Annotated in this window: 127 protein-coding genes, 1 tRNA gene and 9 pseudogenes (2 of these 137 cut by a window edge); 75 read left to right on the top strand and 62 right to left on the bottom strand. The window is 39.0% G+C overall.

Features of this window, described 5'->3' with window-relative positions; all coding sequences use genetic code 11:
- A protein-coding gene (locus tag MKP09_RS02590) for an NAD(P)-binding domain-containing protein (protein ID WP_240829127.1) crosses the window boundary here: on the bottom strand, positions 1–578 show its 5' portion. 229 nt of this gene lie to the left of the window's left edge; only the first 578 of its 807 coding nucleotides appear in the window; it begins with the start codon at positions 576–578; its stop codon lies beyond the left edge, outside the window.
- Between the two features lie 3 nt (positions 579–581).
- Positions 582–1,012 (bottom strand): annotated as a pseudogene (locus MKP09_RS02585) (glutamyl-tRNA reductase); the annotation flags it as partial.
- A gap of 416 nt (positions 1,013–1,428) precedes the next feature.
- Here MKP09_RS02585 and MKP09_RS25235 point away from each other — a divergent pair.
- From MKP09_RS25235 to MKP09_RS02540, 11 genes are read left to right on the top strand one after another with little or no spacing between them, the layout of a single operon-like run.
- Positions 1,429–1,878, top strand: coding sequence for a ferrochelatase (locus tag MKP09_RS25235; RefSeq protein WP_262915078.1), 450 nt, complete (start codon positions 1,429–1,431; stop codon positions 1,876–1,878).
- Positions 1,853–2,485 carry a ferrochelatase gene (locus MKP09_RS25230; RefSeq protein ID WP_262915077.1) on the top strand — a complete coding sequence of 211 codons (633 nt, stop codon included), beginning with the start codon at positions 1,853–1,855 and terminating at the stop codon, positions 2,483–2,485. The genes MKP09_RS25235 and MKP09_RS25230 overlap by 26 nt, the downstream gene beginning before the upstream one ends.
- A gap of 3 nt (positions 2,486–2,488) precedes the next feature.
- Positions 2,489–2,725 carry a DUF4160 domain-containing protein gene (locus tag MKP09_RS27815; RefSeq protein WP_394801000.1) on the top strand — a complete coding sequence of 79 codons (237 nt, stop codon included), beginning with the start codon at positions 2,489–2,491 and terminating at the stop codon, positions 2,723–2,725.
- The gene (locus MKP09_RS02575) at positions 2,703–2,939 is read left to right on the top strand and encodes a DUF2442 domain-containing protein (protein ID WP_240826298.1); all 237 of its coding nucleotides are present in this window, start codon (positions 2,703–2,705) and stop codon (positions 2,937–2,939) included. Before MKP09_RS27815 ends, MKP09_RS02575 begins: the two co-directional genes overlap by 23 nt.
- Positions 2,940–2,993: 54 nt before the next feature.
- Positions 2,994–3,185 carry a hypothetical protein gene (locus MKP09_RS02570; protein WP_240826297.1) on the top strand — a complete coding sequence of 64 codons (192 nt, stop codon included), beginning with the start codon at positions 2,994–2,996 and terminating at the stop codon, positions 3,183–3,185.
- Between the two features lie 11 nt (positions 3,186–3,196).
- Positions 3,197–3,460 carry an OsmC family protein gene (locus MKP09_RS02565; RefSeq protein WP_240826296.1) on the top strand — a complete coding sequence of 88 codons (264 nt, stop codon included), beginning with the start codon at positions 3,197–3,199 and terminating at the stop codon, positions 3,458–3,460.
- Between the two features lie 30 nt (positions 3,461–3,490).
- Positions 3,491–3,787 (top strand): nucleotidyltransferase family protein, encoded by a 297-nt coding sequence (locus tag MKP09_RS02560; RefSeq protein ID WP_240826295.1) that lies wholly within the window; start codon positions 3,491–3,493, stop codon positions 3,785–3,787.
- The gene (locus MKP09_RS02555) at positions 3,780–4,115 is read left to right on the top strand and encodes a HepT-like ribonuclease domain-containing protein (protein ID WP_240826294.1); all 336 of its coding nucleotides are present in this window, start codon (positions 3,780–3,782) and stop codon (positions 4,113–4,115) included. Before MKP09_RS02560 ends, MKP09_RS02555 begins: the two co-directional genes overlap by 8 nt.
- A 19-nt stretch (positions 4,116–4,134) precedes the next feature.
- Positions 4,135–4,686 (top strand): CopD family protein, encoded by a 552-nt coding sequence (locus tag MKP09_RS02550; protein WP_240826293.1) that lies wholly within the window; start codon positions 4,135–4,137, stop codon positions 4,684–4,686.
- A 9-nt stretch (positions 4,687–4,695) separates the two neighbouring features.
- Positions 4,696–4,875, top strand: coding sequence for a hypothetical protein (locus tag MKP09_RS02545; RefSeq protein WP_240826292.1), 180 nt, complete (start codon positions 4,696–4,698; stop codon positions 4,873–4,875).
- Entirely contained in the window at positions 4,872–5,915 is a 1,044-nt protein-coding gene (locus MKP09_RS02540) for a purple acid phosphatase family protein (RefSeq protein ID WP_240826291.1), read from the top strand. The genes MKP09_RS02545 and MKP09_RS02540 overlap by 4 nt, the downstream gene beginning before the upstream one ends.
- A gap of 160 nt (positions 5,916–6,075) precedes the next feature.
- Here the strand turns inward: MKP09_RS02540 and MKP09_RS02535 are convergent.
- The 13 genes and pseudogenes from MKP09_RS02535 to ruvC form a co-directional block, all read right to left on the bottom strand.
- Positions 6,076–7,604: pseudogene (locus MKP09_RS02535) on the bottom strand (RagB/SusD family nutrient uptake outer membrane protein).
- Between the two features lie 145 nt (positions 7,605–7,749).
- Complete coding sequence (locus MKP09_RS02530; RefSeq protein ID WP_240826290.1) at positions 7,750–9,969, bottom strand: SusC/RagA family TonB-linked outer membrane protein; 2,220 nt, start codon at positions 9,967–9,969, stop codon at positions 7,750–7,752.
- Complete coding sequence (locus MKP09_RS02525) at positions 9,954–10,685, bottom strand: TonB-dependent receptor plug domain-containing protein (protein ID WP_317235231.1); 732 nt, start codon at positions 10,683–10,685, stop codon at positions 9,954–9,956. The genes MKP09_RS02530 and MKP09_RS02525 overlap by 16 nt, the downstream gene beginning before the upstream one ends.
- On the bottom strand, positions 10,682–11,026 hold the full coding sequence (locus MKP09_RS02520) for an STN domain-containing protein (RefSeq protein WP_240826288.1): 345 nt from the start codon (positions 11,024–11,026) through the stop codon (positions 10,682–10,684). Before MKP09_RS02520 ends, MKP09_RS02525 begins: the two co-directional genes overlap by 4 nt.
- Before the next feature lie 134 nt (positions 11,027–11,160).
- Positions 11,161–12,036: a FecR family protein gene (locus MKP09_RS02515; protein WP_240826287.1), complete on the bottom strand. Its 876-nt coding sequence runs from the start codon at positions 12,034–12,036 to the stop codon at positions 11,161–11,163.
- 330 nt (positions 12,037–12,366) lie between these two features.
- A complete protein-coding gene (locus MKP09_RS02510) occupies positions 12,367–12,714 on the bottom strand; it encodes an RNA polymerase sigma factor (RefSeq protein ID WP_240829125.1) in 348 nt (115 codons plus the stop codon).
- Positions 12,715–12,740: 26 nt separating this feature from the next.
- Positions 12,741–12,899 (bottom strand): RNA polymerase sigma factor, encoded by a 159-nt coding sequence (locus MKP09_RS02505; protein ID WP_240826286.1) that lies wholly within the window; start codon positions 12,897–12,899, stop codon positions 12,741–12,743.
- A gap of 107 nt (positions 12,900–13,006) precedes the next feature.
- Entirely contained in the window at positions 13,007–13,570 is a 564-nt protein-coding gene (gene atpH, locus MKP09_RS02500) for an ATP synthase F1 subunit delta (RefSeq protein ID WP_240826285.1), read from the bottom strand.
- Positions 13,571–13,649: 79 nt separating this feature from the next.
- Positions 13,650–14,144, bottom strand: a complete 495-nt coding sequence (gene atpF, locus MKP09_RS02495; protein WP_240826284.1) for a F0F1 ATP synthase subunit B — start codon at positions 14,142–14,144, stop codon at positions 13,650–13,652.
- Between the two features lie 273 nt (positions 14,145–14,417).
- Complete coding sequence (gene atpE / locus MKP09_RS02490) at positions 14,418–14,669, bottom strand: ATP synthase F0 subunit C (RefSeq protein WP_114792401.1); 252 nt, start codon at positions 14,667–14,669, stop codon at positions 14,418–14,420.
- A gap of 36 nt (positions 14,670–14,705) precedes the next feature.
- Entirely contained in the window at positions 14,706–15,842 is a 1,137-nt protein-coding gene (gene atpB, locus MKP09_RS02485) for a F0F1 ATP synthase subunit A (protein ID WP_240826283.1), read from the bottom strand.
- A 70-nt stretch (positions 15,843–15,912) separates the two neighbouring features.
- Positions 15,913–16,425, bottom strand: coding sequence for a nucleotidyltransferase (locus MKP09_RS02480; protein WP_262915076.1), 513 nt, complete (start codon positions 16,423–16,425; stop codon positions 15,913–15,915).
- Positions 16,426–16,792: 367 nt separating this feature from the next.
- Entirely contained in the window at positions 16,793–17,176 is a 384-nt protein-coding gene (gene ruvC / locus MKP09_RS02475) for a crossover junction endodeoxyribonuclease RuvC (protein ID WP_240826281.1), read from the bottom strand.
- A gap of 157 nt (positions 17,177–17,333) precedes the next feature.
- Here ruvC and MKP09_RS02470 point away from each other — a divergent pair, with 157 nt between their 5' ends.
- Both MKP09_RS02470 and MKP09_RS02465 read left to right on the top strand, forming a co-directional pair.
- Positions 17,334–18,347 carry a lysylphosphatidylglycerol synthase transmembrane domain-containing protein gene (locus MKP09_RS02470; protein ID WP_240826280.1) on the top strand — a complete coding sequence of 338 codons (1,014 nt, stop codon included), beginning with the start codon at positions 17,334–17,336 and terminating at the stop codon, positions 18,345–18,347.
- Between the two features lie 106 nt (positions 18,348–18,453).
- On the top strand, positions 18,454–19,278 hold the full coding sequence (locus tag MKP09_RS02465) for a DUF3108 domain-containing protein (RefSeq protein ID WP_240826279.1): 825 nt from the start codon (positions 18,454–18,456) through the stop codon (positions 19,276–19,278).
- Positions 19,279–19,358: 80 nt separating this feature from the next.
- Here MKP09_RS02465 and MKP09_RS02460 read toward each other — a convergent pair whose 3' ends face one another.
- Positions 19,359–20,453 (bottom strand): His/Gly/Thr/Pro-type tRNA ligase C-terminal domain-containing protein, encoded by a 1,095-nt coding sequence (locus MKP09_RS02460; protein WP_240826278.1) that lies wholly within the window; start codon positions 20,451–20,453, stop codon positions 19,359–19,361.
- Positions 20,432–20,836, bottom strand: coding sequence for a class-II aminoacyl-tRNA synthetase family protein (locus MKP09_RS28550; RefSeq protein ID WP_240826277.1), 405 nt, complete (start codon positions 20,834–20,836; stop codon positions 20,432–20,434). Before MKP09_RS28550 ends, MKP09_RS02460 begins: the two co-directional genes overlap by 22 nt.
- Positions 20,837–21,104: 268 nt before the next feature.
- Here MKP09_RS28550 and MKP09_RS02450 point away from each other — a divergent pair, with 268 nt between their 5' ends.
- Positions 21,105–22,130 (top strand): hypothetical protein, encoded by a 1,026-nt coding sequence (locus MKP09_RS02450; RefSeq protein ID WP_240826276.1) that lies wholly within the window; start codon positions 21,105–21,107, stop codon positions 22,128–22,130.
- 199 nt (positions 22,131–22,329) lie between these two features.
- Positions 22,330–23,670, top strand: a complete 1,341-nt coding sequence (locus MKP09_RS02445) for an aromatic hydrocarbon degradation protein (RefSeq protein ID WP_240826275.1) — start codon at positions 22,330–22,332, stop codon at positions 23,668–23,670.
- Positions 23,671–23,744: 74 nt separating this feature from the next.
- Here the strand turns inward: MKP09_RS02445 and MKP09_RS02440 are convergent, their stop codons facing one another.
- From MKP09_RS02440 to MKP09_RS02410, 7 genes are all read right to left on the bottom strand, one after another.
- Positions 23,745–24,158, bottom strand: a complete 414-nt coding sequence (locus tag MKP09_RS02440; RefSeq protein WP_240826274.1) for an OsmC family protein — start codon at positions 24,156–24,158, stop codon at positions 23,745–23,747.
- 55 nt (positions 24,159–24,213) lie between these two features.
- Positions 24,214–25,008, bottom strand: a complete 795-nt coding sequence (locus MKP09_RS02435) for a segregation and condensation protein A (protein ID WP_240826273.1) — start codon at positions 25,006–25,008, stop codon at positions 24,214–24,216.
- Positions 25,009–25,101: 93 nt separating this feature from the next.
- Positions 25,102–25,482, bottom strand: coding sequence for a large conductance mechanosensitive channel protein MscL (gene mscL / locus MKP09_RS02430; RefSeq protein WP_240826272.1), 381 nt, complete (start codon positions 25,480–25,482; stop codon positions 25,102–25,104).
- A 73-nt stretch (positions 25,483–25,555) separates the two neighbouring features.
- Positions 25,556–26,299, bottom strand: coding sequence for a PPK2 family polyphosphate kinase (locus MKP09_RS02425; RefSeq protein ID WP_240826271.1), 744 nt, complete (start codon positions 26,297–26,299; stop codon positions 25,556–25,558).
- Between the two features lie 8 nt (positions 26,300–26,307).
- Positions 26,308–26,871, bottom strand: coding sequence for a ribosome recycling factor (gene frr / locus MKP09_RS02420; RefSeq protein ID WP_240826270.1), 564 nt, complete (start codon positions 26,869–26,871; stop codon positions 26,308–26,310).
- Between the two features lie 69 nt (positions 26,872–26,940).
- A complete protein-coding gene (locus MKP09_RS02415) occupies positions 26,941–27,216 on the bottom strand; it encodes a hypothetical protein (protein WP_240826269.1) in 276 nt (91 codons plus the stop codon).
- Positions 27,213–28,085 carry a glycosyltransferase family 4 protein gene (locus MKP09_RS02410; RefSeq protein ID WP_240826268.1) on the bottom strand — a complete coding sequence of 291 codons (873 nt, stop codon included), beginning with the start codon at positions 28,083–28,085 and terminating at the stop codon, positions 27,213–27,215. Before MKP09_RS02410 ends, MKP09_RS02415 begins: the two co-directional genes overlap by 4 nt.
- A 146-nt stretch (positions 28,086–28,231) precedes the next feature.
- On the opposite strand from MKP09_RS02410, the gene MKP09_RS28545 reads away from it, so the two are divergent.
- Positions 28,232–28,630 carry a thiamine pyrophosphate-binding protein gene (locus MKP09_RS28545; RefSeq protein WP_262915075.1) on the top strand — a complete coding sequence of 133 codons (399 nt, stop codon included), beginning with the start codon at positions 28,232–28,234 and terminating at the stop codon, positions 28,628–28,630.
- A complete protein-coding gene (locus MKP09_RS28540) occupies positions 28,627–29,064 on the top strand; it encodes a thiamine pyrophosphate-binding protein (protein ID WP_262915074.1) in 438 nt (145 codons plus the stop codon). The genes MKP09_RS28545 and MKP09_RS28540 overlap by 4 nt, the downstream gene beginning before the upstream one ends.
- Positions 29,065–29,147: 83 nt before the next feature.
- Here MKP09_RS28540 and MKP09_RS02400 read toward each other — a convergent pair whose 3' ends face one another.
- From MKP09_RS02400 to MKP09_RS02365, 8 genes are all read right to left on the bottom strand, one after another.
- On the bottom strand, positions 29,148–29,840 hold the full coding sequence (locus MKP09_RS02400) for a hypothetical protein (protein ID WP_240826267.1): 693 nt from the start codon (positions 29,838–29,840) through the stop codon (positions 29,148–29,150).
- Positions 29,825–30,196: a hypothetical protein gene (locus MKP09_RS02395; RefSeq protein ID WP_240826266.1), complete on the bottom strand. Its 372-nt coding sequence runs from the start codon at positions 30,194–30,196 to the stop codon at positions 29,825–29,827. The genes MKP09_RS02400 and MKP09_RS02395 overlap by 16 nt, the downstream gene beginning before the upstream one ends.
- Before the next feature lie 33 nt (positions 30,197–30,229).
- Positions 30,230–31,006 carry an EcsC family protein gene (locus tag MKP09_RS02390; RefSeq protein ID WP_240826265.1) on the bottom strand — a complete coding sequence of 259 codons (777 nt, stop codon included), beginning with the start codon at positions 31,004–31,006 and terminating at the stop codon, positions 30,230–30,232.
- A 51-nt stretch (positions 31,007–31,057) separates the two neighbouring features.
- Positions 31,058–32,617 carry a sodium:solute symporter family transporter gene (locus tag MKP09_RS02385; protein WP_317235230.1) on the bottom strand — a complete coding sequence of 520 codons (1,560 nt, stop codon included), beginning with the start codon at positions 32,615–32,617 and terminating at the stop codon, positions 31,058–31,060.
- Between the two features lie 247 nt (positions 32,618–32,864).
- Positions 32,865–34,367, bottom strand: a complete 1,503-nt coding sequence (gene araA, locus MKP09_RS02380) for an L-arabinose isomerase (RefSeq protein WP_240826264.1) — start codon at positions 34,365–34,367, stop codon at positions 32,865–32,867.
- Positions 34,368–34,628: 261 nt separating this feature from the next.
- Positions 34,629–35,327, bottom strand: a complete 699-nt coding sequence (locus MKP09_RS02375) for an L-ribulose-5-phosphate 4-epimerase (RefSeq protein ID WP_240826263.1) — start codon at positions 35,325–35,327, stop codon at positions 34,629–34,631.
- A gap of 135 nt (positions 35,328–35,462) precedes the next feature.
- Positions 35,463–37,106 (bottom strand): ribulokinase, encoded by a 1,644-nt coding sequence (locus MKP09_RS02370; RefSeq protein ID WP_240826262.1) that lies wholly within the window; start codon positions 37,104–37,106, stop codon positions 35,463–35,465.
- 50 nt (positions 37,107–37,156) lie between these two features.
- Positions 37,157–38,125: a glycoside hydrolase family 43 protein gene (locus tag MKP09_RS02365; protein WP_240826261.1), complete on the bottom strand. Its 969-nt coding sequence runs from the start codon at positions 38,123–38,125 to the stop codon at positions 37,157–37,159.
- Between the two features lie 145 nt (positions 38,126–38,270).
- Between MKP09_RS02365 and MKP09_RS02360 the strand changes: the two genes are divergently transcribed.
- The 10 genes from MKP09_RS02360 to MKP09_RS02320 all read left to right on the top strand — a co-directional run bounded on the left by MKP09_RS02360 (position 38,271) and on the right by MKP09_RS02320 (position 43,910).
- Positions 38,271–38,411, top strand: a complete 141-nt coding sequence (locus MKP09_RS02360) for a hypothetical protein (RefSeq protein ID WP_240826260.1) — start codon at positions 38,271–38,273, stop codon at positions 38,409–38,411.
- Positions 38,393–39,040, top strand: a complete 648-nt coding sequence (gene ku / locus MKP09_RS02355; protein WP_240829104.1) for a non-homologous end joining protein Ku — start codon at positions 38,393–38,395, stop codon at positions 39,038–39,040. The genes MKP09_RS02360 and ku overlap by 19 nt, the downstream gene beginning before the upstream one ends.
- Positions 39,041–39,050: 10 nt before the next feature.
- Positions 39,051–39,809: a DNA polymerase ligase N-terminal domain-containing protein gene (locus MKP09_RS02350; RefSeq protein ID WP_240826259.1), complete on the top strand. Its 759-nt coding sequence runs from the start codon at positions 39,051–39,053 to the stop codon at positions 39,807–39,809.
- Entirely contained in the window at positions 39,752–40,756 is a 1,005-nt protein-coding gene (gene ligD, locus MKP09_RS02345; RefSeq protein ID WP_240826258.1) for a non-homologous end-joining DNA ligase, read from the top strand. Before MKP09_RS02350 ends, ligD (MKP09_RS02345) begins: the two co-directional genes overlap by 58 nt.
- Positions 40,750–41,085 (top strand): non-homologous end-joining DNA ligase LigD, encoded by a 336-nt coding sequence (gene ligD, locus MKP09_RS02340; RefSeq protein WP_240826257.1) that lies wholly within the window; start codon positions 40,750–40,752, stop codon positions 41,083–41,085. Before ligD (MKP09_RS02345) ends, ligD (MKP09_RS02340) begins: the two co-directional genes overlap by 7 nt.
- Entirely contained in the window at positions 41,082–41,498 is a 417-nt protein-coding gene (ligD, locus tag MKP09_RS02335; RefSeq protein WP_240826256.1) for a non-homologous end-joining DNA ligase LigD, read from the top strand. The genes ligD (MKP09_RS02340) and ligD (MKP09_RS02335) overlap by 4 nt, the downstream gene beginning before the upstream one ends.
- The gene (gene ligD / locus MKP09_RS27805) at positions 41,401–41,646 is read left to right on the top strand and encodes a non-homologous end-joining DNA ligase LigD (protein ID WP_394801024.1); all 246 of its coding nucleotides are present in this window, start codon (positions 41,401–41,403) and stop codon (positions 41,644–41,646) included. Before ligD (MKP09_RS02335) ends, ligD (MKP09_RS27805) begins: the two co-directional genes overlap by 98 nt.
- Before the next feature lie 136 nt (positions 41,647–41,782).
- The gene (locus tag MKP09_RS02330) at positions 41,783–42,976 is read left to right on the top strand and encodes a peptide chain release factor 3 (protein ID WP_240826255.1); all 1,194 of its coding nucleotides are present in this window, start codon (positions 41,783–41,785) and stop codon (positions 42,974–42,976) included.
- Positions 42,976–43,368 (top strand): hypothetical protein, encoded by a 393-nt coding sequence (locus tag MKP09_RS02325; RefSeq protein WP_240826254.1) that lies wholly within the window; start codon positions 42,976–42,978, stop codon positions 43,366–43,368. The genes MKP09_RS02330 and MKP09_RS02325 overlap by 1 nt, the downstream gene beginning before the upstream one ends.
- Before the next feature lie 47 nt (positions 43,369–43,415).
- Complete coding sequence (locus MKP09_RS02320) at positions 43,416–43,910, top strand: hypothetical protein (protein ID WP_240826253.1); 495 nt, start codon at positions 43,416–43,418, stop codon at positions 43,908–43,910.
- Between the two features lie 34 nt (positions 43,911–43,944).
- On the opposite strand, the gene purB is transcribed toward MKP09_RS02320, so the two are convergent.
- A complete protein-coding gene (purB, locus tag MKP09_RS02315; protein WP_240826252.1) occupies positions 43,945–45,282 on the bottom strand; it encodes an adenylosuccinate lyase in 1,338 nt (445 codons plus the stop codon).
- 108 nt (positions 45,283–45,390) lie between these two features.
- On the opposite strand from purB, the gene MKP09_RS02310 reads away from it, so the two are divergent.
- Both MKP09_RS02310 and MKP09_RS02305 read left to right on the top strand, forming a co-directional pair.
- A complete protein-coding gene (locus tag MKP09_RS02310) occupies positions 45,391–46,104 on the top strand; it encodes a menaquinone biosynthetic enzyme MqnA/MqnD family protein (protein ID WP_240826251.1) in 714 nt (237 codons plus the stop codon).
- Between the two features lie 76 nt (positions 46,105–46,180).
- Positions 46,181–47,143: a class I SAM-dependent methyltransferase gene (locus MKP09_RS02305; protein ID WP_240826250.1), complete on the top strand. Its 963-nt coding sequence runs from the start codon at positions 46,181–46,183 to the stop codon at positions 47,141–47,143.
- Positions 47,144–47,452: 309 nt separating this feature from the next.
- Here the strand turns inward: MKP09_RS02305 and MKP09_RS02300 are convergent, their stop codons facing one another.
- Entirely contained in the window at positions 47,453–48,010 is a 558-nt protein-coding gene (locus MKP09_RS02300; protein ID WP_240826249.1) for a glycosyltransferase family protein, read from the bottom strand.
- Between the two features lie 198 nt (positions 48,011–48,208).
- Here MKP09_RS02300 and MKP09_RS02295 point away from each other — a divergent pair, with 198 nt between their 5' ends.
- The 4 genes from MKP09_RS02295 to MKP09_RS02285 are packed head-to-tail and all read left to right on the top strand — an operon-like array spanning position 48,209 to position 50,955.
- Complete coding sequence (locus tag MKP09_RS02295) at positions 48,209–48,430, top strand: hypothetical protein (RefSeq protein ID WP_240826248.1); 222 nt, start codon at positions 48,209–48,211, stop codon at positions 48,428–48,430.
- Entirely contained in the window at positions 48,382–48,963 is a 582-nt protein-coding gene (locus MKP09_RS27800) for a methyltransferase domain-containing protein (protein ID WP_394801023.1), read from the top strand. Before MKP09_RS02295 ends, MKP09_RS27800 begins: the two co-directional genes overlap by 49 nt.
- Before the next feature lie 4 nt (positions 48,964–48,967).
- Positions 48,968–49,903 carry a glycosyltransferase family 2 protein gene (locus MKP09_RS02290; RefSeq protein ID WP_240826247.1) on the top strand — a complete coding sequence of 312 codons (936 nt, stop codon included), beginning with the start codon at positions 48,968–48,970 and terminating at the stop codon, positions 49,901–49,903.
- Between the two features lie 5 nt (positions 49,904–49,908).
- Positions 49,909–50,955, top strand: coding sequence for a glycosyltransferase family 2 protein (locus MKP09_RS02285; RefSeq protein ID WP_240826246.1), 1,047 nt, complete (start codon positions 49,909–49,911; stop codon positions 50,953–50,955).
- A gap of 108 nt (positions 50,956–51,063) precedes the next feature.
- Here the strand turns inward: MKP09_RS02285 and MKP09_RS02280 are convergent, their stop codons facing one another.
- From MKP09_RS02280 to MKP09_RS02260, 6 genes and pseudogenes are all read right to left on the bottom strand, one after another.
- Entirely contained in the window at positions 51,064–51,612 is a 549-nt protein-coding gene (locus tag MKP09_RS02280) for a transposase (protein WP_240826245.1), read from the bottom strand.
- Between the two features lie 258 nt (positions 51,613–51,870).
- On the bottom strand, positions 51,871–52,941 hold the full coding sequence (locus MKP09_RS02275) for a glycosyltransferase family 4 protein (RefSeq protein ID WP_240826244.1): 1,071 nt from the start codon (positions 52,939–52,941) through the stop codon (positions 51,871–51,873).
- A gap of 5 nt (positions 52,942–52,946) precedes the next feature.
- A complete protein-coding gene (locus MKP09_RS25210; RefSeq protein WP_262915073.1) occupies positions 52,947–53,075 on the bottom strand; it encodes a hypothetical protein in 129 nt (42 codons plus the stop codon).
- Between the two features lie 10 nt (positions 53,076–53,085).
- Entirely contained in the window at positions 53,086–53,289 is a 204-nt protein-coding gene (locus MKP09_RS02270) for a hypothetical protein (protein WP_240829089.1), read from the bottom strand.
- A 20-nt stretch (positions 53,290–53,309) separates the two neighbouring features.
- Positions 53,310–55,586: a hypothetical protein gene (locus MKP09_RS02265; RefSeq protein WP_240826243.1), complete on the bottom strand. Its 2,277-nt coding sequence runs from the start codon at positions 55,584–55,586 to the stop codon at positions 53,310–53,312.
- Positions 55,587–55,727: 141 nt separating this feature from the next.
- Positions 55,728–56,114: pseudogene (locus tag MKP09_RS02260) on the bottom strand (GxxExxY protein).
- A 355-nt stretch (positions 56,115–56,469) separates the two neighbouring features.
- Here MKP09_RS02260 and MKP09_RS02255 point away from each other — a divergent pair.
- From MKP09_RS02255 to MKP09_RS02200, 13 genes are all read left to right on the top strand, one after another.
- Positions 56,470–57,270 (top strand): queuosine precursor transporter, encoded by an 801-nt coding sequence (locus MKP09_RS02255; protein ID WP_240826242.1) that lies wholly within the window; start codon positions 56,470–56,472, stop codon positions 57,268–57,270.
- A 395-nt stretch (positions 57,271–57,665) separates the two neighbouring features.
- Positions 57,666–58,607: a glutamine-hydrolyzing carbamoyl-phosphate synthase small subunit gene (carA, locus tag MKP09_RS02250; protein WP_262915072.1), complete on the top strand. Its 942-nt coding sequence runs from the start codon at positions 57,666–57,668 to the stop codon at positions 58,605–58,607.
- A gap of 11 nt (positions 58,608–58,618) precedes the next feature.
- Positions 58,619–58,771: a glutamine amidotransferase-related protein gene (locus MKP09_RS25205; RefSeq protein ID WP_317235168.1), complete on the top strand. Its 153-nt coding sequence runs from the start codon at positions 58,619–58,621 to the stop codon at positions 58,769–58,771.
- Between the two features lie 437 nt (positions 58,772–59,208).
- Positions 59,209–59,916 carry a carboxypeptidase-like regulatory domain-containing protein gene (locus tag MKP09_RS02245; RefSeq protein ID WP_240826241.1) on the top strand — a complete coding sequence of 236 codons (708 nt, stop codon included), beginning with the start codon at positions 59,209–59,211 and terminating at the stop codon, positions 59,914–59,916.
- Positions 59,917–59,960: 44 nt separating this feature from the next.
- Positions 59,961–61,373 (top strand): SusC/RagA family TonB-linked outer membrane protein, encoded by a 1,413-nt coding sequence (locus MKP09_RS02240; protein ID WP_240826240.1) that lies wholly within the window; start codon positions 59,961–59,963, stop codon positions 61,371–61,373.
- A 73-nt stretch (positions 61,374–61,446) separates the two neighbouring features.
- Entirely contained in the window at positions 61,447–62,553 is a 1,107-nt protein-coding gene (locus MKP09_RS02235) for a SusC/RagA family TonB-linked outer membrane protein (RefSeq protein ID WP_240826239.1), read from the top strand.
- A 117-nt stretch (positions 62,554–62,670) separates the two neighbouring features.
- Positions 62,671–64,368 carry a RagB/SusD family nutrient uptake outer membrane protein gene (locus tag MKP09_RS02230; RefSeq protein ID WP_240826238.1) on the top strand — a complete coding sequence of 566 codons (1,698 nt, stop codon included), beginning with the start codon at positions 62,671–62,673 and terminating at the stop codon, positions 64,366–64,368.
- A 142-nt stretch (positions 64,369–64,510) separates the two neighbouring features.
- Complete coding sequence (locus tag MKP09_RS02225) at positions 64,511–65,995, top strand: DUF4623 domain-containing protein (RefSeq protein ID WP_240826237.1); 1,485 nt, start codon at positions 64,511–64,513, stop codon at positions 65,993–65,995.
- On the top strand, positions 65,982–67,391 hold the full coding sequence (locus MKP09_RS02220) for a glycoside hydrolase family 10-like protein (protein WP_240826236.1): 1,410 nt from the start codon (positions 65,982–65,984) through the stop codon (positions 67,389–67,391). The genes MKP09_RS02225 and MKP09_RS02220 overlap by 14 nt, the downstream gene beginning before the upstream one ends.
- Positions 67,392–67,498: 107 nt before the next feature.
- Positions 67,499–68,248: a DeoR/GlpR family DNA-binding transcription regulator gene (locus MKP09_RS02215; RefSeq protein WP_240826235.1), complete on the top strand. Its 750-nt coding sequence runs from the start codon at positions 67,499–67,501 to the stop codon at positions 68,246–68,248.
- Between the two features lie 71 nt (positions 68,249–68,319).
- Entirely contained in the window at positions 68,320–71,442 is a 3,123-nt protein-coding gene (locus tag MKP09_RS02210) for a SusC/RagA family TonB-linked outer membrane protein (protein ID WP_240826234.1), read from the top strand.
- Positions 71,443–71,459: 17 nt separating this feature from the next.
- Positions 71,460–71,846 (top strand): hypothetical protein, encoded by a 387-nt coding sequence (locus MKP09_RS02205; RefSeq protein WP_240826233.1) that lies wholly within the window; start codon positions 71,460–71,462, stop codon positions 71,844–71,846.
- Positions 71,816–73,441 (top strand): SusD/RagB family nutrient-binding outer membrane lipoprotein, encoded by a 1,626-nt coding sequence (locus MKP09_RS02200; protein WP_240826232.1) that lies wholly within the window; start codon positions 71,816–71,818, stop codon positions 73,439–73,441. Before MKP09_RS02205 ends, MKP09_RS02200 begins: the two co-directional genes overlap by 31 nt.
- A 5-nt stretch (positions 73,442–73,446) precedes the next feature.
- Here the strand turns inward: MKP09_RS02200 and MKP09_RS02195 are convergent, their stop codons facing one another.
- From MKP09_RS02195 to MKP09_RS02185, 3 genes are read right to left on the bottom strand one after another with little or no spacing between them, the layout of a single operon-like run.
- The gene (locus MKP09_RS02195; RefSeq protein ID WP_240826231.1) at positions 73,447–73,665 is read right to left on the bottom strand and encodes a hypothetical protein; all 219 of its coding nucleotides are present in this window, start codon (positions 73,663–73,665) and stop codon (positions 73,447–73,449) included.
- On the bottom strand, positions 73,662–74,846 hold the full coding sequence (locus MKP09_RS02190) for a nucleoside recognition domain-containing protein (RefSeq protein ID WP_240826230.1): 1,185 nt from the start codon (positions 74,844–74,846) through the stop codon (positions 73,662–73,664). Before MKP09_RS02190 ends, MKP09_RS02195 begins: the two co-directional genes overlap by 4 nt.
- A 55-nt stretch (positions 74,847–74,901) precedes the next feature.
- Positions 74,902–75,996: a PDDEXK nuclease domain-containing protein gene (locus MKP09_RS02185; protein ID WP_240826229.1), complete on the bottom strand. Its 1,095-nt coding sequence runs from the start codon at positions 75,994–75,996 to the stop codon at positions 74,902–74,904.
- A 311-nt stretch (positions 75,997–76,307) separates the two neighbouring features.
- Between MKP09_RS02185 and MKP09_RS28535 the strand changes: the two genes are divergently transcribed.
- Positions 76,308–76,823 (top strand): GTPase, encoded by a 516-nt coding sequence (locus tag MKP09_RS28535; protein ID WP_317235167.1) that lies wholly within the window; start codon positions 76,308–76,310, stop codon positions 76,821–76,823.
- A complete protein-coding gene (locus MKP09_RS28530; protein WP_317235166.1) occupies positions 76,790–77,365 on the top strand; it encodes a DUF933 domain-containing protein in 576 nt (191 codons plus the stop codon). Before MKP09_RS28535 ends, MKP09_RS28530 begins: the two co-directional genes overlap by 34 nt.
- 74 nt (positions 77,366–77,439) lie before the next feature.
- Here the strand turns inward: MKP09_RS28530 and MKP09_RS02175 are convergent, their stop codons facing one another.
- Positions 77,440–78,438 (bottom strand): LuxE/PaaK family acyltransferase, encoded by a 999-nt coding sequence (locus tag MKP09_RS02175; RefSeq protein WP_240826228.1) that lies wholly within the window; start codon positions 78,436–78,438, stop codon positions 77,440–77,442.
- A gap of 39 nt (positions 78,439–78,477) precedes the next feature.
- Between MKP09_RS02175 and MKP09_RS02170 the strand changes: the two genes are divergently transcribed.
- The 7 genes and pseudogenes from MKP09_RS02170 to MKP09_RS02130 all read left to right on the top strand — a co-directional run bounded on the left by MKP09_RS02170 (position 78,478) and on the right by MKP09_RS02130 (position 84,473).
- Positions 78,478–79,356: a UbiA family prenyltransferase gene (locus tag MKP09_RS02170; RefSeq protein WP_240826227.1), complete on the top strand. Its 879-nt coding sequence runs from the start codon at positions 78,478–78,480 to the stop codon at positions 79,354–79,356.
- Positions 79,357–79,379: 23 nt separating this feature from the next.
- Entirely contained in the window at positions 79,380–79,652 is a 273-nt protein-coding gene (locus tag MKP09_RS02165; protein WP_240826226.1) for a hypothetical protein, read from the top strand.
- A gap of 237 nt (positions 79,653–79,889) precedes the next feature.
- On the top strand, positions 79,890–81,515 hold the full coding sequence (gene ade, locus MKP09_RS02160) for an adenine deaminase (RefSeq protein WP_240826225.1): 1,626 nt from the start codon (positions 79,890–79,892) through the stop codon (positions 81,513–81,515).
- A 228-nt stretch (positions 81,516–81,743) separates the two neighbouring features.
- A complete protein-coding gene (locus MKP09_RS02155; protein ID WP_240826224.1) occupies positions 81,744–82,529 on the top strand; it encodes a LiaF transmembrane domain-containing protein in 786 nt (261 codons plus the stop codon).
- 175 nt (positions 82,530–82,704) lie between these two features.
- A pseudogene (locus tag MKP09_RS27790) lies at positions 82,705–83,735 on the top strand (sensor histidine kinase).
- Between the two features lie 2 nt (positions 83,736–83,737).
- A pseudogene (locus tag MKP09_RS02135) lies at positions 83,738–84,345 on the top strand (LytR/AlgR family response regulator transcription factor).
- Positions 84,318–84,473, top strand: a complete 156-nt coding sequence (locus MKP09_RS02130; protein WP_240826219.1) for a LytTR family DNA-binding domain-containing protein — start codon at positions 84,318–84,320, stop codon at positions 84,471–84,473. The pseudogene MKP09_RS02135 and the gene MKP09_RS02130 overlap by 28 nt, the downstream one beginning before the upstream one ends.
- A 67-nt stretch (positions 84,474–84,540) precedes the next feature.
- On the opposite strand, the gene MKP09_RS02125 is transcribed toward MKP09_RS02130, so the two are convergent.
- The 3 genes and pseudogenes from MKP09_RS02125 to purD all read right to left on the bottom strand — a co-directional run bounded on the left by MKP09_RS02125 (position 84,541) and on the right by purD (position 87,204).
- Positions 84,541–85,788 (bottom strand): PQQ-dependent sugar dehydrogenase, encoded by a 1,248-nt coding sequence (locus MKP09_RS02125; protein WP_240826218.1) that lies wholly within the window; start codon positions 85,786–85,788, stop codon positions 84,541–84,543.
- Between the two features lie 132 nt (positions 85,789–85,920).
- Positions 85,921–86,040 (bottom strand): annotated as a pseudogene (locus tag MKP09_RS02120) (hypothetical protein); the annotation flags it as partial.
- Between the two features lie 30 nt (positions 86,041–86,070).
- Positions 86,071–87,204 carry a phosphoribosylamine--glycine ligase gene (gene purD / locus MKP09_RS02115; protein WP_240826217.1) on the bottom strand — a complete coding sequence of 378 codons (1,134 nt, stop codon included), beginning with the start codon at positions 87,202–87,204 and terminating at the stop codon, positions 86,071–86,073.
- A gap of 155 nt (positions 87,205–87,359) precedes the next feature.
- On the opposite strand from purD, the gene MKP09_RS02110 reads away from it, so the two are divergent.
- The 5 genes from MKP09_RS02110 (at position 87,360) to MKP09_RS02090 (ending at position 90,681) form a co-directional block, all read left to right on the top strand.
- A complete protein-coding gene (locus tag MKP09_RS02110; protein ID WP_240826216.1) occupies positions 87,360–88,028 on the top strand; it encodes a peptide MFS transporter in 669 nt (222 codons plus the stop codon).
- A 50-nt stretch (positions 88,029–88,078) separates the two neighbouring features.
- Complete coding sequence (locus MKP09_RS02105) at positions 88,079–89,155, top strand: POT-type proton-dependent oligopeptide transporter (protein ID WP_240826215.1); 1,077 nt, start codon at positions 88,079–88,081, stop codon at positions 89,153–89,155.
- Positions 89,156–89,237: 82 nt separating this feature from the next.
- The gene (locus MKP09_RS02100; protein ID WP_240826214.1) at positions 89,238–89,867 is read left to right on the top strand and encodes a peptide MFS transporter; all 630 of its coding nucleotides are present in this window, start codon (positions 89,238–89,240) and stop codon (positions 89,865–89,867) included.
- A gap of 23 nt (positions 89,868–89,890) precedes the next feature.
- A complete protein-coding gene (locus MKP09_RS02095) occupies positions 89,891–90,229 on the top strand; it encodes a POT-type proton-dependent oligopeptide transporter (RefSeq protein WP_240826213.1) in 339 nt (112 codons plus the stop codon).
- Complete coding sequence (locus MKP09_RS02090) at positions 90,181–90,681, top strand: POT-type proton-dependent oligopeptide transporter (RefSeq protein ID WP_240826212.1); 501 nt, start codon at positions 90,181–90,183, stop codon at positions 90,679–90,681. The genes MKP09_RS02095 and MKP09_RS02090 overlap by 49 nt, the downstream gene beginning before the upstream one ends.
- A gap of 81 nt (positions 90,682–90,762) precedes the next feature.
- Here the strand turns inward: MKP09_RS02090 and MKP09_RS02085 are convergent, their stop codons facing one another.
- Positions 90,763–91,671 carry a hydroxypyruvate isomerase family protein gene (locus MKP09_RS02085; RefSeq protein WP_240826211.1) on the bottom strand — a complete coding sequence of 303 codons (909 nt, stop codon included), beginning with the start codon at positions 91,669–91,671 and terminating at the stop codon, positions 90,763–90,765.
- Between the two features lie 156 nt (positions 91,672–91,827).
- Between MKP09_RS02085 and MKP09_RS02080 the strand changes: the two genes are divergently transcribed.
- The 3 genes from MKP09_RS02080 to MKP09_RS02070 all read left to right on the top strand — a co-directional run bounded on the left by MKP09_RS02080 (position 91,828) and on the right by MKP09_RS02070 (position 94,774).
- Complete coding sequence (locus tag MKP09_RS02080; protein ID WP_240826210.1) at positions 91,828–92,763, top strand: formylglycine-generating enzyme family protein; 936 nt, start codon at positions 91,828–91,830, stop codon at positions 92,761–92,763.
- 125 nt (positions 92,764–92,888) lie between these two features.
- Positions 92,889–94,205 (top strand): Gfo/Idh/MocA family protein, encoded by a 1,317-nt coding sequence (locus MKP09_RS02075; RefSeq protein ID WP_240826209.1) that lies wholly within the window; start codon positions 92,889–92,891, stop codon positions 94,203–94,205.
- 68 nt (positions 94,206–94,273) lie between these two features.
- On the top strand, positions 94,274–94,774 hold the full coding sequence (locus tag MKP09_RS02070) for a DUF1905 domain-containing protein (protein ID WP_240826208.1): 501 nt from the start codon (positions 94,274–94,276) through the stop codon (positions 94,772–94,774).
- A 31-nt stretch (positions 94,775–94,805) separates the two neighbouring features.
- Here the strand turns inward: MKP09_RS02070 and mfd are convergent.
- Positions 94,806–98,146, bottom strand: a pseudogene (gene mfd, locus MKP09_RS27785) (transcription-repair coupling factor).
- A 312-nt stretch (positions 98,147–98,458) separates the two neighbouring features.
- On the opposite strand from mfd, the gene MKP09_RS02055 reads away from it, so the two are divergent.
- From MKP09_RS02055 to MKP09_RS02035, 5 genes and pseudogenes are all read left to right on the top strand, one after another.
- Positions 98,459–99,808: an alpha-L-fucosidase gene (locus MKP09_RS02055; RefSeq protein ID WP_240826205.1), complete on the top strand. Its 1,350-nt coding sequence runs from the start codon at positions 98,459–98,461 to the stop codon at positions 99,806–99,808.
- A pseudogene (locus MKP09_RS02050) lies at positions 99,798–100,816 on the top strand (glycerate kinase family protein). The gene MKP09_RS02055 and the pseudogene MKP09_RS02050 overlap by 11 nt, the downstream one beginning before the upstream one ends.
- Positions 100,817–101,215: 399 nt before the next feature.
- The gene (locus tag MKP09_RS02045; RefSeq protein WP_240826204.1) at positions 101,216–101,389 is read left to right on the top strand and encodes a ribosome-binding factor A; all 174 of its coding nucleotides are present in this window, start codon (positions 101,216–101,218) and stop codon (positions 101,387–101,389) included.
- A gap of 17 nt (positions 101,390–101,406) precedes the next feature.
- Positions 101,407–101,583, top strand: a complete 177-nt coding sequence (locus MKP09_RS02040) for a ribosome-binding factor A (protein WP_240826203.1) — start codon at positions 101,407–101,409, stop codon at positions 101,581–101,583.
- A 100-nt stretch (positions 101,584–101,683) separates the two neighbouring features.
- Positions 101,684–102,907, top strand: coding sequence for an FtsX-like permease family protein (locus MKP09_RS02035; protein WP_240826202.1), 1,224 nt, complete (start codon positions 101,684–101,686; stop codon positions 102,905–102,907).
- A 22-nt stretch (positions 102,908–102,929) separates the two neighbouring features.
- Here the strand turns inward: MKP09_RS02035 and MKP09_RS02030 are convergent, their stop codons facing one another.
- Entirely contained in the window at positions 102,930–103,313 is a 384-nt protein-coding gene (locus MKP09_RS02030) for a DUF2200 domain-containing protein (RefSeq protein ID WP_240826201.1), read from the bottom strand.
- A 15-nt stretch (positions 103,314–103,328) separates the two neighbouring features.
- A complete protein-coding gene (locus MKP09_RS02025) occupies positions 103,329–104,615 on the bottom strand; it encodes a bifunctional folylpolyglutamate synthase/dihydrofolate synthase (RefSeq protein WP_240826200.1) in 1,287 nt (428 codons plus the stop codon).
- 140 nt (positions 104,616–104,755) lie between these two features.
- Between MKP09_RS02025 and MKP09_RS02020 the strand changes: the two genes are divergently transcribed.
- Positions 104,756–105,433 (top strand): 2-C-methyl-D-erythritol 4-phosphate cytidylyltransferase, encoded by a 678-nt coding sequence (locus MKP09_RS02020; RefSeq protein ID WP_240826199.1) that lies wholly within the window; start codon positions 104,756–104,758, stop codon positions 105,431–105,433.
- A gap of 159 nt (positions 105,434–105,592) precedes the next feature.
- Here MKP09_RS02020 and MKP09_RS02015 read toward each other — a convergent pair whose 3' ends face one another.
- From MKP09_RS02015 to MKP09_RS02000, 5 genes are all read right to left on the bottom strand, one after another.
- On the bottom strand, positions 105,593–106,282 hold the full coding sequence (locus MKP09_RS02015) for a hypothetical protein (RefSeq protein ID WP_240826198.1): 690 nt from the start codon (positions 106,280–106,282) through the stop codon (positions 105,593–105,595).
- 53 nt (positions 106,283–106,335) lie between these two features.
- Positions 106,336–106,542, bottom strand: a complete 207-nt coding sequence (locus MKP09_RS27780; protein ID WP_394800999.1) for a sugar transferase — start codon at positions 106,540–106,542, stop codon at positions 106,336–106,338.
- Between the two features lie 5 nt (positions 106,543–106,547).
- Positions 106,548–106,904 carry a sugar transferase gene (locus tag MKP09_RS25200; protein WP_317235229.1) on the bottom strand — a complete coding sequence of 119 codons (357 nt, stop codon included), beginning with the start codon at positions 106,902–106,904 and terminating at the stop codon, positions 106,548–106,550.
- 62 nt (positions 106,905–106,966) lie between these two features.
- Entirely contained in the window at positions 106,967–107,941 is a 975-nt protein-coding gene (locus MKP09_RS02005; protein ID WP_240826197.1) for a Gfo/Idh/MocA family protein, read from the bottom strand.
- 102 nt (positions 107,942–108,043) lie between these two features.
- Positions 108,044–108,114 (bottom strand) — tRNA-Gln (locus MKP09_RS02000).
- A gap of 186 nt (positions 108,115–108,300) precedes the next feature.
- Here MKP09_RS02000 and mdh point away from each other — a divergent pair.
- The 4 genes from mdh to MKP09_RS01980 all read left to right on the top strand — a co-directional run bounded on the left by mdh (position 108,301) and on the right by MKP09_RS01980 (position 110,571).
- Positions 108,301–109,230 carry a malate dehydrogenase gene (gene mdh, locus MKP09_RS01995; RefSeq protein ID WP_240826196.1) on the top strand — a complete coding sequence of 310 codons (930 nt, stop codon included), beginning with the start codon at positions 108,301–108,303 and terminating at the stop codon, positions 109,228–109,230.
- Positions 109,231–109,466: 236 nt separating this feature from the next.
- Positions 109,467–110,129, top strand: coding sequence for an alpha/beta hydrolase family protein (locus tag MKP09_RS01990; RefSeq protein ID WP_240826195.1), 663 nt, complete (start codon positions 109,467–109,469; stop codon positions 110,127–110,129).
- Positions 110,024–110,281 carry a hypothetical protein gene (locus MKP09_RS01985; protein WP_394800998.1) on the top strand — a complete coding sequence of 86 codons (258 nt, stop codon included), beginning with the start codon at positions 110,024–110,026 and terminating at the stop codon, positions 110,279–110,281. Before MKP09_RS01990 ends, MKP09_RS01985 begins: the two co-directional genes overlap by 106 nt.
- Complete coding sequence (locus MKP09_RS01980; protein ID WP_240826193.1) at positions 110,272–110,571, top strand: hypothetical protein; 300 nt, start codon at positions 110,272–110,274, stop codon at positions 110,569–110,571. The genes MKP09_RS01985 and MKP09_RS01980 overlap by 10 nt, the downstream gene beginning before the upstream one ends.
- 57 nt (positions 110,572–110,628) lie before the next feature.
- Here MKP09_RS01980 and MKP09_RS01975 read toward each other — a convergent pair whose 3' ends face one another.
- The 6 genes from MKP09_RS01975 to MKP09_RS01950 all read right to left on the bottom strand — a co-directional run bounded on the left by MKP09_RS01975 (position 110,629) and on the right by MKP09_RS01950 (position 114,086).
- On the bottom strand, positions 110,629–111,081 hold the full coding sequence (locus MKP09_RS01975; protein ID WP_240826192.1) for a GatB/YqeY domain-containing protein: 453 nt from the start codon (positions 111,079–111,081) through the stop codon (positions 110,629–110,631).
- 125 nt (positions 111,082–111,206) lie between these two features.
- On the bottom strand, positions 111,207–111,974 hold the full coding sequence (locus MKP09_RS01970) for a hypothetical protein (RefSeq protein WP_240826191.1): 768 nt from the start codon (positions 111,972–111,974) through the stop codon (positions 111,207–111,209).
- A gap of 17 nt (positions 111,975–111,991) precedes the next feature.
- Positions 111,992–112,783, bottom strand: coding sequence for a pseudouridine synthase (locus tag MKP09_RS01965; RefSeq protein WP_240826190.1), 792 nt, complete (start codon positions 112,781–112,783; stop codon positions 111,992–111,994).
- A gap of 112 nt (positions 112,784–112,895) precedes the next feature.
- Positions 112,896–113,273 carry a Spy/CpxP family protein refolding chaperone gene (locus MKP09_RS01960; RefSeq protein WP_240826189.1) on the bottom strand — a complete coding sequence of 126 codons (378 nt, stop codon included), beginning with the start codon at positions 113,271–113,273 and terminating at the stop codon, positions 112,896–112,898.
- A gap of 43 nt (positions 113,274–113,316) precedes the next feature.
- Positions 113,317–113,691 carry a hypothetical protein gene (locus tag MKP09_RS01955; protein ID WP_240826188.1) on the bottom strand — a complete coding sequence of 125 codons (375 nt, stop codon included), beginning with the start codon at positions 113,689–113,691 and terminating at the stop codon, positions 113,317–113,319.
- Positions 113,691–114,086 (bottom strand): hypothetical protein, encoded by a 396-nt coding sequence (locus tag MKP09_RS01950; RefSeq protein ID WP_240826187.1) that lies wholly within the window; start codon positions 114,084–114,086, stop codon positions 113,691–113,693. The genes MKP09_RS01955 and MKP09_RS01950 overlap by 1 nt, the downstream gene beginning before the upstream one ends.
- A 159-nt stretch (positions 114,087–114,245) precedes the next feature.
- Between MKP09_RS01950 and MKP09_RS01945 the strand changes: the two are divergent.
- Positions 114,246–115,138, top strand: a pseudogene (locus tag MKP09_RS01945) (ATP-dependent helicase); the annotation flags it as partial.
- Positions 115,130–115,343 carry the 5' portion of an ATP-dependent helicase gene (locus MKP09_RS01940; protein WP_240829084.1) on the top strand. Its footprint extends 1,037 nt past the window's final position, so only the first 214 of its 1,251 coding nucleotides appear in the window; the start codon lies at positions 115,130–115,132; its stop codon lies off the right edge, out of view. The pseudogene MKP09_RS01945 and the gene MKP09_RS01940, both read left to right, overlap by 9 nt.

Raw genomic sequence — 115,343 nt, 5'->3', positions numbered from 1 at the left:
CATTGCCAGAATTCCTGCGTATAATATTCAATAATGGCTTCTGCTTTGGGCACTTCCGCTCTGCGTCTTGCCAGCGTTTTATCTAAAATGGTAGTAGAAATTTCATCTACATCTATAACCAGTTTGCCATTCATTAATTTCACATCCGGATGTACATTAACCGGAACAGATAAATCCAAAATCAACTTATCATCTGTTTCATTAAAATGTGCTGGTAACACTGTCGGCTCATTGGCATTGGTACAAACTATCACCACATCAGATTCAGCAATTGCCTGAGCTTTATTTTTATATTCAGAAAAATGAATGCCATTTGAACGGGACAAAGCCAAAGCTGTGTCATCTGTACGGTTCATCACGGTAAGCGTAACACCAGGAAAATAGGTTACCAGATTTTTGCAAACATTGGCGCCAAACTTTCCTGCTCCAATTACCAGTATTTTTTTAGCTGCAAGATCAGGAATTGCCTGTAATAATTCAATCGCAGCAAAGGAAACAGAAACTGTTCCATTGCTCAATTCTGTTTCAGTTTTTACACGCTTGGATGCCTGGAAAACAAAATTCAGCGTGCGATCCATTACAGGCCCGATAACACCATTTGCATTGGCTAACTCAACTGCTTTTTTTATCTGACCTAAAATTTCATAGTCACCCAATATTTGCGAATCTAAACCAGACGCTACATTAAACAGATGTTGTAGTGCAGGATTTCCATTTTTAAATACGCATATTCAAAAAAGGTGCTTCTGTCGGCTCTGCATTGATCCAATAAAAGATTGACCAATTGCATTACTGATTCGGCAAATCCATAAATTTCTGTACGGTTACATGTAGAAACTACAAAAACACTTTTAAGATCGGCTGCTTTAGCAGCAAGGGCGAGTTTTGCAAACTGTTCGTTATTAATTGAAAACAAACCACGGGTTGCGGTATCAGCTTTATGGTAGTTGATTCCTGCAACGCAAAATCTATCGAGCACTTGCTTTGAAATATGAAAATCTTCTGCAGACATGTGAGTCGTGCAAATGTATAGAAGGTTCCGTTTCCTAACGTCATTTTTTTGTCATGTACTATAAAAAAACATCCGGATAAATGTTTTTTGTCATCGATCAATTTTATTATTCCAGAGTTTCCTTTTACTACCTTTGCAAAAATTTTTTAATGATTATTCGTAGTTTAGGAGCTTAGTAAATTATCACGCTAAGTTCGCAAAGAATACTTTCATGTTCTTCGCAAACAAAGAACGCAAAGTTTGCCTCTGGCAAAGGCTAAGCCCAATGCCTGTTCCCTAATACGGATCATTGAACTTTTAATCGGCTTGGAATAAACGCTGCGAATCTGATGAGTTATAATCGGAACGATAAACCGAGCGTGGCAAGGAAGATGATAGTAGCACAAAAGCTGGTAACATAATTATAACTATCGTTGATGAATAAAAAAGGAATTATACTGATGAATTTGGGATCGCCTGATTCGACCAGCCGATCGGATGTAAAAGAATATTTGGATGAATTTTTAATGGATGAAAGAGTGATTGACAAGCCTTATTGGCTACGTTTGTTATTAGTAAAAGGAATCATCACACCTTTCAGAGCTGCAAAATCTGCAGAAGCTTATAAAACTATTTGGTGGGAAGAAGGATCGCCGCTGGTGGTACTTACAGAAAGACTTCAAAAAGCGTTACAACAAAAAACAGATATACCGATAGAAGTTTCGATGCGCTATCGTAAACCGCGCCCCAAAACAGCTTTCGATAATTTGCTGGCAAAAATTCCGGATCTGGAAGAAGTGATTTTAGTGCCGCTTTATCCGCATTACGCTATGAGTAGTTGGGAAACTGCTAGTAGCACACATGAAAGAAATTCACAAACAACATAATTATAAATTTATATTAAAAACAGTTCCTCCTTTTTATAAACACCCTGCGTATATTAATGCATTGGCCGAAAGCATGAAGCCTTATTTACAAGACGAATTTGATCAGTTATTATTTAGTTATCATGGTATACCGGAAAGGCATGTACTAAAAACAGATCCTACCAAAAGCCATTGTATGCAAGTGGATAACTGTTGCTTTAAATCGAGTGCATCGCATCCTACCTGTTATCGACATCAGGTTACCATAACAAGTGAATTGGTTACAAAAAAATTAGGATTAAAAAAGAATCAATGGGCTCAGGCTTATCAAAGCCGTCTTGGGCGTGATCCCTGGTTATTACCGAGCACACAGGAACGTTTGCCTAATTTACCCAAGGAAGGCGTAAAAACAATTAAAGTAGTTTGTCCATCTTTTGTAAGTGATTGTCTCGAAACATTGGAAGAGATTGAAGAAAGAGGAAAGGAAGATTTTATGGCGAATGGTGGTATAAAATATGAATATATACCTTGTATGAATACACAGGAAGTTTGGGTGAACGCATTAATGCAATTGATTGGGGAAGCAGAGGAAGCTCCTTTTGAAAAAATTTCAATGCCCAAATTATGAGTCATGCCTACGATTTTACACAAAAACGGATATCGCTTTTTCTTTTATACAAATGACCATCCGCCACTGCATATTCACATAGAACGAGAGAATAAAACGGCTAAGTTTAATTTGGTGCCAATCGAACTAATTCTCTCAAAAAGATTCAATGCAAGAGAACTGTCGGAAATTCGTAAATTAGTAGCGCAGCATTCAGAACTTTTCAAACAAAAATGGAATGAATATTTTAACAATAACTAAATCGCACAACGCAACAAATGTTTTGTTCGATGCGGATAAAATGACTGTTTTATTGGAAGATGGGCGCGAATTATCTGTACCTCTTGAATGGTTTCCATCCTTAAGAAATGCGACTACCGAACAGTTAAATAATTGGCGATTCATAGGTAATGGGGAAGGAATTCACTGGCCCGATATTGATGAAGATATTTTGATTGAACATCTTTTAGATTAAAGACCTGACATCACTTGAAAGCCGCGACTGCGGCTTTTTTTAACTACTTTAATAATGTGCAAGGAACATCATTATCAACTTACGATTAACTGGCAAAGTGAATCTGGCACTCAAAGTTATAACTCATATACACGAGACCACACTATTGATATTGCAAGCAAGGCCACTATTGAAGCGAGTTCCGATAGCAATTTTAGAGGAAATGCAACCAAGCATAATCCTGAAGAACTTTTTTGGCATCGATAGCCAGTTGCCACATGCTTTGGTATTTACATTTTTGTGCTGTTAATGGTGTTGTAGTAACAAATTATAAAGATGAAGCTTCAGGCATAATGGAAGAAAGCAGCAATGGTAGCGGACGCTTTATTTCTGTTACATTAAAGCCTATTGTAACTATAACAGAAGAAGCAATGCTTCCTAAAGCAGAGGAGCTACATAAAGAAGCTAATAAATTTTGTTTTATCGCCAATTCCCTGAACTTTGTAGTGGAGCATCAGGCGGAAATTATAATTGGTGAATAATGTATTTTCTTTCGTCTTACAATTCTTAATATGACAAACAAAGAAAACATAATTGCTGCGTTACAATTGCATAAAGCAGAATTATTGAAATTTGGAGTGCAAAACATCGGACTGTTTGGGTCGTACCTGAGAAACGAGCAGTCTCAAGGCAGTGATATTGATTTGTTAATTGACTTTAAACCAGGTGAAGAGAATTTTGACAATTACATGGCAGCTTACGATTTATTTGAAAATATTTTCAAAAATGAAAAAGTTGAAATTGTAACCAAAAACGGATTGAGTAAACATATCGGACCTAAAATCTTAAATGAAGTCATGTATGTTTAAAGAGCCAGTTGAATATTTGAAACATATTTCTGACGAATGCGCTTATCTGTTATCTGTTCAGGAGGGTTTGTCTAAAGATGATTTTTTAAACGATGAAACATTAAAACGAGCTGTTGTAAGAAGTTTAGAAATTATCGGCGAAGCCACAAAGAAAATTCCTGCTGATTTTAAAGTTAAATGGAGTTCTATTCGGTGGAAAAATATGGCAGGAATGCGGGATCGGTTGATTCATGATTATATTGGGGTAAACTATACCATTGTGTGGGATGTTTTTAAAAATAAAATTCCTGAGCTATCTAATCAGATACAGGAAGTATTAGAAAATTAAATAACTGCCCATTCACCTCATGTCTTACTTATACTTTAAAGCCATTCATATCATCTTCGTCGTTACCTGGTTTGCGGGATTGTTTTATATGCCGCGCCTGCTGATTTACAATGTAGAAGCGAATGATAAAGAAGAAAGCGTAAAACATACACTACAAAGCCAGTTTAACATTATGATGAAAAGGCTTTGGTATGGTATTACCTGGCCATCGGCTATTCTTACTTTAATATTTGGTTTAACAGTTTTATTAAAAGGGAATTGGGTCACTATTCTTTTTGAAAAAGAAGGACTTTGGCTATTACTCAAATTAGTATTGGTGCTCTTTCTTTACGCTTATCATTTGTTCACACATCGTATTTTCAAACAACAGCTTAAGGGAAAGTTTACATTAAATTCACAGCAATTAAGAATGTGGAATGAAGTAGCTACTTTATTTTTGATCAGTATTGTGATGTTGGTAGTGGTAAAACAAGGGATTAGCTTGTTGTGGGGATTGGTGGGAACGGCTTTACTGGTTATTATATTGATGCTTGCAATCAAAATTTATAAAAGCCTTCGAAATAAAAACTAAACTTCTATTATGTCAATTAAACGTCGCGATTTTTTGGGCAATGTGTCCAAAGCTGGCCTGTTGGGTGCATTAGGGATTGGTAACGGTATTAAACTGATTGATAATGTAAACGATGTTGCTGCCCGCCCGGAAGAGGGACACATCTTTTTATCTCAACTTACTTGCAAGCCCCTTCAGCAAACAGCATGAATATTTTTTGGATCACTAATAAGCTTTGCTATAGTTGGGTTGAATATGGCGAAGGTGATAAGCTCGATCAAAAAGCGCATGAAGTTGCCGACGGTTTAGTTAATGCATATAATCGTGTAAACAATGTTCGTTTAGCCGATCTAAAGCCCGACACTAAATATAGTTATCGTGTTGTATCAAAAGAGATATTAGAATTTCTGCCTTATAAACTTACTTATGGACAGACGATCACCAGCGACGTGAAAACGTTTAAAACTTTAGATCCAAGCGCAAAGGAGGTTAGCTGGCTGGTGATGAATGATATTCACGATCGTCCGAATTCGTTTGCACAATTAATGAAACTAAACGGAACCGATCCTTATGATTATGTGTTTTTAAATGGTGATATGTTCGATTACCAAACGGATGAAAAGCAAATTATAGATCATTTGGTACAACCATGTACTGATGTTTTTGCCAGCAATACACCATTTCTTTTCGTTCGGGGCAATCATGAAACAAGAGGAAAGTATAGTCGTGACCTGGCCGACTATTTTACTTCGCCATCGGGGAAATATTTTTATACTTATCAATGGGGACCCGTCTATAACATTGTTTTAGATACCGGAGAAGACAAGCCGGATGACGCACCTGCCTATGCGGGTATTGTTGATTTTGACTCATACCGAAAAGAACAAGCTGCGTGGTTTGAAAAGGAAGCGCAAACAACGGCTTTCAAAAAAGCTCCTTTTCGCGTGGTGATGATGCATATTCCGCATTTCTACTCGGGTGACTGGCATGGAACGATGCACTGTCGTGAACTGTTTGCACCGTTATTTGATAAATACAAAGTTGATATTGTATTATGTGGCCACACACATAAATATGGTGTATTTGCCCCCGAAAAAGGGAAACACAACTATCCTATTATCATTGGCGGCGGGCCGCAGGAAGGCAGGAGAACCATCATGAAAGTGAAAGCCAATCAGCAAGAACTAAACCTGAAGATGATCAAAGATGACGGAACTGAAGTGGGAAGTTATTTAGTGAAGAGAAGATAAAAAGGATGACAGCATCATTGAACTTCTATACGATACTGATTTTTTTATTACAGATATCCATGGATATAATTCATTTTCGTATAATAAAGGCATTCGCTTTAATACAAAAAAACCTGTACTTATTTGTACAGGTTTTTAAAGTAAAATATATCAGGAGTTGCTAATTGTACCCATCGTTTTGTCCAAGCTCTGCCTCCACGTTTGCATCAATATCTCCTTGAGGAATTGGGAATAATTTATGAAAATCCATCATGGTTGGCCCCGAAATAGGATTATGCAGTTTGGTACGTTCTACCAACTTACCAGTTCTGGCCAAAGTTATTCTTCTCCAATCTTCCCCAATCAGCTCCCGAGCGCTTTCGTCTAATATATAATCTATTGTAACATCGGCGGCGGTTATTAATGATGATGCGCCCGCTCTCTTAATTTATTAATATCATCGGCAGCTAAGCCCGGCTGACCTTTGCCCAAATAAGCTTCGGCTCTTAATAGATAAACGCCTGCTACTCTAAACATATACCAGTCGTTGTAAATATTACCACCCGCATCATAGCCTTGTGGATGAGGCCCACCAGCGTGCGTAAATTTTTTAAAATAAGGAAAATGATTTCTGTCCAAATCAGATGATTTGGGTATAATTTTTTCACCAAAATTGGCTGATTCCGGATTGTTAATGTAAAAACTACGTTGAACGTTATATTCCGAGTTTCTCATATCATTATTAAAATCATCCCACATTTCCTGCTCCACCCAAGGTGTAATGCGAATGAAAGTAACCGGCCTCCCTAAATATTCATCTTTCAAAATAGCTGCTTTATTATCGGGTGTTTTTAACCTTTCCAAAAACGGCCCCCATGCACGCTCCACCATATTGGTAACAACATCACCTCCCGAAACGCCAAACTGAAACTGAAGTGCCCAGATATTTTCTTTGTTACCAGATTTTCTGTCCTGATTGCCCATTCTGAATAAATCCCAATACACATCGCCTCCTGTATCAGATGTTCTTGATCCAAACCGGGTGCGCATTAAGTCGTATTGAGGATCATTTAAAATACTGCTGGCTGCGGTAATGGCTTTATCCCACTGCTCGGTTGCAATATAGCTTTCTGCTAAAAGATAGTTGGCCGCTGCTTGAGAAAGGCGGGCACCCGTTTCATTTTCTTTTGGCAAATTGGCTGCAGCAAATTCTAAATCTTCAATTACAAACTGAAGCACTTCTGCCTTTGGCGATCTTACATAATCAAATTTAGGCTCTGTTATTTCTTCTTTCAAAAGCGGTACATCGCCCCAAAACCAAAGCAAGGCTCTGTAAGCAAAGGCTCTGAAAAACCGTGCCTCTGCCAAAATTCCGTTTTTCTCAGCATCAGATGCCCAAATGGCCTCGGGCTGTTCGGCTCTTGTAATAATTACATTGGCATCTTTAACTATGGAGTAAAACCTCGTCCAAAATCCAGCCACATTGTTGTCAGATGAATTGAGCGTGGAATAATCAGTAATATAACTTTTCTTATCTATATGATAACCTATATCAGCACCCTGACCGAAAAAAACTTCCCAGGATTTTTCATCAAGTGTACTTTGCGATGAGCGAATAGCATCGGGGTAAGAACTATTAGATTTAGCGATTAACGCCCTTACCTTAGCGTAAAGACCCGTTACGCCCGCATCAAAGCCAGCTTTATTCACATAAGTGTTTTCGGGTACTAGAAAAGATCTGGGGGTTTCCGTTAAGAGATTTTTTTACAGGCCCCTAATCCCATCAGCAGAAAGGCTAAAGGAGCTATTAATAATATATTTTTTAATACTTTCATTTCTATATTTTTTCAGGTATTTAGAATTTAAAATCAAGACCAACAGTGTAGGTTCTCAGCATCGGGAAATGACCAATGGTTGTTCCTTTATAGCCATCACCTTCGGGTTCGGGGTCGTAACCGCTCCATTTGGTCCAGGTATAAAGATTGGTACCGCTGGCAAAAATGCGTAAACCTTTTATTTTATACTTATCGAGCAATTGCTGGTTAAGACTGTAAGACAGCGTCACATCCTGCAATCTGATAAAGCTTCGGTCTTCCAAATAAGCATGTCCGCGGGGTGCGGTATAATTAATTCTGGCTGCGGTGTTGGATGGGTTGTCGGGTGTCCAATAATCCATTTGGGTAAAGCTGAACCGTTCCGTCCAAGAAGCGAAATTATTATTCGGGTTATGCATTGCAATATTATTTCCCAGATAATACCCGTTGCCACCTTGTATAGAATTAATTCTGGCAAAAAGCGCCCAATTTTTATAGCTGAAAGTATTGGTAATGCTAAAGCGATAATTAGGGGTGCTATAGCCCAAAATATGCCGGTCGTTAGCTGATAGCTCGCCGTCGCCATCATAATCCACAATCCGGAAATCGCCTGGAGCATAGCCCGCTGGTATATTTTCTTCGCCGGTTTGATGAATTCCGTTGATACCATAGCCGTATATCACTCCCAACGGTTCTCCAATAAACCAGCTGCTGGCAATATTATCATCTTCCTTTCCATCTCCATCGTTATCGGCACCCACTAATTTGGTAATCTTGTTTCTGTTTAATGCAAATGTTCCTGCCATATTCCAAACAATATTTCCGCTTCTTACAATGTCGCCATTAAGTGCAATTTCTATTCCTTTATTTGCAGTTTGTCCAATGTTGGTTAACACGTCTGCATAGCCGGTAAAGTTTTGTAAATCGCGTTTTAGCAAAAGGTCGGTTGTTTGAGAAGAATACAGGTCAATATTACCGCTTAATCTGTTTTTAAAAATGCTGAAATCTATCCCTAAGTTATAACTGCTGGTTTTTTCCCAACCCAAACTGTTATTAGCAATTCCGGTTACTTCAGCGCCCACTTGGGAAGTGCCGCCATCTCCAAAAATATATTGTTTGGCATTGGATATTTTTGCGAGTGTTGAATATCTGTCAATAGCCTGATTACCATTTTGTCCGTAAGAAAGCCTGATTTTTAAATTATCCATCCAGGTTATATCTTTCATAAAAGCTTCTTCCGAAACAGTCCAGGCTATACCTCCTGATAAAAACGTTGCGTATTTGTTACCTTCTGCAAAAGCCGAATAACCATCTCTTCTTACAGTACCGGTAATGCTATACCTGTTATCGTAGCCATAATTGATTCTTCCCATTACAGCCGTTTGGTTTTGATCTGCATAACCCGAAGAGTTTTTCTGAACCTCACCTAATTCTAACGCATAAAAACCGGTTGCCTGATTAAAAAAGTTGTTAGCAGTAGCTAGTGTATTTGAAGCTTTATAAAACTCGCGGCTTACCAAGCCTGTCAAGCTTAAGTCGTGAACACCATTAAAGGTTTTGTTATAACTTACTATATTATCAAATAACCAGCTCAAAAACTGCTCATTCTTTTTGGATGCAAAACCATTTTGAACGGGGTCTAAATAGCTGTTTTCAAAATTATTCTGATCGTTCTGGCGGTGATTAATAGAATAATTAGAAGTTAATTTTAACCCTTTTACAAACGGCACATCAATAATGGTAGAGACAGCGCCCCAAAGGCTGGTTCTGATATCCTCATCAATAATATCTTTTTGCAAATATGGATTTCTGAAATACGGATCCTCCATTGGGTAATACGCATACTTGCCACTACTTGCCCCATCTTCGTAAATATTACTATATGGGCTTAACCCATGTAGTTGATTTAACTTGCCATAAGGCTGACCCGAATAATCCATACTTGTAAAAGTAGATTTTACATTGATGGCTAACCAATTGGTAATTTTGTTAGATACATTTAACCTTACTGAAATCCGCTTAAAATCATCATAGTCCACAATGCCCTTTTGCGTTAAATATCCGCCCGATAAAAAGTAATTGGTTTTATTGGCTTGGCCCGAAATGCTTGCATTATAATCGGAAAACAACGCTGGTTTTATTAATTCTTTAAACCAATCAACCGTTTTGCCAGCTTTATAATTATTTGCTTCAATAAGGCTTAAATAATCTGTAATTTTTGCGGGATCTGCTTCGTCTCCCTGCGCTATTCTGTAATCCAATATTTTTTTATGTACTGATCGGGTGTTAAAGTAGGAATCAGCTTTACAGGGTTGGATGTACCATAATTGGCTGATACATTAAATACGGGTTTTCCTGAAGCTCCTTTTTTGGATGTTATGATGATTACCCCGTTTGCCGATCTGGAACCATAAACCGCAGCTGCACTTGCATCTTTTAATACATCAATTGTTTGAACATCGTTGGGATTAATTTCGTTCAAACTACCATTAAAAATAATACCATCTAATATAATTAGTGGCGAATTTCCGGCAGTAATCGAATTCTGTCCTCTAATACTCAATGAAGGGTTTTCTCCCGGCCTATCGGTGCTACCAATATTTAGCCCCGGCGCTGCGCCTCTTAAGGCTCCCAGCACATTGGTATTGGGTACATCCTGCGTAGCTGTCATGTCCACACTGGCAACAGCACCGGTTAAATCACGTTTCTTTTGCGTGCCATAACCCACTACCACTACTTCATCCAGCTTATTTTCTCCTGCCAATAAATTAACGTCAATATTTGTGCTGCCGTTTACCTTTACTGTTAGTGGAACATAACCAACAGCCGATATTTCCAGCTCGGCATTTTCGTCAACCGTTATTACAAAGCGTCCTTCATCATCGCTAATAACACCTTTGCTTTGTCCTTTTACGGTAACGCTTGCACCACGTATCGGATTGCCTTGGTCGTCTTTAACCGAGCCTGTAACTTTTATAGGGTCGGGCGGTTGTATTTTTTAAACCTGTCTTCTTTCACTACAACCGTTTTGTCTAAAATGCTATAAGCAAGTGGCTGATTGGAGAAAATCAAGTCAAGCATGTCTTTTAAAGGCATCCTTTTTGCCGAAACAGTTATTTTTTTGCTTTTGGCCAGCAAGGCATCATTGTACAAAAAGTTATAGCCAGTTTGTTTTCTGATTTCTACAAATACTTTTTCGAGGCTTACATTTTTCTTAGAAAATGTAACCGTTTGCCCGCTTGCTCCTGCAAAAGCAGGCAATGTGGCCGCAAGAAAAAGACAATAGATAATTTCATATACAGCAGTAATTTGGCGCATCCCGGCTTTGCCGGTAAGGCGCAGTTTTTCCTTCGTAAATTCATATTTTTGTGATGTGTTTGGTTAATAAAATTTTTACCTATTTTTATTTTACTGAACTTTTGGCGGGTCGTGCTCCAACACGCCCGCTTTTTTTATTTTTGATTTTTAACAATAATCGTTCTCCCTTCAATTTTAAAATCGAGACCGCTGCTCAATGCTAACATTTCCACAACACGCAAGGCATTTGTATTTCTGTCAATCGTTCCAGATAAAGTAATGTCAGAAACTTTTCCTTCATAGCGTATATTCACATCGTACCAGCGTGCCACTTCCTGCATAATATCTCTGATATCCGTTTGCCTGAAGTCAAATATTGCATTTTTCCAGGCCACAGCAGCGGCGGTATCTGATTTTGTAACGTCCAATCCGGCTTTTATAACGGCGGCTTGTCCGGGTTTTATCAATGCAGAATCATTACTAGACTTTACCGTAATCAGGCCTTCTAACAAAGTCACTTTTGTTTCTTTTCCAAATGAATTGATATTAAAACGCGTACCCAACACTTTAACTTCCGTTGATCCGCTATAAACAACAAAAGGGCTGTTGGCATCGTGCGTTACTTCCAAGTAGGCTTCTCCGTTTATCTGAATCCGTCGTTGCTTCTTGTCAAAAACAGCCGGATATGTAACCGAGCTTTCTGCACTTAGCCAAAGACGGCTTCCGTCTGGTAGTATAAACTCAATAGGTTGGCTGCCTCGTGGGTTGAAAATAGTATGTAGCGTGCCGCTCTTTTCTTTAACCAAAGCGTGGGGCAACGTCACCACATTTTTAGTTGTGTGCAATTCTTGTGTGTCGCCGTTTTCTAAAAACAGCACCGCTCTTGAAGATTGCGGCGGAGCAATATCGGTTAATATAGCTATATTTTTTGGCGAAACATCGTCACTATTAAACCGATATATGTAAAACAACATGCCTGTAGCCAGCACAAGAGAGGCTGCCACCAGCCAGCGCTTAATAGCAATGGGCAAACATGTTCTTTTGAAAGTTGGCTTCTGAATTGTTTTATGAATGGAATTGTACAGTATTTCGGACTGCTCTTTTGTAAGCAATATTTCAAAAGATTTTTTATCCCAATATTCCTCAATTAATTTTTTTATTGCCGCAGCATTTTCCTCTTTGCGGTAATAAGCAAACAGCTCTTCTTTGTCGGAAGTAGTTGCTTTTTTGCAGCAAACAATTGAAGCAGTTCTATAACTCGTTTTTTACTCATATTAGCAGTTACAGAAATCGTTTTAAATCGCCGTAGCAGATATAGGACAATTGAAAAGCAAAAAAGGGCTAGTCTGGAAAAAATTATTTTATAAAAATAAAATGAGCAGGAACAGCTCCATGTTTCTTTGGCAGTAAGAAAGCACAGAAGCACTTGCGGCTTTTAAATGGTTTTTTACCGTATGAATACTTAAGCCCATGGCTTCGGCAATTTCGGCCGGCCTAAAACCATCAAATTTGTTGAGCAGATACACTCTTTTTTGTTGTTCGGGTAGTTTATAAACGGCCCGAAAAATTAAAGCCGATTGCTCTTTTTGTTCCACATATTTACTTATAGAAGGCGACTCAACCGGATGGGTGTTTTGTTTTTGATAAGCAGTAGCTCTGGCCGCTTTTGCTATAATATTATAAGCATGATTGCGAATCAACACTTTTATCCAGGCTTCAAAGTTTTTAATTGTTTTTAATTGGTCTCTTTTTTCCCAAATTTTAAAAAAACATCCTGGGTAATGTCTTGAGCAATAGCATCAGATTGGGTGAAGTAATAACCGATAGAATATATTCTTTGATGATAGTGATCATATAACTGACGAAAAGCCCACTCATTTCCATCTGCTATCAACCGTAGTATTTCTATCGTATCTTTCATATCTCTTTCATCACGTTAGCAATAAAAAAGCCCGTAGTACTTTGACTCCGGGCTTTAAATGTTATATAAAGATATAAAAGCTATCTCACTTTATAAATAAAATCATTGTTTTTAAACTGCTTGGCTACTTCGCGCAAATCGTAAGCAATACTTGCATCGATCATTTTATCGCCCATTTCCAAAACAAAACCTCCAATAATATCAGGGTTTACTGTTTCCTCTAATTCTACATTTTCAATATCGGCAGCTTTTTTAACCTGTGCAATAATTCCATCTTTTACAGCATCGCTTACAGGCACCGCCGTGGTTAATTTAACAGTACTTATGTTTTTATGCTGCTTATAAAGCTTTACAAATTCATTCAGCATTTCTGGTAAATGAGATTCGCGCACTTTCGAAATCAGCAACCTGATAAAACCGTTTGTAATTTCGCTAATGCTATCTTTTGTAATGGCATCAACAATCTTTTGCTTTTTATCTGCTTTAATAATTGGGCTACGCAGCAAACTCACAAAATCGCTGCTTTGCTGGCACACTTCTTTTAACCACTGCACATCAGTAAACACACGGTCTAACTGCCCTTTTTCGATGGCAATGTCCAGTAAAGCTTTTGCGTATCTGTATGCTAAACGAGGATTAAGCATTTGAAATTTTGAATTTTGAATATAAAATTTTGAATTTTAAATGGCGTTGTCCTACTTGCCATTCACTATTCCCTACTTGCTAATTAAGCTTAATGCTATCAACTAAGCCGTTAATATGGGCTTCTTGTTTATTAGCGCTGCTCAACTCCTGTTTTAAAACTTTTTCACTTACTTCAATAACCAGCTTACCAACTTCGTTTTTAACTTCTGTTAAAGCAGCCATTTTTTGAGCGTTGATTGCCTGTTGTGCATCAGCAATAATTTTAGATGCTTCGGTTTTTGCCAGCTCTTTTGCCTCGTTGATCATTTTGTCTTTTGTTTCGCGTGCATCTTTTATCAGCGCAGCTCTTTCTTCACGGGCTTTAGCTAATAAAGCTTCGTTCTCGCTTTGCAAAGCTGCCATCTCTGCTTTTACCTTTTCAGCAGTAGCGATAGCACCAGCAATATTTTGTTCGCGCTCGTTCAAAGATTTCAAAATCGGCTTCCAGGCAAATTTTTTCAGTATTAAAAATACTACCACAAAGGCAACAAGCGCCCATACAAAGTAGCCAAGATCGGGAGTGAGTAATTGCATTGTTTTATGTTAAGTTGAAAAGTTGATAAGGATGAGAAGCTATATATCCTTGTTAACTAAAAGTTGATTTATATTCTACAGATCAAGTGTGCGATCCCTCGACAAGCTCAGGATAAACTGCCGCGATTCTGATGATTTTTAATCGGGACGATAAACCGAGCGTGGCAATACCGATGCCACATGTTCTTCAGCCGGGACAATAAAAATAAAAGAACTAAAAAAACTGCACCCGCCGCCCTTTGCTTAAGGTGCAATAATTTTTTGGTGAAGCTATTACTTCAATACTGCCAATAAACCTGCGATTACCGCAAACAGGGCAACACCCTCGATAAAGGCTGCAGTTAAGATCATAGCACCACGAATGTCGTTAGCTGCTTCTGGCTGGCGAGCGATACCTTCGGTAGCGCCTTTACCGATTTGGCCAATACCCAAACCAGCACCAATTGCTGCTAAACCAGCGCCAATAGCACCACCTACGTGAGACCAGCTACCAGTTACTTCCAACAAAGTGTTCAATAAATCCATGATTGTGATTTTATATAATTAAAAATAAAAAACTTATTAATGATGCGGATGCACATCTTCTTCATAATGATGATCGCCAATAGCCCCACCGATAAATACAGATGTAAGTACCGTAAATATGTATGCCTGAATGAAAGCAACCAAAATTTCAATAACATAAATAAACACCGCAAATGCTATTGATATAGGACTGAATGCCCAGCCAGCCGTTTTGCTCATTTCGCCAAATATAAAAATAAGGCTTACAAAACTAAGGATGATGATGTGGCCAGCCGTCATGTTGGCGAACAAACGCACGATCAACGCGAAAGGCTTTGTAAATACACCCAACAACTCCACCGGAATCATTAATATTTTTACCGGAAGCGGCACACCAGGAAACCAGAAAATATGTTCCCAATAATGCTTGTTAGTGCTGCACAGAATAACTACTAATGATATAATCCCCATTACTGCAGTGAAAGCAATATTACCGGTAACGTTGGCCGCGCCGGGCAACAAGCCGAAAATATTATTGATCAAAATGAAGAAAAATACGGTAAGCAGATAAGGTAAATATTTTTTGTATTTAGGTCCAAGATTAGGTTTTGCAATATCGTCGCGCACGAAAGTGATTACCGGTTCTACTGCATTTTGAAAACCTTTAGGAGCTGTGGTAACACCTTGCCCGGTTTTGTATTTTTTGGCAATAGATGTCAATATAAGTATCAACACGATCAGCGCCAGCAACATTTGCGCAACGTTTTTAGTAATTGAGAAATCGAACACTTTAACTGACTCGTCAATATTACCAGCCGCATCAACTGCTACGATCTTATCATGCTCTAACTTATAACCATTGTAGGCTTCATGTCCGTGATGAAAATTGGAAGACATGAATGCAGAAAAACCTCTTTGAGGTGAATACACCAAAACAGGTAAAGGCAAGGTTGCGTGAAACTCTGTTCCGTCGCTCTTTTTAAAGTTAAAGAAATGAAATTCATGTGCATCTGCAATGTGATGCAAGATAGCTTCACCCGGATTAAATGCTTCTTCCGCTTCAGCGCTGTGCGCTGCTGTAGCATGTTCTGCATCAGCAGTTTCATGTTGCGCAAGCGCAGATTGCCCAGCAAATACTAAAAAGAGGCTAAAAGCCGCTACAATAAAGGATTTGAAGCCGTTAGAACCCATCATTCAGTGAAATTTGGCGCAAAGATAAGGGGAGTTAGGGAAAGTTGTACCTGGATTTGTAGGATTTTTAAGATTAGCAGGAACCTTTCAACCTTGTCGTCTTTAAACTAATCTTCTTCCTGTATTTTTTTATTTTTTCTAAATAGATCACATCAATTTGGTCTTTCGGCCTGTTGACCGCTCTTTTATTGGCGAGTAAATGATTTATATGTAAAAAAGGTATCTCTACTCCATCAATATCAGCAACCCCAGCCAATTCCAGGCATTTCTCAAACGAAAAACCTTCCAGTCCTTTCATTTCTGTCAAAAGATCAAGCCGATAGCCATTGTTCAGATAAAAATAAGTCCAGCCCGGTACAATTTGCATGTTATTGATCATTGCATAGTTTTCACCGGTATAATCTTCAAACGCTTTGCGAAAATTTTCTCGATTTGCTTTTGTATCCTTTAGCCAGACATCGACATCTTCGGTTGAGCGTTGATAACCATTAAGGTTTGTAGCAACACCGCCAACCATAATGTACTTCACCTTTCTTTTGTTAAGGCAATTCCAAAACTCTAATAATTCAGTATCGAATATATCCATACATTAGGTTAGTTATTGCTTGTATGGCTTATAAGTAATTTTAGCATTTTTAAACATGATATTTCTTTTCATTAGGCATGTCATTACAAGAAAACGCTCTTTGTAACTGCGCTCCAAGGCTGCGCGCAACAAATCATCTTCGGCTTTTTCAAAGAAAACATCTTGCGGCTCATTTACTACAGAAAGCATATCGTCTTCATCAGAAATACTATATTTTTTTCTTCATCCATTTATACATGCAATTTACTGATTTTTGGGCTTGTCTGAACCTGAATTTATGAGATTTTAAGATTAACAGGAAATGTACGGTGTACAATGTTTGATGTACATCCAGAAACTTGTGAACCTGAAACCTGCTCCCCTCACTTCACCCGCTCCGGATTTTTTTAATGAAATCTGCCCATCCCTTCAGGCTGCCAGCTGAAGGAATGGGTGATTGTAACTGGTAATGATGACAGATGGCCACAGCCAAAGCATCGGTCGCATCAAAATATTGAGGTAACTCTGTAAGGTTCATTGTTTGTTGCAACATTTTCCAAACCTGCTCTTTATCGGCATTCCCATTTCCGGTTACGGCCAGCTTCACTTTTTTAGGAGAATATTCAGTGATTGGCAGATTATGGTGCATTGCAGCGGCAATGGCAACTCCCTGCGCTCTTCCCAGCTTAAGCATACTTTGCACATTTTTCCCAAAGAATGGAGCTTCGATAGCAAATTCTGTCGGTTTATACAAAGAAATCAGTTCCGTCACTTTTTGATGTATCAGGTTAAGCCTTTCGTAATTGCTTTTTTAGCAGGCAATTTTAGGCATGCATCTCAAGCAATTGCACTTTTTGCTGATTACACAAAATGATGCCGTAGCCCATAATGATGGTGCCGGGGTCGATGCCTAATATTATTTTGGAAGATTGTTGCAAACAGATACTATTTTTACGCTCAAGGTGAAGGTGAACAAAAATATTAAAATATTCATCAATTATTTTTTAGGACCGCTTTTGTTTATATGGCTGGCCTGGTCTATTTACAAGCAAATTAGCAGTCAGGCGGGGCTTGAAGAGTCGCTTTCCAGCATCAAATCATCGCTTGCCAGTTACAATATTTTTTATTTGATTGCTACGATATTTTTAATGCTTGTAAATTGGAGCCTGGAAGCTTACAAATGGATGCTGGCGGTAAAACGAATTCAGCAAATAAGCTTTGTAAGGGCTTTCAAGGCTATTTTTTCAGGCATTTCATTCTCAATCAGTACTCCAAATTCAATTGGCGAGTATGTAGGCCGGGTATTATACATGAGCGAAGGAAACAGGATAAAAGCGATCTCGCTCACTATCGTTGCCAACATGAGTCAGTTGATCGTAACTTTTTTGATGGGAGTTGTGGCTTTGTTTCTTTTAAAAAATGACCTGATCGCAGCAGGCATTGTAAGCTATGCTTTTGCCAATGCATTTCTTTGGGTCTCTGTCATTATAGTTATTATATTGTTGTTATTTTACTTCCGATTACCATGGTTGGTAAAAATTATTGATAAATTGCCGCAAATCAGTAAGTTCTCGTGGGCCATTGAGGCGGTAGAACATGTGAGTGCAACTTTATTGGTAAAGTTTTTGTCTTTGTCAGTAGTACGTTTTTTGGTTTTTAGCTTGCAGTATTTCCTGCTATTTGAGTTATTTGAGGTAAATGTCACGCCAGTGCAGAGCTGGATGGGAATAAGTGTAATGTTTTTAGTAATGGCTATCATACCAACAATCGCTCTTTTCACAGATTTAGGCTTGAAGAACGAGCTAAGCATTCAACTTATGGGACTGTTTACAGTTAACCACCTGGGTGTCAGCTTAACTTCATTAGCTATATGGTTAATAAACCTGGTATTTCCTGCTTTAATTGGTAGTTTGCTAATATTGGGAATAAAAAATATATTTTAAAAAACAAACATGAACCGGCGTATGAATGATCGTATCGCTGAAAAACCTTCCAAAGCGTTTCTTTTAACACACTAAAATTCGCTAAAGGAAAACTAAAAATGCAAGAATGAAAGCACTTAGATTATCAGTTTTAGCTATTTTTTCGATTGCCGCGATGGCCAATACAAAAATTCCTGTTACCACAGAAACTGACGATATAATACAAAAATGTGGGATCGATAATACTGCGTTCAAGGCAGGAGAAAAAGTGGGATTTGTTGTTTATTATACAGCAGCGAAACTCATCAATGTGACCGCAGGCGCGGGATCTTTTACAACTACGCTTGAAAAGCTGAACGGCAAATCTGTTTACCATGTAGTTGGCGAAGGGCATACACTTCCTTCCTATGAATGGGCTTATAAAGCCAAAGATGTTTATGAAACTTATATGGATGTTGAAACTTTGCTACCACTTAAGTTTGTACGCGATGTAAATGAAGGCGGTTATAAAAAATATCAGAATGTAGGCTTTAACAGAGCAGCGAATACAGCTATCAGCAATGGTGTTTATAAAATTCCAGCGTGTGCGCATGATGTGGTAAGTGCTGTTTTTTGGGCCAGAAACATTGATTACAATAAATTGAAAGTTGGAGATAGAATAGGTATAAAGATTTTTTTAGATAATGAAAATCATGATCTATACGTAAGATATTTAGGCAAAGAAACCATAAGCACCAAATATGGTAAATTCAAAGCCATTAAAATAAGACCTACAACAATAAAAGGAACCATTTTCTCTGGTGATGATCAAATGACAGTTTGGGTTACTGACGATGCAAATAGAGTACCTATACGTATTGAAAGCCCGATCATTGTAGGCAAGGTTCGTATCGACATGACAAGTTTCCAAAACCTCCGCAGTCCAATGACTTCACTTATTAAGAAGTACTAAAGAATACTAATATCTATCGCTAAAAAGTCCGAAAAGGTTTGAAATCTTTTCGGACTTTTTTTTAATCAATTCTCCAATCTTTAATATGCTCTTGCAAAAAGCACTCGTCGTTTAGAAGGCTTTCCTGTTAAAATACATACACCCTCTTCCAAGCCCATATCATCAATGGGTATACAACGTATTGTGGCTTTCGTTTTTTCTTTGATATCGTTTTCAGTTTCAGCAGTTCCGTCCCAATGTGCCAATATAAATCCACCTTTCTCATCTAAAAGTTGTACAAATTCGTCCCAACTATTGGCTTTAGTAATGTGCTCATCGCGGTAAGTTTTAGCCTTCTTAAACATATTATTCTGTATATCCAGCAACAACCCGTCTATATACTGAGAAATGCCGTCTGTGGATATTGTCTCTTTGGTTTTAGTATCTCTGCGCGCTACTTCAATTTGGTTATTGGCCAGATCTCGCGCACCCAAAGTAACTCTTACAGGAACGCCTTTTAGTTCATATTCAGCAAATTTCCACCCCGGGCGATTATTATCACTATCATCATATTTCGCCCTGATCCCCATATTTTTCAGGTTTGCCAGTATCTCATTAGCCTTCGCATCAATAAGTGCTTTTTGCTCTTCGCCTTTATAGATAGGTACAATTGCCACCTGTAAAGGAGCAATTTTGGGAGGAAGAATTAATCCTTCGTCGTCACTATGCGCCATAACCAAAGCACCAACTAATCTCGTACTTACACCCCAGCTCGTGGCCCATACATATTCCTGCTGATTTTCTTTAGTCAAGAATTTAACATCAAATGCTTTGGCAAAATTTTGTCCTAAAAAGTGAGATGTTCCTGCCTGCAACGCTTTCCCATCCTGCATCAACGCTTCAATACAATAAGTATCTACAGCACCTGCAAATCTTTCACTTTCTGATTTAACTCCTTTAATAACAGGGACCGCCATAAATTCTTCAACAAATTCCGCATACACATCCAACATTTTTTTCGCTTCTATTTCTGCTTCTTCCTGAGTTGCATGTGCCGTATGTCCTTCCTGCCATAAAAATTCTGCAGTGCGCAGAAATAACCGGGTACGCATTTCCCATCTTACAACATTTGCCCATTGATTTACCAGAAGCGGTAAGTCTCTGTAGGATTGAATCAATCCTTGTATGTATTCCAAATAATTGTCTCGCTAGTTGGGCGCACAATCAGTTCTTCTTCAAGTTTAGCTTCCGGATCAACGATTACCCCTTTTCCGTCAGGGTCATTTTTTAGGCGGTAATGCGTTACCACTGCACATTCTTTAGCAAAACCCTCTACGTGCGCTGCTTCTTTGCTTAGAAAGCTTTTTGGTATAAAAAGTGGGAAATAGGCATTTACATGCCCCGTGTCTTTAAACATCTTGTCCAGCGCATCTCTCATATTTTCCCAAAGGGCAAATCCGTAAGGCTTAATTACCATGCAGCCCCTAACAGCAGAATAATCTGCCAAACCACCTTTTAATACCAGATCATTATACCATTGTGCATAATCCTGTTGCCTCGATGTAATTTCTTTACTCATAAAATTTATTAGATTCGTTCGAAAGCTAATAAGCTATTTTTTACGTATTTCTAATGCACTTCATTGCTTCTACATATAAATAATACTTACCAACCTTTTTTAACAAAATATGTTGTGAATTAACAGCAATTTGTGCATCCTTTTATAACATTCTTACGTCACAAGTGATATAGGAATATGTATTATTTTTACAACTTGCTGACTAAAGGATCGCAAATGTAAATTTTAAGCCTAATTAAAACAATTATTAAATATATAAATGGCCAAAATGAAGATAAAATCCACAACCCTACTGTTCCTTTTAGGCGTTATGATCGCTTTTGCAAGCTGTTCTACCGCCTATAAAACGGGGCAGACACCGGATGACGTGTACAGTTCACCCGCGCCCACGCAGGAAGAATATGCCAAGATTCAAAAAACAGATGAAAAGCGCTATCGCAGTTACGATGACGATGATGAGGAATATGAAGACTATGACGATCGCTACCTGCGTATGAAAGTGCGTAACCGGGATCGCTGGAGCGAACTTGATAATTGGTATTACTATGGCGACAGGTACAACTTTAGCTATTATAACAACTGGTCTTATTGGAACGATCCGTGGTATTGGAATAACCCATGGAGCCCTGTTAGTTATTGGAATATGTGGTATAATCCATGGTACACGGGATGGTATGGTGGCTGGGGCGGCGGTTTAGGCTGGGGTTGGAATAGCCCCTGGTATGGTGGTGGCTGGTACGCCGGATGGGGCGGATGGTATGGTGGCGGTTTTGGTGGATGGGGTGGTTGGTACGACCCGTGGTATAACGGCTGGTATGGTGGCGGTTGGTACGGTGGAGGCTGGTACGGCGGTGGTGTTATTGGAAGAAATGTAGATTACGGACCCAGAAGAAGCAATCTCGGCAGCTATGGCAGAGGAAACGTAGGTACGGGTACGGCAGCTAGCAGAGGACGTGGCACCACTCCGGGTTATAGAAATAATTCAGGTGTAACTTACAGAAGTACTTATGGCGTTCGTAATAATGCAAGTGTAAATACCGACACCCGCAATTCTGGTTATAGCTCAAGAAGTTCCGGTCGTTATTCTAATAATGGAAGTTATAACCGTTCATATAGATCCAACGAGACGTATAGCAATAACAACAGAAGCGACAATTATTCTTCGCCAAGAACAGAAAGCAGGTCTTATTCCCCACCTGCATCATCTCCTTCCAGAAGTAGTGGTGGTTCTTATGGCGGCGGCGGTGGCGGCAGTCGTAGTGGCGGTGGCGGCAGCAGCGGCAGAAGGTTTTAACTAGTGAATGCTAAAAATGAAATAGAATTTAACCCTTAATCCATTTTATAAAATGAAAAAATTTTCCTGGCTGCAACGTTAATCGCTGCGTATAGTGTTGCTCAGGCTCAAACGCCTGAAGACGCCTTGAGATATTCCTGGCTACAGTCATCAGGTACTGCACGCTCGCAGGCTATTGGTAACGCCAACGGGGCCATCGGTGGAGAAATATCCACTATTTTCGAATCCTGCTAATATCGGCTTTTATAAGACAGGCGATTTTGTAATATCTGGCGGAGCCAATATGTTTAATAATAACCTTACTTATCTTGGTGTTACAGAAAAAGATAATAAAACGAATGGCTTTTTAGGTACAACTGGTTTCGTATTGGGCAAACCCAATTATGGCCAGGGCTCTCTTAAAAGTTCTGCCTTTGGTATCGCCATAAACAGAGTTGCAGATTTTAACAACCGCATGACCTTTACCAATAAAGGTGGACAATTAAGCCGCACATCAATGGCAGATTATTTCATTGAAGATGTTGTGGCAAATAATGGTTTTAATGATTATGGATCGGGATTAGCGTTAGACGCGGGATGGATTGAAGAGGATGGAGACGGCAATCTTTCATCTTCAGCTGTTGATCTTGCCATAGAAAGTGGACTTGAACAAAAACAGGTAATAACAACCAATGGCGGCATTACAGAATTTGCAATAGCAGGTGCCGCTAATCTTAACGAAAAAGTATTTTTAGGTGGTTCTATCGGTATGCCTATACTTAGGTACGGACAAAACAGACAGTACACAGAACAAGATCCGACCACAGATGACAATGGCTTTGATGCAGCTTGGTTTGACGATGATCTGGTAACAAAAGGAGTTGGTATTAATATTAAGGCTGGCGTAGTTTTTAAAGCTACTGAAAATTTAAGATTGGGTTTTGCAGCGCACTCACCTACTTTCTATTCTATGAGCGACAGCTACGTGGCAACTGCCGGTGCTAATCTAGATGATTTTGATGCAGAAGCTTCAAGTAACGAATTGGTTTATGACTACAACCTTAACACGCCTTACAAGTTAATGGGAAGTTTTTCCGTTTTATTTGGCAATGTTAATGATGTTAGCTCGCAAAAAGGGTTTGTTTCTGGCGATGTAGAATACGTGAACTATATGGCATCAAACTTCAGAACAACTTCTGATGATCAAGGGGCCAACAACGGATATTTCCGCGACTTAAACAATGTAATTGACGATGCCTATAAAGGTGCCATAAATGCCCGCTTAGGAACTGAATTAAAGTTTAATGTGCTCGCAGTACGCTTTGGTGGCGCTTATTATGGTAATCCGTATAAAAACTTAGCGGGTGAAAAAGGCGAGTTGGTTCAAGCTACCGGTGGTTTAGGATACAGGAATAAAGGTTTCTTCATTGATCTGGGTTATGTACATTCTTTCCAAAAAGATGTGATATTCCCTTATCGTTTAACTACAGCAGATTTTTACCCAGCAAATATTAAAAGTAACAATTCGAGGATTCTGCTGACGCTTGGTTTCAAGATTTAAGCAATCAAACTTTCATATATGAAAATCCCCACTCTTTGGAATGGGGATTTTTTTATTGCTTGATTAATTATCTATTACGCTAATGCAGCAGTTGAAGTGATTTTTGTATTCAACAACTTACTGATTGGACAGTTTTGTTCCGCATTTTTCACCGCCTCCTGGAATTTCGCATCATCAATATCCGGAATTGTAGCTGTTACGTCTAAGTGGCTTTCAACTATTGCTCCGTCCTGAAAATCGATCGTACACTTAGTGTCGATATTATCTGCGGTAAAGCCTGCTTCGTTCAATACAAAACTTAACTTCATAGTAAAACAACCCGCATGCGCAGCAGCAATCAATTCTTCAGGATTGGTTCCTGGGTTACCATCTTCGAAACGGGTTTTAAAAGAATATTGCGCTCTATCTAAAACACCTGATTGTGTTGAATTAGTTCCTTTGCCCTCTTTACCTGAGCCTTGCCAATTGGCTGTTGCAAAACGTTTCATTTATTTTTATTTTTAGGTTTAGAAATAGAGTGTTTTAGAAACAAAAATCATCCCTTTAATCAAAAGAAGAAACATTGCTTACTTCAATTTCGGGATCCCTGTCTTCGGGTTCAACAAATTCTAAAAGGAAATTATTTTTTCCCTCACCGGTCATGATCTTCAAAAAGCTTTGTTGCACCAGCTCTAATACCGACAAAAACATAAATATTGCCTGCACCCGGTTTTCTGCTATTTCAAATAATTTTTCAAAAGAAATATTCTTTTCTCTTTGAGCCATTTCAACAACCTGGCCACGGCTGGTTTCCATGGTGTAGCTATACTGCACCACAGTATGTACAGGTTTGTTAATCCTGTCACTATATTTTAGCATGGCCTTCTCAAAGGCTTTCATCAATTTAAATAACGACAGCGCCTGTATCTCTGTGCCTTCGCCTGCCTCTTCTCCAACGGTTGATAGTTCTTTTTGAATATTGCCCCGTTTGATCATGAGCATACGCAATGCTTCTTGTTCGGCTAATTGTGCTGCTGCTTCTTTGAATTTTTTATATTCCAATATTTTACTTACCAGTTCTTCCCGAGGATCGATTTCATTTCCTTGTGCATCTATTTCTTTACGAGGAATAAGCATTTTGGCTTTGATGCGCATCAATGTGGAAACAAATAAAATGAACTCGCTGGAAAGTTCAATATTCAAGATGTCCTGGTTATGGATATAATCCAGAAAATCATTGGTTATTTCAGTGATCGGGATGTTATAAATATCCAATTCATCCCTTTCTATAAAGAAAAGTAAAAGATCAAAAGGACCTTCAAATTGGGAAAGTTTGATCTGATAAGTAGAATTTGTCACTATTTAATTTTTGTTCTAAATAAATAAAAGTCCTGCACAAAAGCAGGACCATACAAACGTACATAATTTTATAGAAGACGGCCAGAAAAGATATTAAGGCTTATTTTTCAACTCGTCTCTTATCTCAATTAATAATTTATCGGTAGAAGATGGTGCAGCGGGAGTTGCCTCTTCCTTCTTTTTCATGCTATTTATCATTCTCACAATAACGAATAAAGCAAATGCAATAATAATAAAGGAGATCACCTGAGAAAGAAAATTACCATATTTTATAGCTGTGCCTGGTATTACCAGTTCGTTTAAATTTTTCAGATTAGCCTTTTCCAATGCTGGCGTTAATATGGCTGGTGTAATAATATCCTCAACTAAAGATGTGACTATTTTGCCAAATGCGCCACCAATAACTACAGCAATAGCCAAATCAACTACATTACCTTTAATAGCAAATTGCTTAAATTCTTTTAAAAATCCCATAATTAAAGTTTTATTAGTTTAAAAACAAATATAGAAAGGAATAATAATGCCAGAAATGAGCTTTTTCTAACTTTTATGTCAATGTTGGAAATTTCATCTTTAACGCCTTAAGCTTCTCTAGTATGGTTAGTGAAATAATATACTCTTTATACCAATTCTGATCGGCCGGTACAATTTTCCATTCGGGCTTGTTGCAATGCTTAAAACAGTCTTCGTAATATTTATAGTACTTATCCCTTTGCTTCGCTTCTTCAAAATCCTTTTGATTGTATTTCCACATCTTTGCAGGATTTGTCATCCTTTCTTTTAGCCGTTCCTGCTGTTCATTAGCCGACACATGCAAATAGAACTTTAGTATAACCGTGTTATTATGAACCTGTAGCAACTCTTCGAAAGCATTGATTGCCGCAAACCGTTGTTTAGCTTTTTTATCGCTGCAGTTACCATATACCCTTGTTACTAAAACATCTTCATAATGCGAGCGATTGAACACCTGCATACTTCCTTTGGATGGCACATGTTGATGAACCCTCCACAAAAAATCATGCGCGGCTTCCTCTTCGGTCGGCACCTTGAAAGAGTTTACACTAACTCCTTGTGGATTTAATTTACCGAATACATTTTTGATTGCACCATCTTTACCGCTTGCATCCAGACCTTGTAAAATAACAAGAACGGAATGTTTTCTTTCAGCATAAAGTAAATTTTGCAGACCGTCAAGTTCTTTCAGTATTTTTCTGGTTTGCTCTTTACAATCTTCTTTCAATACCGTTTCCGGAGCCATTGTATCAATATCTGAAAGCTTGTAAAAAGCCATAGCAAAAATTAAATTGACATAATTTCCTTTTCCTTCGCGGCTAGATGCTTTTCTATAAAAGCAATGTAATTGTCTGTAAGTTGTTGTACACTTGCTTCTGCATCTTTAGAGGCGTCTTCACTCAATCCATCTTTTTGTAACTTCTTAATGGCTTCAATAGCATCTCTCCTGCCACTTCTAACGCCCACTTTTGAATTTTCACCTTCGCCCTGACTTCTCTTTACTAACTCCTTTCTTCTTTCTTCGGTTAATGGAGGTAAAAATAGCCTGATGTTTACGCCATCGTTCTGAGGGTTGATACCAATGTTTGCTGCAATAATGGCTCGTTCTATGGGTTGCAGCATATTTTTTTCCCACGGTTGTATGTTCAGCGTACGGGCATCCATAACGGTAACATTTCCAACCTGGCTAATAGGAACCGGAGATCCGTAATAGTCCACAACAATGCCATCGACAATTTGTGGAGTAGCTTTACCGGCGCGAATTTTTGCCAGTTCGGACTCTAAATGGCTAATGGCTCTCTTCATACTTTCTTCTGAAGCCGCGACTATCTTATCAATTTGATCTTGCATACATTATATTTTGAGGTGCGGCAAAACTAATAAAATGCGTGAAGATTTAGAAGCCTCGCAATATAATAATTAGCCTTGTATTTTTTCTGCAGGGATATGTTGCTTTGTGTTCAGGTCAATAACCTTTGAGTTTGCTTTTCTGTTCTGCAAATTTGTAATAATCTGACGCTGGATGACAAGCCTGCGTTTTGGCAGTGTAGCATACAAAATACCGATAATAGAAAATGATAAAGCAAAAGCAATAATTAACAGCACAGTATTACCCAGGCTTCTGGCAAAGTACACACCTCCAATCATTAAAACATTTGCAGAAACACATACCAGGGTTACTGTAGAATGACTCAAGCCTTTATCAATAAGAATATGATGAATATGATTTCTATCAGGTGAAAAGGAGAGCGCCCTTTTAATATTCTAATAGAAAACACTCGGATGGTGTCGACGAGGGGAATTAATAATAAAGATATACCTATTGCAGCAGCAGAGCTGATAGGCAGTATGGCCGTAGAGTTACCTGCAACGCTAATAAATTTAAGCACCAATATAGATGCTACCATTCCAATTGTAAGCGAACCCGAATCGCCCATAAATATTTTAGCCGGATGGAAATTAAAGATCAGGAACGCTGCTAAAGCGGCAGAAAGAGAAAATGAAAAAGCGGCATATCCCACCAAGCCAGATAACGAGAAATAGGTACCCAAAAGTAAAGTCATCATAATCCCCAGTCCACCGGCAAGGCCATCAATACCATCAATAAGATTATATGCATTAACTACAAGTATTATGGCTATATAGGTTAAAGGAATTCCATACATTGGATCTAAAGCTTCAATTCCTAAAATTCCATATAAGCTATCAATTTTCAAACCACCCAAATGAATAATAATTCCGGCGGCCAATATTTGGACAATAAATTTTTTGAATGCGGACAGCGCAATAATATCATCCTTCAACCCAATAAAAAACATAATAAATAATGCCGCAAAAAAATACTGGAACTCAGGTTGTAGTTGGAAATTAATACTTAATAAACACGAAAAAACAAAAGCGATGAACACCCCTACCCCACCAAGGGATGCAATGGTGTGCTTGTGAAGCTTTCGTTCGTCAGGAACATCAAAAAGCTTTTTCTTTTCTGCTATTTGAATAATAACAGGAATTGCCAAGAATGCAACTACAAATGAAATTATAGCTGTTACAAATATCTGAAGCATTCGATAAGGTTAAGGTAATACAAAAGTAGACATTCCGTCCTTAAAAACAACTTTCGAGCCGCATTTTATATTTTATCATTATGTAAACATTATTTCAACCTTATATAAAAAAACCCCATTTTTGCAACTCATTAAAAACTGAAACGATGGCAACATTGCAGGAAATAGCTTCTCAGGTAAGAAGAGATATAGTAAGAATGGTACATGGCGCTCAAAGCGGTCACCCCGGTGGTTCTTTAGGCTGCGCCGATTTCTTGACCGCACTTTATTTTAAAGTGATGGAACATGACCCCTCGTTTAACATGGAAGGCAAAAACGAAAATGTTTTCTTTTTATCAAATGGTCATATTTCTCCTGTATTTTATTCAGTATTAGCGCGTTCGGGATACTTTGACATCAAGGAACTCGCTACTTTCAGAAAAATCAACAGCCGCCTCCAGGGCCATCCTGCCACACACGAACACCTGCCTGGTATTAGAGTGGCCAGCGGTTCTTTAGGCCAAGGAATGAGTGTGGCGATAGGCGCAGCATTGTCTAAAAAATGAATGGAGATAGTAAACTTGTTTATTCCCTACACGGTGATGGCGAACTTAATGAAGGTCAAATATGGGAAGCCGTAATGTTTGCAGCTCATCATAAAGTTGATAATTTGATCTCAACAGTGGATTGGAACGGCCAGCAAATAGACGGACCCACAGATAAGGTGCTGAATATGGGTAATCTGCACGAAAAATTTGAAGCTTTTGGATGGCATGTGCTGGAAATGAACGGTAATGATATGGATGATGTAATTGCTGGACTAGACAAAGCTAAAGCAGCTTCAGGAAAAGGAAAGCCTGTTGCAATTATGATGCATACTGCTATGGGTAAAGGTGTTGATTTTATGGAAGGCACACACGAATGGCACGGCATTGCCCCGAACGATGAACAATTGGCTAAAGCATTGGAGCAATTGCCTGAAACATTAGGCGACTATTAACTTCAAGCAAAATAACTAAAACTTAAAAACCTGAAAGTACTTCTTTCAGGTTTTTAAGTTTCTGCATATACCAAGAATTTTTCTTATTGATACTGAATATACATGGGAATGGGTTTAAACTTCATCAATTCTGAAGGAGTAAATAACCCTTTCGAGTTGCCTTTCAAATCATTTTTATAAAATATTTTAAACCCGGCAAACTGAATAGGTTGCTCATAAACATACCGTTTCCAGGTCCCAGCTTTTAATTCCTTTCCACCCCAACCATCCATATCAATTACAACCTGTACTTCAGGAACTTTTTTAATTGCTTTATAATTTTGCACCATATCGTTTGTAAACCTGTGTATGACCAATATCTTGGGAGGCAAATTATTCTTACGCACAATTTCTGCGAGAAAATTGATAGTGTAATTAATATCATCTGCATTAAAACTGCCTATAACCGTTCCTGGCTTTTGACCACCTTTCATTGAGAATTCAGGGTCAACTCCTAAATGGAAGTCAGGAGATTCAAGATATTTAGTAAGTCTTGGAAGTTCATCCTGTAAACTGCTAAGTCCCACCTGCACATCAATAAAAGCAAGTCCATCTATTTCTTTTGCCCATTTTTGGATCGTATCAATTTGATGAAACGGCATCCGAAGGCGATACTTCCCATCTGAACCAGGAGCGCTTTGCGCTGTCACTGCTATATAATGAAGAGCGGGTACCACGGGTGTTTCAGGATCGGCTTCCTCCCATTTTTCAATTTCGCCATTTAATTTACGCAGCATTTCTTTTTAGGAAGTTCACCCAAAATGCCCATCCCTTTCGAATACAGGTTTCCATAATAGGCTACAATTCGCTTGAATGGCAGCAAAGCGCCTTCCACCGGATAAGGCGCTTTTACAGGCCACCTGCCTGAGCTATCGCCATTAGCCATCCATTTCATCTTTTTGTTAAACTCTGAAGTGTCTATTCCGGTTGTTTCCACAATTGTATCGGCGGCTACTACTGGCGTGCTGTCTTTATTAAGAGAATCGTTATATACTACAGATGTGTCGGTATTCTCATTACTGTCCGACGGTGTATTATTGCAACTCAGGGCCAATATTATCAGCCCGATAAAAAACAAAATTGTTGATTTCATTTAAGTGGTTTAGAAAAGTAAATAAACATTTTTTCAATTATTATATTCGTGGCTTTTCAATAGGCGCATCCTGTAAGCATTCATAGCTGTGGTACCCAACTTTTTTATAAGGCTGTAGTTGGCGATGATACCGACCGGAGCGCCGATTACCGGAAGCAACTGCGCCATTTTTGCGAGGTCGATGTAATCTCGATATTCCTGTTGGAATTTGCGCCAGTCAAACTGGTTGATATCTGATGGAAGCGTTTCAGAAATATGTTCCCAATCAGCAATTTTTTGGTAAACACTTTTACTATGTACCCTGCTTGAGAAAGCAAGTTCAAAAATATGGAGCAGGTAAATTCGCTCTTTATAGTCATTCAAATCAAATCCGTAAGCAGAAGCAATTTCGTATAACAACTTCAATTTTAAAGTAATTAATAAAGGGAAATCAGCCAGTCCTAAAAAGAAACCGCCAGCGCCAGTGATCCCTCCCTCTATTGCTGCCGTGCTCCGATAAAATTTAATTTTTTCTTTTACAATAAGCTCTCGTTCAAACAAAGACAGATCTTTCAATGGTTTAGTGGTCGTGTATTTTGCGCCAAACAATACGCCTCTGATCATTTGTTTTATTACTGTTGTAATAGCCGTATGTACCTTTTCTGGTATATATGAATTGATCTTGTCCTGCGTTTTCTTTGACAGCCTACCAAGAATTCCTGGATTCTTAGTCATCTTGAATTGCCATTTGCGCAATTCATTGCCAGCAAAAACTTCGTAGGTATTCATATCCTTCATACGTTCAAAAACTATACCTGCTATTACAGCCAAAAAAATGGCCAGAAAATGTATTCTGGCCGTTATATAAAATATTATAAGTTATTACCAAAATCTGACGTAGATAGCAGTAATTATAAGTAAAGTAATTACAATCAGGAACAGTGTCCTCGGATCCACTTTAAACATGCTCTTGTCAATCGCAAACGATTTTGGATTTATTTTCGGACCGGCAAGGCTCATCGCAATCATAACGGCAACGGTGATTACAAAAGACCAACCCATATTGATCAGGAATGGTATCTCTGTTATTGTATGAACAACACCTTTTTCTAATTTCTCATAAGTAAATGCCGTGTACATCCAGGTTTCCTTTCCAAAAATATCAACCGCATAGCTATTGAAAAATATGGCCAAAACAAAGCCAAGTATCACCCCTACCAGTGCGGCAGCACCAGTTGTGCGTTTCCAGAACATTCCCAGCAGGAACATTGCAAATACACCCGGACTAATAAACCCGGTATATTTTTGAATAAATGTAAAACCACCTTCACCACCAATACCCAAAGCATCAGTCCATGTAAATGCCAATGCAACTAGCATTGCTATTATAATTGCCCATCTTCCGGTTCTCACCATTTGAATTTCAGTAGCGTCAGATTTAAGATATTTCTTATATATGTCTAACGTATAGATGGTGGAAATACTATTTACTTTTCCTGCTAAAGAGGCAACAATAGCAGCAGTAAGTGCAGCAACAGCTAATCCCTTTAATCCAACTGGTAAAAAACCTAAGACCGCAGAATAGGCGCCATCTTTTACTCCGCTAAACCCAGGTAATTGCCCTTTCGTATATAAAACATACGCAGCTATACCCGGAAGCATTACTATTATTGGCATAAATAATTTCAAAAACCCTGCGAATAATATACCGGTACGTGCAGTCTTTAAATCAGCACCCAAAGCACGTTGTGTAATATACTGGTTACATCCCCAATAGTTCAGGTTCACAATCCACTGGCCGGCAAAATACATTGCCAAACCCGGAAGTACCACATATTTCTGTACGTCTAAGTTTTCCGGCATTGCTAAAGTTGTTGTTGTCACTGCAGGTTTATCCAGCATCAGATTAAAATGCCCAGGTGCTTCATTCAATAATGTTTTGAAACCCGCAATAGCACTTCCTATAGCTGCACCGTTAATGCGTTGGTCAACAATCTGCAACGCCATATATACCGTTGCAAAACCACCAATAATAAGTACGGCAACCTGAATTACATCCGTATAACCAATTACCTTCATACCTCCTAATCCAATCAATAAAGCCATGATTAAAAGGACAATCATAATTATGTGCAGATAACCTCCACCGAGCAACGTGTCAATAGCAAGTGCGCCCAAATATAAAATCGAAGTAAGGTTTACAATGACATAAAGAAACAACCAGAATATCGCCATTATAAGCGATACGGACTTATTATACCGAGTTTCGAGAAACTGTGGCATGGTGTATATCTTGTTCTTCAAATAGACGGGTATAAACCAGATAGCAACAATAATAAGCGCGACGGCAGCGATCCACTCATAAGCGGCAACGGCAATACCAACGAAAAAACCCTCACCGCTCATTCCAATAAACTGCTCAGCAGAAATATTAGAAGCGATAAGCGATGCCCCGATAGCCCACCAGGTTAACGAACCTTCAGCAAGAAAATAATCGTGCGAAGCCGAAACCGTGGTTTTTTCTTACGCATGTAAACCCAATAACCGTAAGATGCAACAAGAATGAAATAGGTGAAAAATACTACATAATCAAGCGTACCCAAATTACTACTCATAATGACAGCAATTGAAAATTTGTTAAAAAGTTCGCTAATATAATTAATAAATTAATCGCAAAAGAGAAAAACTTTTAAGATCTGTTTAATTGATAATACACATCGCTCCATCGCAACTCATTTTTAAAATTGTACAGCTCAGTATTTTTACTGATGAGTGTAAACTCAATTCCTGCCATATCTGCGAAATCTTCCAGATGTTCCGAAGTCAGATTTTGCGAATAACCTGTATGATGTGCACCGCCAGCCAATATCCAGGCCGCACAGCCTGTATTCATATCAGGATAAGGTTTCCAAAGCACACGAGCAACAGGAAGTTTGGGCAAATCGTTTTGAGCATCTACGGCTTCCACTTCGTTCACCAACAAACGGAAACGATTACCCATGTCAACAACAGAAGCATTTAATGCCGGACCGCCGGTCGCGTTAAACACAAGCCTTACCGGGTCTTCTTTTCCGCCAATTCCTAAAGCATGAATTTCTACATTGGCTTTACCATTTGCAATACTTGGACAGATCTCCAGCATGTGCGAGCCTAATACCAAAGAATTATTCGGATCGAAATGATAGGTGTAATCTTCCATAAAACTATTGCCACCAGGCAAACCTGCGCCCATAACTTTCATGGCACGTACCAAAGCAGCCGTTTTCCAATCGCCTTCGCCAGCGAAGCCGTAACCCGCGGCCATCATACGTTGCGAACCAATGCCGGGCAATTGTTTCATGCCGTGCAGATCTTCAAACGTATCGCTGTATCCTTTATAATTACCGTCTTCTAAAAAATGTTTTAACCCTAATTCTATTTTAGCCGCATCAATCAACGATTGGTATTGAGGGCCTCGTTGGTGCAAGCTTTCCATCACATTATAAGTCTCAAAATATTCAGCAATCAAATCATTCACTTCTTTATCACTTACATCATTGATCACTTTTACAAGGTCTCCAATACCATGCGTATTTACGCTATATCCAAAACGAAGTTCCGCTTCTACCTTATCGCCATCCGTAACAGCAACGTAACGCATGTTATCGCCAAAACGTACAAAACGCGCGCCTTGCCAGTCGTGCCAGCCAGCCGCAGCCCTTGTCCACACTGCAATACGCTCAATCGCATTATCATCTTGCCAATGTCCAACCACCACTTTTCTGCGTTTACGCATGCGGCTTACCATAAAACCAAATTCCCTGTCGCCATGTGCCGATTGATTGGTGTTCATAAAGTCCATATCAATAGAACCCCACGGAATATCGCGGTTATATTGCGTATGAAAATGCAGCAAAGGTTTGTGCAAAATCTTCAATCCATTGATCCACATTTTAGCTGGAGAAAAAGTATGCATCCAGGTGATCACGCCAATACAATCCTTGCTGTGATTGGCTTCTGCACAAAAGTTATAAATCTCTTCGGTCGATTTCAAGGTGCCTTTATAAATAACGGTAACCGGAATGGCGCTGTGCGCATTGATATAAGCAGCAATTTCTTTTGAATGCTCAGCTACTTCTATTAAAGTTTGCTCCCCGTAAAGGTTTTGGCTACCTGTTGCAAACCAAACCTCAAGTTTTTTTAACTCAATCATGAAAATATTTTTATTTTTTATGTTATCAACTTATGAATATTACTCATCGATATTGCCACGCTCGCTTGTGCTTATGAATAAATATGATCCTACATATTCGCCGTTAACCGGAAGCTACGCATCCGGCTATTTATATTTGACACCACGGTTTAAACCGTGGGCTAAAATTCAGACGTCGGCCAACCAGTTCTACAGATCTCCGAGGTTTTTGAAAACCTCGGAGATTTAAACCTGTCAACTGTCATCTACCCTCTGTCAACTTCATGTCTGCCCATAATAACTATCCGGTCCGTGTTTACGTTCATAATGTTTATCTTTAAGAGCCTGCTTTAACCGAGGCGCTTGCGGATTGATTTGTTCAGTAAGCAATGCCATTTTAGCCACCTGCTCCAATACCGCGCTGTTATGAACTGCTTTTGCGGCATTCTTTCCCCATGTAAATGGCGCATGATTGCCTACCAATACCATTTCCACTTCTTTATAATCAAGTCCCTTTTCTTTAAAGCAATTTATGATTTGAAAACCTGTTTCATACTCATAATTTCCTTTAATCATTTCATCGCTCATGGGTGGTGCGCAGGGAATATCAACCGTGTTATAATCAGCATGTGTTGTTCCAAAAATGGGTATATCTCTTTGCGATTGCGCCCAGGCGGTTGCATAAGTTGAATGTGTATGTACAATGCCATTGATGTCTTCCCAATGTTTGTACAAAACAGCATGAGTTTTTGTATCAGAAGAAGGATTTAAAGCACCTTCCACCGTGTTGCCATCAAAATCTACAATTACCATTTTTTCGGGAGAAAGATCATCATAAGCCACGCCGCTGGGTTTAATGGCAAACAAACCTTTGCTTCTGTCGGCCTCGCTAACATTGCCGAAAGTAAATAATACCAACCCTAATTTGGGTAATTGCATATTGGCTTCGTAAGCTGCTTCGCGTATGTATTTATAGTTCATTGTTTATAGTGAATAGTGAGTTGTCAATAATGAATAGTTAGTGGTCAATCGCACGTATAACAAATATGTTGATGCTTACTTAATGATTATAGCTCCAGCTTTGCTTTTTTGGTCAGACCCGGCTCTCATTATTCACTACTGACCATTGACTTCTAAATATTTGCCAAATGCCTCATACTTCTTCATACGCTTTGCATAATACTCCACATTTTCTGGCTTGGGATGATATTCTGCATCAAAGCCTTGTCCCATCGCATTCATAGCTTCTTCCACATTTGCATAAATGCCTGCCGCCGTTGCCGCGAACATAGCCGCCCCGGTAGCACAGGTTTGTTCGGAGCGATGAATTTTTATTGGCATATTCATAACATCGGCCATCACCTGCATTACATAAGGCGCTTTACGAGCCACACCGCCAACGCCTATCAAACCCTTTACGGTTACGCCTTCGCGATTGAAACGATCGACAATAGCACGTGCGCCAAAACAACTGGCTTCTACCAGTGCTTTAAAAATAGCAGGCGCATCGCTGCCAAGGTTCAGGCCGGAAATGGCTCCTTTTAATAACTGGCTCGCATCCGGTGTGCGACGCCCATTCAGCCAGTCAACCGCCAACTCGTCTTCGTCATGCAAAGGAAGCTTAGCGGCTTCTTCAGAAAGCTTTGCAATTATTTTTGATTCGATAGATTTTCGTTGTTCTTCATTATCTAAAAATTGCAAAGGCCATGCTAATAAGTTTTTAAACCAAGCATAAATATCGCCGAAAGCGCTCTGACCCGCTTCTAATCCCATCATTCCGGGAATAACAGAACCTGGAACCTGGCCGCAAATACCGCGTACCAGCTTATCACCGACTTCATTAATCGGCGCTACCAACATGTCGCAAGTGGAAGTGCCCATTACTTTGCTTAAAAAATACGGCTCAATTTGTCCGCCAACGGCACCCATGTGCGCATCAAAAGCGCCGATGCCAATAACGACATTGGTATTTAAACCTAATTTATCGGCCCATTCTTTTGAAAGATTTCCAGCCGCCTGATCAGCAGGATATGTTTCGTTCGGAAGTTTGGAAGTAAATCCATCTAATAGCGGATCAAGCGAAGCGAAAAAATCATTGGGCGGAAAACCATCAAATTCTTTTGCCCAAAGACCTTTATGTCCGGCCGAACAAACACCGCGCTTTAGCGCTTTCACATCGTTTCCGCCGGTTAATAAAAATGGGATCCAGTCGCAATGCTCTACCCAACTGGCTGTGGCCTTTCTCACCTTTTCATCTTCACGAAAAACATGCAGCAGTTTCGCCCAAAACCATTCGCTTGAATAAATGCCGCCTACATATTGCAGGTAATTGGTTTCAAATTTGGTAGCGTGTTTATTAATTTCGTCAGCTTCTTTTATAGAAGTATGATCTTTCCACAACACAAACATGGCGTTGGGATTTTCAGAAAATTCAGCATTCAATGCCAGCGGAGTTCCTGTTGTATCAACAGCAACAGGTGTAGAACCGGTCGTGTCAACTGAAATTCCTTTTATGTTTTTGGCTACATCTGCATCAGCTTTTGCAATGCAATCTTTTATGGTTAATTCCAAACCTTCTATATAGTCCAACGGATGCTGACGAAAACGGTTAGCGGCTGCATCGCAGTACAGGACTTGCTTCCAGCGTGGATATTCAAAAACTGAAGCAGCAATTTCGATCCCATTTCTGGCATTTATTATAACTGATCTTACAGAATCTGAACCATAATCAACACCTATTACATAAACATCTTTTGACATGGCAGCCATTTTTTGCCAGCTAAAATATGAAATAATTGTACAATAGACAATTATTTTAATTTTCTGGGGGCTACGCCTTCATTGGTAATAATTATCGGTTTAATAAGACCTTGCTCATCAAATTCCATTTTATCAATACACACTACACGGGAATCGCGACCTTTTTCGGCCTGAGGCCTGCGGTGGTAAACAATATAATATTCATCTTTACCAGGAATCTGAAGTACCGAATGGTGACCAGCGCCATTGGCAATAGCCGGATTTTGCTCCAAAATTGTTCCAACACGTTTAAACGGACCCATGGGCGAGTCTGCAATGGCATAAGCTACGCTATAATCTGGCCCCGTCCAGCCGCCTTCCGACCACATAAAATAATATTTACCATTTTTAATAAACATAAATGGCCCTTCCACATACTTTTCAGGTGTCACTTCTTTAAAAGTAGATCCATCTTCAAACGGTTCAAATCCAGTAAAATCCTTGTTCAATTTGGCTACGTTGCAATGTTTCCATCCACCATAAAACATATAGTATTGGCCGTCTTTATCTTTAAATACAAACTGATCAATTGGTTGAGCACCGTTATAAAATTTATCAATCAGCGGTTTTCCTAAATAATCTTTATAAGGCCCTTCCGGCTTCTTAGCTACCGCAACACCAATACCTCCTTTTTCATTATCACTCTGAATATCGTTTGCAGCAAAAAACAGGTAATATTTTTTATCTTTTTCGATAATAGCTGGCGCCCACATGGCTCGTTTTGCCCATTTAATAGCTGCTGTATCTACTATTTTTGAATGCTTTTTCCAATTTACCAGATTGCTTGAAGAAAAGGCATCAAGAAAAACCTGTTCCTCATAACGCGCAGAGTAGGTAGGGAAAATCCAATACTTATTCTTAAAAATGGCCGCTTCGGGATCAGCATACCATCCTTCAAAAACAGGATTTCCAGAAGACTTTTGAGCATTGGCAGATATAGTAAAAAACGCAATAATTAAAAAGAGTAATGATTTCTTCATGTTGTTTAGATAAAATAAGGAAAATACGATAGAACGCACTAAGTTACAGATTGCGGCGTAATGTACATTAGCGCAAATCCGGATCTTTTGTCGTTCTGGCCTTTGGTATCAATTTTGTTTCACTCTTATAAACAAACTATACACTATGAAAGCAATTTGGACGGGCGCCATTGGCTTTGGTTTGGTCAATATTCCCATAAAGCTTTATTCAGCTACCGAAGAAAGCAGTTTAAGTCTTGATATGCTGGATAAAAAGATCATAGTCATATCCGTTATAAAAGGGTAAATGAGAAAACGGGTAAAGAGGTTGAATGGGCCAATATCGTAAAAGGATATGATTACGATGGTAAATACATTGTGCTTGATGAAAAAGATTTTGAAAAAGCCAGCCCGGAAAAATCCAAGATATTGTCGATTGATTCTTTTGTCAAAGAAGAGGAAATTGATAGCGTTTATTTTGAAACGCCTTATTTTTTAGAGCCTCAAAAAAATGGAGAAGCGCCTTATAATTTACTTGCCGAAGCATTAAAAAAAACAAAGATGGCTGGTATTGGCACATTTGTTATGCGCAACAAGGAGGTATTAGGTATTTTAAGACATTATGAAAATATGATCATTTTTCAAAGAATGCGCTATGAAGAAGAGATCAGAAAAACAAGCGACTTATCGATTCCAAAAAGAACCGTGAAACCAGCTGAACTCAAAATGGCCGTAACATTAATTGAGCAGCTTTCAGAAAAATTCGACATCTCGGCTTATAAGGATACTTATTCTGAAAAGTTGATGAAGGTTATTGAGGCGAAAGCAAAAGGCAAAAAAGTTTCCACCCCTAAATTGAGAGTAGCACACATCAAAACAAAGGATTTGATGGAACAATTAAAAGCAAGTCTTTCATCAAAGAAAAAAGCTTCTTAATATTAAATTCATGTCCACATTAGCCAAATACAAAAAGAAAAGAAATTTTTCTTCAACAGCCGAACCTAAAGGAAAAGTTTCAAAAGCAGGGAAAGAGTTGAGGTTTGTAATTCAACGGCATGCCGCAACACGCCTGCATTACGATTTTCGCCTTGAAATGGAAGGCGTATTAAAAAGTTGGGCAGTGCCGAAAGGTCCGTCTCTTAACCCGGAAGATAAAAGGCTGGCCATGATGGTGGAAGATCATCCTTATGATTATAGAACATTTGAAGGTACCATCCCTGAAGGAAATTATGGTGCTGGCGAAGTAGAGATATGGGACGAAGGCACTTACGAAGCTTTGCAGAAAGACAGTCGGAAAAAAGATGAAACTATTCTTCTTAAAGAATTAAAAGATGGCTCACTCAAATTCATACTGAATGGGAAAAAACTGAAAGGTGAATTTGCGCTTGTAAAGATGAAAACAGAAGATGTGGGCAACGCATGGCTACTTATTAAACATAAAGATGAACATGCAGTGAAGACAAAATACGATGCTGAAAAATTCACAAAAAAACATCAAAAGTCACAAAAGCTGTTGAGGCAAAATCAACAAAAAAGTAGCTTCCAAAAAAGCTTCAATAAAAAAAAAAGCTCAAACCCTGAAATAAAAACAAAGCGTTACGCGGCTTACTTATCCGGAGAAAAAAAATCAAAGATTTTATTCATCCGATGCTGGCCAGCTTGGGTAAAGAACCCTTTGATGATCCAGATTGGATCTTTGAAATAAAATGGGATGGATACCGCGCTATTGCTGAATTGGGAAAAGAATTAAAATTGTATTCTCGTAACGGAGTATCCTTTATTAAAAAGTACATTCCTATTGTAGATGCATTGCAAGAGCAGCAACATGAAATGATTTTAGATGGTGAAATTGTTGCATATAACGAAGATCATTTACCCGACTTTCAAACCCTTCAACATTTTGGCGAGCAGCACAATGTGCCTTTAGTATATCATGTATTTGATTTATTGTATTTAAATGGTCATGATATCAAGTCGCTAACCAATATTGAACGAAAAGAATTACTAAAAGAAGCCCTTGTTGAGAGCGACTTTATAAAATATTGTGATCATGTTGATGGAAAAGGAGTTGACTTTTTTAAAGCAGCCAAAGAAAACAATCTTGAAGGCATGATCGCCAAAAGAGCTTCTGCACCTTATTCCGAGGGGCATCGTAGTGGCGATTGGCTCAAAATAAAACATCACAATACAGAAGAAGTGATCATTGCCGGATTCACTGAACCACGCGGCTCCAGGAAAAAATTTGGTGCGCTTATTTTGGGGAGGTACAAAAACGATACACTTATTTACGCCGGCCACACAGGAACTGGCTTTGATGAAAAATCGTTGACCGAAGTTGCGCAAAAGCTTAAACCTCTCATCAGGAAAAGTTCTCCTTTTGATGTAACTCCAAAAACAAATATGCCCGCAACATGGGTGCAGCCTAAATTAGTATGCAATATCAAATACACCGAACTTACAAATGAACATATTTTCAGGCATCCTGTATTTATGGGTTTGAGAATTGATAAGTCACCTAAGGAAGTAACCGTTCCCAAAAATGAAAAAGCTATGGCTAGTAAACCAACAAAAACCCAGAATGTTAAAACAGCTCCAAAAAAATCTAAGTCCTCAAAAAAACAAAATCAACGGAAGATAAAGGACGCATGTTGAAAATTCAGGGTAAGGAAGTGAAGCTGACCAATCAAACGAAGATTTACTGGCCAGATGAAGGCATTACAAAGGGTGATCTTATTCATTATTATGATAAGATGTCAAAATATATTTTACCCTATTTAAAAGACCGACCCGAAAGCCTTAACCGGTTTCCGAATGGTATAAAAGGAAGTAGCTTTTACCACAAAGATGCCGGAGACACAGCTCCCGATTGGGTTTCGTCGATCAAGGTATTTTCAGAAAGCAATCAAAAAATATCGATTACATTGTTTGCAATGATAAAGCAACGCTTTTGTACCTTGCTAATCTCGGTTGCATTGAAATGAACCCGTGGAACAGCACTACAAAAAAACAAGAGCATCCCACCTACATGATCATTGATATTGATCCGGGGGATAATAATACATTTGAGCAGGTAATTGAAACAGCGCTGGCTACCAAACAAGTGCTGGATGAGTGCGGTGTCACCTCTTTTTGCAAAACCTCTGGCGCTTCAGGTTTACATGTGTTTGTTCCTATGTTTAATAAATATGATTATGAGCATGTGAAAACTTTTGCCCATCTGACTGCGATGAAAGTCACAGAACTATTGCCTGATTTCACTACGCTCGAAAGAAATCTGAAAAAAGAGGTACCAAAAAATATATGTCGACTATTTACAAAATCGGAAAGGGCAGACTATTGCAAGCGCTTACAGCGTACGTCCCAAAAAAGGAGCAACAGTTTCTACTCCGCTTGAATGGAAAGAGGTAAAGAAAGGGCTGCATCCTTCAAAATTCGACATTTACACAGTTCCGAAACGTGTTGCTAAAATTGGCGATATTTTTAAGCCAGTATTGGGCCGAGGAGCAGATATTATGAAATGCCTGAAGAAAATGGAAGTCTGAGATCAGCAGTTGATTTATGTAACACAATTAAACTGAGCGTAGCAAGATTGTTGCCATGTATTCATCTGCTGGTAACATAATAAATATTCAAATCGTAAAATCCCAATATCTTCGCAGCCTTTTAATAGATTTAAGAATGAAATTCCACGACGAGATCATGAGGAGGCGCACATTTGCCATCATCAGTCACCCTGATGCCGGTAAAACAACGCTAACAGAAAAATTCCTGCTTTTTGGTGGCGCCATACAGGTTGCCGGTGCAGTAAAAAGCAATAAAATAAAGAAATCGGCCACATCAGATTTTATGGAGATTGAGCGGCAGAGAGGTATTTCTGTTGCTACATCTGTGATGAGCTTTGAATATAACGGCATATTGATCAATCTGCTGGATACGCCCGGCCACAAAGATTTTGCAGAAGATACCTATCGAACACTTACAGCTGTTGACAGTGTAATATTGGTTGTGGATAGTGTAAATGGTGTGGAAGATCAAACCCGCCGTTTGATGGAAGTGTGCCGGATGCGGGACACACCGGTAATTGTTTTTATTAATAAAATGGACCGCGACGGTAAAAATCGTTTTGACCTTTTGGAAGAAATTGAGAAAGAGCTAAATATTCAGCTACACCCGATGACCTGGCCCATTAATAGTGGTAAAGAATTTAAAGGTGTTTATAATTTGCATGATAAAAATCTGCGGTTGTTCACGGCGAGTACCAAAGCGGATGATGAGAACGCCATTGCGATTAACGACATTAATGATGCTGTATTAGAAGATAAATTAGGAACTGCTGACGCAACCATTTTACGTGAAGATGTTGAGTTAGTGGACGGGGTGAATGGAGAACTGAATGTTGCTGACTATCTGGCTGCGAAAGTGTCGCCGGTATTTTTTGGTAGCGCCATTAACAATTTTGGTGTGAATGAAATGCTGGATACTTTTATCCGCATTGCACCAACACCGCAAAGCCGCGAAACTACTGAAAGAGAAGTGGATGTTGAAGAACCAAAGCTAAGCGGATTTGTATTTAAGATTCACGCCAACCTTGACCCTAAACACCGAGACCGTATTGCCTTTCTAAGGGTTTGTAGTGGAAAATTTGAACGCAACAAATATTTTCATCATGTTAGATTGAATAAGGACGTGCGTTTCAGCAATCCTTATAGTTTTATGGCGCGGGATAAAAGCATTATTGAAGATGCTTACGCTGGCGATGTTGTGGGTTTGTTTGATACCGGAAATTTTAAAATTGGCGACACGCTTACTGAAGGAGAAAACTTTTTCTTTACTGGCATTCCTTCCTTCTCCCCGAGATATTTAAAGAAGTAGTGAATAAGGATCCGATGAAAACCAAGCAGCTTGAAAAAGGCTTGCTTCAGTTGACAGATGAAGGTGTAGCGCAGCTTTTCACACAATTTGGAGGAACGAAAAAAATAATTGGCTGTGTTGGTGAATTGCAGTTTGAAGTAATTCAATATCGTTTATTGCATGAATATGGCGCTGCTGTTGAGTTTCGAGCCCTGCCTTTTTACAAAGCCTGTTGGCTTACCAGTAAAGATGCAAAAAAACTGGACGATTTTACTAAATTCAAACTTGCCAATAGCGGCGAAGATAAAGACGGTCATGTTGTTTATCTGGCCCAAAGCGAATGGTTTTTAAATACCGAGATCAGCAATAACCCGGATATTGAGTTCCATTTTACGAGTGAGATACATAAGTAATTTTAAATTAAATTGTTTTGTAATTTTACTTTCCAAAATTCATACTTATGAAAAAATTTAAACTAACTACCTTATGGACTGGTGCCTTGTTTTCTGCTGTAATAATGCTAGCGCTCTCCTGCTCGAAAGAGAATCCCGAGAACCCTGTTTTAAATGAAAGCGTATTGACTTCCGAATCTTGGAAAGTTGATGAAGCAATCGGCGTTTACGGAGGTACTAGCCTTAAATACAAACGTGGTGCAGATGACAACAACTGGAATCGTGATGCCGATTATTTTGTTTTCAATAAAGATAATACTGGGTATGTTAATGACGGAAACAACGCAAGACACGAAATACTTCGATGGGATCTTAAGAAAACGGAGAATAAAATTCTCATTGAAATGATGATTTATCAGAATGTGGGTGGAGTTGGTTATACCGACCTAGTAACCTGGGATAATATTATTTACAGGAACGGTAAATTACAATACTCTGAGTATTACACAGATAGCTATACAAGCTCTAATTTCCATGCTCAAGTTGTTCGCTCTCCTAAATAGTATCCTTTTAACTAATATGTGCCTAATCGATTTATTAATACTTCGCAACAATCCCCGTATAATTATGCGGGGTTATTTTTTTCAACTCTGCTTTTACCGCCGCGGAAACTTTAAGTGTACCAATAAACTTATGTAAAGATTGTTTAGTAATTCCGTCCTTGCCTCTGGTCAAATCTTTCAAGGCCTCGTAAGGATTCGGATATTTCTCGCGACGGAGAATGGTTTGAATCGCTTCAGCCACAACGGCCCAGGTGTTGTCCAAATCTTCGTTCAGCTTAGCTTCATTTAAAACCAGTTTCCCTAAACCTTTTTCAATGCTTTTTATAGCGATGATAGTATGAGCTATGGGTACACCAATATTACGCAAAACAGTACTATCTGTCAGATCGCGCTGCAAACGGCTTATAGGTAATTTGGCTGAAAGATGCTCCAGCGTTGCATTTGCCATACCCAAGTTACCTTCCGCATTTTCAAAATCTATCGGATTTACTTTATGCGGCATTGCTGAGGAACCCACTTCACCGGCTTTGGTTTTTTGCTTGAAATATTCCATGCTGATATAAGTCCAAACATCGCGGCAAAAGTCTAATAGAATAGTATTGATTCGTTTGATACAATCAAAATGGGCCGCCAGGTTATCGTAATGTTCTATTTGTGTAGTAAACTGCAAACGCTGTAAACCAAGCACTTCTTCAACAAAATGATTACCAAATTTGATCCAATCCGTTTTGGGATAAGCTACATTATGAGCATTGAAATTTCCGGTTGCACCGCCAAATTTTGCGGATACGGGAATGTAGGAGAATAATTGAATCTGATTTTCCAACCTTTCAACAAACACCATGATTTCTTTACCTAACCTTGTTGGAGATGCAGGCTGGCCGTGGGTTTTAGCCAGCATGGGTATTTCTTTCCATTGATGTGCTAATTCTACCAATTGATTTTGCAGATTTAAATAAGCCGGCAATAACTCAAACTCAAGGCTATGTTTCCATAATAAAGGAATGGCCGTATTATTCACATCTTGCGATGTCAATCCGAAATGGATCCATTCTTTTGCGTCTTCCGCATCAGTTTTGTCAAGCTCCGATTTTAGAAAGTATTCAACGGCCTTTACGTCGTGATTTGTCGTCCTTTCAATTTCCTTGATGGCCTCCGCATTAGCAACGCTAAAATTTTCTTTCAAATCGCGTAAATGCTTTTTTGCTGCTGCTGACAACTTTAAGAACTTTTTATCGGCTAAAAGTAAAAGGTAGTCGATTTCGACAATTACTCTGTATTTGATCAATGCATACTCACTGAAATATTCCTGCAGGCTTTGAACCTGCTTACTGTAGCGGCCATCGATGGGCGAAATAGCTGTTAAAGACATTATTTGATTTCTGATTTGAGATTTCTGATTTGAGATTTCAATTTCAAATTAAATATGAAAAATTTCAAATCCTGTTATCTTTGCCCCGCAAAAATAAAGGAATAAAGATTGGAACAAAAGATTAGAGTAGGAATTGTAAGTTATTTAAACACGCGGCCTCTTATATATGGCCTTCAAAGACTGCCGATAAAAGATAAAATTGAACTGATTGAGGCTTACCCGGCATCGCTGGCAGACCTGCTTAAAAGCGGAGCAATAGACCTGGGGCTGGTACCGGTTGCTATTATTCCGGAACTTCTGACCTACGAAATTAATGGCAACTACTGTATTGGTGCTATTGGCGATGTAGCCTCTGTAGCGCTTTTCAGTGAACGGCATGTTACTGAAATAAAGAAAATTTACCTGGATTATCAAAGCCGCTCTTCCGTTCAATTATTAAAATGGCTGGTTCAACATCATTGGAAAATCGCTCCGGAGTTTATAGAAGCGAAGGATGAATCTTACATACACGAAATCAAGGATGACTGCGCCGCCTTAATTATTGGAGACCGGGCATTGAAGCAACGTCATCATTCAAAATATGTTTACGATTTGGCCGGAGAGTGGAAAGCTGCTACAGGATTACCTTTTGTGTTTGCCGCCTGGGTAAGTACAAAAAAATTATCTAACGATTTTATCGCAGCGTTTGACGCGGCTAATGCTTATGGCTTACAACATATTGAAGCAATAGCTGCTGAACATGATAGCGGCTTGTATGATCTTAAAAAATACTATTCTGTAAATTTGAGTTATGAATTGGATGAAGAAAAAGAAAGGGTTTAGAACTTTTTTGAAAGAGATTTAGATTCAATTCGCCATATTTTCGACAAATACCTTCTGAACATTAAAACACAAACAGATGAAATGCCGCATTTGCAGTAATGATATCAATAACAAGCAGTTGGTATTAAAAGAAATGATGTATGGATTAAAAGACTTGTTTGACTATTTCCAATGTTCAAATTGCGGATGCATACAGATAAGTGAAATACCAGCCAATATAGACAAATACTATCCCAACGATTATTACTCCTACACTGCGGCAGAAGTTCCCGTAAAAAGAAGCGCGATAAGAAGTCTGCACTTTAATTATCATGCTTTCAACAAAAACAAAATGATTGGTGGCTTGCTTGCACTAAAATTTAAACCATCATTATTTTACGACTGGCTTAAAGTTTTGAATCTGCATAATAGAAATGAGCGTGTTTTAGATATTGGTTGCGGTAACGGACAGCTACTTAAAAGAATGTATAGGTTGGGCTTCAATGACCTTACAGGAATTGATCCTTTTCTAAACCAGGATACCATTTATAACGAACACCTGCGGTTACTTAAAAAAGATGTTTTTGAAATGGAAGGCAGATATGATGTGATCATGATGCATCATAGCCTGGAACATATGGACCATCAACACGAAGTGATAGCCAAAGCCGCATCGTTACTGAATAACAATGGCCGACTATTGATTCGTATACCAATTGTAAGTACGCCCTTGTTGGAAAAATATGGCGTTAATGTTGCCACCCTTGATCCCCCACGACATTTTTTTGTACATAGCCTGCAAAGCATTAAAATATTGACAAAAGAAAATAATCTATCACTATACAAAACTGTCTTTGATGCACAAGTTTTTTCTATTCTGGCTAGTGAACAATATACAAAAGGCATCAGCAATGTGAATGACAGCAGAAGTTATATACAAAACCCGGAGGGAAGCAGCTTCACTGAAGAAGATCTAGCTCGTTTTCAGCAAGAAATCAACGATTATAATCAAAGGGGAGAAAGCGACTCAGTTGCGCTGTATTTTAAAAAAGAATATTAAGCTGCCAATAAAAATACTGATATCATTTAAGCTTACCCATTTTATCGGCCTTGTAATGTTTGTAAGCCAATAACAAATACTTTAACAACTGTCCTTTTTGGGGTCCATATAAAAAATTGTTTTTTATCCTGTTGAGTACTGCAGCACGCCTATATGGGAACGACGCTGGCAATTGTTTCTCATACTTCTCACTTATATATAAATAATTTCTTACCATATAATAAACCCGCAAGGGAGAATGGAGCGTACGCGAAGTTTTCTTAAAGCTTTTTAAAGATCTGTGTTGAGATATTGTACCTAAAGAATGATTCAAAAAATATTCTTAAACTTGACCGTTTTATAACCATTTATGTTTGCCCTCAAACAATATTCAGAATCAACTTCATCAATAAATAATCGCTCATCAAAGCCGCCGATTTTTTTAAAAAGCTCAAGATTTACCAAACTACCTGACGTTATGAGAAAAGAAGTTTCTTCTGATTCACAGTTTAAAGCACCGGTTTTTTGTTCATACTCCAATCCAAACATAGCAACCTGTTCTTTTTCTTTAGATGAAGTTATACAGGAAAAATAAATATCCAGAGCCTGCTCATCAAAAAAAGAATCCTGATCCATAGTTAATAGCCAGTCTCCCTCTTCCGCCATAGCCTGAGCAGCAGCTTGATTTAGTCGCTCTGCAATACCTTTATTTATCCCATCAGCTGTGTACACAATATTGCTGCCAAGCTCTTTTAAATCCAGCGGCACAACAGCATCACTATTATCAAATATGTAAAGCTTTGATAATTTTTTTGCATAGCTTCTAATGTTCTGAATTACATCACTTGCTGGATTATACAATATAACAACACCAAAAACTTTTTCCATTATTAATTAAAAGAAATTATTTTGCCAAGTTATGAAATAGCGAGAAGAATACTTCATACACAAACGAATGATTATTTCGAGCTATTCCATGCGAAAAAAATAAACGAATTAAAATGGAGCACTAAAAAATCCTTTTTATGAGGTTATTGAAATAGTGCTATTTTTCTGGCACTTTTAATCATTAAAAAAAGCAAATACGTGAGATTATCCGATTCCATAATTACAGCAATAAGTGCGCTAAAACATCCCGACAAAAGAAATACTATTGCACTGGCCAGATCGCTTAAAGGAAAGACCGGAATTGAAATTGGCGGACCAAGTGGCTTTTTTAAACAAAAAGCTATTTCCCTGCTTACTTATATGCAAATCGTATTGACGGTGTTAACTTTAATACAAGTACGGTTTGGGAAGGTAATATAGAAGCCGGTGAAAACTATCAATACCTGCAGGGTTATCCAAAAGGGACACAGCTTATTGCAGAAGCGGCAGACCTTGAAGGCATCGCAAACAATTCATACGATTTCCTATTATCCTGCCACAGCCTTGAACACGTTGCAAATCCTATTAAAGCATTAAAACGGTGGCATGAAATATTAAAGCCTGGCGGATCCGTCTATATTATTGTACCAAATAAAGAAGTCACTTTTGACAAAAACCGTCCTTACACTACTTTCGAGCATCTTGTTGCTGATTATAAAAATAATATTGATGAACGAGATAATACTCATGTTGATGAAGTACTAAAACTACATAGTATTGCAGATGACGAAGGCGTTAAAGATTATGAAGAGCTCGAAGAAAGAATGAAAAACATCTTCGTGAACCGATGCATCCATCATCATGTATTTTCTTTAGAAGTTATGAAACAGGCACTAGAATACTGTAACTTTAAAGTAATGCTGCAAAAGACAATCCATTCACTTAACTTATTTTCTGTGGGAGTAAAGCCTTAATAAAATGCCGTTTATTTCCATTTGCATACCTGCTTATAAAAGAAGCAATTTCCTGGAGCGCTTGTTGCAATCCATCGCTATACAAGATTATAAAGACTTCGAAATTATCGTAACAGATGATAGCCCTAACGATGAGGTTAAATTAGTCTGTGAAAAATATAGCGATGAAATTTCAATTCTTTATCACAAAAATGAAACCGCATTAAGCACGCCAGCCAATTGGAACAAAGCCATATCATTAGCCAAAGGCGAATGGATAAAATTAATGCATGACGATGACTGGCTGGCAACTGCTTCAGCATTGCAGCAGTTTGCAGATTGTGCAAAGAAGAATGATAATGCGTTCATCTTTTCTGCATATACGAATGTCTATGAAAAAGATAGTAGCGAAAAGATAGTTTTTCCGGAAAAGTTTAGGTTATTACAAGCAGATAAAGAACCTTCCATACTGGTCGCCAAAAATTTTATCGGCCCGCCCAGTGTAACCATGCACAAAAATGATAGACAGCACTTATACGATCCCGCGCTAAAATGGTTGGTAGATATTGATATGTACAGGCGGCGAATTGAAACAGACAAACTGGTTTATATAAATCAGCCTTTGGTTAAAGTGTACATGAGCAACTCCCAGGTTACAGCTTACACAAAAAATATTGGCAATATTGAGATTCCTGAACATTTTCATTTTTTAAATAAAATGGGAATTAACAAGTTGAAGAATATATTGGTATATGATTACAACTGGCGCTTTCTAAGAAACTTCAGAATAGAAAATATAAAACAGATCGAAGATTTTGGATATGATGGTTCCATACATCCAATACTTAAATCGATGATCGGTACACAATCAAAATTGCCACGGGCTCTTTTACGCAGCGGTGTAATATCTAAACTACTCATGACTTTACACTTTCTAAAAAACAAGCATAAAATAAAATAAAATAATTGATCCGCTATTCCATAATAATTGTCAACTACAAAACGCCGCAGTTAGTAATCGACTGCATCGACTCTATTTACAAAGGCACATTGCTTTCTGAAACAGAGATCATTGTTGTTGATAATGATTCGAATGACAATAGCGAGCAACAAATTCTGTCTGTACATCCAAATATCACATGGATCAATATGGATTATAATAGCGGATTTGCCAGAGCTAACAATGCAGGCATTCAGGCGTCAAAAGGGGCAATAGTATTGCTGTTAAACTCTGATACGTTGAATGAAGATGATGCTATCGCCAAATGCTTCCGCCGGTTTGAAAAAGACGATTGTATTGCTGCAGGTGTTCAGCTATTAAATGCGGACAGGACCCCACAAATATCAGGCAACTATGTTTTAACTGGTGGTCTTAATTATTTGATGGCGCTACCTTATGTAGGAAGGCTTATAAGAAAAATAGGCTTATCGTCAGGTGTAAAAAAAACAAATATTGCTAACGCGACTTCAACGGCTGACGTTGACTGGATCAACGGTGCTTTTTTGATGGTAAAAAAATCTGCTATTGAAAAAGCAGGTTATTTAGACAAAGATTTTTTCCTTTATTCGGAAGAAGCAGAATGGTGTAGCCGGTTAAAAAAGATCGGTACACTTCGCATCTATGGCGGCTTACATGTTGTTCATCTGGAAGGAGGAAGTTCAAGCGAAGCCTATAATTCTCAAACCAAAGGCTATCAAAACCTTTCCGATAAAAAAGGTTTCCAAATTATGCTTTCCAATTTTGTGAGATTTAGAAAAGAGTTTGGAGTATTTTGGTACCTATTTCATTTGGTAGCTAATCTTCTTACCATACCAATTTATTTGTTAGTAGTAACTATTAAAACATTATTCTTTACCAAAGGAATAAGTGCAGAATGGAAATTGTGGAAAGGCTACACAACCAATGTGTTCCGATCATTACAATATTTTTTCTCATACTATTCAACAAGCCACACTTTTATAAAGTGTTATAAGTTACTGATGATGTTGGTCATACAATCAATATTGGCGTGAAAAAAATTTGACAAAAACTGAGTGTCGCCTTGGTGAGTGTCTTCACTCACCCGTAACTCAAGTTCGTGAAGACACGAACCTTGACTTGACGAGTACCTATATAACCTCTCACAAATCCTTCAAAAAGTTAAAATTCTTTTTATCCAACTCATAGTATGGAGCAGAAGAATACTTATAGTCGCATGGGTCTTTTGCCAGTTGCCAGTATTCGGCAAGAGGATTATTGTGAATATATTTCAATTTCTGCAAGGCCACCTTATGTGTATATAAGGGGGTCGCTAATGAATCTCTTTGCCAGAATTCATAACTTTTATTCGAGGCATTTACAGCATAAAGACTTAATGCATGATTGTTTTCGCTACGCAGCATTTTCTTGAATTGATGAGCTGTATATTTTAATAAAGATCCTTGCGGGCTTTCTTTGCCGTTGGGCTCATTAATACGCCAAATTAAATGTATATGGTTGGGCATTATTACAAAGGCATATACATCAATCTTTCCTGCAACACTTAAATAACGCAGTGAATCGATTACTACGTCTTTATACTTATCTGCCAACATTAAGGGATTCCATTGGTGAATAGTTGCCGTCCAAAAATATACTTCATTATGTTCAAGAAATGATTTTCGTTTGGGTTGTAACGATGGGTTATTCATAGTTTGTGATTTATATAGGTTATACAAAATGCCGGTCTAAGGGTGCGTGGAGACACGCACCTTGGCAGCGAGTTTGCACAAAAATATCATCGTTTTGGATATAATTTAGCTCGCTAATTTTTATGCTCCTAAGATGCGTGAAGACACGAACCTAGGCAACCCCGCACCTTGGCAGTGAGTTTGGTCACAATCCACCCTGGCAGACCCTTTGGCAAAAATAGGTACACGCCGCCTTGACAGAGTTTGGTTACATCCATACTACGCCGCCGTGGTGCGTGTCTCACGCACCAGCTGGGTCATAATGCTTATTACTCTTCTTGCAATTTTATCCCAACTAAAATGTTCGAAAAAAGGAGGCGAAATAGCTTCTTTAGGTTGTTGCAATTTTGTAATGATTTCTTTAGCAAATTCCAAACAATCGGCATCTTTAACAAGAGCCAGATGATTACCCGTAACGGAAAGCGGTACCCCATATGCGCCTGCTTTAAAAGATACCGCAGGCGTATTGGCTCCTAACGCTTCAACCAATTTGGTTTTAATGCCGCCACCGTCTGTTATTGGGTTCATAAACAAATCGGCTGACTTGAAGTATAGATCAATATCCTCAACAAAACCTTTGTAAATAATATTCTTGTATTCAAAAGCTTTTAGGCCATTATAACTCTCTGGTAAGCGAAGACCGCAAATAACTATTTTGTATGGAACAGTACAATGTTGAAGTAGGTGAGGATTGATCTCATTTAGAATTCGATCCAATCCATCACGGTTTGGGGCATAATCTAATGTGCCATTAAATAAAATAATGTTAGTATCAATTGAAAGATTTAGTTCATCGCAAACCTTCTTTTTACATATTTGCTTCTCATCAAGATCAGGAGCTTTATCTGCTTCAATCCCATAAGTAATAACTGTGCATTTTTCTGCATCCAATCCATATTCTTTTACAGCATAGTTTTTATCTTCTTCTGTGATGAAGAAATTGAAATCGGCATGGCGATGCGCAAATTTTTCATAATGATGCATAATACGCCACCACCATTTGCGCATGCTTTTAAACCTTGCTGCTTCAATATTATGCGAGTGAATAATCAATTTTAAGCCTGCATATTTTTTTAGTGCATAGCCGAGCCAGGCATAATATGGATGTTCTATAATTACATGTTTTATACCTTTTTCTTGACATGATTTTTTTATAGATAAAAATAACGCCGGATTAATATAACGAAGTTTATTGCCGCCGCTTCCTAACACGGGTGTAAAATTGATACCATCAACATTACCACGGTTTTCATTAACCGTAAACGCAGTAATGCTTGCGTATTTAGCCAAGTACTTTAAAAAAGAAAAATACCCTTTTCTCCACCTTTTATGGCAGGAACTATTTTATAAGGAACTATGGATGCGATTCGTAGTTCACGGTTCGCAGATGCGCTATTGTCTATTGTCCATTGTCCATTGTCCATTGTTTATTGACTATTGACCATTGACCATTGGCTTTTTCCTTCTATCAACCCACCATTGCATTACAAAGCCACCGATTACTACAATGATCACCAACCAGGAACTTAAGTAGGAAATATTCATCCCTCGTTTTACAACTTCAGGATCAAATACAAGTTTAATATTATGTTTTCCTTGCGGGATGATTAAACCGCGCATAAAATAATTGGTTTTGATAATCTCTTCCGGTTTGCCATCTATAAAGGCTTTCCATCCTGCTGGGTAATATACTTCACTAAATACAGCAAAGCCCCTGTAGGTGTATTTGCGATATATTCAATCTCATCATTTGTATATTTTGTCAAACTGATCGTAGATGATGAATCTGCACTTAGATTACCATTTTGCTTTAACAAGCTTTGTTGAACAATTGCCGTGTCCCTAAGATTTGTCCTTCCTATTGCCTGCAATTCTGCTACTTCGTTAGCAACAGGCTTCACGGCTTTTACAAACCATGCCGCGCCATACGCATTGGGATTGGGAATTAATTGTTGTTGCCCTTGCTGATCTGCATTAATAATATATCGTACATCTAATGCATTTAAAATCTGCTCGTTTGGCATGCCACTAAAATACCTTTCAATAATATCCTGGTAAATGCGCAGTTTAGCCGGATGATAACCCCGTACCGATCGATGAAAATAAGATACGCTGTTGTTGTTCAAACCTTGAACATCATATACACGGAAGTGGGGATCTTTATCTTTTAATATCTGCTGGTCAATTGGTGATGGTGTTGCCTCGGCTACTTGCAATTCATCTTTAGCAATATATTGATCGTCACTAAAGTATTTTTTATCAACAGCCCAAAGGTCAATTAATGTTACTACAGCAAGCAATGCTACAACCATCACCGGCTTGATGATGTTTTTTAAATAAGCATACAAAACACCCAATACAATAATCATAAATAAAATGCTACGCATTACCTGCCCGCCAAACATGCTTTGCCTGTCGGCCTTCATTCCTTCAACAATAGCACGGTTAAGGGTATCATTACCAGCTTGGTCTAACTGCATTTGCATCACCTGTTCATCAAATCCGGATGAATAACTTTGCCCTATATATAATAATGCAAGCAACAAGGTGATGCCGCCAAGCGTGTACAATATCTTTTTGAAATTGATTTTCAAAATCTCTTTTGCATCTTTGGCAAAACATAAAGTATAAACAGTAATTACTGCCATCAAAGGCATAGTAAGATTAGCAACTATTAGCGCCATAGATGGTGCACGAAACTTGTTATAAAGTGGCAAGTTGCTTAACAAAAATTCATTGAACCCAGGAAAGAATCTTCCCCAGGCCATTAGCACAGATAATATTGTCACCACCAAAAGCGCCCATTTAACCGGGCTACGCACAACTACAAATCCAATTATAGCCAGTATAAAAATGATAGCCCCTATATAGGCCGGCCCGCCAGAGTAGCCCCATTCGCCAAGCATTCCGCCCCAATAAATGGGCAATTGCATTTGACTTAAAAATTGAGAGGCCTGCATTTCGGGTACCCCCGCTTCCACCAGTTTTTCAGTTACTTTTGAATCTTCTGGCAACGGAGATGATGTACTGCCACCAACAGCTTTAGGCATTAGCATTACTAAAGGTTCGGTTGTGCTCATACTATATTGAAAAGCATAACTGGCATCTAACCCAGTGGTATTTGCCTTCTTTACTTCATTACCTGTAATTTCTAAACTTTTGCCGCCACGCATTGTGTATTCGGCATATTCTTTTGTACTCGTAAAAGCCAAAGCATAACAACCTAAGCCAATCAGCGCCGCAACTGCACTTAACCCAAAGGAGATACCGATATGTTTAAAATCTTTTTCTTTTATCCATTTAACTAAATAAGCAATGGTAAGGGCACCTGCAATAAAAAAGAAATAATAACTTATTTGAGGATGATTAGCCATCAACTCGAACATGGCACCTAAGGTTGCTACTGCCAGGCCAATCCAATATCTTTTTGCATAAATAAGCAACAAACCAGCTAACAACATAGGCATATAAGCGATAGCCATCATTTTAGTTTCGTGGCCGCCACTGATAATTAATGGATTATAAGTTGAATAAGCAAAAGCCAGCGCTCCGAATATTCCGATAACAGGATGAAATCTCAATACCACGCAAAGAATATAAAAACATACGCATGCAATAAAAAAGAAGTTCATGGGTTTGGGAAGCCAAAGCCCCATTACTTTATTTAAATCCACAGGCAATGCACTTTTACCTTCCAAGGCTATTTGATAGTTGGGCATACCACTAAAAACGCTGGTGCTCCAAAGCGGAAGACTTCCAGTTTCTTCCTTTATTTCAAGAGCATTCTGAGCTGAACCTTTCCAACCACTAATGCCGGTATCGTGCTGGTTCAGCACTTTACCTTCAAGCACAGGTTTGCAAAACAATACGGACACCAATAAAAAAATCAGTATTGCCAAAAAATGGGGAAGCGATTGTTTGATCCAGTTATTCATTATAAAAATTTATTGTTTGCCACAAAGGCACGAAGACGCAAAGTAAATAAAAGTGATGATTATTCGTAACCTCTAAAGTTTGAGTAATTTGTCACAAACAAAAAGAACACGAAGTTCGCCTTCGGCGAATGACTTCAACACTTACAATACCATTCTTTTAATACCATTTTTAATTAAAGGAACCGTAAAATTGATGATAAATCCTAATCGTTTGCCCGTAAGCCGTAAATAACTCAGGAGCTGCGCTTCCCAGACGGTATGATACTCTTCGCAGGCTTTCAACTATATAATTATCTTTTCGTCCACTAAAATATCTAATCGCAAGCCTTCTTCAAACACTACCCCATCATAAATTATAGGAACTTTTTTCTGGTAAACAAACGGAATTTGCTCTTTCTTTAGCTCATAACAAAAACATTTTTCATAAACAGACTCCAATAAACCAGGTCCAAGTGTTTTATGAATTTTGTAAGCGATGTTAACGATTTGTCTTCCCAAATCTTCTGTATCCTTATCTATTACAATCATGTTAAAATATTTTTGCGCCTTCGCGTCTTTGTGGCACTAAACAAAATAATACTATTTTATACGAAATTCGCTTATGCGTTGGTTAATATTTTTGTCGCGGGTGGCTTTTTTAAGCGGGCTTTTTATGCTGCTGGCATTTTCATTGCTTTTTTATCTTCTAGTAACGATGAAACTATTTCTTCAACCATTATACTGGCTGGTTATGGATTAGCGATGGTGTTATTACCGCTGATCTGTTTATTATATATTATAGTTGCTATTTCTGGAAAAAAGCCAGCGAACCATATTCCACGCTGGCTCATCGTAATCAATATTGCTTTTCTAATCGTATTTATAATTTTTACTTTTTATTTCAATGATCCGTACTATAATAGGTGATAAATCGACCCGGCTTTTTATTGTATTAGGTGGCTTTTTTATTGCCAACGCCATTGTTGCAGAAGTAATTGGCGTAAAAATATTTTCGCTGGAAAAAACGATTGGTATTCAGCCTTTTGATCTGACCATTTTTGGAAATAATTTTTCCTTTAACCTTACCGCCGGTGTATTGCTCTGGCCTGTTGTATTTATAATGACCGATATTATTAATGAATATTATGGTGTAAAAGGCGTACGGTTCTTGTCTTTTTTGGCGGCGGGGCTGATTGCTTACACTTTTATTATGTTTCAGGGAGCGATAGCATTAAGTCCTGCAGATTTTTGGACGGGCAATTATAAAGCGCAACATATTGATGACGCAAATGAAGCGTATCGGGTTATTTTAGGACAAGGCTCGTGGATCATTATTGGCTCGCTGGCTGCATTTTTAATCGGACAAATTTTAGATGTAGTTGTTTTTCACAGCATCAAAAGGGCAACAGGTGAAAAAGCTATTTGGCTGCGCGCCACAGGCTCTACACTTGTATCGCAATTAGTTGACAGTTTTGTGGTATTATTTATTGCTTTTTATATTGGGCCTCGGGTTTCGGGTAATCAGGGCACACCATGGAGTTTGAATTTAGTGTTGGCTATTTGTGTAGGAAATTATATATATAAATTTATTGTAGCAGTGGTGATGACACCAGTTATTTATTTGGTGCATTGGCTGATTGAACGCTATTTGGGCGCAACAGTGGCTACAGAAATGAAAAGAGAGGCAATGGGGAAAGGGAGTTAAGGATTTAGTGAAAAATCAATATATATCAATATCGGTTGATGAAAGTTTTTCTATAAGATTTAATGGTAAACTTTTTAAGATTTAATGCAATTTACAAAATAAACCACCCTCTATTCAGAATTTTCATGATTTTGAATATTGAATCCGAAATTTTAGTCCTATTTTTGCGCGATTTTTTTGTTGAGATTTATTGATCAGTTGAAGCGTGCGATCCCTTCGACAAGCTCAGGATAAACTGCCCGATGTTACGCCTCATCCGTCCGCCGATTGGCGGACACCTTCTCCGAAGGAGAAGGAAAGCGGAAATGGAGTTTAATTATAATCGGAACGATAAACCGAGCGTGGCAACGAAGATGATAGTAGCACTGTAGCTGGTAACATAAAAAATAAAATACATGTCTGAAACTCAATCCCGCGCTATTTTATTATTAGAAGATGGAACTGTTGCCGAAGGATTTGCTTTTGGCGCCATTGGCACAACTACCGGCGAAATATGCTTCAACACGGGCATGACCGGTTACCAGGAAGTTTTTACCGACCCGAGTTATTATGGTCAGATTGTGATTATGAACGCTGTGCATGTTGGAAATTATGGCGTTATACCCGAAGATGTGGAGAGCGATAGTGTGAAAGTATTGGGTGTGATTGCTAAAAACCTGAATGAGAATTATTCGCGTAAAAGAGCAGAAGGCTCACTGGATGCCTACCTTAAAAAGAACAATATTGTTTCTATTCATGGGGTTGATACCAGAGCGCTGGTTGCACATGTTCGTACCAAAGGGGCGATGAACTGTATCATTTCTTCAGAAACTTTTGATATTGAAGAATTGAAACGCCGCCTGGCCGAAACGCCGGATATGAGCGGACAAGAATTGGCTTCTATAGTTTCGACCAAAGAAGCTTATGAAATGGGCGATGCTAACGCCGATGTTAAAATTGCGGTGATGGATTATGGCACGAAACAGCATATTCTAAAATGCATGGTTGACCGCGGCGCGCATGTGAAAGTGTTCCCAGCTAAAACGGCTTTAACAGAAGTGAAAAGTTTTAATCCGGACGGATACTTTATCTCGAACGGCCCCGGCGATCCTGCCGCTATGGATTATGCTGTTGACACTGTAAAAGAAATTTTAAAAGAAGATAAACCTGTGTTTGGTATTTGCCTGGGCCATCAGTTATTGGCGCTGGCTAACGGAATTGAAACTTTCAAGATGCATCACGGTCACAGAGGGTTGAACCATCCGGTTAAAAACCTGCTTACAGGTAGGTCGGAAATCACAACTCAAAATCATGGTTTTGGTGTTGATCCCGAGTCGATAAAAAATCTGATAAAGTAGAAATAACGCATGTGAACCTGAACGATCAATCGATAGAAGGTATACGCGTTAAAGGTAAACCTGCATTTTCGGTACAATATCACCCGGAAAGTACACCTGGCCCACATGATTCAAGATATTTATTTGATGATTTTATTTCATTGATAAAAAATTCGAAGAACTGATTTTATAATCTGTATCATATTTTATAGGCCGGATTGCTTACGCAATCCGGCTTTTTTATTGGATAAATAATACTACAATGTGCGTTTCTCTGCTGGTTTTCCAGAGATTGTGCAAATATTTTCTGGTTTTTGCAGGAATTTGCAGGAATTTATATTATCTTTAATACGGCCTTAACAAAACCATAAGAGATTGCCCACGAAAAGAGACACATTTACGCGCCCAAAACCAGCGTAAAACTGTGATATGAGATACAGTTTTGTTTTCCAAAATATATTGAACGGATAGAGGAGTTTAGCTTTTGAATATGCCTTCAACTGAAAGTGTTATATGACCTTTTAAATATTTAGCTGATTTCAATCTAAAATATAATAAGTATGAGAAAAACTTTTTCTTAGTGGTGCTTTTATTTGTCTTTACTTTTTGCAGTCAAATCGCTATGGCCCAGGCAAATATTGTTTCGGGGTTTGTAAAGACTGCAGAGGGTGTTCCTCTTATGGGTGTAACCGTCTCAGTAAAAAATACAAATAGAGCAACACTTACTGAATCTTCCGGATATTTTTCAATTAGTGCGTCTTCTGAAGAAACACTGGAATTTTCTTCTGTTGGCTACACTACGCAAAGCGTTTTAGTAGGTGATTCCAAAGAAATATCTATTTCTCTGCTAGCCAAAGAATCCGACATGGACGAAGTTGTGGTAGTAGGTTATGGTACACAAAAAAGAAGCAATGTTACGGGAGCGGTAGCAAGTATTGATGTGGAAAAAACACTGGGAAGCAGGCCTATTGCCGATGCAGGGCGTGGTTTACAGGGTGTTATACCTGGCCTGTCAGTAAGGATTCCAAGCGGTGAAGTAGGTTCTGACCCATTGATGAGAATTCGTGGCTTTGTAGGTTCAATAGAAGGTAGCAGCCAACCGTTGATATTGGTTAATAACGTTGAAGTTCCAAGCATACAGATGATCAATCCAAATGATATTGAAAGCGTCAGCATTTTGAAAGATGCATCGGCAAGTTCTATTTATGGTGCTAAAGCAGCATTCGGCGTTATTTTAATAACAACTAAAAGAGGAGCCAAAACAGATGGGGTTAACCTTACTTACAGCAACAACCTGTCCTGGCAAAATCCTGCAAAAAAATTGAAGTAGCTGGTATTGATGGATTAGAGTATACATTGGAGGCACATAAAAATATGAAGGGAAGCGGCCCTGCCGGCGGTTTTTGGAGAATTAGTGAAGAAAGCCTGCAAAAATCGAGAGAATGGGAAGAAAAATATGGAAGTACCGTTGGTAAGTTTGATCCGGTAGTATTCAATAGAGATTGGTATTTTGATGGGGTTGATAAATATGGTATCAGAATTTACGACCCCGCGGAGGCAATGATCAAAAAAGTAGCATTCACGCAGAACCATAATCTTTCTCTTAATGGTAAATCAAAAAACACCACTTATAATGCGAGTTTCGGCTACTTTGGACAAGAAGGAATGATGAAACCTGCCCCACAAGACGACTATACCAGGTACACCGCTAATCTAAACATATCTTCAAAAGTAAGTGATCACATCACCATCCGTGGAGGAACATTATTTTCGGACAGAACGAAAAGATACCCCAACTCGGCCACTGGGTTCGGAGCTGACCCTTGGTTATATTTATATAGATGGAGCCGTTATTTTCCAACAGGCGTAACAGAACTTGGAGAAGAAATACGTGATCCTTACTGGGATACCAAAAACGCCCACACAGCCATACTCGGCAATAAATACACTAACCTGAATTTTGGAACAACTATAGACATTAATAAGAACTGGCAAATTATTGCAGATTACACATACGATATACGGCAGGAAATAAGAAAATCATCGAGGCCCACTTTCTCCGGCGCCTGGCATTGGTATGCACCTGTTGCCTGGACGGATGATGACGGAAACCGGGTTTATGTAGATGATGCTGGTAATGTTACAGAAAGCGGCGGCGTAGCTGCGTGGCGGTTTCCTGTTAGTGAATACATCGGTAAGGTCGACACCTATATCTATCAATTTACCCAAAGAGAGGAGCGGCATACAGTAAACGCCTACTCTACTTACAACCTTAATCTTAAAAATAGCCACGATTTAAAATTTATGTTGGGAACCAATATTGTGGCCAATAAATGGAACAATCACTTTTCCCGGGCTTATGAATTGACGAATATGGACAATCCTCAATTCGCATTTACTTCTGGCAGGCAAGAAACAGGAGGAGATGCTAACTGGGATTCGCAATTGGGTTATTTTGGAAGGGTTAACTATGCATTTGCCAACAAGTATTTACTGGAGGCTAATCTTCGTTACGACGCGGCTTCTAAATTTCCCGCATTCCTGCGCTGGCAATGGTATCCGTCGTTCTCTGGTGGTTGGGTACTAAGCGACGAAAACTTTATGAAATCAACAAAAAACATTTTAAGCTTTGCCAAGTTCCGCGCATCATGGGGATCGATTGGCGACCAGTCGATATCAAATGGACTGTATATTTCTTCTCTAGGGAAAATAGAAAAAAATTCATGGTTAGATGGCACAGGAAACCCATTTTTTCAATTAGGTACCCCCAAACCCTGTTTCCGCTAACATCGCCTGGCAGGATATTGTTACGCTCAATTTAGGAGCCGACTTGCGCTTTTTCAAAAATAAGTTTGGGGTTGTGTTTGACTTGTATGAGCGGCGAACTCAGAACATGATCATACCGGGGCAAGACCTTCCTGAAACTTTTGGAGCCGGTGCACCAAAGGGGAATTACGGAAACCTGAAAACCCGTGGCTGGGAAATTGCTTTTGACTTCAATCATCGATTTGCTGGCGGCCTTGGTATTAACCTGATGGCTAATTTATCTGACGCGGTTACTGATATTACAAAATCGGCAGATTGGAATATGCCATATGAAGACAGAGCTCTTGATAATACGTTCACAACAGGAAAACGATATGGAGATATTTATGGCTACGTAACAGACCGGTTATATCAACAAGAGGATTTTGTGTATGATGCTAATGGCAATTTTGTCCAGGAAACAATTGTGTGGCAGGGTACGGCCAAACGAACTAATAAGCTGGCGGGAAATAATCCTGTATATCAAACCCAATTTGAAGATGGCAACCAGATTCTTTTAATCAGCCCAGGTGATGTAAAGTTTGTGGATGTAAATGGAGATGGCTACATCACATCCGGCAAAGGAACTTTTGGTGATCCGGGTGACCGGGTTGTGATAGGCAATTCTCTTCCCCGTTATGAATATGGATTTAGAATTGGCCTTGATTATAAATCTTTTGATTTTTCTGTAATGGGCCAGGGCGTTGGCAAGCGTCATATATGGGGTGCCGGCCAGTTAGCCATTCCAGGCTTTCATGTAAAAGACGGAGCTATGCCTCAAACCTTTGCCGGAGATTTCTGGAAGGAAGACAGAACCGATGCTTTTTATCCAAGAGCCTGGAATCTCAATGGTGCTAATTCAGGGTTTGTGATGGTACCTCAAACAAGGTATTTACTCAATATGTCTTACTTCAGAATTAAGAATATCACTTTAGGATATAACGTTTCGCCCAAGCTTCTCAACAATATTAAATTGAAGCAAGCACGCGTTTACGTTTCTTTCGAGAACTTTATCACCTTCGACAAACTACGTGGCCTGCCCATTGATCCGGAAGCCATTTCGGGACAATCGATGTTAGCAGACAACTACAATTTGGGTCGCACAGGCACATCAAACCCTACTTTTAAAATAGCTTCTGTAGGCGTAAACGTATCGTTATAATTTAAAACAAACATTTTTATGAAATGAGCATAAAAATATTTGATCGACTTAATAGCGAAGCGATGAATATTTTTTCTGCGAATTTCATCTGACCATAAAAACAATAAAATGAAACAGATGAAATATACAAATACATATCTTTTTATACTTGCCTTTGTAGTTATGGCCTTGTTTGGTTGTAAGAAATTTTTAGACAGGCCGCCGCTGACAGAAGTAACAGATGAAACTGCCTGGACATCTGAAGACAATCTTAGATTGTATGCTAATAAATTCTATCCGGCTTTTTTCACAGGTTATGGATTAGGTTTTAATACTGAAGGAGCTGCCATGATGGATTATCAGTTTAGCGACGATGTTTTCCTAATGGGTAACCAGGGTAATTTTACAAGGTCAGTCCCTAACGGCGGTAGTATTTGGGAAATGGATACTATACGCTCTGTAAATATAATGCTGGACCGGATGGAAACTCGCATGAAAGACTTACTGGAAGAGGACGCCTACAACCATTGGACAGGAATAGCGCGTTTTTTTAGAGGTTTAGAATATACAAGATTAGTTACAAAGTTTGGCGATGTACCTTACTATGACTATGTGCCAAGTGATATAAACCTGGACGACCTATACAAGCCTCGCACACCACGCAACGAAGTAATGGATGCCGTTTACAACGATTTAAAATTCGCACTTGAAAATGTGAGAGCATCTGACGGAGACCAGTTTGTTAATAAATATGTTGTGGCGGGATTCACATCAAGGGCTGCTTTATACGAAGGTACATGGCAGAAATATTATTATAACAATAACGAAAGAGCCAGAAAGTTTTTGGAATTAGCACAGGAAGCCGCAAACATTGTTATATCAAGCGGTAAATATGATATTGTAACAGATTTTAGATCTCTGTTTGCTTCTAATAATTTAGGAGGAAATAAAGATGTAGTATTCTATAGAAATTATGATGCAGCAGCTGGCATTACACATTCTGTAGCTTCTTATAATAATCTGTCCGAATCTTTAGCATTTGGCCCAACCACCGATTTAATTAAATCATTTATTTGTGTTGACGGGAACACCTGGCAAACTTCAGGAGAAGACGATGCTAACGACTTTACTTTATCCAAAATAATCACAACAAGAGACTCTCGTTTGGAAGCTTCTTTTTATGACAAACCAACTCCAAAAAACAGGGCGGCATTCTGGTATATCACCAAGTTTATTCCGCGAAGCGTGATCACATCTGTTGCTGCTGGCGCAACACCTCCCAATGAATTTACGAGCAGCAAAAACGAAACAGATTATCCGGTATTCAGGTATGCTGAAGCATTATTAAACTGGATTGAAGCTAAGGCAGAATTATCTACAATAGGCGGAGCCGCTATAACACAAGCTGATATTAATTTATCTGTTAATAAGATAAGAGATAGGCCATTGGCAAAAGAAGCCGAAGACAAAGGCGTTAAACCAACTGCGCATTTAGATATCAACAACCTTCCGAACGATCCGGAGAAAGACCCCTCAGTACCTGCCCTACTTTGGGAAATCCGCCGTGAACGGCGTATGGAATTGGCCTTCGAACATTCGCGCTTTGAAGACCTGAAACGCTGGGGCAAGGTAGCATATATGGATACGGATAATAGCAAAGATCTGACATCAGGAGGTTGGGTAAACTTTTCTTCGGAGTTACCGCCTACTGAATTGAAAGCAGGCATCTCTGTAATAGACATGGCAGGGAATACAATTGTTTACAACGGTTCAAATGGTGCATTGTTAAAGGGCTTTTTAGAACAACCAATACAAATGGCAGATTACCATACTTAAACCAGTCTGGAATAAACCCTTATTTGTCACCAATAGGAAGAACGGAAATAGATGAATATACATCACGTGGCTATACACTGGCACAAACAGAAGGCTGGCCTCAAAATTAAGCAGCATTACATAACTCCAAAATTGTAAATAAATGAAATTAGAAAATATATCAAAATATTGGTTGGTGTCAGCCTGTACAATGATTTTGTTCATTATGGGCTGCACAAAAGATTTTCCTCAAAATGTAGATTCTTCCGCTGAAGTGATCTTACAGTCCATAAAAATTGTGAATGCTGGCGAAAATGGGAATACGGTAATCGAAGGAACAATTGACGAGAACCTTAAAACAGTAGCTTTCCCCAGGATCGACACATTAACCGATTTTTCTAACATTAAGTTTGAAGCCACTATGTCTAATGGCGCCAAATTAGATCAGCAATCATATAATTTCCCTTTTGGCGAAGGAGCTTCTTCCAATACCTCAATAGTTAAAGTAATTAATAACAAAAGGTTTCGCGAATATCGGGTTACGCTGCGTTTAAATATTCCTGTTTTTGGGGCAGACTTCGGAAAGCGAGAAATATTTGATTATACTAACAATGAATTAGGAAATCCCGTTTATCCAACATTTGTTTCTTTAAGCACAAGAGGAAGCGGATTTGACGGAGAACATGTATTGATTGTAACACGCGCCGCAGGCGGATCGCATCTTTTAAAAGTATCAGATCTTCGAAACAATAACATTACTCCTATTACGCTAAATCAAACAGGCGTAGCCGGAGGAACATACCTTGTTAACGTTGGCGCACAAGTTAATGGCCATACCTATATTGCGAATTTATCCGGCGGACAAGTCTCTCCATTCAAAATATACCACTGGACCGACCCTGCGGCAGCACCAGAGATTATAGCTAACTTAAATATTGCAGCAATACCTGGAGCAGGCAATCGCCATGGCGATAATATGTCTGTAAATCTTGATGCTAACGGTAATGGATTTATGTATTTCGGGGACAATGCCGTTTCGAAAATACTTCGTTTAAAAGTAACCGACTATACTACGATTTCTGATCCTACAGTGCTACCAAATGCCGCAGCATCAACTTTTGTTATGTCATTTAATCAGGTAGGTAACACTTCAGATTATATATATACTGGTTATGATGCGCCAATAAGAGTGGCAAATGAGTCAGCAGGTATTACTTATACTTTAAGCAGTACAGCTGTTCCTATCAGAGGCTCGGATGCGCGTGTAATACAGTTCAATGGAGAAAGATATTTAATTATGACAACCGCTGCGAGAACTGGGTCAGACCCTGTGGTGCTATACGTTTATGATATTACAAGAGGCAGCAGCACCGTTGAAGCGCTGACGCTTTTTAATGAAAGAGCTGACAAATCTGCAATATATGAGTATTCTCTTTTAGGTCCGGCCAATACGGCTCCATCAACACAAACGGGTTGGTTTGTAACAAAAGACGAAGAAGGAAATGACTCAAAGCTTACACTATATACAGCCTCCGCTGATGCAGGATTTGTGCTGATCGACTTTCCAAAAAAGAACAAACTGATTAGATCAATTATAAATCATGATTGTTTAAACTCCACAAAATACTTCACGGATGAAACAATATAAATATCTGTTGGCTGCAATTATATTAGCGGTCATATTCAATTCCTGCAAAAAAGGCAGCAAGGATATAGATGTTCCGCCGGATCCGGAGCCGCCAAAAGAAAACGCGATGCTCCTCCCCAAAAAACAAATGCGCGCCACCTGGATGGCAACTGTTTTTGGACTGGACTGGCCACAAGGAGATTATAATACAACATCTCAAAAGCAACAATACATCGCCTATCTTGAAAAATTTAAACAGCTAAACATGAATGCTGTTTTTGTTCAGATTAAAGGTATGGGTGATGCATTTTACAATTCGCCTTACGAACCTTGGAGCGCTAATATAACGGGATCAAGAGGCCAAAATCCTGGTTATGATGTATTAAAATATATGATCGATGAAGCCCATGCACGAAACCTGGAATTTCATGCCTGGATCAATCCTTTTAGAATTGCTACCAGAGCTAGCAATGCCACACCTTACCCACCGCTACATTCTTCTGTACCGGCTAACTGGGTAGTAAGTCACGAAAAATGGCAATTGTATAATCCTGCAATTCCGGAAGCCAGGAATAGATTAGCAGACATCGTGAAAGATATCATTACAAAATATAATGTAGATGGAATACACATGGATGACTATTTTTATCCCGATCCGTCTTCCGCCGGCCAGATGGTATCGGATGCAGGAGATTACGCCACCTATGGCGCGGGTTACAGCACCATTGAGGAATTTCGCCGCAGCAATGTTGATAAAGCAATCAAAGCAGTATATGATGTTATAGTAGCATCTAAACCAGAAGTAATATTTTCTATTTCTCCAACTTCAGATTTTACATATAATCGGAATACGCTTTATGCCGATATAAGGAAATGGGCAACAGAGGGCTGGATGGACGTTGTTATTCCTCAGATATATCATAACAGCAATTTTGCAGCTAAGCTAACAGAATGGGATATGTTCAATAACAAACCCAATCTTATGATTGGACACGGTTATTATTTAATGAACAATACTTCGGAACTTACCAACCAATTCAACTTGACAAAGAATAAAAAAGCGGTTGTTGGCAGCTTGTTGTATAGTGCAAAGTACTTGAATGAGAGCCCTGCGCTTACAAACAAACTTGCAGAAATATTCGCCACCCCTGCAGTTATTCCCTTCCTGGGCCGAGCTGTGGCATCTGCTCCAACCGATCCACAAAACGTAAGAATAGACGGCAGTTTATTAAAATGGACCGCGACTGGCAATGTAAGATCTGTAGTTTATTATACACCAGCTTTGGAACAAGAAAGCCGTGTTATAGCCATTACCAACGAAAACCAGTTCAATGCAGGCCAATCAGGATTTTATTGTGTGTCTACACTTAATGCAGACAATAAAGAAAGTAAAATTTCTGCTACTGTGAAGAAGTAATACTATTAGAGCAACAGATTTTATTAGTAAATGATTTGCTTTTTTTAAATAATATTACACCCGTCAACAAATAGTTTTTTTGTATATTGTTATTAAATTTTCAAGAATTGCTTAAGAAGGAAAGACAGGCTTATATACTTCACCAACTCAATCTGCATAATAAGATTGTAAGTGTCGACTTATCAAATGAAATAGCAGTTTCGGAAGATACTATTCGAAGAGATCTGCAGGAGTTGTCCGAAACTGGGCAATTAATAAAAGTGCATGGTGGTGCACTTTCAACGGCTTTTAATGAGGTTCAGTTTAAAGCAGTAAATGTTTATTCTCAATCTCATAAAAAGATAATTGTTAACAAGGCTTTGGAGTTGATAAAGAATGGGATGTTTATTTTAACAAGTGGCGGTACTACAATTCTTGAATTGATTCGGGCATTACCACCACATCTTAAATTAACGATAATGACGGGTAGCATTCCCGTTATTAATGCATGCATGGCACATCCCAAACTAGATGTGGTAGTAATTGGAGATAAATTATCAAGAGACTCGAAAATAACAGTTGGCGCTGAAGCTATTCAAAAGATAAGCAATGTAAATGCCGATTTATGTTTTTTAGGAACAAATGCTATTGACGTTGCACATGGGGTTACAGATAATGATTGGGAAGTAGTTCAAATTAAAAGGGCGATGGTAAGTTCATCATCAAAAGTGATTTCTATGACCATTTCCGAAAAACTGCAAACGTACCAGCCTATTAGTGTTTGCAAAATTGAGCGGATCGATTATTTGATTACCGAACTGGATTCGACTGATGAAAAGCTAAAGCTCTTTGCAGATGCGGGAGTTTATTTATTATAAAACTATCTACAACCAATAACAATAAAATACATATCATGAGAAAGACAATCTCAAATTCCATCCTATTTTGGATGTTTTACTGTTTATTACCCATTACGGGTTGGGGACAAACCAAGACGATATCAGGATCAGTATCCGGGCAGAACGGCCCTCTCCAAGGTGTTACTGTTGCCGTTATTGAAACACAAACTGCGACTTTGACGGATGCTGACGGCAAATTTTCAATAACTGCACAAGCTGGCCAGTCATTAGAATTTACTTACATAGGATATGAAAAACAAACGGTAACCATCAGTACGGAAACTAACATCAATGTTACCTTAACCCCTGGTACCGGAACGCTTGAAAGTGAAGTGGTGGTAACAGCCCTTGGTATTAAAAAAGAGCGAAAGGCGCTGGGATATTCGGTTTCTGACCTGGGGGCACAGGAACTAATGAAAAATAAAAACACAAATGTTGTTAATTCCCTGGTAGGAAAAGTACCTGGTGTTAATGTTACACAATTTAGCGGCGCGGCGGGTGCCGGGGCATCTATTACTATACGTGGCGGTAATTCTACATCTGATGGGAGGCAAAATCAACCATTATTTGTAATCGATGGGATTATATATGATAACTCCACTACTGTTACAGGTAATACTGGCACGGACGGTTTGTCCCGTAGCAATACCAGCTATTCTAACCGCATTATGGATATTAACCCGGAAGATATCGAAAACCTATCCGTTTTGAAAGGTGCTGCTGCTGCTGCCTTGTACGGATCACGCGCTGCTGATGGTGTTATCATCATCACTACAAAAAAGGGTGCTGAGGGTAAGGTAAATGTTAATGTCAACAGTAAAATAATTACTTCTTGGGCGAATAAAATTCCCGAGGCTCAAACCCAGTTTGGAAATGGCACCTATGCGAGTAATGGCGTTTTCAATGACATTACTTACAGGTCATGGGGTAAAGAAATCACGTCTGCCGACACAGTATACAATAATATTCAAGACTTTTTTAAGAATGGTCTTATCTATGACAATAACGTGAACGTATCCGGAGGCACAAAAAACGGTTCATTTTATTTATCCGCATCAAATTACAATCAAACAGGCATCGTGCCTGAGACTGATTATAATAAGACAACCTTCAGGTTTAATGGTGTTCAAAAATACGGTCGATTAACACTAGATGCCAATGCAGCCTATTCTGTTGCAGATAACGACAGAACACTAACCACAGGTGGCCTGTACGCTGGTGGTGGTAATGGGACAATGGGTGCGATATATAGCTGGCCGCAAACGTTTGACATCAAAAGATATCGAAACCCGGACGGAACACAATACCGGAGATTCGATGGAACAATTGATTTAGTAGATGACATTGACAATCCTTACTGGATTATTAATATGGATAAGTTAACATCGCAAACAAAACGTTTCACGGGAGGCCTGAATGCCAGCTTCAAAATTGCGGAATGGTGGGACGTTATAGCGCGCTTAGGTTATGATCAGTATGCTACAAATGATTATACCTATATAGCACCAGGTTCTGCTGTGATTCCGTTATACCAAAATGGCCGGCTAAGCAAAAGCTTGTATGATTATACTTTTATCACTACAACCGCAATGAGTAATTTTCATAAAACAGTAGGAGATTTCGATCTTCGCTTATTATTAGGAACTACTTCAGAAAATACAGAAATAAAAAGCCAAAATCAGTGGGGATATAATTTTGTAACAGCCGGCACCATTGCTTTTAGCAATTTTGCTCCGGAAAATCAGTTTTTCAGAGATCGTATAACACAAAAACGACTGGTTGGAGGATATGGAGAATTTGGCGTTTCGTATAAAGATATAGCTTTCATTACCGCTACAGGTCGTAATGACTGGTCATCTACATTGCCCGTTGAAAACAGATCTTATTTTTACCCTTCACTAAGTGGTTCTTTTGTTTTTACAGAATTGTTACCCAAAAACAATATCCTGTCCTTCGGTAAAGTTCGCGCAAGTTGGGCCCAGGTGGGTAAAGACGCAAATGCATACGCTACTCTCACTTATGTTAACAACCCAATTACGATTGGATCTTTTACAGGTATAGGAAATCAATATACAAGTGGAAATCCTTTCTTAAAGCCCGAAATTCAAAAGTCCTGGGAAGTTGGCGGAGAACTTAGATTCCTAAAAGGTCGAATTGGGTTAGATTACACTTATTATCATAGCCAGACGGAGAACCAAATTGCCCAGCCTCGTCTGTCAAATGCCAGCGGTTATATTCTGACAGCTATAAATTCCGGTTCTGTGATCAACAAGGGGATGGAAATAGCACTTACAGGAAAACCTGTGGTACAAAGAGATTTTGGATGGGATGTAATGCTGAACTTCTCTTACAACAAAGGAAGACTGGGTGAATTTTTGCCAGGGGTAGCATATTTTTATCCGACAGACGCACAATTCGGAACTGTAAAAGCGGCCTCGATTCCTAATGGCGGATTTTTCCTTGGAATGACCGGAACCACTTACTTACGTGAGACAGATGCAAACAATCAGGAAATAGCAAATGGGCGCTATCAGGTAGATCCTACAACTGGATTATATAAACTTAATAATAACAATCCGATCGTAGGTAACCGGGAACCAGATTTTATTGGCGGCTTTAATAATACACTTCGATACAAGGACCTAACGTTATCGTTCCTCATCGATGTTCGTAAAGGCGGAGACGTATATAATGGAACTGAATATTCTATGATCCTGAATGGGCTAAGCGAAAGAACTTTGTTGAATAATCGCGAATCCGTAACAGTAAATGGCGTGAACAGTCAAACAGGTGCTGAGTTTTCTCAAACGTATAATGCTGATGAGTCTTATGTTATAAATGGGACTACCTATTCGGGAAATTATATGATTCAGCAGTATTGGGCCAATTATGCAGCCAATTCCATGAATCTTATTACTTCTGTAAACTGGTTAAAGCTTCGTTCACTGTCATTAACATACGATTTTACCGATATGCTAAAAAGCACAAAAGTGATTAAAGGTATTTCAGCAACAGCGATCGGCACCAATTTATTAACGCTGACGAACTATGAAGGCATGGATCCGGAAGTAAGTGCGGCTGGAGGAACAGGAGGTTCTGGTTCGACAGGTATAGATTACTTGGGTGTGCCCGCAGTAGCAAGTTTCACATTTGGTATAAACCTTAGTTTTTAATGAAACAAAACAAGATCATGAAAAATTTAAAACATATTATACTTAGCAGCCTGCTTTTCTTAGCTTTTACTTCGTGCAAAAAATGGCTGGATGTAAATACCGACCCTAACAACCCTAACAACGAAAGTGTGTTAGTAGAAAACAGGCTTCCCTGGATACAACATTTTTACACGTATACCGCGGGCGTCACCAATTTTCGTACAGCTTGTCAGGCTGGAGTATACTACAGCAACAGCGGTTCAGCCAACCCATTTACTACAACATGGATCGCCTCTACAGGAAATACAACCCCTTACCAAACCTGGTTTGTAGAAGTAGCATCCAATCTGAAAGATCTATATAATTCTGCTGAGAAAAAGGCGCTTACTCCTACATGGCTACGGCCGAAGTATTTCACGCGCTAGGATTTATGCAGATGTTGGATGTGTATGGTGAAATGCCGTACACTCAGGCTATATCTTCAATTGCCAGCCCTACTTTTGATGATGGTAAAACCATTTATTATGGATGTATGGCTAAATTGGATAATGCAATTAGCTTATTTAATAAAACCCAGGATGCTGCAGCCCCGGCCTTTTCTAAAGGAGATATGTGGAATAACGGAGACGTGAGCAAATGGATCAAGCTATGTTACGGATTAAAAGCACGCTATATGCTTAAACTTTCCAAGAAATCAGATCTGTATAATCCGGATTCTATTTTATACTGCTTATCCAAAGCACCCCAATCTAATGCAGACAATATTGTTCAACCTTCCTTTAATAATAGTACAGTTACAGATTATTTATTAGGTGATCCTGTTGTAACTAATGGCAATTGGAATTATGCTGGTTATGGCAGCAACCAGCGCATTTCTCAATATCATTATAACCTGCTGACAAATATGCGTGCGTCAGGAATTACAGATCCACGGATGACAAAAATAGTACCCGCATCGATGTCTGATATTAAACTCGATGCAAGTAAAAAGGTAGCCTCTTATACTTGGAACCGCTCTAAAGGTGTTGATTCTTATGGACCATCAACTCGCCTTGTGAAAGGTGGCGCTACATCTATCATCGCCCCCACTTATGCAACCGCAAATACGCCCATAAAGTATACAATTGCAGATGCAACCGAACGCACCAATTTCATTGCTGCACAGGTTCTGGCAGGTCGCACTCACACTATTGATGGCACCAGTGTAACGGTTACATACAACGCAGGATCTATATTTATCAACAGCACTAACTATTTATATTCAGGAGATACTTCTTATGTAAATATGCGCACCTTCTCACTAGCTACAGGCGGCACAAATGAAATGGATCTTAACTGGTATCCTTCAACTGCAGCCAACACTGCGGGTGCGGTTGCTTCAACAGGTTCTTTCCAAATTCGACCTGTATCTGACCAAGAAATTTTAACCTATCATGAAATGTGCTTTATTAAAGCTGAAGTTTACATGAGAAAGGGAGATAAAGCAAATGCTCATGCAGCTTACATGGAAGGCGTCCGAGCTCATTTAAATATGATGCAAGCCAAGTTATCGGAATGGCAGGCCGCAGGCTACGCCTCTGTTAATCCGGATATGGCTCCCATGAATCCCAACGATATCACGGCTTACTTAGCCAGTAATGCTATATGCCAGGCGGCGGGCAACCTTACAATGTCCGATATTATGCTGCAAAAATATATAGCGATGGGCTGTAGTATTGAAAACTGGAATGACATGCGCCGGTTTAATTTCAGCACCGGAAATGTCGGCGGCTTTGGAGTTGTTTATCCAGGATATGACAGAGGACCTTTATTTGCCGGTCAGGATATATACATTGGTGCTTCCAAAACAGATCCGAGATACTGGCAACGTCGTTGGAAATTGCCTACTACTCTTGAACTGAATTACAACCTGACAAACGTGCTTGCCGTAAATGCTCACGCCGCAGATCCGGATATTTGGAGCATGCCGATTTGGTGGGACTGCGCAAGTGATGATGAGTACTATAGCTACATTAAGTAGGGATATTACCCAAAAAACAAATAACTCACTGCCACGGCAGTAATAATACCCGCTAGGTCTGCGAGCAACATAGCGCCAACAGAGTAGCGGGTATTTTTTATGCCCACGGCCCCAAAGTAAACCGCAATAATATAGAATGTTGTATCAGCCGAACCGCGAAATACAGAAGTAAGGTTTCCTGCAAAAGAATCAGGACCATGGGTTTTTAAAGTATCGATCATCATGGCACGAGCACCACTTCCGCTAAACGGTTTAAGTATCGCCGTAGGCAGTGCATCCACAATTCGTGCATCCCCACCAAAAAAGCAAATGCCGCTTTTATTCCACCCATTACAAAATCAAAAGCGCCGCTGTTACGCAGTAAACTGATCGCAACTAAAAGCCCCACCAAATAAGGAATAATTTTTATTGCCGTTTCAAAACCGCCCTTTGCGCCATCCACAAAAGCATCAAAAATTGGTGCTTTTTTATAAATCGCTCCTGCTATGATGAGTAAAAAAATAAGTAAAATCAATCCGTTACTTAAAGTAGTTGAAAACAATTGAACACCTCTAATATCAAGCGTTCTCACGTACACAATCAGCGCTGTGAATAAAGCTGTAATACCAAGCACCCAACCCACTATTACAGGCTGAAACACTTTTATTCCCTGCTTAAAAGATACAATTACCATCGCCGTTATTGTGGCTACAAAAGTGGCAATCATACAAGGAATAAATATTTCGGTAGGAAATTGAGATTTTAACGCAACGCGATCTGCAATGATAACAGTAGGTATCAAAGTGAGTCCGGAAGCATGTAAACACAAGAACATGATCTGCGCATTTGTGGCTTTTGTTTTGTCAGGATTTAGTTCCTGCAAGCTTTCCATCGATTTAATACCAAAAGGAGTAGCGGCGTTATCCAATCCCAAAAGATTGGCAGAAAAGTTCATCACCATATGCCCCATTGCCGGATGATTTTTGGGCACTTCCGGAAAAATTTTTGAGAAAAACGGTCCAATGATCTTAGAAAGAAAACGCACACCACCGGCCTGCTCCGCAATATTCATAAAGCCTAAAAACAAAGCCATAATACCTATTAAACCAATGCAAAGATTTACCGCATCTTTAGTGGTGTCAAAAACTCCGTTAGTAGATTGCAGGGTAAATAATTTAAAAGTCCCGCCGCCAGCGGCTGCTACACGATGCCCTTCCCAGTTTACATCCTGTCCATTGCGTAACTGTGCATGAACACTGGCCGGCAGCATTAACGAATCCACTTCTTTTACAAAAGTCGTATCGCCACTTTTTCCCGTCACCATCTGTGAAAAAATCTGCTCTTGTCCACTTTGAAAAACAAATTTTCCCAGCGCAACAGCCAATGCAATAATTATAAACGCGCTCCAGATTCTACTTAATACCATAATTGTTTCACTTATTTTGCTTTATACTTTTTCAACTCTTTTTCTAAAAAATTTTCTAACTGTTTTTTGAAGGTAACATTACTGCATATTTGGAGACAAACATTTTTTCCCGAATAGTTGCTCCCGAATATTCCACAAGGGCTTTGTTTTTATCTGTTACTAATAAAATACCTATAGGCGGATTATCGCCTGCCGATTTGTAATTTTTCTCATAAAAACTTAGGTAGGATTTTAGTTGAGAAGCCTGATAGCTCGCTAATTTTTCAACCTTCAATTCTATAAGCACATGGCAGTGGAGTATGCGGTGATAAAAAACCATATCCACGAAAAAATATTCGTCGCCTATTAGCAATCTTTTTTGTCTTGCTTCAAAGCAAAAGCCATTACCAAGCTCTAATATAAATTTCTCTAAATGATTAAGTAATGCTGTTTCTAAATCTGTTTCGTTAATGGTGTTCGATTTAGGCAATTGAAAAAAATCGAAAAAATAAAAATCTTTAATAGCATCTATCGCTTGTGTTGGTTTTATTTTTTCTTCTATTTGCTGTAACGATAGTTTTTTATTTTTTGACAACCCTGTTCTTTCGTAGGCCAACGTATTTATAGCTCTTCGCAAATCACGAACCGAAGGTTGGGTATGTAAAAGTAGCAGCTCGTAATACAGTCGTTTATCTCCTTCCTCAATTTTAATCAGCTCTGTAAAATGAGAAAAAGATGTTGCTGCAAATAATTGAAGAATATGCTTTTTGTATTGCGCTGGCGTTATCCCTTTAACAGGAGCTGAAACACGTTTTGCCAAAAGCTTTGCCACGCTTGGTTTCAATAGGTCAGACAGTGTCTGACCTATTGGTATTAGCTGTTCAAATTCGTCAGACACTGTCTGACCTATTGAAGAATAGTCCAAATAAAACTTTCTGAAAACTTTCAGGTTTGTTTCTGAAAGCCCGCGAATTTTGATACGTTTTGCCAGCTTTTCTAAAAGCAACTCTCCGTACTTTGCCCGGTCTTCGCCTCTTTGCTCATACTCAAAAATATAAAATCCGATAAGCCAGTTTCGCAGCGTTATATGGCGGTTTACAGCCTTTACTGCCGATTGCTGCAAAGAAACATGGGTTTGTTTAATGGTAGAAAGCAGTGCATTAAAGTTCATTACCAAAAATAATGATTTGTGCTTAAGCTGCGGGCATAATACCGATTGCACATTTATAATAGACCGTCCCCGCCAGAATGAATCTTTCGGGCGGGCGAACTAAATATCCGTTTCGCATAACATTTTTATTGAATAGGTCAGACAGTGTCTGACCTATTCAAACATAACTCTTAACTTTGCCCACTTTTATGGATAGACCCGTTTATGTAGGTTGAAAAATGTACTGCAGCACAAGAGTGCGACGCAACGAAGCTGATAGTTGTTCATCAGCCGGGTCAATAAAAAATAACAATCGAAAATTTTAAATAAACATGGCTTTACAAGCAGGAATTGTGGGGTTACCCAATGTAGGAAAATCAACTTTATTTAATGCGGTAAGCAATAGCGCCAAGGCGCAGGCCAGCAATTATCGCTTCTGCACCATAGAACCTAATACGGGCTTGGTTGATGTGCCGGACGAGCGCATTGATAAATTGGCAGAATTGGTGCAACCCGACCGCACGGTGCCTACCCAAATTGAGATTGTGGATATTGCCGGATTGGTAAAAGGAGCCAGCAAAGGCGAAGGATTGGGCAATAAGTTCCTCGCAAATATTCGTGAAGTGGATGCCGTAATTCACGTTATCCGCTGCTTTGAAGATGAGAATGTATTACGTGAAGAAGGCGCTATCAACCCCGTAAGCGATAAAGAAATTATTGATACCGAGCTTCAGTTGAAAGACCTGGATAGTGTGGAAAAACAAATCCAGAAAAAGAAAAGCAGGCTAAAACAGATCCTAAAGCCAAGCCCGAATTGGAAGTTTTACAAAAATGCTATGCGCATTTAGAACAGGGCAAAAGCATCCGCTCACTAGATTTGACCAAAGAAGAAAAAGCTGCGGTTGCTGATATGTTTTTACTTACCGATAAGCCTGTACTTTATGTAGCTAACGTTGATGAACCATCCATGCATACAGGTAATAAATTTTCAGAAGCATTAAAGAAAGTTGCTCAGGAAGAAGGCGCAGAGATCATTATTATGAGCAATTCTATTGAAGCGCAAATTTCGGAAATGGAAGATCCTGATGATAAAGCTTTATTTATGGATGAATACCAAATGAAAGAGCCTGCTCTAAATCGCCTGATTCGTTCGGCTTATCAGCTTTTAGGATTGAATACTTATTTCACAGCCGGTGTTCAGGAAGTGCGTGCCTGGACCTTTCATGAAGGCTGGAAAGCCCCGCAATGCGCCGGTGTTATTCATACCGATTTTGAAAAAGGATTTATCAAAGCAGAAGTAATTGGCTATGAAGATTACCTGCAATATAAAAGCGAAGCTGCTTGTCGCGAAGCCGGTAAATTAAGAATTGAAGGAAAAATATTTGGTTAAAGATGGAGACGTAATGCATTTCAGATTTAATGTGTAAATATTTCATAGCCCACGATTTAAATCGTGGGCTATGATTACACCACCAACAAGCTACAACCCCGCAAATCGCTATTATCCATGCGGCCGGTTACTTCAAAGCTTCCATCATTATTCAGCACACCTAAATCATCAGTAGCAATAAAGCTGCAGGAGTAAATATTGGCCAGGTCGATTATATTGATCAGTCCTCTTGTTCTTGCAGTAGTTGTATCTTCCTTTACTGTAAGGGGGTCTTCTTCATCTCTTAACAATATACGCATCCAGTCGGGTGTTTTAAATAAGCCGTTGCCGTGTGAATAGGCTTGGGATAGAAGTTCGGTCATTCCATATTCAGAATGAATCGTGTTTAAAGAAAAGGCCTGCTTCAATATATCATGCACTTCAGCTCTTATCATTTCTCTTCTTCTACCTTTCATGCCGCCTGTTTCCATCACAATGGTGTGCTTTAATGGCATTTTATATTTCTCTGCAAAATCAAGCAGACCAAAGGTTACACCAATTAACAATGTTTTTTGCCCGACAGCTTCAAGGGTTTGAAGTGTTTTAATAAGTTTGTCAAAATCATTCAGGTAAAAACCACTTTGATCATGTCCACTTTGATCAATCAGTTTTTGAACCATATACACCAGCGACGAATTTTGCCGCTCAAGGTAAGAAGGCAATAGGCCTAAAACGCACCATTCGTCCGGCTTTCCGTAAAACTGTTCGAAGCATTTATTAAAACTTTGCTCATAAATAGCTGCATCTTTTACGTAATGCTTGCTATTGATCGTTTCGGTCGTTCCGCTGCTTTCAAAAACAAGATTAGTAGTAAACGTGGTTGAAATTATTCTGTGTGTTTTAAAAAAACGGATAGGCAAAAATGGAATCTTCGCTGGTTGATCAATTTTTGAAACAGGCACAGCCAACGCATCTACATATTGCTTGTAAATATTGTTGTTAGCATATTGAAACCTGAAAACTTGCAGGCACGCGTCATTAAAATCCAACGCATCGTTGAAAATACTTTTTATCAGGTTTGCGCCGTTATCCATCTAATTTTTAAATACTTTTACGCACAAAAATAGTTTTAATTGCGGGGTTCTTATAATAGAAAGTTTTTCGACTTCATTGTTTTCAGCAACATTTTTATAGCCCTTTGCGCTGTAGCTATGGCTGGCTATAGCACGCATATCTTTTCACTGGGCTTCCCTCCGCCCCATTTTGCAGGCTTTTTATTTTTTTCTACACTGGCCAGCTACAACATTCATTGGTATTTGACAGATGAAACCACCGAAATTACCGCATCGCGCACTTATTGGCTGGCGCGCAATAAGTGGGTACACGCATTTTTCTTTCTCATCAGCTCGGTTGGATGCAGTTATTTTCTTCTACAAGAATTGAATTATATCAAATGGATACTTCCGGCTGTTTTTCTCACATTAATGTACACGGCCCCCAAATTTCCATTTAAACCTTTTATAGCTTTAAGAAAATTTATTCTTGGTAAAACAATTTTATTGGCGCTAATGTGGACATATATTACGTCTGCACTTCCATTTTTTATTTTAGAAAAACAATGGGAACCGGCATACGCCTTATTTTTCATTAACAGGTTTAGCCTCATTCTCCCCATTTGCATTTTATTCGATTTAAGAGATAAAGAGTATGACAAAGCAACAGGTGTCAAAACTTTTGTCACATTGCTGCCCAATCAAAAAATAAAAAAACTCTTCAATAGTTTTATTATCCTTAATGTAATTAGCGTCATATCACTTTGGCAATACACATCGTTTTCGTTTGTGGATAATTTTATTCTATTGATTCCTACCATCTTAACATTTTCGCTTTATGCAAATGCCACAAAAACCAAGAATGATTATTTATTTTATTTTATCTTAGACGGCTTAATGGCTCTTTCGCCTTTACTGTACTTTATAAAACTATATCTTATCGGTACAATATTTGCGTAGTATTTAAATATCTTATTCTGGCAATGCACACTTCATTTATAAAAATCATACACTTCAGCAGACTTGTAAAGATCAACGAGAGATTACGGGAATTCAACTACAAAAAAAACAACACTGCGGGTGATTATGTTTTTGATGTTGATACTGCCGACGACCGGGGTAATCGTATCTTTTTCCGGTTAAGTAAAAACGATAATGAATGGACACTGAATTCCACTCATGCAATTCCTGATTGGATAGGACAGCATTTACAACAATTAGTTACAGAGCTGGAAGAAGGAATTCTATCAAACTAATCCCCTTTCCTTTCGCATTATATTTTTTGAAGTCATCAGTTGATATGTGGCATCGCACTTGCGTCGCACACTTCAACAAAATGTACATATCTGATCCTATATAAAAGACAATAATAAGATCACAAATATATATGTGTAGTAACACTCCTCTTCAGGAGATGAGGATTTATAGTTAGTTTTGTTTGGATCTGTATAATATACTAATCAGCATTATATCTCTAACTATATACTAAAGCATTGGATCCTTTTCAAATTAAAGCACGTTATGTCGACATCAAAGGGAAAAGCATTTTCCCTGCACAAATTACTATCCATGATGGTATTATCTCCGGCATTAACCCGATTAACAAGCTTCCCAACGATGCGCCTTACATCCTGCCTGGCTTTGTAGATAGCCATGTGCATATTGAAAGCAGTATGCTTGTTCCTTCAGAGTTTGCAAAACTGGCCGTGGTTCATGGTACCGTTGCAACAATAAGTGATCCACACGAAATAGCTAATGTTTGTGGTATGGAGGGAGTAATGTACATGATCAACAATGGCAAAACCGTTCCTTTTAAATTCAATTTTGGAGCACCGAGTTGCGTACCTGCCACTACTTTTGAAACAGCAGGCGCAGCTTTAAAAATTGATGCAGTGAAAGAACTGCTCAAAAAGGATGAAATAAAATACCTAAGCGAAATGATGAACTTTCCAGGTGTTTTGAATGGTGATGAAGAAGTAATACAAAAGATAAAAGCCGCACACGATTTGGGAAAGCCGGTTGATGGCCATGCTCCCGGATTGCGCGGCGACGATGCCAAAAGATATATTGAGGCCGGAATCAGTACTGATCATGAATGTTTTACTGCAGAAGAAGCGTTGGATAAACTAAACCTTGGAATGAAAATTCTGATACGTGAAGGAAGTGCTGCCAGAAATTTCGAAGCGCTGATTGATCTGTTAAATGAATTTCCTAATCAAATAATGTTTTGCAGCGATGATAAGCATCCTGATAGTTTGGTATCGGGTCATATTAATCAGCTTTGCAAATGGGCTGTTGCCAAAGGAATTGATATATACAAAGTGCTGCAAGCCGCATGTATCAATCCTGTTGAGCATTATAAATTAGATGTTGGATTACTTCAAAAGGGCGATCCTGCTGATTTTATTTTGGTGAAGGATCTGAAACATTTCGAAATTCTTAAAACTTATATAAATGGACAGCTGGTAGCTCAAAACGCCAAAAGCCTCATCAAGCCACAACGCGCCAATATCATCAATAATTTTAACTGCACTATTAAAGAAGCAAGCTCATTTGCAGTGCAAGCAACAGCGGAAACAATACCTGTTATAGAGGCGCTGGATGGCCAGCTCATTACGAACCAGCTTTTATTATCGCCAAAAGTTGAAAATGGATATTTTGTTAGCGACATTGATAAAGATATTTTAAAAATTGCAGTAGTGAACAGGTATGCCGATGCACCAATTGCAATTGCTTTTATTAAAAACTTCGGTTTAAAAGAAGGCGCTCTTGCGTCATCTGTAGCGCACGACAGCCATAATATTGTAGCTGTGGGTGTTGATGATGAAAGTATTTGCAAAGCAGTAAATCTTATCATAGAAAATAAGGGAGGAATCAGCGCAATAAGTAATTCACACAGGGAAGCCATTTTACCCTTACCGGTTGCAGGCCTGATGAGCAATGAAGATGGATATAAAATAGCAGATGCCTATACAGCGATCGATAAAATGGCTAAAGAAATGGGAAGTGGATTGGGTGCACCTTTTATGACATTGTCATTTATGGCGCTACTCGTTATTCCTGAATTAAAATTGAGCGATAAAGGTTTGTTTGATGGGAAGAAATTTGAGTTCGTTTGAAAAAGTCGGGAAGTCAGCAAAGACCGAAGTCCGAAGGATTGTAAGCAAACTTATCTCTTTCCCGACTTCCGGACTCACGGTCTTTCCGTCTTTCCGTATTCCCGTCTTTCTCTATCTTCTCCACTCACCGACCCAACCCCTTCATTCACCGATATATTAAGTTTATATACAATAAATGTGTTGCAAACGCAGTTAGGGCACACTATTTTTACTTAAAATTTAAAAACAATGAGCGAGAACAATCCATACAATACAGAGATGTATAAAAGTGAGCCAGGCGGCTACCCGCAACCAGATCCTAAAAACTTCAGACCAAAACAATCACAAAGTCATATTTGGATAGGCGGCTTTTTGCTGGTAATTGGCGTTGTGTATTTATTAAAAAAAATGGGCCTTGATCTTCCCGACTTTCTTTTTTCCTGGCAGATGTTTCTGATAGCGCTGGGTATTTTTATCGGCATCCGCAAAAACTTTGAAGGCCCGGGTTGGATGATTTTGGTGCTAATAGGTTCTATATTCCTGATCAACGAATTTTTTGTATTTGGTGAGCTAAGGCGGTTTATACTTCCTATTATCCTGATTGGCTCGGGCTTATTTTTCATATTCCGTCCTAAAGGCTCAAAAAATTATATACAATTTGATGAAGGCGGCACGGCGCCTCTGGCTGGGGCAAGTGGCCAGGATTATATAGATACGACTTCAATTTTCGGCGGCTCTAAAAAGAAGGTTTTTTCTAAAAGCTTTAAAGGCGGCGACATGACCAATGTATTTGGCGGCAGCGAAATAGACCTTTCTCAAGCTGATATTAACGGCACCGCTGTGCTCGATGTTACTGCACTTTTTGGTGGCGCTACACTCATTGTTCCTTCGCATTGGAATGTAATTTCGGAAGCGGTTGCTATAATGGGTGAGGTAAAAGACAAACGTGTAATGCAAGGCGTACCCGAAGTGAATAAAACATTGCTTATAAAAGGAACTGTAATTTTTGGAGGTATAGACATTAAAAGTTTTTAATTTAGTATTATGTAAATTAAATAGTGTCTGTCAGGCTGAGCTTGCCGAAGCCCGTTCAACGTACCCTTCGACAAGCTCAGGGTGACAACCGACACGACAGCGTTTACTTGACGTACATAGTTCATTGATTGTATTACTATGAACCATGAACTATCAACTATTAACCAAATAAACCATGTCTTCTCCTCTTTCAGAAAAGCGATTTATTTTTTCTCTTATTGTTGGCTGGGTTATATTGGTGAACGCGCAGGCACTCATTCTTTATCGCTTACAATTTCCGCTTAGCATTGCAATTAGTGATAGCCTTATTTGTATTAGTTTACTGCTACTGGCTGGGCTGCTGGTTTTAAATATCACTAAATATTATCTGCCTACAAGCTATCAATATGTTGGTGTTGTAGTTTCATCAATTGTGTTAGCCGCATTGTGGCTGCTTGTTTCTAACAGCTTTTTAAAAATTATTTTTTCGGGGCAAATCGCCTATTTATCATTTCTACATAATTCATTGGCCATAAGATTTGCCTTTGCATTTTTGGTATTAACTATCGTTACTACAGCTTCCATACTTTGGTACAACTGGCAGGAACGTCAAAAAGAATCACAACGAAAATCTGATGTAGAAGCGCTTTCCCGCGAAGCGGAATTATTTAAGTTACGTCAGCAGTTGCAGCCCCATTTTCTTTTCAATAGCCTTAATTCAATCAATGCTTTAATCGGAATTGATCCTCAATTAGCGAGAAAAATGGTGCAACAACTTTCCGATTTTTTGCGCGGCACTTTAAAAAAGAAGAGTCGCAAATGGTAACCTTGGAAGAAGAAATTGGCTACCTCAACTTATATTTGGAGATAGAAAAAGTACGTTTTGGTAATCGGCTGCAAACAGAAATAAACATCAGCGATGGCTGTAAACCTGCGCTGCTACCTACTTTATTGCTTCAACCCATTGTTGAAAACGCTATCAAATTTGGACTTTATGACACAACGGGACAAACGCTCATTACAATTGATTGCCAGTCAGACGGGAAAGAACTGATCATCAGTGTAAAAAATCCATTCGATCCGGAAACCTCCAATCCAAAAAAAGGAACCGGATTTGGGTTATCATCTATCAACAGAAGATTATATTTGTTGTTCGCAAGAAACGACTTGTTAACAACAGCGATTCATGATACTGTTTTTGAAACAACTGTAAAAATCCCTCAGTAAAAATGAGTAAAGTAATAATTATTGACGATGAGTTTTTAGCCAGAAGCATGGTTAAAGAATATTTGAGAAAGCATCCGCAATTAGAAATAGTGGCAGAATGCGGTGATGGCTTTGAAGGATTAAAAGCCATTCAGGAGCATGAGCCTGATTTGATTTTTTAGATATTCAAATGCCAAAAATCAGCGGTTTTGAAATGCTGGAACTGGTAGAAAATCCGCCTGCCGTAATTTTTGCAACAGCATTTGATGAATATGCTATTAAAGCTTTTGAAGCACACGCCATAGATTACTTACTAAAACCTTTTGACCAGGAACGTTTTGACAAAGCGGTAGCTAAATTTATGGCACAAAACAAACCAGCCGCTACAGAAAACACAAAAGAACTATTGAACGATGCACAATTACCCGGTAGCAATAGCCGCATTGTGGTGAAGAACGGGAGTAAAATAAAGATCATTCCCGTGCAGGAAGTGTTGTACCTGGAAGCGGCAGATGACTTTGTAAAAATATTTACCAAAGAAGGCTATTTTTTGAAGAACAAAACAATGGCATTTTTTGAATCTTTTTGCCGGCTGATATGTTTGTGCGCAGCCACCGTTCATTTATTGTAAATATTCAGGAAATCACCCGCATCGATCCTTATGAAAAAGACGGGCATGTAGCTGTGTTAAAAAATGGCGCTAAAATAAACGTAAGCCGCAACGGATATGGTAAATTAAAAGGCGTGTTGGGATTGTAAAATCCATATTAAATATTGTTAAAAGCACAAAATTAAGGCTACACGAAAATCTGAACTCTACAAGGTCCTATTTCGCACTCACTTTCCATATAATCCCGGACGTATCATCGTTTACCAATAGAGAACCATCGGGCGCAACGCTAACATCAACAGGTCTTCCATATACTTCACTTTTTTCATCGTTGGCAATAAAGCCTGTGAGAAAATCCACAGGAGGTTGTGGCTTGCCTTTTACAAAAGGTATAAAAACCACTTTATATCCCGAAAGCTTGGAACGGTTCCATGAACCATGCTGACCAATAAATGCTCCGTTTTTATATTTGGCAGGAAACTGCTTTGCTGTGTAAAATGTTATTCCCAGCGATGCGGTGTGCGGGCCTAAAGGCACATCGGGTATAATGGCTTTATTTACCAAATCTTCATGTGGATCTTCGGCCCAGCGCGGATCTTTTACTTTACCGTAATAACTAAATGGCCAGCCATACCAGCCGCCGCGCTTTACACTTGTGGCGTAATCAGGCACAATTTCATCTCCCAATCCATCACGTTCGTTAACCGCAGTCCAAAGCTCGCCGGTAACGGGATTCCAGTCTAAGCCAACAGGATTGCGAATGCCGCTGGCATAAATTTTAAGATCAGATCCGTCTGGATTTGCTTCGTAAATCAATGCACGGCCTTCTTCTTTTTCAATGCCTTGCTCGCCTACATTACTGGCAGAACCAACAGTAATGTAAATTTTATTTTTCGCTTTGTTGGTAATAATATTTCTCGTCCAATGGTTGTTATAACCGCTTGCGGATAGTTCAATAATTTTCTTGCCTTCTCCTTCCAGTTTGATGTCGCCTTCTTTATAAGCGTAACGATAAACCCCGTCAGTATTTGCGATGTAGAAATAATTACCCAATATCAGCATTCCGAAATTACGGTTGAGGTTATTAATAAATACATGGCGTTCATCGATATTGCCATCTTTGTCCTTATCTCTCAATAAAGTAATTTGATTCGCGCTTTTACGAGTGCCTGCTTCAGCAATAAAATAGTCTCCATTTGGCGCAATATAAGTCCAACGCGGGTTTTCGAGCTTGTCGGCGAAACGCGTAACTGTAAATCCTTCAGGCGTCTTTGGCGTTTGCCCTTCCGGCCAGTCGATCGTTCTGCTGTTTTTATTTGCCGATTCTGTTTTAAATGGAGGCTGCAAAACCAAAGGTCCAACAGCTGTTTTTACAGTAACGGGCGCCTGACCAGCTAATTGCTTTTTGGTTTCGTTATCTATTTTACCCTGACCATAGGCATTTATACAAATTGCCGCCAACAAAGACAAAGGGATCGCATTTTTTAACCGGACCATATACTTGTTTTGAAGAATTAACAGATGATAAATGTACATCAACTGAAGAGTGCGACGCAATATTGATGCCACCTATTCTTCAGCCGGGTCAATAAAAATCTAAGCGTCAAACTCGTAGCCAATATCCTTTCTAAAATACATATCATCAAATTTTATTTTAGACAAAGCTTCTTTTGATTTGGCTACCGCTTCGGGAATGCTGTTGGCAAATGAAGTGGCGCAAAGTACGCGGCGCCGCTGGTTACAATGTCACCATCTTTTTCTTTTGTACCTGCCTGGAAAATAATAACCTCCCCCAACCCTCCGAAGGAGGGGGAAAGAAATGGCATATCCTTTTTCGAAATTGCCGGGATAGCCTCCACTTACTGCTACTACTGTTGCAGCGCTGCGATCATCCGTTTCAATTTTTATATCGCTTAATGTGTGTTGTGCTGCTGCCAGGCAAAGTTCAGCCAGATCATTTTTTAAGCGCGGCATTACCACTTCCGTTTCAGGATCGCCCATGCGGCAATTGTATTCAATTACATAAGGCTCATTGTTCACTTTTATTAAACCGATAAAAACAAAACCGGTATAGTTTATACTTTCATTTTCTAAACCCGCTACAGTTGGTTTGATAATTTTTCTGGTCACTTTTTCCATAAATTCTTCTGATGCAAAAGGCACGGGGCTTACAGCGCCCATGCCACCTGTATTTAGACCAGTATCTGTTTCGCCAATACGTTTGTAATCCTTGGCTTCGGGCAATAACACGTATTCTTTACCATCCGTCAAAATAAATACGCTCATTTCAATTCCGTCTAAAAACTGTTCTACCACAACCGTTTTACTGGCATCACCAAATTTCGCCTGCACCAACATAGCTTCAAATTCCATAATAGCATCGGCATGTGTTTCGCAAATCACCACGCCTTTTCCTCCTGCGAGTCCATCGGCTTTTAATACAATTGGTAATGAATGTGCTTTTAGATAATTAACGCCTTCTTCAAATTGTTCTGCCGAAAACTCTTTATATGCTGCGGTAGGAATATCATGCCTATGCATGAAAGCTTTGGCGAATGCTTTGCTGCCTTCCAACTGAGCGCCAAATTGCGATGGACCAATAAAATGAATATGCTTTAGCTGATCTTTTTGAAAATAATCCCAAGCCCCTTTCACCAAAGGTTCTTCTGGACCTGCAATTACCATTTCAATTTTGTTATCAATACAAAATTTACCAAGCTCTTCAAAATCGGTAATGGCAATGTCGATATTAGTTCCGCATTGCGCCGTACCCGGATTACCAGGCGCTATGAATAATTCATGTTTTCCTTGTCCTCTTTCTTTAATGTTCCAGGCCAGGGCATGTTCTCTTCCACCGCCTCCAAGTATTAATATGTTCATTTATGCTATTTTTTAGAGGTGGTGAAGGTAATGAAAAGAATAACCAGGCGCAACAGCCTTCCTGCTTAAAATATTTCCATACCACCTATATTTGCCGTGTTGTATTTGCTTATGGCTAAATTGCTATATTTACTAATCTTGTAAAAAATATTAATATGTCCGCAACCGAAAACGACTTTTTTAAGAGCCGCGTATTGGGCCACCCTTCAGGTTTATTTGTATTATTCTTTACGGAAATGTGGGAAAGGTTTTCCTACTATGGCATGAGGGCTTTGCTGGTGTTGTTTCTGACATCGTCCTTAATTGGTGACAACCCAGGCTGGGGATGGCCACGTGAACATGCGCTTGCCTTGTACGGATCGTACACCGCAATGGCTTATTTAACGCCAATTTTGGGAGGCTATTTTGCAGACAAGATTTTGGGTTACCGATGGGCGGTAGTATTAGGCGCTTCACTTATGACATTGGGTCATGCTTCCATGGCTATTGAAACCAATCAGATGTTTTTATATATGGGCCTGATTTTACTTGTTTTAGGTAATGGATTTTTCAAACCTAATATGACATCTATCCTGTCTGAAATGTATAAAGAAAACCAGCAAAAGAAAGACGGCGCCTATACTATATTTTATATGGGCGTTAATTCGGGGGCATTTTTGGGCATGCTGCTTTGCGGTTATCTTGGTGAGAAAGTTGGATGGAGTTATGGATTTGGCCTTGCCGGCATATTTATGCTGGTTGGTATGCTTCAGTTTTATTTTACTCAGGGCATTTTTGGAAGCATAGGTTTAAAGCCTGTTAAAATAAAAAAGATATTGAAGTAGCGGAAAGCACAGAAGGTAGTGTTGTTGAAAAGATAGATATCGCTAACAATATGGATAAAGCGCCATTAAACCCTTTTTCGATTTTTGATTTGGTAATTATCGCTATTGTTTCTATTACAGGATTAGTTTGGGTTATTAATGATCCCATTTCTAAAATCACTTCCTCCAAATTGTTCAACTTTACGGTAGGCGGTTTATCTGGGAGCAATTTTGTTGTGCTAATTGCCTTGGGTTTATTCATTTTTATTCTTGTGAAAAGGATCAGTCAATATACACCGGTGTTAAGAGACCGCATGATTGCTATTATTGTACTAGCGTTCATTACGGTTTTTTTCTGGGCATCTTTTGAGCAAGCTGGCGGCTCCATGACGATTTTTGCGAATGACTACACAGACAGGGTTTTGGAAGGTAGCGGTAAAATAGCTTTTAATATTGTTAATACATTGATTACCGTAGCCCCAATGGCCATTATTTCCTATGTCCTAATAAAACTGTTCGGTCAGACTTTTAAAAAATATGCGTTAGGTAATATTATTCTAGCTGTAGGATTCTTGTTAATCTGGGGACTTGTTATTTATATGCTCAGCCAACAATATGTTGAAGAAAAATCGGAGATACCTGCTACTTGGTTTGGTATTCTTAATTCTTTATTCATCATTAGCCTGGCGCCATTGGTATCTAAAATATGGGAGAGCAAATTCAACCCTCCAGCTACTGTAAAAAATGGAATAGGAATGATATTGCTGGGTATTGGTTTTGCTGCTTTAGCCATTGGAGCTTCATCTATTCCACAAGGAGCAAAAGTAGCACAGGTAAGCCTCATTTGGTTAGTGTTTGCTTACTTGTTCCATACACTTGGCGAATTATTCATTTCTCCCGTTGGCTTGTCTTATTTGAGCAAACTTGTTCCTGGAAGAATGATTGGTATTATGTTTGGAATCTGGTATCTGGCTATTGCTATCGGAAATAAATTAGCCGGAAGCATTGGGGGTGAGATTGATAAAATAACGGCCAAATATGACATGCAGACCTTTTTCTTAATCTTCACATTTATTCCAATGGCATTGGGTGTATTGATTATTTTACTAACACCCGTTTTGAAAAAACTAATGCACGGCGTAAGATAATTATACAAGTAATTTTAAAGTCCCGAATCATTTGATTTTGGGACTTTTTTAATTTTAGAACATAATGCAACAAACAGCTTCAATGCGGCAACCCCGCCAACTATACTTGTTATTCTTCGCAGAAATGTGGGAACGCTTTTCCTTTTATGGAATGAAAGCATTGCTGATTGCCTACATGGTAACAGAGTTAAAATTTGATGAACCAAAATCTTACGGTATTCTCGGTGCTTACTCAGCATTAGTTTATACAGTCCCAATGTTGGGCGGCATGCTGGCCGATCGTTTTCTGGGTTATCGACGAGCAGTGATTTACGGCGGCCTTCTTATGACCATAGGACATTTAGTACTGGCACTACCGCAGGAATGGAGCTTCTTTTCAGGTATGGCATTTATCATTTGTGGCAATGGATTTTTCAAACCGAATATTTCCAGTTTAGTCGGCACTTTATATGAAGCAAATGATCCTCGCCGCGACAGCGGTTTCTCTTTATTTTATATGGGAATCAATATTGGTGCGGCTTTGGGCGGATTGCTTTGCGGGTATGTAGGGCAAAAGATCAACTGGCATTATGGTTTTGGTTTGGCTGGTATTTTTATGTTATTAGGATTAGTTGTTTTTATTTTCGGACAAAAATCTCTTGAACACAGAGGCCTACCTCCAAATATGGAAGCACTAAAAAACGCACCTTCGGCATTAATACAGAGTACCTGATTTATGGAGCATCACTGTTAATTGTGCCTATTGTTATCGCACTTTTCAACCGCCATGAAATAATGGACTATTTTATGGGCATTTTGGGTGCACTGGCCATTGTATATGTTTTATGGGAAGCTTTTAGAATGGAAGTAGCTGGCAGGAATAAATTAATTGCGGCTTTGTTTATGGTTGTTTTCTCCATATTCTTTTGGGCTTTTTATGAGCAAAATGCAGGAGCGTTGAATTTATTTGCAATGCGAAATGTAGATATGCATGTAATGGGCACAGAACTTCCAGCTTTAGCCGTGAATAATTTCTTGCCTCCCGGGTGGGTAATTATATTAAGTTTCTTTTTGCCTGGCTATGGACATGGTTAGCCAAACGAAGAGTGGAACCTTCAACACCAGTTAAGTTCGGCTTTTCGTTTGTATTAATGGCCGCAGGGTTCATGGTATTTTATCTGGCATGTTTGAATGCCGAAAACGGGCTGATCAGCCTTTTTGCATTTGCGATGGGATATATGTTTATCATTGCAGGTGAGCTTTGCCTATCCCCCATTGGATTATCAATGGTTACCAAACTTTCGCCAATAAGAATGGTAGCGGTAATGATGGGCATTTGGTTTTTCGCCAGTGCCGGCGGTGAGTTTTTAGCAGGAAAGATCGGTAAAATGATGAGTGTTCCGGAAGCTGTTCAAAATAATGCTATCGCTTCCCTTCCTTATTATGCTACGATCTTAAAGGAAATAGCTATAGCCTCGGCCATTGCAGGAGCTTTAATACTTTTTCTATCTCCCTTAGTTAGGAAATGGATGGGGGATGTGAAGTAAAAGTTTATAGTGTTACAGTTGAAAGTTGACAGTTTGTGCCACTTCTTGTCAACTTTCATCTGTCAACGGTCAACTTTTTCCTTACATAAAATCATCTACTTCTCTGTAAGCCTGTACCAGTCTTTCCTCCCCGGCTTTTCCAGCTTGGGATATGCCATGTTCCATTCCAACTACACCTTTGTATCCTTTTTCATGTAAAAACTTGAATACGTTTTTATAATTAACCTCTCCGGTTGTAGGTTCTTTACGTCCGGGATTATCGCCTACCTGTATATAAGGAATTTCATCCCAGCATAATTCCATATTCTTAATCAAATTTCCCTCATTCTTTTGCATGTGATAAGCATCATATAATATCTTACAGCTTGGACTATCTACAGCTTTGCATATCTCATAAGTTTGAGTTGAATACCTTAAGAATAAGTCGGGTGTATCACTTAGCGGCTCCAGCACCATTATAATTCCGTGTGGCTCAAAAATTTCGGCGCCACGGCGCAAGGCTTCCACTACATTAGCTGTTTGTATGGCAAGTGGCAAAGATTTTTCAAAATCACCGGGAACTACTGTTACCCACTTAGCATTGCAACGTTTCGCAACTTCAACTGATTTTCGGCAGCCATCCAGAAAAATATCAATATGTTCTTTCTTTTTCGCAGCTAATGTATTAGCTCCGTTACCGCCTTTGGGCACTACAAATACACCCATTCTCATGTTGAGTTTTGCAAGGGTTTCACCAATTTTGCTTTGCATTTCAGGCGTCCTTCCTGCCATTCCGTTATCTTCTATAGATCTGAAACCCAGGTCGTGCATATATTTTAACTGATCTATAAAATCTTTCCCTGCGCTATTGGCAAACATGCCATCGTGTGGGGCATAATCAAGATGAAATGTTTGCCCTTCAACTGTTTGAGTTCTGCCAAAACTTGCAGAAGCTATAGCTAGTGAGCCTGTTGAGAGCAGGCTGTTCTTTAAAAAAGACCGTCTTTGCATCGTTATGATTTTTTAGGCGAAATCCGATAATATCGGGTTTATTTTGATAAATGGTAAAAACAAAAATGACACATGAAAAATAGCAAAATTTGTTCAACCACCCTAAACAAACGTTTGCACAAAATAATTTCGACTTAGTTTTATATCTTTAAGCCCATGCGAGAGATTGTTTTAATCGCCTGTGGAGCGATTGCCCTAAATGCCTCGGCACAGGATCAGGCATTTGAAAAATATGAACAGGCCATTCCCGGCAGTACTGTGAAATTTGAAATGGTTCCCATAAAAGAAGGAAGCTTTATGATGGGTAGCGCTAAAGAGGCAGATGAAAAGCCTCAACATGAAGTGGACCTTACTGCTTTTTGGATGGGCGCTAAAGAGGTAACCCACGATGAATACGGACTATATCTTAATGACGAAACTTACGGACAAAACAGTGAAGTAGATGCTATTACACGTCCCACCAGGCCTTATGTAGATGTAACTCTTGGAATGGGCAAAGAAGGCGGTTTTCCCGCTAACAGCATGAAGCAGCATGGCGCGTTGATGTACTGCAAATGGTTGTATAAAAAAACAGGTGTTTTTTACAGGCTGCCAACAGAAGCCGAATGGGAATATGCCTGCCGCGCTGGTTCCAAAACAGCTTATCCTTTTGGTAATGACAGCGCTCAACTTAAAGAGTATGCCTGGTATGCTGCCAACAGCGAAAATAAATATCATAAAACCGGATTGAAAAAGCCCAACGCCTGGGGACTATACGATATTTTGGGTAATGTGCAGGAATGGGTGCTTGACCAATATGCCGAAGATGCTTATGGTAAGATAGAAAAAGGAGCCAAAGACCCGGTAAATACGCCCACTACAAAACATCCTTTGGTGGTACGTGGCGGGGATTATGATGATTATGCGGACAAGTTGAGAAGCGCCAATCGCGAACCATCTGATTTGATCTGGAACAGAAGAGACCCTCAAATACCTAAAAGTAAATGGTGGAATGCAGATGCTCCTTTTGTAGGATTTAGATTAGTGCGCCCTTTGAAACAACCTACCAAAGAAGAAGCAGCTCGCTTTTTCGAGACGTATTTGAGTTTATAATGGCGTAGTTGAGCAAGTTGATTTATATTCCACAGATGAAGTGATTGCGACGCAAGACCGATGCCCTATATTCATAAGCTGGTATAATAAAATTATTTTATACAATAAATATCAAAACAAAAAAGATGGACAATAAAACAACTCGCAGAAGATTTGTACAACAAAGCGGCTTGCTTGCTGGCGGCCTGATGGCTGCACCACTTTTAAGCAGGGCTAATTTCTTTTCAGGTGCGGCTGGCACTATAAAAATCGCATTGATCGGCTGTGGCGGGCGTGGTACAGGCGCAGCTACGCAGGCATTAAGCACAAAACAAAACGTGCAGTTGGTTGCTATGGCTGATGCATTTAAAGATCGAATTGATAGTTGTCATAAAGCCATTACCGGAGAGTTGGCAGAATCTGGCATTGACAAAAATAAAGTTGACGTGCCCGAAGACAGAAAATTTGTTGGTTTTGATGCGTATGAAAAAGCAATAGCATTGGCTGATGTTGTAATCCTAACAACTCCTCCGGGATTCAGACCTATACATTTTGAAGAAGCAGTAAAGCAAGGCAAACATGTATTTATGGAAAAGCCTGTTGCTACAGACCCGGCAGGTATTAAGAAAGTATTAGACGTTGCGGAGATAGCCAAACAAAAGAAATTAAATGTTGTAGTTGGTTTACAAAGAAGATATCAAAATTCTTATCGTGAATTATTTAAAAGGAAAGACCTGATCGGAGATATCACTTCAGCTCAGGCCTGGTGGAATAATGATGGTGTGTGGGTTAAAGAACGCCAACCTAACCAAACAGAAATGGAATACCAGATGCGTAACTGGTATTATTTTAACTGGCTTTGTGGCGATCATATTGTGGAGCAACACGTACATAATATTGATGTGATCAACTGGTTTAAAGGCGGATACCCCGTAAAAGCTCAAGGTTTGGGCGGCCGCCAGGTTCGGACCGATAAAAAGTATGGCGAAATATTCGATCATCATTTTGTAGAATTTCATTATGCTGATGGCAGCGTTCTAAATAGCCAGTGCCGCCATATTCCAGGTACCATGAGTAAAGTAGATGAATTGATTGTTGGAACTAAAGGAAAAATATATGGTGATACGGGTATCATCAAAGATAACAAAGGCAATACGCTATTTGCATTTGACAGAAAAACTGAAAACAATCCTTATCAGGCAGAACATGATGAACTGTTTGCAGCTATTGCAAAAGGTGAATATAAATTTGACAACGCTGAATATGGCGCCATGAGTACCTTAACAGGTATTGTGGGACGTATGGCCACTTACAGCGGACAGGTAATTGATTTTGAAAAAGCGTTGAACAGCGGTATTAATATTATGCCAAAGGAATATAGCTTCAATGCTGCACCACCTGTAGTACCAAACGCTGATGGAAGCTATCCAATTGCAGTTCCTGGTAAAACAAAATATTTTTAAGCATAAAATTTATTACTAGTTTAAAGACTTGCCTTAACAGGTAAGTCTTTTTTATTAACTTTCATTGAATGGAAAAGTATGCGCTGTTAAGATTCCACGCGTCAATTGATATCATTGGGATCAATCCTTTTGTTACATTACCTGAAAATATATTGCAATCCATTTTTAAGCAAGCAGAAAAAGATAAAGGACCCATACCTGTAAAAGGCACTCTTAACAAGAAAGCATATACCCAAACCTTGTTAAAATATAAAGGGGTATGGCGCTTGTACATTAATACAGTAATGCTTAAAGATTCTCCAAAACGGATTGGAGAAACCGTTGATATTACTATATCTTATAACACTTCGCCTCCAACAGTCGCCGTTCCTGTCGCTTTTATTAAAGTTTTGAAAAAAGACAAAGAAGCGGCTGCAGTTTACGAAACACTTCCACCGTCATTGCAAAAGGAAATCAACCGTTATTTATCTAACTTAAAAACAGAAGAAAGCCTGGATAGAAATATTTTGCGGGCACTTAATTTTTTAAAAGGAAAGGAACGATTTGTTGGGAGAGATAGGCCGCGGTAATAATGCTCATCAATGTTAAACCATAAACTATTTATTTAGCGGTTACAAACTCATACAGATCTTTCAAAAATTCGTGCAGCTCTTTCATAGATGGGATGGGTTCAGCAATAAGTAAGAATAATTTGCCGGTTTGTTTTAAGCGTGCCTTATTCGTCTGTGTTTGCAAATAATCAATGATCTTCTGAAAAATATCAGATTCAAAATAAGGAGAATCCGGCCTGTTAATAAAATGACAACGCAATGTTTCGCTTTTAAGAGTCATTTTTTCAAAACCCAGTCTGATAGCCAGTTTCCGGCATTTCACTGTTTCAAACAAATCATCAACCTGGGGAGGCATGGGCCCGAATCGATCTTGTAATTCTTTGTGCATTTCATTCAGCTCCTCGTCGTTCTCACAATTATCCAATCGCTGATAAAGCGAAAGCCGCTCTGTAATATTTTCTACATACGCATCAGGTATCAATATCTCCAAGTCCGTATCGATGGTGCAATCATGCACATAATCATCCTGCTTGCTAATCTCTTCTTTAAACAAGTCTTTGAATTCCGTTCGTTTTAACTCGCGGATAGATTCATCTAAAATCTTCTGATACATTTCAAAACCAATCTCCGCCATAAAGCCACTTTGTTCACCGCCCAATAAATTCCCTGCACCACGAATGTCCAAATCGCGCATAGCTATTTGAAAACCGCTTCCCAGTTCGCTATGCTGTTCCAGTGTTTGCAGGCGTTTGCGCGAATCACTTGGCAAAGTGCTCATCGGCGGAGCCAGCAAATAGCAGAATGCCTTTTTATTACTTCGTCCCACCCTGCCACGCAACTGATGCAAATCGCTCAACCCAAAATGATGCGCATTGTTTACAATGATCGTATTCACATTTGGAATATCTACACCGCTTTCCACAATATTGGTACAAACCAACACATCGTATTTACGGTCGATAAAATCCAGTATTTTTCCTTCCAGCTGATGACCTTCCATTTGTCCATGTGCATAGCTTACGGAAAGATCCGGACAAAGTCCTTGTATCAGTGCAGCCATTTCTGCCAAGCCTGCAACACGATTATGTATAAAGAAAACCTGTCCGCCACGTTCTGTTTCAAAATAAATGGAATCGCGAATAATGTCTTCATTATACACCTGCACTTCCGTTTGAATAGGCTGCCTATTAGGCGGTGGCGTATTGATGATGCTTAAATCCCTTGCGCCCATCAAAGAAAACTGTAATGTACGCGGAATCGGCGTTGCCGTAAGCGTTAAGCAATCCACAGTTGTGCGGATTGTTTTAATTTTTTCTTTGTGGGCTACGCCAAATTTTTGCTCTTCATCAACGATGAGCACACCAAGGTCTTTAAACTTCACATCTTTGCCAATGATTCCATGCGTACCAATAAGGATATCGATCTTGCCAGCTTTCAGTTTTTCAAGCGTTTCCTTTTTTCTTTTGCTGTTTTGAAACGATTGATAAAATCTACCGTAACCGGAAATTCTTTCAGGCGGTCGCTAAAAGTTTTATAATGTTGAAAAGCAAGAATAGTTGTAGGAACTAATACGGCCGCTTGCTTCCCATCAATGCAGGTTTTAAAAGCCGCACGGATAGCCACTTCGGTTTTCCCAAATCCTACATCGCCGCAAACCAGCCTATCCATAGGCGAAGCTGATTCCATATCCTTTTTCACATCGGCTGTTGCTTTGCTTTGATCCGGAGTGTCTTCATAAATAAATGAGGCTTCCAGTTCTGTCTGCATATAATTATCCGGCGTATGCGCAAACCCTTGCTGGGCCTTACGTTTAGCGTATAGCTTTATCAAATCAAAAGCAATTTCTTTTACTTTCGCTTTGGTCTTTTCTTTTAGCCGATTCCAAACATCACTACCCAACTTGTTCACTTTAGGTACGCTACCATCCTTACCTGTATATTTTGCAATTTTATGTAGCGAGTTGATGTTTACATATAAAACATCTTTGTCTTTATAAATCAATCTTACGGCTTCCTGTAACTTGCCATTAACGTCCATCTTCTGCAAACCACTATACACGCCCACTCCGTGATCTATATGCGTTACATAATCACCGGGCTGTAACTCACGCAGCGTCCGTAATGTTATCGCCTTGTTTTTATTATAAGCTTGCTTAACCTTGTATTTATGATACCTCTGAAAAATTTCATGGTCGGTATAGCAAACAACTTTTAAATCATCATCGATAAAACCCTGATGAATAGAAAGCGAAACCGGATTGAAAACAAGCTCTGCTTTCAGATCGTCAAAAATGGTTTGCAGCCTTTGAAGTTGCTTAGGATTTTCTGAAAAAATATAAACGCTGTACTCTTTACGTTCCTTTTCTTTCAGATCTTTTATTAGCAATTCAAACTGACGATTAAACGCCGGTTGAGATTTTGTATTGAATTCAAATTCCTCTTTTGCTCCATAGTCATTTCCACCAAAATGCAATACAGACCGGCTTTCCATAGATTTCAGAAAGCGTTCTGCATCAATAAAATCATTTGAGGAAAGATCTTTCTTTATCAATTTATCATCATCACTATTGGCCGAAAACTGAGACGTAGGATAGGCTTCTAAAAAATAGTTCAGTTCTTCAACATTATCCTTCAAGCGCTCTTCGCATAACTCCTGATCCTGCAACCAGATAGCAGTATTGGCCGGCAGAAAATCGAAAAGAGACACTCTTTCTTCCGAAGTAAACTGTGTGTCCACATTAGGTATAATAGAAACGGAAAGCAACTTGCGCTCGCTCAACTGTGTTTCAGGATCAATGATTCGAATAGAATCTACTTCATTTCCAAACAGCTCAAAACGATAAGGCTTTTCATTCCCGAAAGAATAAATATCAAAAATACCACCGCGAAGTGCGTACTGACCGGGTTCGTACACAAAATCACTTCTCACAAAACCGTATTCATCCAATTTTAAAAGCAACTGCCCGATATCAATCGTTTCAGAAGTTTTAATATGAATGATATTTTCGGAAAGAGTTTTTGAAACAACAACCTTTTCAAAAAGCGCTTCAGGGTAAGTAACTAAAATCTTTTTTCTTATTTCACGCCCTTCAGTACGTGAAGCCAATTTAGTAAGCGCTTCGGTTCTGAGCATGACATGCGACGCGTTGAGCTGGCGATAATTTTTTCTTGTTTTAAAAGAAGAAGGAAAATAAAATAAATCCAAAGCTCCTGTAATATTCTCCAGGGTATTATGAAAGTATGCCGCATCCTCTGCTTCGTTCAACACAATAACATGATTCATTTCCGAAGCATGATTGGCAGCAGCAGCGAATACAAAAGGAGCAGAACTTCCGAAAAGTCCTGTAAGTGCGGTTTGCGATGGTTTGGGCAAAGAAATCCTAGCCGCTATTTGTAAACAGCGGGGTCATTCTGATAAAAATTCTGCAACACATCCTGACTCATCAGTGTGCAAAGGTAAAGAAACTTTGAGTTTTAAATGAACCGATCATCTGTCTATTTACAGAATATGATCAATGTTCAGGCGTTCAGAGCTGTAAACGAGTGGTATCAGCGAAAGAATTATCAATAATCGTTTCATGTGTTTATTTATTTTTTTACAGATGGAACTTTTTTATTAATGACGTGCATAAAATTAAAATTGTAACAGTCAAGCAAAACTTTTTTAAACTTATATTCGGGCATCGTTTAAATTTTTGATTCCATGCGCAAAACAATTGTTTCTATTCTTCTGGTTTTCAGTATCACTATAACTTACGCTCAATACCAGCCAACCTGGCAATCTTTAGACGCCAGGCCCATACCCAAATGGTTTACAGATGCTAAGTTTGGGATCTTTATCCACTGGGGATTATACAGTGTTCCCGCGTGGGCTACCAATTCGAACGCCGATGGATTTGGGAGTAATTATTCTGAATGGTATTGGGAAAGATTGAATAATAAAAAACTGAAAATACACAAAGAATTTGTTGACTTTCATAATAAGAACTTCGGCCCTCAATTTCATTATCAGGATTTTGCAAGCATGTTCAAGGCTGAATTATTTGATCCGGAAAAATGGGCAAAAATATTTAAAGATGCGGGTGCGAAATATGTAGTGCTTACCAGCAAACACCATGATGGCTTTGCGTTATGGCCAAGTCGCGAGTCGTGGAACTGGAATGCAGCAGACGCTGGCCCGCATAGGGATTTGGCTGGCGATTTAAGCGAAGCTGTAAAAAAAACCGGCTTACATATGGGCTTTTATTATTCTTTATATGAATGGTATAATCCATTATATAAACAGGATGTAAAAAAGTATGTTGATGAACACATGCTACCACAGATGAGAGATCTGGTTACCCGTTACAAACCCGATATTATCTGGCCGGATGGAGAGTGGGACCAAAGCGATACCACCTGGCGCAGCCGCGAGTTTTTAACCTGGCTGTATAATGAATCTGCTGTTAAAAATACGGTAGTTACTAATGATCGCTGGGGTGGTGGTCGCAATCACGGAGGTTTTAACACTACTGAATATGGCAGCGGAAATGCAAGCCTTGCAAGACCTTGGGAAGAATGCAGAGGAATCGGAGAATCTTTTGGTTATAATAGAAATGAAAACCTGGAACAATATCAAACCAGTAAGCAACTCATCCACATGTTGATTGATATTGTTTCTCGCGGTGGTAATTTGTTACTGAATATAGGCCCGGCAGCGGATGGAACCATACCAGTTATTATGCAACAACGGCTGAAAGATATGGGCGATTGGCTGACAATCAATGGTGATGCGATTTACGGCACCACAGCCTGGAAAGAAAGCCCCAAACAAAAAGATACAACAACATTTTATACAAGAAAAGGAAACGATCTATATGTTTTCGTGACCGAATGGAAAAAGCAAATTTCAATTCCCGGCGTGATGGCGAAAAATGTAACATTGCTTGGATATAATGGCAAAGTAAACTTTTCTAAAAAAGCAAACAATATTGCGATAACTGCGCCCAACCTGGTTCCTGGCGAGCATTCCGGCAAAGATGCATGGGTTTACAAAATAACGAATGCCTTTTAAAAATGATATTCCGCATATTGTAATTGCGCCCAATGCTTTTAAAAACAGTATGCCAGCTGATGAAGCGGCGCTGGCAGTTAAAGAAGGATTAGTAAGTAGTAGGTTGGCCTGCACCATAGATATTGCGCCGGTGGGAGACGGAGGTGATGGCACAGGAAAATTACTTTCCAAATATTTACAAACGCATGTCACTTTTTATAAAACAGTTGACCCGTTGGGTAGAAAAATAACTGCGCCGGTATATTATACAAAAGATAAGCAAACCGCCATTATTGAACTTTCTGATTCATCAGGATTAAAACTATTAAAGCCTTCGGAATACAATGTTTTACATGCCAACACGCGCGGCACAGGTATTTTAATAAAAAGGGCGTTACACAAAAATGTTTCAACAATTATTTTGGCTATTGGCGGAAGCGCCACGGTAGATGCCGGTGCTGGAATATTGCAAATGTTAGGCGCCATTTTTTTACTAAAGAAGGAAACGCCATAACCAATATTCCTGTTGATCTGGATAAGCTTTATTCTATTTGATCTTTCTCAATTTCAAAAACGGTTGGCGCATGTCGAAATAATTGTATTGTGCGATGTAGGAAATAAATTATTAGGCAAAAAAGGGGCTGCGCAAATATTCGGACCGCAAAAGGGTGCGACAGAAAATGATATTTTACAACTGGAAAAAAGCCTTACAACTTTCAACTCGGTTATTTATAAAATGACTGGCGTAAAAATGAGTACTTTACCGCATAGCGGTGCTGCGGGCGGCGTGGCAGCTGCTCTTTCTGCATTATGCAATGCTAAAGATGTAAATGGCATTGACTATTTTTTAGATATCATCAATTTTGAAAGCCGCTTAAAAAAGCGGATGTAGTTATTACCGGGGAAGGAACTATCGATCATCAGACTTTACAGGGAAAAGCGCCGTATGGCGTGGCGCTGGCTGCGAAGAAAGCAAGAATTTCTGTTATTGCAGTTGGCGGCAAAATAGATGATGGTGAAAAAAGTTAGGGCGATATTTTGACGAATTAGTACCTATTAATAGCAATGAAACGGATCTGAAAAAGGCTATCAAAAATACCAGAAAAAATCTTGTAAATACGGGAAGGATGATAGGTATAAAATTAGCTAATTAGCTGATGTGATAATGTGATAATGTGATAATGATTTTGGGGTTTAAACGTTGAATATTGATTATTTATAAATCCTCTTAATCTGACAATCCTACAAATCATGGTTCAGACAATTGTTGCGAATAAATAGGTTGAGACATATTCTACAGTTCAAGCGTGCGACGCAACGAAGATGCCATATATTGATTGCTGGTACCATAAAAATATCGCTGTATGTGTTAAATGTATGGCGCAAAACCAACAAAGTAGCTACTTTTACAATCTAAAATGAATGATTATGGAGGAGAGTAAACGACAAAAACAGGTAGCAGGTTTGCTGAATGAAGAAATGAACGCCATTTTTCAAAGGCTTGGCCTGGGTATGATGGGTGGCGGAATGGTTTCAATATCTGGCGTGAAAGTTACGCCTGACCTGCTGGAAGCCAGGTTTTATCTGAGTTTTTTCAAATAAATGACAAAGAGGCTGCATTGAAAAAAATTGAAGAACGTCATCATGAAATAAAGAAAGAGCTTACATCTTCTGTTAGGCATCAGCTGCGCAGCATGCCGGTGTTACGTTTTTTTGCGGACGACACCTTAGATCATGTGTTCAAAATGGAAGAGATTTTTAAGAAGATTGAAGAAGAACGGAAGAAAGACGGTTAAAATTTAAAATGTAGAACATTAAATATTAAATCTAAATTTATAGATGCTGCGTTTTAAATTCTTCATTCAACATTTTACATTCTAAATTCTACATTTCAAATTGACTTCTCTTTTTGCCTGGCGTTATTTTAAAGCAAAAAAGTCTACTAATGCAATCAACATTATTTCGTGGATATGCATTGTGGCAATTGTTGTGGGAACCGCATCGCTGATCCTCGTGCTTAGTGTTTTCAATGGTTTTGAAGGATTGGTGAAGTCGTTATATGCATCTTTCTATCCTGATCTTAAAATAAGCCCAGCTTCCGGCAAAACACTTACCCTTACCCAAGATCAGCTTCAACAAATAAAAGGAATTCACAACATTAAAAATTTTTCACTTGTTGTGGAAGAAAAAGCTATTTTACAAAATGGCAATAATCAATCTATTGTACATCTTAAAGGCGTAGATAATAATTATAAAACAACTACAACTGTTGACCAGCATATCTATTCTGGAAAATTTGATATAGGTACAAGCCAACAGCCGTTGCTGGTTTTAGGCGTTGGTATAGAAGGAGCGCTTGGAATACGGGCAGGAAGTGATGTTATACCATTAAGTATTTATGTACCCCGCAAAAGTAACTCTGAAGAATTGAGTGAGCTAGAGAATATCAGTTCCGATACTATTCATACCGCAGGTTCATTTATGATACAACAGGACTTCGACAATAAGTACGTAATAACTAACCTTGTTTTTTTACAACAAGCTATGCGTTTAAATTCAAATGATTATAGCGGTGTTGAAATTTTGCTGAAAAACCCGAGTGAAGCAGATGAAACAGGCCAACAACTGGCAGCTATATTCGGATCCAGATACAAAATACAAAACAGGTATCAACAAAATCAGAGCCTATATGCCATCATGAACCTGGAACGCTGGATCTTTTATGCAGTGCTGTGTATCATTCTTATTGTTGCTGCTTTTAACATGGTTGGTGCCTTAACTATGCTTGTGCTTGAAAAACAAAAAGATATAAGCGTATTAAACGCACTTGGTGCGCCACAGCATTTTATTTTAAAAGTATTTTTAGGTGAGGGCTTTCTCCTAGCGGCCATTGGCGGCGGCATTGGTATGCTGATTGCACTGGCACTGGTTATATTGCAGAAACAATTTCATTTAGTTCCGTTGGAAGGTGGATCTTTTCTAATAAATTATTTCCCGGTGGAATTAAAAATAACTGACTTTATTTTGGTAACCACAACAGTACTGGTTGTATCTTTTCTGGCGGCCTGGTTTCCGGCGGTAAAAGCCTCAAAGCAGCATTTTTCCTTGAGGAGTGAATAAATACATTTCGTATAAAAAACTTCTACGAGCCACGCAAGATTTTCTCCATCTTCCGACCTTTTGCTAACTCGTCAACCAACTTATCCAGATATCTTGCCTGCCTGGTTAAAGTATTTTCGATTTCTTCAATCCGGTACCCGCAAATCATTCCCGTAATAAGATGTGCATTAGAATTTAGTGTAGCGTGTTCGAAGAATGTTTCAAAAGTTACTTTTTCTTTAATGAGTTGCTGTAGCTTTTTTTCGTCAAAGCCTGTAAGCCAGGTTATCACCTGATGTAATTCTTCCTTTGTTCTTCCCTTTTTTCGACTTTTTCCAAATAATGCGGATAGACAGAAGAAAAAGTCATTTTTGCAATACGCTGGTTGTGCGTGTCTGATGTATTCATTTTTTTGTTTTTGGCCCACGATTTAAATCGTGGGTTATGAAATTTCTCCAACCAAAAATACGCTTCCGAATATTATTATCAAATCGTCCGTATGCGCATGAGCTTTAGCTTCTGCAAGTGCTTCATTAACATTAATAAATACATTTCCTTGCAGGTTGTATTTTGCAGCCAACGCTTGTAACTCGCCAGCAGGTAGTGCACGCGGAATATCAGCATTAGTAAAATAACAGATAGCGTGTGGTGGCAACAATTGCAACACAGCTTTAACATCTTTATCCTTAACCATTCCTAAAATGAGATGCAACCGATGATACGTTGTGATCTCCAGTTGATTTAATACTTCCCGCACTCCACTTTCGTTATGCGCTACATCTACAATCACTTTTGGATTTTGCTGAATGGTGTCCCAACGGCCATGTAAGCCTGTTTGCTTTTTTACATGCCGAAGGCCTTGCGCTATCGCAGCATCGGGTATATCAAAACCGGCCGCTTTCAAATGGCGGCAACTCTCCAAAACGGTAAGCAGGTTCTTCGTTTGGTATTGTCCGCTAAGATCAAGGTAATATTTATGATGATCTACTTTATGAGCTTCGGCGACCTGAATCACCAGTTCATTATTCTCGTATTCCCACTCTGTCATTTGATAGTACTCGTTTGCAAAATAGAAAGGCGCGTCCTTTTTCATTGCAACTTCTTTAAAAACAGACGCTGTCTCTGGTACATGCTCACCTAGAACCACCGGAACTTTGGGCTTTATAATACCGGCTTTTTCGAATGCAATTTTCTCCAAGGTATCGCCTAAAAATTGCATATGATCAAACCCAATATTTGTAATAACGGACAACAGCGGATTAATGATGTTGGTGCTATCTAACCGGCCGCCCATGCCGGTTTCGATCACCGCGACATCAATATTGTTGTTTGCAAAATAATGAAATGCCATTGCTACAGTTATCTCAAAAAAGCTGGGTTGTATTTTTTCTATCTCCGGCATTATTCGTTCTACAAATGCTACAACGTCCTTTTCAGGGATCATTTGCCCGCCAATTTTTATGCGTTCTCTAAAGTCTTTTAAATGTGGCGAAGTGTATAACCCCGTCTTATAACCAGCAGATTGTAAAATGGATGCCAGCATGTGGCTTACAGAACCCTTGCCATTTGTACCCGCGACATGAATAAATTTTTTGTTTTTATGAGGATTGTCCAGCAACTCGCAAAGTGCTATAATATTTGCAAATCCCGGTTTAATGGCTTGTCCTCCATCGCGACTGAACATGGGCAATTTATCATATAAATAATCTAAAGTTTGCTGATAATTCATAAAGCAAATATACGGTGGGGTGTAATGAGCCAATCAGCCGATGTAATAATTGGCTAATATTATAATTGTGTGCGTCTTTCGGACTTCCCGACTTGCAGACTTTCCGACTTCCTTCTTCTCTCATTTCGTACATTTGGCGCATGAACAAAGTTGCGATTATAGTTGCCGGAGGATCCGGAAAAAGAATGGGAGGTGATTTACCCAAACAGTTTTTAATGCTTCATAACAAACCCGTTTTATATTACACATTAAACACATTTCTCTCTTCCTATGATGACATGCAGATTATATTAGTTCTTGCGGAAGACTATGTAGATATGGGCCGCGAAATTATTGACGCCTATTTTGAAAAAGACAGGATAAGAATCACTATTGGCGGCGTTACCAGGTTCGATTCGGTAAAGAACGGGCTTTCAATGGTTACGGATGAGGCGATAGTATTTGTTCATGATGCAGCGCGTTGCACGCTTTCAGCCGATCTGATACACCGTTGTTATGAAAAGGCTTTGGAGTCCGGCAGTGCAATACCCGTAATTAAATGCAGCGACAGCCTTCGTATGATTACCGAAGATGGTTTAAATGAGGCCCTCGATCGTGAAAAAATAATGCTTGTACAAACGCCACAGGTTTTTCATAGCAAAATTTTAATCCCCGCTTTTAATATTGATTATAAAGATTGGTTTACCGATGAAGCAAGTGTAGTAGAAGCTTTCGGTATGATGGTATCATTGGTAGAAGGGGAAAAGCAGAATTTAAAGATTACACATCCGATAGATATGGCAACAGCAGAGAAAGTATTGGAAAACCTCATCGTTTAAAGAGCCTTAAAGGCCATTTTAAATGATTCCATTTTAAAAAATAGTACGGTTCTAATATCGCACCAAATGATTTTATAAAAGATTCGACGCCGGGAATAGAGCTACCTTCAAAATCTAAAATAAAATTTCTGCCAGCATGTTCTTTTATGATTTGGTCTATCATAAAATGATGCGCTTTTTCAGCGCGCCCCCCACCGACGTAGCGGCTGTTATTTTGTATAACCTGTTTTCAAATTTGAAATAAAGAGCAGTGCTGAGAAGTATCTGATCGATGTTGTACACTTCATATACAAATGCATTTTCAGGAGAAAAGACTTTCGCGGCATTTTTTATTTTTACATAATCAAATGCAGTCAGATTTATTTTAGATCCATTTAGCTCTTTAAAAAAACCTACAGCTTGCTCTGTATGTTGGCTTTTTCGTAATATAAGGTTTCCCTTTAGTGTTACCTGCTTTAGTACTTGTTTAAGGCTTTCTTTATATTCATTAGTTATTTCACTATACGGCCTGTTCAGGTTGAGGATGTAATTTTTTCTTTCTAGAACTCCCGGAAACATTTTAAATACATCATTAACGCAAATTTCAGCAAACGGATATTTTTGTTTTAAAGCAGATATAAAACAGGAACGGATTTCATCCGATACTTCTGTTGAAGAAAAGATACCAAGCCGCTGCGTAAATGCTGGCTGTACTAAATAAGGTATTCCAAATTTTTGTTTAACAGTAACTGGCATAATTGCCTTGTAATTGCCCCAAACCAAGGCTTTCCAACCAGGGCTGCTACAATCTAACCATTTGGTTGTAGCATATATAGCACATGCAGGACTTTTTTGACAGCCTGATCCCATAAATTATCGTCAATATCTGTTCGGGATAAATATCTTAAGTCCTGCATTAGGATCTATTTTCCTTTTCCTTGAAAAATAATTTTAATCGTATATATCAAGACTTTAAAATCAAAAGGGAAAGACACCTTTTCAATATACTCAACATCGTATTGACTTCTGGTTATCATTTCCTCTACATTATGCGCATAGCCAAACTTCACCATCCCCCAACTCGTTAAGCCTGGACGGACCTCTAAAAGCTTATTATAATCCGGTTGCATGGGTGCTATTTGTTCAATAAAAAAAGTCTTTCGGCCCGAGGTCCAACAAGGCTCATATCGCCAATAAAAATATTCCAAAGTTGCGGTAATTCATCAAGCCGCCATTTTCGTAAAGTGCGCCCTAATCGCGTTACCCGTATATCATCATCGGAGGAAAGTTGAGGACCATTAGGTTCCGCATCTACAACCATCGATCGGAATTTATAAATATAAAAAAGTTTGCCATCCTTTCCTACTCGCTTTTGCTTGTAAATGACAGGCCCTTTATCGTTTACTAAAATATTAATAGCCACAATCAGCACCACAGGCAATAAGATCACCATGGCCCAAAAAGAAATCAGGATATCGGTTAAACGTTTTATATAGCGACTATAAATCTTAATGATGATTAGATTTAAATTATATGCTTATGCCTACATGCTTGTTAGCCTGCTATGCTGGCATTACCAATCTTTATAAGTATCTGATGGGCAACATCCATTGCTTTTAGACCATCAATTTCGGAAACTACAGTTTGTGTATTATTGATAATAGCATCCTTAAACTCTTCAAGTTCCTGCCTGATCGCGTTTACCTCGGGTACGGGAGGATTTGCGATAGCGATAGTTTTAGTTCCGCTTGGAGTAGCCATTTCAAAGGCGAATACGTCTTTATCCTGCGGCTCTTTTAACTTTATGATCTCTGTCTTTTTATCAAGAAAATCTATACCAATGTAGGCATCCTTTTGAAACACCCTCATCTTACGCATTTTTTTCATAGATATACGACTGGACGTTAAATTAGCCACACAACCATTATCAAATTCAATTCTTACGTTAGCAATATCAGGCGTATCGGTCATTACAGCAACGCCGCTGGCAGATATCTTTTTCACATCGCTTTTAACCAGGCTCAAGATAATATCTATATCATGAATCATCAGATCCAGGATCACACTTACTTCAGTTCCTCGTGGGTTGAACTGTGCCAGGCGATGCACCTCAATGAACATTGGTTTTAAATCAACACCCTTCAATGCGAGAAAGGCGGGGTTAAATCGTTCCACATGGCCTACCTGCAATTTAATGTTCGATTCTTTAGCAAGTTTCACCAGTTGGCGAGCCTCATCCATTGTGTGTGCAAAAGGTTTTTCCACAAACACGTGTTTCCCCAGCTTTATAGCTTTTTCACACCATTCATAATGATAATTAGTTGGGGCTACAATATCAATGGCATCGCATTGGCTTAAAAAATCGTTTGTATCGAAAAAACGCTTAATAGCATACTTTTCAATTACCGCATTTGCATTCTCATCATTAGGATCTACAAATCCTACTACTTCTACATCTTTAATCTCCAGCCAATTATTCAAATGAAATTTTCCGAGGTGCCCAACGCCTACAATTCCTACTTTAAGCATGGTCAAAAGTATCTAATTTTAAACTGCCTTTAAAAAAATTTTCGATAAGCGTCTTGTTATTTTCGATAAAAAAAGCAAGTCCGTAAAAGACCTGCTCTTTTGTTGACCCATAAGGATTCGAACCTTAACTAACTGAACCAAAATCAGTAGTGCTACCATTACACCATGGGTCAATCCTGTTCCGATTTCTCAATCGGGGTCGCAAAAATAAGCATTTCAATTATTTTTAGCAAACAGAATTCAAAAAATATTTACAAACCGATTTTAACTATAAATATCAGCAGGTTATGAACGTGGTTTGAATGGTAACTGTTAATTTAGCAAATGCTATATTTTATTAATGATTTAAAAGAATTTAAATGAAAGTAACCGTAGTGGGAGCTGGCGCAGTAGGAGCTACCTGTGCCGATAATATTGCCCGCAAAGAGCTGGCTTCAGAATTAATTTTGTTAGACATCAAAGAGGGCGTTGCCGAGGGGAAATCTATCGACATGATGCAGACCGCTGCCCTTTTGGGTTTTGATACTAAAATAAAAGGCGTAACAAACGATTATGTGGCTACAGAAAATTCTGATGTTGTGGTTATAACATCTGGCCTGCCAAGAAAACCAGGAATGACCAGAGAAGAACTGATTGGCGTAAATGCAGGTATTGTTAAAAGTGTTACTGAAAACATTTTAAAATATTCTCCCAATACGATCATCATTGTTGTTTCCAACCCAATGGATACGATGAATTATCTTACTTTAAAAACTTCCGGCCTACCTAAAAATAAAATCATAGGTATGGGTGGCGCACTTGATTCTGCTCGTTTTCGTTATTATTTAAGTCAGGAATTACAATGTTCTCCAGCTGATCTTAATGCTGTAGTTGTCGGTGGTCACGGAGATACGACAATGATTCCATTGATTAAACACGCTACCTGGGGTAGCACTCCGGTTACTAATTTTTTAAGCGAAGAACAACAGCAAAAAATTGTCGCGGCGACAATGGTTGGAGGTGCTACACTTACGAAATTGATCGGCACTTCAGCATGGTATGCACCAGGAGCTGGCACTGCTGCAATGGTAGAAAGCATTCTTCGTGATGAGAAAAAACTCATCTCAAGTGGTGTTTATCTGGAAGGAGAATATGGCCAAAGCGATATTTCGTTGGTAGTTCCTGTAACAATTGGTAGAAATGGATGGGAGCAGATTCTTGATTTCAAATTGAGTGATGAGGAGCAGGCTGCGTTTAATAAAAGTGCAGACGCAGTTAGAACGATGAACGATGTATTAAAAACATTATAAACAATAAAGCTCCGTTGAAAATCGGAGCTTTATTTTTTAATTAAATTAATGAAATCCAGATACGGGAAAAGCGGCAAAATAGCTTCCCCATTTTTTGACCCGGCTGAAGAATATGTGGCATCTTCGTTCCGCCAACTGGCGGACAGCGTCAACTAAAGTACATATCTAATCCTACACAGGCGGATAAACGTCCATCATCCATGGTCTATTATCTATCATCTATTAAATCTTTTATTTTGAAAAGAATAATACACCTAACGTTATTCTTCCTGATATTATCAGCTTCAATTAATGTATTTGCCCAACATAAACTACAGCCGGGTTTTAACCCTAAAGAATATGTATCGCTATTCTCGCTGTTCTATTTTGACAGCAGCATACCAGATAGTAATTTGCGAAAAACTACAGCGGATCCATATACAAAACTGTACCGTTCTCCTGAAGTAGGATTAAAAAATCAATGGTCGTTATACTTAAGTAAAGACAGTGTAGCTGTCATTTCTATACGTGGCACAATAGGTGACAAAGTGAGCTGGCTCGCCAATTTTTATGCAGCCATGATACCTGCGATTGGCAGTCTTCACTTAAACGATTCTACTGATTTTAGGTATAAACTATCATCGGATAGCATGGCTACTGTGCACGTGGGCTGGACTGTGTCAATGGCATCTATGGCCCCGGATATTGTAAGTAGAATAAAAGACCTTTATCAAAAAGGCGTAAAAGATGTTTTTATTTTCGGGCATAGCCAGGAGGCGCCATTGCTTTTCTGCTACGCTCCTACCTGTATTATTTGCAGCAGGATGGCGAACTACCGAAAGATATTCAATTTAAAACTTATTGCAGTGCCGCGCCTAAACCAGGCAATATGTATTATGCTTACGACTATGAAAACATAACGCGTGATGGTTGGGGCTTTACTATTGTCAACCGTAAAGATTGGGTACCCGAGTCACCATATACCATTCAGCGCATTCAGGATATGAATGAACCTAATCCTTTAATCAAGACGAAACAATTACTAAAAAAGAAAAATTTGGAGTGCGATTGATTGGTGGTATTTTATATGGAAGATTAAACCGTAAACCACAAAAAGCACAAAAAATGTACACCAAATATTTAGGAAATATGATCTATAAATTAGCAATTAAAGACGCTTTACCCGGATTTAAACAACCGGAATACGCGCCTTCTAATAACTATATGAGAGCAGGAAGTCCAATTGTATTAATTCCAGACGCAGCGTATGACGAGCGATTTAAGGATGATGGAAAAGATAACTTTTTACATCATCATTTTGCGCCATACTATTTTCTAATTCAGAAACATTATCCGCAATAAAAAAGCTGCCAGTCATTACAACTCTGACAGCCTTTTGCTTAATAAATTATCAGCTTTTTATGAAGCCAGCAATTCTTTTACCATAGCTGAAATGGCTTTACCATCTGCTTTTCCTGCAAATGCTTTGCTTGCAACGCCCATTACTTTACCCATATCTGCCGGAGATGATGCGCCCGTTTCTGCAATGATCTTTTGCAATTCCGCTTTCAGTTCTTCAGGTGAAAGTTGGGCTGGCAAATACTTTTCAATTACAGCGATTTCCTGCTTTTCTTTTTCAGCAAGGTCGGGTCGATTCTGTTTTTCAAAAATCTCCAGCGAATCTTTTCTTTGTTTCACTAATTTCTGCACAATCTTAATTTCTTCATCTGCAGAGATTGCATCTTTTGCACCTTCTGCAGTTTTAGCCAACAAAATAGCTGCTTTTACCGCACGCAAACTTGTAAGTGCGTTGGCATCTTTTGCCAACATTGCGGTTTTAATATCTGTATTAATTGTTTGTTCGAGTGACATATTTCTTTTAATTAAAGAGTTTATAAGATAATCGAGTATTGTGATCGGTCATGTACAACTGTTGACGCTGTCCGCCAGTTGGCGGAACGAAGATGCCACATATTCTTCAGCCGGGTTCATAAAATTTATCGCTTTTTTGTCGCCGTTTTTGAAAACGCTGGTTTCGTCTTTACACCAGATTTCTGATAACCTGCTTTATTCGATTCTGATCTTGCTGTTGAGGACTTGTTAAATGTTGACTTCGGCCTTTCACCGGATTTCTGATAACTTGATTTTGTCCCTTCCGACTTGTGTGGTGAGGACTTGCCAAACGTTGACTTCGGCCTTTCACCAGATTTCGGATAACTTGATTTTGTCCCTTCCGACTTGTGTGTTGAGGACTTGCTAAATGTTGACTTCGGCCTTTCACCAGATTTCGGATAACCTGCTTTATTCGATTCTGATCTTGCTGTTGAGGACTTGCCAAACGTTGACTTCGGCCTTTCACCAGATTTCGGATAACTTGATTTTGTCCCTTCAGACTTGTGTGTTGAGGACTTGCCAAACGTCGACTTCGGCCTTTCACCAGATTTCTGATAACTTGATGTTGTCCCTTCTGATCTTGCTGTTGAGGACTTGCCAAACGTTGACTTCGGCCTTTCACCAGATTTCTGGAAGCTTACTTTTTTGATTCCCGGCGTTTTTGTTGCAGGCTTATCAAATGCCAACTCCGGGTCTGCATACTTATCATCTGCTATTGGTCGCTCGTTTTTACCAATAGTTCGTTCATTCCCTTTTTTCGATTTGACTTTACCCGCATCCTTACCAAAGTATTTGAGGTTTCTCACCTCTTTCTCTGACAGAAAACGGAATTTACCTCTTTCAACATTTTTCTTAGTAAGTCCTGCAAACATTACACGATCGAGGTTCTTTACGTCGTAACCCAGGCTTTCAAAGATCCGGCGTACAATGCGATTGCGGCGCTATGTATTTCAACACCCACCTGCGTTTTGTCATTTGCATCGCTGTAAGCCAAAACATCTACATGAGCCGGACCATCTTCAAGCGTAACACCTTTTAATATCTTATCGAAATCTCCTCTTTCCAGCGGTTTATTTAAAGTAACTGCGTAAATTTTTTTGATTTCATTGCTTGGATGCGTCAGCTTTTGCGCTAACTCTCCATCGTTCGTAATTAGCAAAACACCAGATGTATTTCTGTCGAGGCGACCCACCGGATACACACGTTCTTTTGTAGCATTTTTAATAATATCCAAAACCGTTTTTCGCTTTTGTGGATCGTCGGTGGTGGTGATATAATCTTTTGGTTTATTCATTAGAATATATACCAGATTTTTCGTGATGCCTACTTTTTTGCCGTTGGCAACAACCTCATCTCCGTTAGCCATTTTGTAGCCGGGTTCGGTTACCACTTTTCCGTTCACCTTCACTTTACCATCCTTAATCATTTCGGCTGCTTCGCGGCGGCTGCTAATGCCACCATGCGCCAGGTATTTGTTTAAGGGCATTTGCTCCACATTCACATTTTCACGAACTACTTTGGGAGCTTCTATATGTTTTTGGGCGGCTTCTTTTTTCTTTTGTTCAAAAAACTCGGCACGCTCCTTTTTATATTTACGTTTCTCCTGCTTAAACCCTTCCTTTACAGCCGCGTTACTTTTCGTTTTTACAAACTTCGCAAACCGTGGATCAACTTTTTTCATTATTTAGTATTTTGCTGTTTTTCAACAGTAATTAAAGAACAAAGATAGCCATTGCAGAAAACAAAAAAGCCACTCTGAAATAAAGTGGCTTGATTGGCACATATTGAAAATGCTATTTTTTCTCCTTATCGCCGCGGCTTCTCCTCTCTTTCATTTTTGCTTCCATTTTTGTTTTTTGCTCTGGAGTTAAAATTCCATTTACTTTTTCCATTCTTGCTTTTCTTAATTCCATCATCTTTTCTTTCCTGGCGTCATCACTTAAAGATTTATCGTCTCTTAAAGTCTGATACTTTGTTTTTTGCTCATCGTCGATGGTTTTCATTTTGTCTTTTTGATCTTGTGAAAGGTTCAGATCTTCATACATATTGCCACGTTGGCCGCCTTTTCGCTCGCCTTGTTCTTTCTTTTCTTTTGGAGGAGCATCTTGTGCAAAAGTGGAAGTAATGCTGAAAGCGCTGATCATGGCAGCGAGAAAAATTGTCTTTTTCATGTTTTTATTTTTTTATTTTTTTGCTTTTAAGAAATTTTATAAATCATCGGTTTGAACCGTTTAAGCCTTGTTTGTTATTTCGTAATTCTCTTTGCGACATCATCAATCTGGATTGCCGCTGCTTCTCCTCCCACTTTGCCTTTTGCTCGGCTGTAAGAACGCTTCCCAACTGCATATTATATTCCCGCTGAACCTGTCTTATCTGATTTTGTTTTTCACTGGCATTTAGAGAGATATTATTTCTAACCAATTGTAACCTGGAGTTGTACTGTTCAGTCATTTGCTTTAATTCCACACGCTGCTCTGAAGTCAGTTTTAAGTCGTTCCAATTAGCCTTCTTATTTTTAGATGTCTTTTTTGGAGCATCCCTGCTCAAACCGTTCTCATCTTTCCCTTTATTTTTTTCAACATTGTTCACTACACTTTTTGCCTGCTAACATTCTTTCCCTGCTCTTTAATTTCTTTCAGATTTTGCTCATACTTTGTATACTGTTCTGCTGTTAAAACGGCTTTCCGTTTATCAGCCTGCTGCTTTTTTAGTATCTGAAGTTTTTCCCGTCTTTGTTTAGCATTTATGTTGCTGTCCGATGTAAGATTCTTTTGTTGTTGCTTCGCATCTTTGTTTAAAGCTTGTAATTCTTTCAATTGCTCGCGAGATAAATTCAGGCCAGCCAATGCATCCCGTTTAACTTCTTTTTGTTGTGACAAGCTTACACCATCGTTTACACGGGACGGGATTTCCTGTGCTATCAATATGCTGGTTACCAACAAAAAACTTATGATAAATAGCGATTTCATCCTTGTTGTTTGCATAAAAGCTATTGTTATTAGATGATATTCGTAAGGCAAACTTTCTGCTAAGTATTGTTAAACATTTTCAAACAGTAATATGACCTGGACTCATTCACAAGGTTTAAACAGGAAATGTTAACCTATTTTGATGCGCTTCACTAAATTTTATACCTTGCGCCCATGCAGGATTATTTACAAGGATTGAACGAGCGGCAAAAAGAAGCAGTTTTACATATAGGCGGCCCCATTATGATCATAGCTGGTGCCGGTAGCGGAAAAACCAAAGTGCTGACTACACGTATTGCACATTTAATGGCCAGTGGTGTTGATTCTTTCAATATTCTGGCGCTGACTTTTACCAATAAGGCAGCCAAAGAAATGAAGGAACGTGTGGAGCATATTTTAGGCAACAACGAAGCACGTAATTTATATATAGGAACTTTTCACAGTGTGTTTGCCAGAATTTTAAGAGCCGAAGCCCACCGCCTTGGTTATCCCAACAATTTTACCATTTACGATACAGATGATGCCAAAAGTGTTGTGAAAGCGGTGATTAATGAAATGCAGCTAGACGATAAATTGTATAAACCTTCAACAGTTTATAACCGTATTTCTTCTGCCAAAAACGCACTGGTTACCCCGATTATGCCAACGACTATTATGTGCAGCAGGAAGATATACGAGCCAACCGCCCAGCGCTGGCAAAAATTTATGATGCATATTGCAAACGCTGTTTTAAAAACGGCGCTATGGATTTTGACGATTTGCTGCTGAAGTTTTATGAATTACTGAAAACATATCCCGAATCGTTAAGCAAATACCAGCATAAGTTTAAATATATATTGATAGATGAATATCAGGATACGAATCCGGCGCAATATGAAGTGATAAAGCTATTGGGCGCCATGCACGAAAATGTATGCGTAGTGGGTGATGATGCCCAAAGTATTTACAGTTTCCGCGGTGCTACCATTCAGAATATTTTACAGTTTCAGAAAGACTATGACGAGGTGAAAGTGGTAAAGTTGGAACAGAATTACCGCAGCACCAAAACGATCATTAATGTGGCCAACGAGGTGATTGGCAACAATAAAGGACAAATACCCAAAGTCCTTTTCACCGAAAATGCGGAAGGCGAAAAGATCAAGATCGTAAAAACCATGTCGGACAACGAAGAAGGAAAGTTTGTTGCCGACAGCATACAAGAGCAGAAGCTACGCAATCATTTTTTGAATAAAGATTTTGCTATTCTCTATCGCACCAATGCTCAAAGCCGTG

Origin of the sequence: Paraniabella ginsengisoli, assembly GCF_022513635.1 — a bacterium.
GTDB classification, from domain to species: domain Bacteria; phylum Bacteroidota; class Bacteroidia; order Chitinophagales; family Chitinophagaceae; genus Niabella; species Niabella ginsengisoli.
Note: the sequence above shows the minus strand (reverse complement) of the source record. Positions and strands in the feature narration are given on the sequence as shown.

Excerpts from the sequence above, each read along its gene's own strand:
- MKP09_RS28540 (WP_262915074.1), top strand. The coding sequence starts at position 28,627 with ATGAATGGAGATAGTAAACTTGTTTATTCCCTACACGGTGATGGCGAA.
- MKP09_RS02365 (WP_240826261.1), bottom strand. The coding sequence starts at position 38,125 with ATGAAGAAATCATTACTCTTTTTAATTATTGCGTTTTTTACTATATCT.
- purB (WP_240826252.1), bottom strand. The coding sequence starts at position 45,282 with ATGTCTTTAACAGCTATTTCGCCCATCGATGGCCGCTACAGTAAGCAG.
- MKP09_RS02440 (WP_240826274.1), bottom strand. The coding sequence starts at position 24,158 with ATGAAACGTTTTGCAACAGCCAATTGGCAAGGCTCAGGTAAAGAGGGC.
- MKP09_RS02450 (WP_240826276.1), top strand. The coding sequence starts at position 21,105 with ATGAAGATAAAATCCACAACCCTACTGTTCCTTTTAGGCGTTATGATC.
- MKP09_RS02110 (WP_240826216.1), top strand. The coding sequence starts at position 87,360 with ATGTCCGCAACCGAAAACGACTTTTTTAAGAGCCGCGTATTGGGCCAC.
- MKP09_RS02175 (WP_240826228.1), bottom strand. The coding sequence starts at position 78,438 with ATGGATAACGGCGCAAACCTGATAAAAAGTATTTTCAACGATGCGTTG.
- MKP09_RS02230 (WP_240826238.1), top strand. The coding sequence starts at position 62,671 with ATGAAATATACAAATACATATCTTTTTATACTTGCCTTTGTAGTTATG.
- mdh (WP_240826196.1), top strand. The coding sequence starts at position 108,301 with ATGAAAGTAACCGTAGTGGGAGCTGGCGCAGTAGGAGCTACCTGTGCC.
- MKP09_RS01950 (WP_240826187.1), bottom strand. The coding sequence starts at position 114,086 with ATGCAAACAACAAGGATGAAATCGCTATTTATCATAAGTTTTTTGTTG.
- MKP09_RS01975 (WP_240826192.1), bottom strand. The coding sequence starts at position 111,081 with ATGTCACTCGAACAAACAATTAATACAGATATTAAAACCGCAATGTTG.
- purD (WP_240826217.1), bottom strand. The coding sequence starts at position 87,204 with ATGAACATATTAATACTTGGAGGCGGTGGAAGAGAACATGCCCTGGCC.
- atpE (WP_114792401.1), bottom strand. The coding sequence starts at position 14,669 with ATGGATTTATTGAACACTTTGTTGGAAGTAACTGGTAGCTGGTCTCAC.
- MKP09_RS02395 (WP_240826266.1), bottom strand. The coding sequence starts at position 30,196 with ATGAAATCAACAATTTTGTTTTTTATCGGGCTGATAATATTGGCCCTG.
- araA (WP_240826264.1), bottom strand. The coding sequence starts at position 34,367 with ATGATTGAGTTAAAAAAACTTGAGGTTTGGTTTGCAACAGGTAGCCAA.
- MKP09_RS02075 (WP_240826209.1), top strand. The coding sequence starts at position 92,889 with ATGGACAATAAAACAACTCGCAGAAGATTTGTACAACAAAGCGGCTTG.
- mscL (WP_240826272.1), bottom strand. The coding sequence starts at position 25,482 with ATGGGATTTTTAAAAGAATTTAAGCAATTTGCTATTAAAGGTAATGTA.
- MKP09_RS02045 (WP_240826204.1), top strand. The coding sequence starts at position 101,216 with ATGGAGGAGAGTAAACGACAAAAACAGGTAGCAGGTTTGCTGAATGAA.
- MKP09_RS02005 (WP_240826197.1), bottom strand. The coding sequence starts at position 107,941 with ATGCTTAAAGTAGGAATTGTAGGCGTTGGGCACCTCGGAAAATTTCAT.
- MKP09_RS01970 (WP_240826191.1), bottom strand. The coding sequence starts at position 111,974 with ATGTTTGCAGGACTTACTAAGAAAAATGTTGAAAGAGGTAAATTCCGT.
- MKP09_RS02290 (WP_240826247.1), top strand. The coding sequence starts at position 48,968 with ATGCCGTTTATTTCCATTTGCATACCTGCTTATAAAAGAAGCAATTTC.
- MKP09_RS02105 (WP_240826215.1), top strand. The coding sequence starts at position 88,079 with ATGGATAAAGCGCCATTAAACCCTTTTTCGATTTTTGATTTGGTAATT.
- MKP09_RS02165 (WP_240826226.1), top strand. The coding sequence starts at position 79,380 with ATGCACACTTCATTTATAAAAATCATACACTTCAGCAGACTTGTAAAG.
- MKP09_RS02565 (WP_240826296.1), top strand. The coding sequence starts at position 3,197 with ATGCTTTGGTATTTACATTTTTGTGCTGTTAATGGTGTTGTAGTAACA.
- MKP09_RS28535 (WP_317235167.1), top strand. The coding sequence starts at position 76,308 with ATGGCTTTACAAGCAGGAATTGTGGGGTTACCCAATGTAGGAAAATCA.
- MKP09_RS02220 (WP_240826236.1), top strand. The coding sequence starts at position 65,982 with ATGAAACAATATAAATATCTGTTGGCTGCAATTATATTAGCGGTCATA.
- MKP09_RS02225 (WP_240826237.1), top strand. The coding sequence starts at position 64,511 with ATGAAATTAGAAAATATATCAAAATATTGGTTGGTGTCAGCCTGTACA.
- atpH (WP_240826285.1), bottom strand. The coding sequence starts at position 13,570 with ATGCTTAATCCTCGTTTAGCATACAGATACGCAAAAGCTTTACTGGAC.
- MKP09_RS02520 (WP_240826288.1), bottom strand. The coding sequence starts at position 11,026 with ATGCGCCAAATTACTGCTGTATATGAAATTATCTATTGTCTTTTTCTT.
- MKP09_RS02570 (WP_240826297.1), top strand. The coding sequence starts at position 2,994 with ATGTGCAAGGAACATCATTATCAACTTACGATTAACTGGCAAAGTGAA.
- MKP09_RS02540 (WP_240826291.1), top strand. The coding sequence starts at position 4,872 with ATGAATATTTTTTGGATCACTAATAAGCTTTGCTATAGTTGGGTTGAA.
- MKP09_RS02210 (WP_240826234.1), top strand. The coding sequence starts at position 68,320 with ATGTTTTACTGTTTATTACCCATTACGGGTTGGGGACAAACCAAGACG.
- MKP09_RS02300 (WP_240826249.1), bottom strand. The coding sequence starts at position 48,010 with ATGGAAAAAGTTTTTGGTGTTGTTATATTGTATAATCCAGCAAGTGAT.
- MKP09_RS25210 (WP_262915073.1), bottom strand. The coding sequence starts at position 53,075 with ATGGACAATGGACAATGGACAATAGACAATAGCGCATCTGCGAACCGT.
- MKP09_RS02320 (WP_240826253.1), top strand. The coding sequence starts at position 43,416 with ATGAAAAAATTTAAACTAACTACCTTATGGACTGGTGCCTTGTTTTCT.
- MKP09_RS02280 (WP_240826245.1), bottom strand. The coding sequence starts at position 51,612 with ATGAATAACCCATCGTTACAACCCAAACGAAAATCATTTCTTGAACAT.
- MKP09_RS02245 (WP_240826241.1), top strand. The coding sequence starts at position 59,209 with ATGGCCCAGGCAAATATTGTTTCGGGGTTTGTAAAGACTGCAGAGGGT.
- MKP09_RS02185 (WP_240826229.1), bottom strand. The coding sequence starts at position 75,996 with ATGAACTTTAATGCACTGCTTTCTACCATTAAACAAACCCATGTTTCT.
- MKP09_RS02465 (WP_240826279.1), top strand. The coding sequence starts at position 18,454 with ATGAAAGCACTTAGATTATCAGTTTTAGCTATTTTTTCGATTGCCGCG.
- MKP09_RS01965 (WP_240826190.1), bottom strand. The coding sequence starts at position 112,783 with ATGAAAAAAGTTGATCCACGGTTTGCGAAGTTTGTAAAAACGAAAAGT.
- MKP09_RS02560 (WP_240826295.1), top strand. The coding sequence starts at position 3,491 with ATGACAAACAAAGAAAACATAATTGCTGCGTTACAATTGCATAAAGCA.
- MKP09_RS02370 (WP_240826262.1), bottom strand. The coding sequence starts at position 37,106 with ATGTCAAAAGATGTTTATGTAATAGGTGTTGATTATGGTTCAGATTCT.
- atpB (WP_240826283.1), bottom strand. The coding sequence starts at position 15,842 with ATGATGGGTTCTAACGGCTTCAAATCCTTTATTGTAGCGGCTTTTAGC.
- MKP09_RS02350 (WP_240826259.1), top strand. The coding sequence starts at position 39,051 with ATGTCCACATTAGCCAAATACAAAAAGAAAAGAAATTTTTCTTCAACA.
- frr (WP_240826270.1), bottom strand. The coding sequence starts at position 26,871 with ATGCAAGATCAAATTGATAAGATAGTCGCGGCTTCAGAAGAAAGTATG.
- MKP09_RS02195 (WP_240826231.1), bottom strand. The coding sequence starts at position 73,665 with ATGATGATCGATACTTTAAAAACCCATGGTCCTGATTCTTTTGCAGGA.
- MKP09_RS02330 (WP_240826255.1), top strand. The coding sequence starts at position 41,783 with ATGAAATTCCACGACGAGATCATGAGGAGGCGCACATTTGCCATCATC.
- MKP09_RS02550 (WP_240826293.1), top strand. The coding sequence starts at position 4,135 with ATGTCTTACTTATACTTTAAAGCCATTCATATCATCTTCGTCGTTACC.
- MKP09_RS02265 (WP_240826243.1), bottom strand. The coding sequence starts at position 55,586 with ATGAATAACTGGATCAAACAATCGCTTCCCCATTTTTTGGCAATACTG.
- MKP09_RS01960 (WP_240826189.1), bottom strand. The coding sequence starts at position 113,273 with ATGAAAAAGACAATTTTTCTCGCTGCCATGATCAGCGCTTTCAGCATT.
- MKP09_RS25235 (WP_262915078.1), top strand. The coding sequence starts at position 1,429 with ATGAATAAAAAAGGAATTATACTGATGAATTTGGGATCGCCTGATTCG.
- MKP09_RS02080 (WP_240826210.1), top strand. The coding sequence starts at position 91,828 with ATGCGAGAGATTGTTTTAATCGCCTGTGGAGCGATTGCCCTAAATGCC.
- MKP09_RS02360 (WP_240826260.1), top strand. The coding sequence starts at position 38,271 with ATGAAAGCAATTTGGACGGGCGCCATTGGCTTTGGTTTGGTCAATATT.
- carA (WP_262915072.1), top strand. The coding sequence starts at position 57,666 with ATGTCTGAAACTCAATCCCGCGCTATTTTATTATTAGAAGATGGAACT.
- MKP09_RS27815 (WP_394801000.1), top strand. The coding sequence starts at position 2,489 with ATGCCTACGATTTTACACAAAAACGGATATCGCTTTTTCTTTTATACA.
- ligD (WP_240826256.1), top strand. The coding sequence starts at position 41,082 with ATGAACCCGTGGAACAGCACTACAAAAAAACAAGAGCATCCCACCTAC.
- MKP09_RS02085 (WP_240826211.1), bottom strand. The coding sequence starts at position 91,671 with ATGCAAAGACGGTCTTTTTTAAAGAACAGCCTGCTCTCAACAGGCTCA.
- ligD (WP_240826257.1), top strand. The coding sequence starts at position 40,750 with ATGTTGAAAATTCAGGGTAAGGAAGTGAAGCTGACCAATCAAACGAAG.
- MKP09_RS02015 (WP_240826198.1), bottom strand. The coding sequence starts at position 106,282 with ATGGGATCAGGCTGTCAAAAAAGTCCTGCATGTGCTATATATGCTACA.
- MKP09_RS28550 (WP_240826277.1), bottom strand. The coding sequence starts at position 20,836 with ATGAGTAAAGAAATTACATCGAGGCAACAGGATTATGCACAATGGTAT.
- MKP09_RS02200 (WP_240826232.1), top strand. The coding sequence starts at position 71,816 with ATGGCTACGGCCGAAGTATTTCACGCGCTAGGATTTATGCAGATGTTG.
- MKP09_RS02575 (WP_240826298.1), top strand. The coding sequence starts at position 2,703 with ATGAATATTTTAACAATAACTAAATCGCACAACGCAACAAATGTTTTG.
- MKP09_RS28545 (WP_262915075.1), top strand. The coding sequence starts at position 28,232 with ATGGCAACATTGCAGGAAATAGCTTCTCAGGTAAGAAGAGATATAGTA.
- MKP09_RS02020 (WP_240826199.1), top strand. The coding sequence starts at position 104,756 with ATGAACAAAGTTGCGATTATAGTTGCCGGAGGATCCGGAAAAAGAATG.
- MKP09_RS02205 (WP_240826233.1), top strand. The coding sequence starts at position 71,460 with ATGAAAAATTTAAAACATATTATACTTAGCAGCCTGCTTTTCTTAGCT.
- MKP09_RS02400 (WP_240826267.1), bottom strand. The coding sequence starts at position 29,840 with ATGCTGCGTAAATTAAATGGCGAAATTGAAAAATGGGAGGAAGCCGAT.
- ligD (WP_240826258.1), top strand. The coding sequence starts at position 39,752 with ATGCTGGCCAGCTTGGGTAAAGAACCCTTTGATGATCCAGATTGGATC.
- MKP09_RS02480 (WP_262915076.1), bottom strand. The coding sequence starts at position 16,425 with ATGGATATATTCGATACTGAATTATTAGAGTTTTGGAATTGCCTTAAC.
- MKP09_RS02425 (WP_240826271.1), bottom strand. The coding sequence starts at position 26,299 with ATGGCTTTTTACAAGCTTTCAGATATTGATACAATGGCTCCGGAAACG.
- MKP09_RS02555 (WP_240826294.1), top strand. The coding sequence starts at position 3,780 with ATGTTTAAAGAGCCAGTTGAATATTTGAAACATATTTCTGACGAATGC.
- MKP09_RS02305 (WP_240826250.1), top strand. The coding sequence starts at position 46,181 with ATGAAATGCCGCATTTGCAGTAATGATATCAATAACAAGCAGTTGGTA.
- MKP09_RS02545 (WP_240826292.1), top strand. The coding sequence starts at position 4,696 with ATGTCAATTAAACGTCGCGATTTTTTGGGCAATGTGTCCAAAGCTGGC.
- MKP09_RS02100 (WP_240826214.1), top strand. The coding sequence starts at position 89,238 with ATGCGGCAACCCCGCCAACTATACTTGTTATTCTTCGCAGAAATGTGG.
- MKP09_RS02025 (WP_240826200.1), bottom strand. The coding sequence starts at position 104,615 with ATGAATTATCAGCAAACTTTAGATTATTTATATGATAAATTGCCCATG.
- MKP09_RS27780 (WP_394800999.1), bottom strand. The coding sequence starts at position 106,542 with ATGCAACCGGATTATAATAAGCTTTTAGAGGTCCGTCCAGGCTTAACG.
- MKP09_RS25230 (WP_262915077.1), top strand. The coding sequence starts at position 1,853 with ATGAAAGAAATTCACAAACAACATAATTATAAATTTATATTAAAAACA.
- MKP09_RS02240 (WP_240826240.1), top strand. The coding sequence starts at position 59,961 with ATGAAGGGAAGCGGCCCTGCCGGCGGTTTTTGGAGAATTAGTGAAGAA.
- atpF (WP_240826284.1), bottom strand. The coding sequence starts at position 14,144 with ATGCAATTACTCACTCCCGATCTTGGCTACTTTGTATGGGCGCTTGTT.
- MKP09_RS02375 (WP_240826263.1), bottom strand. The coding sequence starts at position 35,327 with ATGAACTATAAATACATACGCGAAGCAGCTTACGAAGCCAATATGCAA.
- MKP09_RS02410 (WP_240826268.1), bottom strand. The coding sequence starts at position 28,085 with ATGCTTCAGATATTTGTAACAGCTATAATTTCATTTGTAGTTGCATTC.
- MKP09_RS02190 (WP_240826230.1), bottom strand. The coding sequence starts at position 74,846 with ATGGTATTAAGTAGAATCTGGAGCGCGTTTATAATTATTGCATTGGCT.
- MKP09_RS02070 (WP_240826208.1), top strand. The coding sequence starts at position 94,274 with ATGGAAAAGTATGCGCTGTTAAGATTCCACGCGTCAATTGATATCATT.
- MKP09_RS02055 (WP_240826205.1), top strand. The coding sequence starts at position 98,459 with ATGCGCAAAACAATTGTTTCTATTCTTCTGGTTTTCAGTATCACTATA.
- MKP09_RS02255 (WP_240826242.1), top strand. The coding sequence starts at position 56,470 with ATGATCCGTACTATAATAGGTGATAAATCGACCCGGCTTTTTATTGTA.
- MKP09_RS02155 (WP_240826224.1), top strand. The coding sequence starts at position 81,744 with ATGAGCGAGAACAATCCATACAATACAGAGATGTATAAAAGTGAGCCA.